At 44.7% G+C, this 115,343-nt stretch carries 98 protein-coding genes, 1 rRNA gene, 2 pseudogenes, 1 riboswitch and 1 other annotated feature (1 of these 103 running past the window's edge); of the genes and pseudogenes, 38 read left to right on the top strand and 63 right to left on the bottom strand.

Features of this window, described 5'->3' with window-relative positions; all coding sequences use genetic code 11:
• The 6 genes from SALPA_RS00005 to SALPA_RS00025 form a co-directional block, all read right to left on the bottom strand.
• Positions 1–76, bottom strand: a 16S ribosomal RNA gene (locus tag SALPA_RS00005); the annotation flags it as partial.
• 625 nt (positions 77–701) lie between these two features.
• Positions 702–857, bottom strand: coding sequence for a hypothetical protein (locus SALPA_RS28095; protein WP_169535135.1), 156 nt, complete (start codon positions 855–857; stop codon positions 702–704).
• Between the two features lie 487 nt (positions 858–1,344).
• Positions 1,345–1,677: a hypothetical protein gene (locus SALPA_RS00010; protein ID WP_145088280.1), complete on the bottom strand. Its 333-nt coding sequence runs from the start codon at positions 1,675–1,677 to the stop codon at positions 1,345–1,347.
• Between the two features lie 241 nt (positions 1,678–1,918).
• On the bottom strand, positions 1,919–3,448 hold the full coding sequence (locus SALPA_RS00015; protein ID WP_145088282.1) for an ATP-binding protein: 1,530 nt from the start codon (positions 3,446–3,448) through the stop codon (positions 1,919–1,921).
• 88 nt (positions 3,449–3,536) lie between these two features.
• A complete protein-coding gene (locus SALPA_RS00020; RefSeq protein ID WP_145089722.1) occupies positions 3,537–4,490 on the bottom strand; it encodes a TIGR01212 family radical SAM protein in 954 nt (317 codons plus the stop codon).
• Positions 4,474–6,237, bottom strand: a complete 1,764-nt coding sequence (locus tag SALPA_RS00025) for a B12-binding domain-containing radical SAM protein (RefSeq protein WP_186450826.1) — start codon at positions 6,235–6,237, stop codon at positions 4,474–4,476. The genes SALPA_RS00020 and SALPA_RS00025 overlap by 17 nt, the downstream gene beginning before the upstream one ends.
• Positions 6,238–6,420: 183 nt before the next feature.
• Here SALPA_RS00025 and SALPA_RS00030 point away from each other — a divergent pair, with 183 nt between their 5' ends.
• The 6 genes and pseudogenes from SALPA_RS00030 to ligD (SALPA_RS00055) all read left to right on the top strand — a co-directional run bounded on the left by SALPA_RS00030 (position 6,421) and on the right by ligD (SALPA_RS00055) (position 12,445).
• Entirely contained in the window at positions 6,421–7,203 is a 783-nt protein-coding gene (locus tag SALPA_RS00030; RefSeq protein WP_145088286.1) for an N-acetylmuramoyl-L-alanine amidase, read from the top strand.
• A 466-nt stretch (positions 7,204–7,669) separates the two neighbouring features.
• Positions 7,670–9,118: pseudogene (pepF, locus tag SALPA_RS00035) on the top strand (oligoendopeptidase F).
• A gap of 128 nt (positions 9,119–9,246) precedes the next feature.
• Complete coding sequence (locus tag SALPA_RS00040; RefSeq protein WP_145088288.1) at positions 9,247–9,543, top strand: zinc-ribbon domain containing protein; 297 nt, start codon at positions 9,247–9,249, stop codon at positions 9,541–9,543.
• A 119-nt stretch (positions 9,544–9,662) separates the two neighbouring features.
• On the top strand, positions 9,663–10,649 hold the full coding sequence (gene ligD / locus SALPA_RS00045; protein ID WP_145088290.1) for a non-homologous end-joining DNA ligase: 987 nt from the start codon (positions 9,663–9,665) through the stop codon (positions 10,647–10,649).
• Positions 10,650–10,668: 19 nt separating this feature from the next.
• Positions 10,669–11,532 (top strand): Ku protein, encoded by an 864-nt coding sequence (locus tag SALPA_RS00050; protein ID WP_145088292.1) that lies wholly within the window; start codon positions 10,669–10,671, stop codon positions 11,530–11,532.
• Positions 11,522–12,445 carry a non-homologous end-joining DNA ligase gene (ligD, locus tag SALPA_RS00055; RefSeq protein ID WP_145088294.1) on the top strand — a complete coding sequence of 308 codons (924 nt, stop codon included), beginning with the start codon at positions 11,522–11,524 and terminating at the stop codon, positions 12,443–12,445. The genes SALPA_RS00050 and ligD (SALPA_RS00055) overlap by 11 nt, the downstream gene beginning before the upstream one ends.
• A 52-nt stretch (positions 12,446–12,497) precedes the next feature.
• Here ligD (SALPA_RS00055) and pckA read toward each other — a convergent pair whose 3' ends face one another.
• The 5 genes from pckA to SALPA_RS00080 form a co-directional block, all read right to left on the bottom strand.
• Positions 12,498–14,033 (bottom strand): phosphoenolpyruvate carboxykinase (ATP), encoded by a 1,536-nt coding sequence (gene pckA, locus SALPA_RS00060; RefSeq protein WP_145088296.1) that lies wholly within the window; start codon positions 14,031–14,033, stop codon positions 12,498–12,500.
• A 29-nt stretch (positions 14,034–14,062) separates the two neighbouring features.
• Positions 14,063–15,562 (bottom strand): threonine synthase, encoded by a 1,500-nt coding sequence (gene thrC / locus SALPA_RS00065; RefSeq protein WP_145088298.1) that lies wholly within the window; start codon positions 15,560–15,562, stop codon positions 14,063–14,065.
• Positions 15,563–15,597: 35 nt separating this feature from the next.
• On the bottom strand, positions 15,598–16,272 hold the full coding sequence (locus SALPA_RS00070; RefSeq protein WP_145088300.1) for a B3/4 domain-containing protein: 675 nt from the start codon (positions 16,270–16,272) through the stop codon (positions 15,598–15,600).
• A 33-nt stretch (positions 16,273–16,305) separates the two neighbouring features.
• Positions 16,306–16,785, bottom strand: a complete 480-nt coding sequence (ybaK, locus tag SALPA_RS00075; protein ID WP_145088302.1) for a Cys-tRNA(Pro) deacylase — start codon at positions 16,783–16,785, stop codon at positions 16,306–16,308.
• A 294-nt stretch (positions 16,786–17,079) separates the two neighbouring features.
• Positions 17,080–17,337, bottom strand: coding sequence for a hypothetical protein (locus tag SALPA_RS00080; RefSeq protein ID WP_094605181.1), 258 nt, complete (start codon positions 17,335–17,337; stop codon positions 17,080–17,082).
• 196 nt (positions 17,338–17,533) lie between these two features.
• On the opposite strand from SALPA_RS00080, the gene SALPA_RS00085 reads away from it, so the two are divergent.
• Complete coding sequence (locus tag SALPA_RS00085) at positions 17,534–18,607, top strand: HD-GYP domain-containing protein (RefSeq protein ID WP_145088304.1); 1,074 nt, start codon at positions 17,534–17,536, stop codon at positions 18,605–18,607.
• A gap of 161 nt (positions 18,608–18,768) precedes the next feature.
• Positions 18,769–20,661: an NAD(+) synthase gene (gene nadE / locus SALPA_RS00090; RefSeq protein ID WP_145088306.1), complete on the top strand. Its 1,893-nt coding sequence runs from the start codon at positions 18,769–18,771 to the stop codon at positions 20,659–20,661.
• 184 nt (positions 20,662–20,845) lie between these two features.
• Here nadE and SALPA_RS00095 read toward each other — a convergent pair whose 3' ends face one another.
• The 3 genes from SALPA_RS00095 to SALPA_RS00105 form a co-directional block, all read right to left on the bottom strand.
• On the bottom strand, positions 20,846–21,208 hold the full coding sequence (locus tag SALPA_RS00095) for a zinc ribbon domain-containing protein (RefSeq protein ID WP_145088308.1): 363 nt from the start codon (positions 21,206–21,208) through the stop codon (positions 20,846–20,848).
• A 19-nt stretch (positions 21,209–21,227) separates the two neighbouring features.
• Positions 21,228–22,775: a hypothetical protein gene (locus SALPA_RS00100; protein WP_145088310.1), complete on the bottom strand. Its 1,548-nt coding sequence runs from the start codon at positions 22,773–22,775 to the stop codon at positions 21,228–21,230.
• An 80-nt stretch (positions 22,776–22,855) separates the two neighbouring features.
• Positions 22,856–24,175, bottom strand: coding sequence for an SH3 domain-containing protein (locus SALPA_RS00105; RefSeq protein WP_145088312.1), 1,320 nt, complete (start codon positions 24,173–24,175; stop codon positions 22,856–22,858).
• A 149-nt stretch (positions 24,176–24,324) separates the two neighbouring features.
• On the opposite strand from SALPA_RS00105, the gene SALPA_RS00110 reads away from it, so the two are divergent.
• From SALPA_RS00110 to SALPA_RS00120, 3 genes are all read left to right on the top strand, one after another.
• Positions 24,325–26,025, top strand: a complete 1,701-nt coding sequence (locus SALPA_RS00110) for a sensor histidine kinase (protein ID WP_145088314.1) — start codon at positions 24,325–24,327, stop codon at positions 26,023–26,025.
• A complete protein-coding gene (locus SALPA_RS00115; RefSeq protein ID WP_145088316.1) occupies positions 26,012–26,788 on the top strand; it encodes a LytTR family DNA-binding domain-containing protein in 777 nt (258 codons plus the stop codon). Before SALPA_RS00110 ends, SALPA_RS00115 begins: the two co-directional genes overlap by 14 nt.
• A 294-nt stretch (positions 26,789–27,082) precedes the next feature.
• On the top strand, positions 27,083–27,280 hold the full coding sequence (locus SALPA_RS00120) for a hypothetical protein (RefSeq protein ID WP_145088318.1): 198 nt from the start codon (positions 27,083–27,085) through the stop codon (positions 27,278–27,280).
• 56 nt (positions 27,281–27,336) lie between these two features.
• Here the strand turns inward: SALPA_RS00120 and SALPA_RS00125 are convergent, their stop codons facing one another.
• From SALPA_RS00125 to mscL, 6 genes are all read right to left on the bottom strand, one after another.
• The gene (locus SALPA_RS00125; RefSeq protein ID WP_145088320.1) at positions 27,337–28,461 is read right to left on the bottom strand and encodes an ABC transporter permease; all 1,125 of its coding nucleotides are present in this window, start codon (positions 28,459–28,461) and stop codon (positions 27,337–27,339) included.
• A complete protein-coding gene (locus SALPA_RS00130; protein ID WP_145088322.1) occupies positions 28,458–29,363 on the bottom strand; it encodes an ABC transporter ATP-binding protein in 906 nt (301 codons plus the stop codon). The genes SALPA_RS00125 and SALPA_RS00130 overlap by 4 nt, the downstream gene beginning before the upstream one ends.
• A complete protein-coding gene (locus tag SALPA_RS00135; RefSeq protein ID WP_145088324.1) occupies positions 29,363–30,265 on the bottom strand; it encodes an ABC transporter ATP-binding protein in 903 nt (300 codons plus the stop codon). The genes SALPA_RS00130 and SALPA_RS00135 overlap by 1 nt, the downstream gene beginning before the upstream one ends.
• Positions 30,262–31,236 (bottom strand): HlyD family secretion protein, encoded by a 975-nt coding sequence (locus SALPA_RS00140; protein WP_255450694.1) that lies wholly within the window; start codon positions 31,234–31,236, stop codon positions 30,262–30,264. The genes SALPA_RS00135 and SALPA_RS00140 overlap by 4 nt, the downstream gene beginning before the upstream one ends.
• The gene (locus tag SALPA_RS00145) at positions 31,226–31,828 is read right to left on the bottom strand and encodes a TetR/AcrR family transcriptional regulator (RefSeq protein ID WP_186450828.1); all 603 of its coding nucleotides are present in this window, start codon (positions 31,826–31,828) and stop codon (positions 31,226–31,228) included. The genes SALPA_RS00140 and SALPA_RS00145 overlap by 11 nt, the downstream gene beginning before the upstream one ends.
• A gap of 179 nt (positions 31,829–32,007) precedes the next feature.
• Positions 32,008–32,448 carry a large-conductance mechanosensitive channel protein MscL gene (mscL, locus tag SALPA_RS00150; protein WP_145088328.1) on the bottom strand — a complete coding sequence of 147 codons (441 nt, stop codon included), beginning with the start codon at positions 32,446–32,448 and terminating at the stop codon, positions 32,008–32,010.
• 155 nt (positions 32,449–32,603) lie between these two features.
• Here mscL and SALPA_RS00155 point away from each other — a divergent pair, with 155 nt between their 5' ends.
• Positions 32,604–33,752 (top strand): efflux RND transporter periplasmic adaptor subunit, encoded by a 1,149-nt coding sequence (locus SALPA_RS00155; protein WP_186450829.1) that lies wholly within the window; start codon positions 32,604–32,606, stop codon positions 33,750–33,752.
• Between the two features lie 201 nt (positions 33,753–33,953).
• Here SALPA_RS00155 and hydG read toward each other — a convergent pair whose 3' ends face one another.
• The 6 genes from hydG to SALPA_RS00185 all read right to left on the bottom strand — a co-directional run bounded on the left by hydG (position 33,954) and on the right by SALPA_RS00185 (position 42,096).
• The gene (gene hydG, locus SALPA_RS00160) at positions 33,954–35,372 is read right to left on the bottom strand and encodes a [FeFe] hydrogenase H-cluster radical SAM maturase HydG (RefSeq protein ID WP_145088332.1); all 1,419 of its coding nucleotides are present in this window, start codon (positions 35,370–35,372) and stop codon (positions 33,954–33,956) included.
• A gap of 17 nt (positions 35,373–35,389) precedes the next feature.
• Positions 35,390–35,656, bottom strand: a complete 267-nt coding sequence (locus SALPA_RS00165; protein ID WP_145088334.1) for a TM1266 family iron-only hydrogenase system putative regulator — start codon at positions 35,654–35,656, stop codon at positions 35,390–35,392.
• A 409-nt stretch (positions 35,657–36,065) separates the two neighbouring features.
• Positions 36,066–37,841, bottom strand: a complete 1,776-nt coding sequence (locus SALPA_RS00170) for a carbon starvation protein A (protein ID WP_145088336.1) — start codon at positions 37,839–37,841, stop codon at positions 36,066–36,068.
• A 137-nt stretch (positions 37,842–37,978) separates the two neighbouring features.
• On the bottom strand, positions 37,979–39,982 hold the full coding sequence (locus tag SALPA_RS00175) for a molybdopterin-dependent oxidoreductase (protein WP_145088338.1): 2,004 nt from the start codon (positions 39,980–39,982) through the stop codon (positions 37,979–37,981).
• A gap of 40 nt (positions 39,983–40,022) precedes the next feature.
• Positions 40,023–41,423, bottom strand: coding sequence for a cell wall metabolism sensor histidine kinase WalK (locus SALPA_RS00180; protein WP_145088340.1), 1,401 nt, complete (start codon positions 41,421–41,423; stop codon positions 40,023–40,025).
• Positions 41,407–42,096 carry a response regulator transcription factor gene (locus SALPA_RS00185; protein ID WP_145088342.1) on the bottom strand — a complete coding sequence of 230 codons (690 nt, stop codon included), beginning with the start codon at positions 42,094–42,096 and terminating at the stop codon, positions 41,407–41,409. The genes SALPA_RS00180 and SALPA_RS00185 overlap by 17 nt, the downstream gene beginning before the upstream one ends.
• Before the next feature lie 154 nt (positions 42,097–42,250).
• Between SALPA_RS00185 and SALPA_RS00190 the strand changes: the two genes are divergently transcribed.
• A complete protein-coding gene (locus tag SALPA_RS00190; protein WP_145088344.1) occupies positions 42,251–42,649 on the top strand; it encodes a hypothetical protein in 399 nt (132 codons plus the stop codon).
• 116 nt (positions 42,650–42,765) lie between these two features.
• Here SALPA_RS00190 and SALPA_RS00195 read toward each other — a convergent pair whose 3' ends face one another.
• The 5 genes and pseudogenes from SALPA_RS00195 to SALPA_RS30665 form a co-directional block, all read right to left on the bottom strand.
• Positions 42,766–43,722, bottom strand: a complete 957-nt coding sequence (locus SALPA_RS00195) for a DUF1848 domain-containing protein (protein WP_255450695.1) — start codon at positions 43,720–43,722, stop codon at positions 42,766–42,768.
• The gene (locus tag SALPA_RS00200) at positions 43,719–44,360 is read right to left on the bottom strand and encodes a glucosaminidase domain-containing protein (protein WP_145088348.1); all 642 of its coding nucleotides are present in this window, start codon (positions 44,358–44,360) and stop codon (positions 43,719–43,721) included. The genes SALPA_RS00195 and SALPA_RS00200 overlap by 4 nt, the downstream gene beginning before the upstream one ends.
• 344 nt (positions 44,361–44,704) lie before the next feature.
• A complete protein-coding gene (locus SALPA_RS00205) occupies positions 44,705–44,956 on the bottom strand; it encodes a hypothetical protein (RefSeq protein ID WP_145088350.1) in 252 nt (83 codons plus the stop codon).
• Between the two features lie 108 nt (positions 44,957–45,064).
• Entirely contained in the window at positions 45,065–45,418 is a 354-nt protein-coding gene (locus tag SALPA_RS00210) for an arsenate reductase family protein (RefSeq protein WP_145088352.1), read from the bottom strand.
• Between the two features lie 35 nt (positions 45,419–45,453).
• A pseudogene (locus SALPA_RS30665) lies at positions 45,454–45,852 on the bottom strand (M23 family metallopeptidase); the annotation flags it as partial.
• 744 nt (positions 45,853–46,596) lie between these two features.
• Between SALPA_RS30665 and SALPA_RS00220 the strand changes: the two are divergent.
• A complete protein-coding gene (locus SALPA_RS00220) occupies positions 46,597–47,013 on the top strand; it encodes a MarR family winged helix-turn-helix transcriptional regulator (RefSeq protein ID WP_222427783.1) in 417 nt (138 codons plus the stop codon).
• 268 nt (positions 47,014–47,281) lie between these two features.
• On the opposite strand, the gene SALPA_RS00225 is transcribed toward SALPA_RS00220, so the two are convergent.
• The 11 genes from SALPA_RS00225 to SALPA_RS00275 form a co-directional block, all read right to left on the bottom strand.
• A complete protein-coding gene (locus SALPA_RS00225) occupies positions 47,282–49,324 on the bottom strand; it encodes a (Fe-S)-binding protein (protein WP_145088358.1) in 2,043 nt (680 codons plus the stop codon).
• A gap of 39 nt (positions 49,325–49,363) precedes the next feature.
• Positions 49,364–49,573: a hypothetical protein gene (locus tag SALPA_RS00230; protein ID WP_145088360.1), complete on the bottom strand. Its 210-nt coding sequence runs from the start codon at positions 49,571–49,573 to the stop codon at positions 49,364–49,366.
• Positions 49,557–50,330 carry a hypothetical protein gene (locus tag SALPA_RS00235; protein ID WP_145088362.1) on the bottom strand — a complete coding sequence of 258 codons (774 nt, stop codon included), beginning with the start codon at positions 50,328–50,330 and terminating at the stop codon, positions 49,557–49,559. The genes SALPA_RS00230 and SALPA_RS00235 overlap by 17 nt, the downstream gene beginning before the upstream one ends.
• Positions 50,331–50,358: 28 nt before the next feature.
• On the bottom strand, positions 50,359–51,165 hold the full coding sequence (locus tag SALPA_RS00240; protein WP_145088364.1) for an Ig-like domain-containing protein: 807 nt from the start codon (positions 51,163–51,165) through the stop codon (positions 50,359–50,361).
• Positions 51,166–51,277: 112 nt separating this feature from the next.
• Positions 51,278–51,838, bottom strand: coding sequence for an Ig-like domain-containing protein (locus SALPA_RS00245; protein WP_145088366.1), 561 nt, complete (start codon positions 51,836–51,838; stop codon positions 51,278–51,280).
• 34 nt (positions 51,839–51,872) lie between these two features.
• Positions 51,873–52,658 (bottom strand): energy-coupling factor transporter transmembrane protein EcfT, encoded by a 786-nt coding sequence (locus SALPA_RS00250; protein WP_145088368.1) that lies wholly within the window; start codon positions 52,656–52,658, stop codon positions 51,873–51,875.
• 24 nt (positions 52,659–52,682) lie between these two features.
• On the bottom strand, positions 52,683–53,531 hold the full coding sequence (locus tag SALPA_RS00255) for an energy-coupling factor transporter ATPase (RefSeq protein ID WP_145088370.1): 849 nt from the start codon (positions 53,529–53,531) through the stop codon (positions 52,683–52,685).
• Positions 53,513–54,355: an energy-coupling factor transporter ATPase gene (locus SALPA_RS00260; protein WP_222427784.1), complete on the bottom strand. Its 843-nt coding sequence runs from the start codon at positions 54,353–54,355 to the stop codon at positions 53,513–53,515. The genes SALPA_RS00255 and SALPA_RS00260 overlap by 19 nt, the downstream gene beginning before the upstream one ends.
• Before the next feature lie 320 nt (positions 54,356–54,675).
• Positions 54,676–55,248: an ECF transporter S component gene (locus SALPA_RS00265; RefSeq protein ID WP_145088374.1), complete on the bottom strand. Its 573-nt coding sequence runs from the start codon at positions 55,246–55,248 to the stop codon at positions 54,676–54,678.
• A 19-nt stretch (positions 55,249–55,267) separates the two neighbouring features.
• A complete protein-coding gene (locus SALPA_RS00270; RefSeq protein WP_145088376.1) occupies positions 55,268–55,672 on the bottom strand; it encodes a hypothetical protein in 405 nt (134 codons plus the stop codon).
• Positions 55,673–55,723: 51 nt separating this feature from the next.
• Positions 55,724–55,924 (bottom strand): helix-turn-helix domain-containing protein, encoded by a 201-nt coding sequence (locus SALPA_RS00275; protein ID WP_145088378.1) that lies wholly within the window; start codon positions 55,922–55,924, stop codon positions 55,724–55,726.
• Between the two features lie 747 nt (positions 55,925–56,671).
• Positions 56,672–56,795: riboswitch (molybdenum cofactor riboswitch) on the top strand.
• A gap of 207 nt (positions 56,796–57,002) precedes the next feature.
• Here SALPA_RS00275 and SALPA_RS00280 point away from each other — a divergent pair.
• From SALPA_RS00280 to SALPA_RS00305, 6 genes are all read left to right on the top strand, one after another.
• A complete protein-coding gene (locus SALPA_RS00280; protein ID WP_145088380.1) occupies positions 57,003–58,739 on the top strand; it encodes a ShlB/FhaC/HecB family hemolysin secretion/activation protein in 1,737 nt (578 codons plus the stop codon).
• Between the two features lie 47 nt (positions 58,740–58,786).
• Positions 58,787–59,185, top strand: a complete 399-nt coding sequence (locus SALPA_RS00285) for a GxxExxY protein (protein WP_145088382.1) — start codon at positions 58,787–58,789, stop codon at positions 59,183–59,185.
• Between the two features lie 520 nt (positions 59,186–59,705).
• Complete coding sequence (locus SALPA_RS00290; protein WP_145088384.1) at positions 59,706–66,188, top strand: filamentous hemagglutinin N-terminal domain-containing protein; 6,483 nt, start codon at positions 59,706–59,708, stop codon at positions 66,186–66,188.
• Between the two features lie 165 nt (positions 66,189–66,353).
• On the top strand, positions 66,354–66,605 hold the full coding sequence (locus SALPA_RS00295; protein ID WP_145088386.1) for a hypothetical protein: 252 nt from the start codon (positions 66,354–66,356) through the stop codon (positions 66,603–66,605).
• A gap of 169 nt (positions 66,606–66,774) precedes the next feature.
• Complete coding sequence (locus tag SALPA_RS00300; RefSeq protein ID WP_145088388.1) at positions 66,775–68,874, top strand: TonB-dependent siderophore receptor; 2,100 nt, start codon at positions 66,775–66,777, stop codon at positions 68,872–68,874.
• A 161-nt stretch (positions 68,875–69,035) separates the two neighbouring features.
• Complete coding sequence (locus SALPA_RS00305; protein WP_145088390.1) at positions 69,036–69,497, top strand: OmpH family outer membrane protein; 462 nt, start codon at positions 69,036–69,038, stop codon at positions 69,495–69,497.
• Between the two features lie 187 nt (positions 69,498–69,684).
• Here SALPA_RS00305 and SALPA_RS00310 read toward each other — a convergent pair whose 3' ends face one another.
• The gene (locus tag SALPA_RS00310) at positions 69,685–70,998 is read right to left on the bottom strand and encodes a fibronectin type III domain-containing protein (RefSeq protein ID WP_145088392.1); all 1,314 of its coding nucleotides are present in this window, start codon (positions 70,996–70,998) and stop codon (positions 69,685–69,687) included.
• A gap of 518 nt (positions 70,999–71,516) precedes the next feature.
• On the opposite strand from SALPA_RS00310, the gene SALPA_RS00315 reads away from it, so the two are divergent.
• The 9 genes from SALPA_RS00315 to SALPA_RS00355 all read left to right on the top strand — a co-directional run bounded on the left by SALPA_RS00315 (position 71,517) and on the right by SALPA_RS00355 (position 81,298).
• Positions 71,517–72,431 carry a decaprenyl-phosphate phosphoribosyltransferase gene (locus SALPA_RS00315; RefSeq protein ID WP_145088394.1) on the top strand — a complete coding sequence of 305 codons (915 nt, stop codon included), beginning with the start codon at positions 71,517–71,519 and terminating at the stop codon, positions 72,429–72,431.
• Positions 72,432–72,442: 11 nt separating this feature from the next.
• The gene (locus SALPA_RS00320) at positions 72,443–73,636 is read left to right on the top strand and encodes an AarF/UbiB family protein (protein WP_145088397.1); all 1,194 of its coding nucleotides are present in this window, start codon (positions 72,443–72,445) and stop codon (positions 73,634–73,636) included.
• Positions 73,629–74,711: a DUF362 domain-containing protein gene (locus SALPA_RS00325; RefSeq protein WP_145088399.1), complete on the top strand. Its 1,083-nt coding sequence runs from the start codon at positions 73,629–73,631 to the stop codon at positions 74,709–74,711. The genes SALPA_RS00320 and SALPA_RS00325 overlap by 8 nt, the downstream gene beginning before the upstream one ends.
• Positions 74,701–75,672, top strand: a complete 972-nt coding sequence (locus SALPA_RS00330) for a lysylphosphatidylglycerol synthase transmembrane domain-containing protein (RefSeq protein ID WP_255450745.1) — start codon at positions 74,701–74,703, stop codon at positions 75,670–75,672. The genes SALPA_RS00325 and SALPA_RS00330 overlap by 11 nt, the downstream gene beginning before the upstream one ends.
• A 1-nt stretch (position 75,673) precedes the next feature.
• A complete protein-coding gene (locus SALPA_RS00335; protein ID WP_145088402.1) occupies positions 75,674–76,336 on the top strand; it encodes a PHP domain-containing protein in 663 nt (220 codons plus the stop codon).
• 20 nt (positions 76,337–76,356) lie between these two features.
• Positions 76,357–77,547 (top strand): glycosyltransferase family 87 protein, encoded by a 1,191-nt coding sequence (locus SALPA_RS00340; RefSeq protein WP_145088404.1) that lies wholly within the window; start codon positions 76,357–76,359, stop codon positions 77,545–77,547.
• Positions 77,548–77,549: 2 nt separating this feature from the next.
• Positions 77,550–79,118 (top strand): hypothetical protein, encoded by a 1,569-nt coding sequence (locus SALPA_RS00345; protein WP_145088406.1) that lies wholly within the window; start codon positions 77,550–77,552, stop codon positions 79,116–79,118.
• A 181-nt stretch (positions 79,119–79,299) separates the two neighbouring features.
• Entirely contained in the window at positions 79,300–80,439 is a 1,140-nt protein-coding gene (locus SALPA_RS00350; protein ID WP_186450832.1) for a type II secretion system protein GspD, read from the top strand.
• Positions 80,440–80,449: 10 nt separating this feature from the next.
• Entirely contained in the window at positions 80,450–81,298 is an 849-nt protein-coding gene (locus SALPA_RS00355; RefSeq protein WP_145088409.1) for a hypothetical protein, read from the top strand.
• Between the two features lie 238 nt (positions 81,299–81,536).
• Here SALPA_RS00355 and SALPA_RS00360 read toward each other — a convergent pair whose 3' ends face one another.
• The 4 genes from SALPA_RS00360 to SALPA_RS00375 all read right to left on the bottom strand — a co-directional run bounded on the left by SALPA_RS00360 (position 81,537) and on the right by SALPA_RS00375 (position 86,547).
• Positions 81,537–83,222 carry a carbon starvation protein A gene (locus tag SALPA_RS00360; RefSeq protein ID WP_145088411.1) on the bottom strand — a complete coding sequence of 562 codons (1,686 nt, stop codon included), beginning with the start codon at positions 83,220–83,222 and terminating at the stop codon, positions 81,537–81,539.
• A gap of 624 nt (positions 83,223–83,846) precedes the next feature.
• A complete protein-coding gene (locus tag SALPA_RS00365; protein ID WP_145088413.1) occupies positions 83,847–85,481 on the bottom strand; it encodes a class I adenylate-forming enzyme family protein in 1,635 nt (544 codons plus the stop codon).
• A 97-nt stretch (positions 85,482–85,578) separates the two neighbouring features.
• Positions 85,579–85,824: a binding site (T-box leader), on the bottom strand.
• Between the two features lie 89 nt (positions 85,825–85,913).
• Positions 85,914–86,117, bottom strand: coding sequence for a CooT family nickel-binding protein (locus SALPA_RS00370; RefSeq protein WP_145088415.1), 204 nt, complete (start codon positions 86,115–86,117; stop codon positions 85,914–85,916).
• Positions 86,118–86,121: 4 nt separating this feature from the next.
• On the bottom strand, positions 86,122–86,547 hold the full coding sequence (locus SALPA_RS00375) for a DUF3842 family protein (protein WP_145088417.1): 426 nt from the start codon (positions 86,545–86,547) through the stop codon (positions 86,122–86,124).
• A 507-nt stretch (positions 86,548–87,054) separates the two neighbouring features.
• Here SALPA_RS00375 and SALPA_RS00380 point away from each other — a divergent pair.
• The 7 genes from SALPA_RS00380 (at position 87,055) to SALPA_RS00410 (ending at position 94,596) form a co-directional block, all read left to right on the top strand.
• Entirely contained in the window at positions 87,055–87,663 is a 609-nt protein-coding gene (locus SALPA_RS00380) for an FmdE family protein (RefSeq protein WP_145088419.1), read from the top strand.
• Positions 87,657–89,264, top strand: a complete 1,608-nt coding sequence (locus SALPA_RS00385; protein WP_145088421.1) for an ABC transporter substrate-binding protein — start codon at positions 87,657–87,659, stop codon at positions 89,262–89,264. Before SALPA_RS00380 ends, SALPA_RS00385 begins: the two co-directional genes overlap by 7 nt.
• A gap of 8 nt (positions 89,265–89,272) precedes the next feature.
• Entirely contained in the window at positions 89,273–90,280 is a 1,008-nt protein-coding gene (locus SALPA_RS00390) for an ABC transporter permease (protein WP_145088423.1), read from the top strand.
• Positions 90,264–91,106, top strand: coding sequence for an ABC transporter permease (locus SALPA_RS00395; RefSeq protein ID WP_145088425.1), 843 nt, complete (start codon positions 90,264–90,266; stop codon positions 91,104–91,106). The genes SALPA_RS00390 and SALPA_RS00395 overlap by 17 nt, the downstream gene beginning before the upstream one ends.
• A gap of 2 nt (positions 91,107–91,108) precedes the next feature.
• The gene (locus tag SALPA_RS00400) at positions 91,109–92,785 is read left to right on the top strand and encodes an ABC transporter ATP-binding protein (protein WP_222427785.1); all 1,677 of its coding nucleotides are present in this window, start codon (positions 91,109–91,111) and stop codon (positions 92,783–92,785) included.
• A 133-nt stretch (positions 92,786–92,918) separates the two neighbouring features.
• Positions 92,919–93,851 (top strand): permease, encoded by a 933-nt coding sequence (locus SALPA_RS00405; RefSeq protein ID WP_145088427.1) that lies wholly within the window; start codon positions 92,919–92,921, stop codon positions 93,849–93,851.
• Positions 93,841–94,596 (top strand): TIGR03943 family protein, encoded by a 756-nt coding sequence (locus SALPA_RS00410; RefSeq protein WP_145088429.1) that lies wholly within the window; start codon positions 93,841–93,843, stop codon positions 94,594–94,596. Before SALPA_RS00405 ends, SALPA_RS00410 begins: the two co-directional genes overlap by 11 nt.
• Before the next feature lie 126 nt (positions 94,597–94,722).
• Here SALPA_RS00410 and SALPA_RS00415 read toward each other — a convergent pair whose 3' ends face one another.
• The 4 genes from SALPA_RS00415 to SALPA_RS00430 all read right to left on the bottom strand — a co-directional run bounded on the left by SALPA_RS00415 (position 94,723) and on the right by SALPA_RS00430 (position 100,323).
• The gene (locus tag SALPA_RS00415) at positions 94,723–96,333 is read right to left on the bottom strand and encodes an ABC transporter substrate-binding protein (protein ID WP_222427786.1); all 1,611 of its coding nucleotides are present in this window, start codon (positions 96,331–96,333) and stop codon (positions 94,723–94,725) included.
• A 21-nt stretch (positions 96,334–96,354) separates the two neighbouring features.
• Positions 96,355–97,626: a DUF401 family protein gene (locus SALPA_RS00420; protein ID WP_255450696.1), complete on the bottom strand. Its 1,272-nt coding sequence runs from the start codon at positions 97,624–97,626 to the stop codon at positions 96,355–96,357.
• A gap of 282 nt (positions 97,627–97,908) precedes the next feature.
• Positions 97,909–98,934, bottom strand: a complete 1,026-nt coding sequence (locus tag SALPA_RS00425) for a radical SAM/SPASM domain-containing protein (protein ID WP_145088433.1) — start codon at positions 98,932–98,934, stop codon at positions 97,909–97,911.
• A gap of 90 nt (positions 98,935–99,024) precedes the next feature.
• The gene (locus tag SALPA_RS00430; protein ID WP_145088435.1) at positions 99,025–100,323 is read right to left on the bottom strand and encodes an aminoacyl--tRNA ligase-related protein; all 1,299 of its coding nucleotides are present in this window, start codon (positions 100,321–100,323) and stop codon (positions 99,025–99,027) included.
• 906 nt (positions 100,324–101,229) lie between these two features.
• On the opposite strand from SALPA_RS00430, the gene SALPA_RS00435 reads away from it, so the two are divergent.
• Complete coding sequence (locus tag SALPA_RS00435; RefSeq protein WP_145088437.1) at positions 101,230–101,994, top strand: SDR family NAD(P)-dependent oxidoreductase; 765 nt, start codon at positions 101,230–101,232, stop codon at positions 101,992–101,994.
• Here SALPA_RS00435 and SALPA_RS00440 read toward each other — a convergent pair.
• From SALPA_RS00440 to SALPA_RS00485, 10 genes are all read right to left on the bottom strand, one after another.
• Positions 101,980–102,534 (bottom strand): GNAT family N-acetyltransferase, encoded by a 555-nt coding sequence (locus SALPA_RS00440; RefSeq protein ID WP_145088439.1) that lies wholly within the window; start codon positions 102,532–102,534, stop codon positions 101,980–101,982. The two genes, SALPA_RS00435 and SALPA_RS00440, sit on opposite strands and share 15 nt — an antisense overlap.
• Before the next feature lie 21 nt (positions 102,535–102,555).
• The gene (locus SALPA_RS00445) at positions 102,556–103,323 is read right to left on the bottom strand and encodes an ABC transporter ATP-binding protein (RefSeq protein ID WP_145088441.1); all 768 of its coding nucleotides are present in this window, start codon (positions 103,321–103,323) and stop codon (positions 102,556–102,558) included.
• Positions 103,316–104,149, bottom strand: coding sequence for an ABC transporter ATP-binding protein (locus SALPA_RS00450; RefSeq protein ID WP_145088443.1), 834 nt, complete (start codon positions 104,147–104,149; stop codon positions 103,316–103,318). The genes SALPA_RS00445 and SALPA_RS00450 overlap by 8 nt, the downstream gene beginning before the upstream one ends.
• On the bottom strand, positions 104,149–105,027 hold the full coding sequence (opp1C, locus tag SALPA_RS00455; protein ID WP_145088445.1) for a nickel/cobalt ABC transporter permease: 879 nt from the start codon (positions 105,025–105,027) through the stop codon (positions 104,149–104,151). The genes SALPA_RS00450 and opp1C overlap by 1 nt, the downstream gene beginning before the upstream one ends.
• A 2-nt stretch (positions 105,028–105,029) precedes the next feature.
• Complete coding sequence (gene opp1B, locus SALPA_RS00460) at positions 105,030–105,962, bottom strand: nickel/cobalt ABC transporter permease (protein WP_145088447.1); 933 nt, start codon at positions 105,960–105,962, stop codon at positions 105,030–105,032.
• Positions 105,963–106,012: 50 nt separating this feature from the next.
• On the bottom strand, positions 106,013–107,611 hold the full coding sequence (gene nikA / locus SALPA_RS00465) for a nickel ABC transporter substrate-binding protein (RefSeq protein WP_145088449.1): 1,599 nt from the start codon (positions 107,609–107,611) through the stop codon (positions 106,013–106,015).
• A gap of 23 nt (positions 107,612–107,634) precedes the next feature.
• Positions 107,635–108,954: a putative porin gene (locus SALPA_RS00470; protein ID WP_145088451.1), complete on the bottom strand. Its 1,320-nt coding sequence runs from the start codon at positions 108,952–108,954 to the stop codon at positions 107,635–107,637.
• 331 nt (positions 108,955–109,285) lie between these two features.
• Positions 109,286–110,053 carry an ABC transporter ATP-binding protein gene (locus tag SALPA_RS00475; RefSeq protein WP_145088453.1) on the bottom strand — a complete coding sequence of 256 codons (768 nt, stop codon included), beginning with the start codon at positions 110,051–110,053 and terminating at the stop codon, positions 109,286–109,288.
• Positions 110,053–111,099: an iron ABC transporter permease gene (locus tag SALPA_RS00480; RefSeq protein ID WP_145088455.1), complete on the bottom strand. Its 1,047-nt coding sequence runs from the start codon at positions 111,097–111,099 to the stop codon at positions 110,053–110,055. Before SALPA_RS00480 ends, SALPA_RS00475 begins: the two co-directional genes overlap by 1 nt.
• Before the next feature lie 15 nt (positions 111,100–111,114).
• A complete protein-coding gene (locus SALPA_RS00485; RefSeq protein WP_145088457.1) occupies positions 111,115–112,269 on the bottom strand; it encodes an ABC transporter substrate-binding protein in 1,155 nt (384 codons plus the stop codon).
• Between the two features lie 628 nt (positions 112,270–112,897).
• Between SALPA_RS00485 and SALPA_RS00490 the strand changes: the two genes are divergently transcribed.
• Entirely contained in the window at positions 112,898–113,791 is an 894-nt protein-coding gene (locus SALPA_RS00490) for a LysR family transcriptional regulator (protein ID WP_145088459.1), read from the top strand.
• Positions 113,792–113,861: 70 nt separating this feature from the next.
• Here SALPA_RS00490 and SALPA_RS00495 read toward each other — a convergent pair whose 3' ends face one another.
• A complete protein-coding gene (locus SALPA_RS00495) occupies positions 113,862–115,199 on the bottom strand; it encodes an S-layer homology domain-containing protein (RefSeq protein WP_145088461.1) in 1,338 nt (445 codons plus the stop codon).
• A 66-nt stretch (positions 115,200–115,265) separates the two neighbouring features.
• Positions 115,266–115,343, bottom strand: partial view of a class I SAM-dependent methyltransferase gene (locus SALPA_RS00500; protein ID WP_145088463.1) — the 3' end only. The gene runs 666 nt beyond the window's last position; the window shows 78 of its 744 coding nt (coding positions 667–744); its start codon lies off the right edge, out of view; its stop codon occupies positions 115,266–115,268.

Here is a 115,343-nt window from a genome sequence, read left to right on the forward strand (position 1 = left end):
TAACTCCCCGTTCGACTTGCATGTGTTAGGCACGCCGCCAGCGTTCGTCCTGAGCCAGGATCAAACTCTCCAATAAAGTTTGCCGTCTATGAGCTTACAAACTTAAATACCATTGATTGTCTTAATTAAAGTAGACAAACTACATTAATAGACGCACCAGGCACAAGTTCAAAGTCACAGAGTGACTACATTATATGAAGCCATTTGTTGGCTCTATAAATCTAATTAAGAAATTGTTTTTGGTTTAGTATGTCGCAATCGACATACAACCGCACATCTGGCTTTTTTGATGCATTACTTACATTGTTCAGTTTTCAGGGAACGACGCATATGGATGTGCTAGTGTCACGGACGTACCATGGACGGTACGCTTTGTCCGGGACCGTACTGTAGCATCCCCATGTGTGGCAACAGCTTTTATATATTATCACATCATATTTGACATGTCAATATACATTTTTTGTAGTTTTTGTCGTTGCTTGGCGCAATCGACTTTTTATATATTAACACGCACATTACTGAGTGTCAATATTCCATTTTGTCTTTTTGTTGCCCCATTACCTATAAAAAAAAATGACTCACTTATAGTATCATGATGAGTATATTTCTCATAAGATAACGCCGACAGAAGCCTTAGTCGTTCTATCCCGGGAAAAGTTAACCTTTCCCACTGAAAAAGAAAAACATCGTATAAACGATGTTTAGCAATAGCATTCTATATATTCTTCTGACAACATATCCAGTTTCATGCGCATTTCACTGATTGTCCCTGCGGTGAAATTAAATTCCTGCAAGTCGTCACTATGAAGCAAAGATGAAAGTTTATCGATCTGCTCTAATAATTGAAGCTTTTTCATTTATAATACTACACTCTCCCTTAATTTTTAAACTGCAATACCTATACTACCAACTCTAGCTATATTTGTAAATAGTTTTAACTAATCACAGAAGAGTAAGTTTATTTTTCCTACTTTCCATCCTACCCTTCACTACTCATTATTACTGGACTCGCCTTTTGGCATTCTTCTTAAAACTACCCATGTATTACAAAACCATTATAACAGCTACCGCAAATAAGCCATTCCTGCTGGGATAGTATAATGCCCCCAGCACACGCCAGGGGCTAAATTATACATATACGGCGATCTTTGCACAAAAATAACGCTGCATAAACCGTATAAATCCCGCCGTTCCAGTTTTTTTATCTTATTTCGTGAGTCAAGACTCCCGCCTCTACAGGCGACGTTAATTCAGGTGGAATAAACTCTCCACCTGAATCCCCAATGTTTCAGCTTTGCTAAAACGAGTTCACTAACGCAATGAATCTTTATCGTGCTTTACACATCACACAACTTTTACTGGAAGAATCAGGATAATGGATTCTAACCTAATTGCTACATCTCCCGCTGTAAGTTGTGCAATAGTTAATGGGAAATCCTCTGGAAGTATAGCGTTCGAAACATCCATAATAAGAAATTGTTCTCTTTCGCGGACATTAGCATCTACATGAACCTTTCCTGGAATAATTACTGTGTTTGTATCATCTTTTCTTTCTAAATGTTCAAGCGCTATAATTCTTTCTATTGTTCCAATTAAAGCTAATGGTGTTTCGCCAACATTTACTAAAACAGTGGCAGCTCCTAAAATAATATCACCGTTATCGGTTTTGTTGCTCAAGATTTTCACTCCTTTTCAAAATTTTGGTTTTACATTATATATTATTCAGATGTTATTGCAAAGGTGATATGTAAATAAAAGCCCACCCTCAACATGTGAGAGTGGGCTCCGCATATTTACTACCTGTAACATCGTTTATCTTATCCGCGAGTCAAGACTCCCGCCTCTACAGGCGGCGTTAATTCAGGTGGAGTAGACTCTCCACCTGAATCCCCAATGTTTCAGCTATGCTGAAACGAGTTCACTCTCTTGTTGCTGGATTATTAAACTTCACAAAAAAGGTTGTTCCATTTACACCTGTTTTTACTTTTATTTTAGCTTTGTGCCGTTCTGCAATTCTATAGCAGACTGGTAAGCCGAGGCCGGTCCCATTATCCTTAGTTGTTAAAAAGGGAGTTCCTAACTTATCTAAAATATCTTTTGAAATTCCGTGCCCCGAATCTTGAACTGACAAAAATACGTTTCCTTCATCTAACCCTGTTTTGATAACTATTGTACCATTAGATAACAGTGCTTCTTCTGCATTTCGCACCAAATTCATTAAAAGCTGTCGCATTTCCTTCTTGTCCAACTCTAACTCAGGAATATCACCTAGTTCGATTCTAAGTTCATTTCCCCGGTGAAGTGCTTCAGCTTGTAATAGCGGTAATAATGTGTTTATGATTTCGTTCAGATTAGCGCGTTGAAAATCAACAACCTTGTTTTTGGCAAGCGATAAAAACTCGGTGATAATTAAATTGGCTCTGTCTAGTTCCTCAATCATTGTATTAAACTGTTCCTTGTGTTCAGCGTATTTTTCCTTCATTCCAAACATTTGCAAATAACCGCGTACTGTTGTAAGCGGGTTGCGAATTTCATGTCCAATACTGGCAGCCATCTCGCCAACAATGTTAAGTCTATCAAGACGCCCAATTTCATTTTCCAGTATCTTTTTTTCTGTAATGTTACGCCCAGAAAGGGTAATTCTTTCATTATCCAGCTTGATTATCCTGCCTTCATATACTTCGATAGTATTCGGTTCTTTTACATTAGAAATATAAAATGAGTCTAATTCTATAGGCTCTCCTGTTTCGACTACACAACAACACATCTTAAACAAGCCGGATTCTACAGAATTCGGATACAGTTCGTGCATGCTCCTTCCAATATGCTCTTCCTTAGTAATATTACGATCCCGGCAGCCTGATTCATTAATATACTCAGAGCGAAATTCAACGATCTGGCCTTTTTCATCACACTCGACCAGAAAAACTGCAAAACATTCTAGCATATTTTCAAGGTATTTTAGGTAACGATTTTGGGTCGCTTTTAGTTTTTCTTCTTCCAATAATCTACGCGCGGTAATATCTTCGCATACAGCTAAAGCACCAACAATAACTCCATTTTCGTCGCGTATGGGACGGGCACTCCATAAGCCAAATTTGCGAACTCCATCATTCCATACAAATTCCAGCTCTTCGCTCTTAATCTCTTCTCCAAGCCATGTTGCGCGTTGAATAGGCATTTCTTCCGGCAATAGTTCCCGCCCATCACGCAATAATTTTAAATATGTGACATTTAATGCCGAATGCGAAAGAATACTCCAATTATCAATTCGCAGAAAACTGGCTGCCTTGGGATTATGCCTAATCTCTTTGCAGGAGATATCTGTAGTAATTGAAAGTCCAATAGGCATCATATCAAAGAAGCGATAACTAGATTCGTCTCCCGCGAAAGTCTTATTGACGAATATTTTAAATTCTGGAGAATTCAGGATTTCAAAATTTGACATTATTTACCTCTTTAATGAGAAATTTATTATTTATTCGACCTCCTTTATGGAAATCCCTTCAAAAACTACCATCTATTATAAAATTGCATTATACGAACTTTCTTACTGCTGAACCATTTAGATAGTTGCAGTACTTGCCCTGCCAAGTGTCCTGTAACCGTAATTGTTCTTCAATTGCCTCCCGGATCTTCCACCAGCCAGTCTGCCAATTTGTAAACAGCGTATTTGTCTCCGGTGCACGGCCAATAAGACGTTGAATAACAATATTTGGATGAAGATATTCCAGGAACGAAACCACTCTTTCAACATATTCTTCTTTACTAATCAGAGTAATTTCACCCTGCTGATACCATTTTGCCATCACCGTATTTTTTACAATATACAAAGCATGCAGCTTGACCTGTTCAACACCTAATGCCGAAACAATTTTTGCACTTTCTATTGTATCTGTCATGTTGTCCCAGGGGAGATTGAGGATAAGATGTGCGCAAACATCCATCGACCAACGTTTAATGCGCAGTGCAGCATCAATAAACTCAGCAAGGGTATGACCACGGTTTATCTTAATCAAGCTGTGATAGTTAACAGTCTGTAACCCCAGTTCAATACTAATATCAACGCCGCGTTCTTCCCTGATAGTTGCCAGCATCTCCAAATAACTGTCATTAATACAATCAGGCCTTGTTGCTATTGCAATAGCAACAATGTCTTCCTGACAAGCTTCCAGAACATGCCGTTTTAGCTCTTCTACCGGTAAATAAGTATTGCTAAAGTTTTGAAAATAAGGTATGAATTTTTTTGCTTTATACTTAGGAGCAATATGAGCTTTGTTGGCGATCAATTGATCACTGACAGTTAGTGATGCCGGCAGATTTTCGTAACCGGCGCCAATTTCGCCGCAAAACACACACCCCTGCTGTCCGCATTGCCCATCGCGATTGGGACAGGTCACTGGTAGACTCACAGGAAGTTTGTACACTTTTTCGCCATACCTTTGGTGCAGGTAGGCAGAATATGTATTATATCTAGTTCCAGAAATCATCATAATTAATCACCTGATAAGACGGTTTTGTATTCTGATACGAGAAAAGTACGGCCACCTCGCGTTTTTCCAAACCTGCAGCCCCTTGCAAATACGCCGGAATATCCGCATTAAACACTTCTATATGATAAGTCTTCTTAATCTCGCGCCAGGTAGTAAATGTAAAGTTAGGCAAATACCTGCGAACACGGTCACAATCCCGCCAAAAGGCCGTCTTATTCTCGGCCCATTTGTCATTGGCGGCTTGATTAACTTGGTTCCAAGGTAAAAATTCAGGACGTACGGCTCCATGTTCGCTCATAAGGGCGTCAAACTTCAGAAGTTCCTGATGTTCATGCATAACCTGCGGATAAAAGGCAGTGCCAAATTCAGCCATATAGTTATACAAGTTCTTGGTGCTGTGGGCAACAAGCTGATAACCACGCTGCTCCCAATAATCGGCCAATTTGCTATAGAAAGCAAATGCACCACCACCAGCAAGTGCAATAAGCCAGGGCACGCTATATGGAAAGCGTCCGCTATTATACACCTGCTCAAACACCTCTTCCAAAATCTTGAGGTGCCTGATTGTAGCATAGTCCATATAGTTGTTTGCCAATACTTCATAAGGCGCAGTCTCCATGAATACATAACCATGGCTGGCAGCACTCATCCTTATGCCTGAACCTTTAAGCAGTTTGAGGAAGCCGATCTGCAGCATATCAGGCTGGAGGCGATAAACATCATCAAATGACTTGGCAAATAGCGTACCATTTTCATAAGGCAAGCCAACAATTAAATCCAGATGCAAATGAATATTGCCGTAATCCCTGACTTGACTGACATAGTTCACGATTTGTGGCCAATTGTTGTGCCGTTTGCTGGCAGTTAATGTTTGCTCATTGGTGGATTGAATACCTATCTCAAACTGAAACCGCCCTGGTGGTACCTGCCGCAAAAAGTCTACTACTTCCTGATCCCAAATATCAGCGGCAATTTCAAAATGAAAATTGGTCCGGCAAGTTTGCTCCGCTAAAAACTTTAATATAGGAAAGTAATGTTCTTTGCGGGCATTGAAAGTACGATCGACAAATTTAACCTGCTTTACATCATGCTCAATGAAAAATTGCAGATCGTGCATTACTCTCTCCAGACTTAGAAACCGCACACCGGCAGTAGCACTTGACAGGCAGTACTGGCAAGCAAAGGGACAGCCTCGCGAGCTTTCATAATACAATATTTTATCTTTAAGGGCTCCCATATCCTCATGGGTATAAGGAAAAGGAATGTCATCAAGCCGGGCTACCTGCTGGGGCTGACTCATAACTAGTTCTCCCTGGTTCCGATATGCCACCCCCGGAATATTCGTCATAGTCTGCCCGGCAGCCAGCATTGTCAGCAAGACCGCCAAACTTTGCTCGCCTTCCCCTAACACAATATAGTCAACTGCCGCATGCTCTTTCAATATGTCTTCAGGCTGATACGATACCTCCGGACCGCCCAGGACAACGATTGCCTTAGGCTGCACTTTTTTTATAAGTGCAGCAAGCTGCAGAGTTGCTTCTATATTCCAAATATAACAGGCTAGACCAATCACAGTAGCCTGACAGTTATACAGGTCACTCAATATCTCAAGCAAACCATTGTTCACTGTATATTCACGAATAGCTACAGTACGTCCCTGGGCTTTACAAAAAGACGCTAAATAGCGTAGCGCCAGGGATGAATGAATATATTTAGCATTTAATGTTGACAGTACAACTTTCACAAGCATTCTCCCCATCCATAATCTCCCTGCAAGTATAGTAGTTTCGGACTAGCTTGTCAAATACCCTTAGCGTGTCCAGACAGCGATTCACCATTAAAACCTGCTCTGCATAAACTAAAATAAGATAAACAGCTAACCATTACCTTAAAGCCCACCTATACTAGTGTGAGGATGGTGAAAACAATGCGGATTATGATTGATGGGCGTTATCTGCCTGGCAGCGCCCGCGTCAACCGTGATTTATTAATAACGCTCCGCAATATAGCAAAAGCTTTACAATTCGGAATCCGCTATGATGCGCAACGGGAATTAGTTATGATAAACTCTAAAGATCCCTCGATACCGCCGCTGCCATGTGACAATGATACAGATGAACGGACTGAGGATGAAAATGCCCGCCTTGCCGGTAAAGTTATTTGCCTGGACCCCGGTCATGGCGGCAGTGATACAGGGGCGCTTGGTCCAACTGGCACTATGGAAAAAGATAATACCTTAGCTATTGCCTTGCTGCTTAAGGAAAAGCTTGAAAAAAGCGGGGCTACTGTTGTCATGACCAGAGACTCTGATACCGAGGTTGCTTCTGCAGAGGCAACCGACCAAGAAGAACTTAGCGCCCGCGTTGAGGTCGCCAACCAAGCAGAGGCAGATTTATTTATTAGTATCCATAACGATGCCTTTACCAGTAATACGGCAGCAGGCACTACAACCTTCCACTATGGCAACAAAGACTCCTCAAGACTTGCTAGTCTCATACAACAAAGCCTGGTAGAACGTTTAGCTACTAAAAACAGGGGCGCCCGCTTTGCGAGTTTTTATGTGTTACGTTACACCGATATGCCATCAATACTAATCGAAGTCGCCTTCATTTCCAATATAGTAGAAGAAATGCTATTATCCAGCGTAGATGGCCGGGATAATGCGGCCGAAAGCATTTGTACCGGTATATTAAAATACTTCAAAGTATAACACCACGCTTAGAAAAAAACTTTATTGGATTTCATATATACCAGAAAATATCACCATACTATGCTAATATATACTATATATTCTCACAAAAGGAAGTGGTTTTATGTCAGAAGCATCTACAGCTTTACCCACCCGTGATCAAATACAGGCTGAGTATAAATGGCAAGTAGAAGATATTTATGCCAGCGAAGAGTTGTGGCAAACTGATTTCACCAAAATCAAAAAAGATCTACCTAAAATAGTTGAATACAAAGAAACGTTATCCCAGTCAGCCTCCCGCCTTGCAGCCTGTCTAACGCTGCGAGACGAGCTTAGCATTGTGGCTGACAAATTATTCGCCTATGCCCGCCTTCACCGGGATGAAAATACCGCCAATGCAAAATACCAGGCTCTTGTCGGTAAAATCGAAGGACTGCTTGCCGAATTAGGCACAGCCCTCTCTTTTATTGAACCAGAAATCCTTGCTATGCCTGATACTGTGTTAGCCGCTTTCCGCCTGGAACAGGCACTGGCCGACTACAGCTTTTACTTTGACAACCTCACTCGTCAAAAACAACATGTTTTATCACCAAATGAAGAAGAGATCTTATCCCGGTCAACCGAAGCTACTCAGGCAGCAGAAAACATCTTTAACATGTTGGCCCATGCTGATATGACCTTTCCTGACATCACTGACGAAGATGGTAACGTCATCACGTTGAGTGAAGGGCGTTACCGATCCTTAATTATGTCAGCTGATCGCCAGGTTCGTAAAAATGCTTTCACAGGCTTATTTGCCTCTTACAATACTTTACGTAACAGCTTTGCTGCCACCTTAACAGGCAATGTAAAGAAAAATATATTTTATGCCCGCACCCGCAAATATGCTTCAACCATCGAATCCGCTTTATCTGACGGCAACATCCCGCTAAGCGTCTATACCAATCTGCTTACTACTGTCAATAATAATTTAGCGCCGCTACACCGCTATATTGCCCTTAAGAAAAAGGTACTAAAGCTGGATACTATCCATATGTATGACCTATATACCCCGTTAGCACAAGAAGTAAAATTCAACATAACCTACCCCGAAAGCCTGCAATTAGTCCGGGACGGTTTGGCACCACTTGGCCCTGAATATACAACACTCTTGAATAAAGGTCTGACCTCCGGCTGGATTGATGTCTACGAAAACAAAGGCAAGCAAACAGGTGCCTATAGCTGGGGCGTGTATGGTGTTCATCCATTCGTACTTTTAAACTATAATGATCGCCTGGAAGATGTCAGCACCCTGGCGCATGAGATGGGTCACGCCATCCATAGTTATTACAGTCAGGCCACTCAACCATATGCCACCTCCCAATATACCATCTTTACCGCCGAAGTAGCTTCCACTACCAATGAAATCCTACTGAACGACTTTCTTTTAAAAACAACAACCGACAGGCAGAAGAAACTATACTTAATTAACCAATACCTCGAAATGGTGCGAGCCACAGTCTAACCGCAAACCATGTTTGCCGAGTTTGAAAAAGATATCTATGACAAGTCCGAGGAAGGGGAAACTCTCACCGCTGACTTACTTGATGAAATTTGGCATACACTTAATGCCAAATACTATGGCCCCGAAATGGTGGTTGACGCTGAAATCGATGTTGAATGGGCCAGAATCCCTCATTTCTACATGGACTTTTACGTGTACCAATATGTTACCGGTTATGCAGCAGCCACTACCTTGGCCGAAAAAATGTTACAGGAGGGCGCCAGTGCCCAGCAACGCTATATCGGGTTTTTGAAAAGCGGCGGCGCCGATTATCCCCTTACAATACTCAAAAATGCAGGTGTCGATATGTCCACATCACAACCTGTTGAGCTCACCCTTGCTAAGTTTTCAACCATGCTTGACGAGTTGGAATTATTATTATCCAAGTCTTGACAATTGCATATAGGCGGGTTATATTGAATATGACATATAATTGCTCTCGATGGCTAGCAGCTTCGTGTCTTGACCAACCGACTAGCAATTGTTTGTGTCAAACACATATTACGGAGGTTGGTTAAAACATGGAATTTCAAGACAAAGAGCTTTCCTGCAAAGAATGCGGCGCAACTTTTACTTTCACTGCATCTGAACAAGCTTTTTATGCAGAGAAAGGCTTCCAAAATGATCCTTCCCGTTGCCCGGATTGCCGTGCAGCCAGAAAACGTCAAAATGGTGGCCGCATAGGTGCCAATGCTCGTCCCCAACGCGAAATGTTTGATGCTACTTGCAGTGCTTGTGGCGTTTCAACCCAGGTTCCTTTCCGTCCAACTGCCGGAAAACCTGTGTATTGCCGCGATTGCTTCCAAGCCAATAGATAATTTAGTACTGCTTACAAAACAGGCCAGATTAATTCTGGCCTGTTTTTTGTTGTAATATATTTGCCTGCTCTGCAAAAACTACTACTAATAAACTATTTGTTCAACGAGGCAACTATACTATGGCAATCATCAAACCAATGCTAGCCAAAGCTGGTCCGCTGCCTGCCACCCAAACTGAATATAGCTTTGAAATTAAATGGGATGGTATCAGAGTTCTCTTTTACCTGGAAAAAAACAGTTTTACGCTTATGAGCCGCAACCTTAAGGATATTACCCCTCAATACCCGGAACTTGCAGCATTGGCGACGGTAGTAGCCAATGCTCATACTGAATTAATTCTTGATGGAGAAATTGTGGCCTTTGATACTGACGGACGCCCCTCTTTTTCACTGTTACAACACCGGCTGGGGTTAAAAAAGGCGATGGTTATTGCGGAAATGCTAAAAACGATTCCGGTAAACTATATAATCTTTGACATCTTGTCTCTCGATCATGCCCCACTGTTGGAAAAATCGTATACTCAGCGGCGAGCTATATTAGAAAACCTAACTCTGAGCGGCCCTTACTGGCAAACCCCAGCTTACAAAACAGGCGATGGAGAAGCTATTCTGGCAGCCAGCCGTAAGCTAGGCTTAGAAGGCATTATTGCCAAACGCTTAGACAGCCCTTACCAAGCGGGTAAACGTACCGGAGCCTGGATCAAAATCAAAAATCAACGCCGCCAAGAATTGGTCATTGGCGGCTGGATACCCGGTCAGGGTGCACGCCAAGGACAAATCGGCGCACTCCTGCTCGGCTATTATGATCGTACACCTCAGTCAGCTAAAGCCTGCGGCATACCGCAGCACTTGTTATATGCAGGTAAAGTTGGTACCGGTTTTACCAAGGCCACACTTACAGTACTCACCAAATTGCTGGCACCGCTACATAGAGAAACTAATCCCTTTTTTCACCAACCAACCACTAAAGATGCACGATTTGTCGAGCCACTGTTGGTTGGTGAATTCGAATTTACTGAATGGACCCCTAATCATACCCTTCGGCATCCATCCTTTAAAGGATTAAGAGATGACAAAGATCCACGACAAGTTATCCGTGAAGACTAAGCATTAGGAGGTAATGCCTATGCCCCGCCCGATGTGGAGCGGCTCAATCAGTTTTGGTCTTGTCAACATTCCGGTCAAACTATACAACGCTGTCAAGAAGAAATCCATCCACTTTAATCAACTGCGCAAATCAGATGGCTGCCGCATTCGCCTAAAAAAAGTCTGCCCGTCTGACGGCGCAGAAGTACCTGCTGGCAACATTGTTAAAGGCTATGAAATCTCGCCTGAGCAGTATGTAATTGTCACCAGCGAAGAACTTGAGGCCATTCAACCCCAAAATGCCCGCACAATTGCTATTGAAGATTTTGTTAAACTGGAGCAGATTGACCCGCTATACTACAACAGCTGCTATTATCTCACTCCGGACAAAGGAGCAGGTAAAGCCTATTTCTTATTGCTGGCGGCTATGCAAAATACCGGGAAAATCGCTATCGCCAGGGTAGTTATGCGCAATAAAGAATATCTTACCGCCATTCGTCCTACGGGAAAAGCGCTGGCGCTTTCAACTATGCACTTTGCTGACGAAGTTATTGCCGCAGCGGAATTAGAAGAACTGCCAGCAGAAGTGGCAGAACCTAACAAGAAAGAACTGGCCATGGCCGAACAGTTGATCGAATCCCTCGCTACTGGCTTTGAACCCGGCAAATACCATGACCAGTATTATCAGCAGGTTATGGATATGCTCGAGAAAAAGGCGGAAGGGCAAACCGTCATTAGCCAGCCAGAAGTCAAGGAAGGCGGCAAAGTCATTGACTTGATGGCAGCTCTTGAAGCCAGCATCTCGGCCATAAACGGCAAAAACGACAGCAGCAAAGCTAAAAAGCAAGGTATCGCTGAAAAAGTCCCGGTAACCGCAAAGAGGAAAAAAGCCAGTGCCCAGTGACAGCAAGCTCAAAACAACCCTTGAAGTAGCGGGACGTAAACTGAAAGTCAGCAACCTTGCTAAAGTATTTTATTCTGCTACAGGCTTTACTAAAGGAGAAATGCTCGACTACTATATCCGTATTGCGCCGCTCATCCTTCCCCACCTTGCCAACAGGCCACTGACTATGAAACGTTACCCCAACGGTGCACAAGGCAAGTTCTTCTACCAAAAAGAATGTCCAGCCCCGCGACCTGATTGGATCAAGACCATTCCCATCTGGAGCAGAAGTAATAATCGCACGATCAACTTTTGTAACGCCACTGATTTACCAACCTTAGTATGGGCGGCCAACCTGGCAGCACTTGAACTGCATACCGCCCTGTCAGTAGCCCCCAAAGTAAACCAACCTTCCTTATTAGTCTTTGATCTCGACCCAGGTCTGCCGGCTACTATTGTGGACTGCGCCCAAGTTGGCCTGCTGTTAAAAGATTATTTTGATAAACATGGGCTGCAGAGTTTCCCCAAAACCTCAGGCTCCAAAGGTCTACAAATATATATACCTCTCAATACACCAGCAAGCTATGACCTGACCAAAAACTTTGCCCGCATACTTGCCACCCGTTTTCAGGAAAGATACCCTAACCTGATTGTTGCCAATATGAAGAAAGTACTGCGTACAGGCAAAGTCTTTATTGATTGGAGCCAAAATGACGAACACAAAACAACTGTTTGTGTCTATTCACTCCGTGCCAAACAGCGCCCCACTATTTCTACCCCCGTAACCTGGGAAGAAGTCCTCGACGCCCACAAACAAAAAAATCCTAATTTGCTAAGCTTTGAAGCCTCCCAGGTATTAGATCGAACTGACAAACTAGGTGATTTATTTGCCCCAGTGCTTACTCTCAAACAAAAGCTGCCAGTTATCCGGTGAACCATTAGAGAAAAAGGCCGCCGTCCCTGTGTGGTAAACGGCGGTCTTTTAATTAACCTTTAGGCCCGGCAGTAATAATTTTTTCGGAAACGTTTGGGGCAAAGCTGCTGAAGTTTTTAATAAACAACCGGGCAAGTTCCTGAGCTTTTCGTTCGTAGGCGGCTTTATCATTCCAAGTATTATGCGGCATGAGTATTTCAGCCGGTACACCTGGGCAGCTTTCTGGAACATAAACATTGAAAATCGGATCCAGTTGGTAAGATACCTCTGCCAACTGCCCTTCAATGGCCGCTGTCACCATAGCTCTGGTATAGGATAGCTTCATACGGCTGCCAACACCATAAGGACCACCTGACCAACCTGTATTAATTAAGAATACATTGGTTTGATGATGCTTAAGTTTTTCTCCCAAAAGCTCCGCATATTTGTGGGCTGACAACGGCAAAAAAGGTGCGCCAAAACAAGTAGAAAAAGTAGCCTGGGGTTCGGTAATACCGCGTTCGGTACCAGCAAGCTTACTGGTGTAACCTGATAAGAAATGATACATGGCCTGTTCAGTATTGAGTTTTGCAATAGGCGGCAACACCCCAAAGGCATCGGCCGTCAAAAATACAATGGTTTGCGGATGCCCCGCCATACCGGGAATCAAGGCATTCGGGATATAATCCACAGGATAGGCAACTCTAGTGTTTTCCGTGATTGAGCCGTCAGCGAAATCAGGTAGACGGGTTGCCGAATCAATAACCACATTTTCTAATACAGCACCAAACCGGATGGCTTCCCAAATCTGCGGTTCAGTCTCATAGGTAAGACCAATACACTTGGCATAACAGCCACCCTCAATATTGAAAATACCCTTATCATTCCAGCCATGCTCATCATCGCCAATCAATTGACGGGCCGGATCAGCCGATAAGGTGGTTTTTCCTGTGCCGCTTAGTCCGAAGAATAAAGCTGTATCCCCGCTAGCGCCAACATTGGCTGAGCAGTGCATTGATAAAATATTTTGTTCCGGCAAAATATAGTTCATAACGGTAAAGATTGATTTTTTCATTTCACCGGCATAATGAGTACCGCCAATAAGTACCAATCGCTTGGCAAAATTGAGAACGATAAAGGCTTCAGAGGCAGTACCATCAACAGCAGGATCAGCCTTGAAACCTGGAAGACAAATCACTTTATAATCGAAGTCCGCTTCTGATTGTATTATTTCCGGGCAAATAAACAATTGATGCACAAATAGATTCTGCCATGCAAATTCATTGATAAATTGAACACGAATACGATTTTCAGGATCAGCGCCCGCAAAACCGTTAAAAATAAAAATATCATGGTTTTGAATATATGCCTGCATCTTGCTATACAGCTGAGTAAAATTATCCATTGCAAGTGGCTTAGTTTCACCCCACGCAATCTTGTCATGCACGTCTGGCGAGTTAACAATAAACTTGTCATTAGGTGAGCGGCCTGTGTATTTACCAGTAGTAACCTGCAACGCTCCACTAGTGGTCAGTTGCCCCTCGTTCCTCCGAATGGCGGCTTCTACCAACTGCGCGGGACTTAAATCACAATATACATTCCCACTCATGACCTCGCCTCCCCCTATACTATATTAAATTATCTTATATTCAATGCTGTTTTTACCACCATCGGCATATCCTGTTTACCGCATACTCTCGTATGACGAACAGCCTTGTGCTCAAGCTCAGCAAGTGCTGACGGCACCGGTCTATCAATAATTTCGGATAGTTGCTTTAAAACAGCAAACTCAGACTTATCACTAACGCGCTCAGCTCCGACTAATGCATTTAGCACAGTTTGATTAAATTTAAACGGACTAGCAGTAGACACAATAATATTTAACGTAGTATCGCCGGTCTGCCGGCGATAGTTTTCGGCAACCTGCCAAGCCACTGCCGTATGCGGATCAAGCGCATAGCCAAACTCTTTATGTACCCGGCCAATGGTAGTTGCTGTTTGAACATCATCGACCCAACCTGCCGGAAACACCTCTTTGATAGCTGCTAAGTACTCATCACCAATGCGATATTCCCCGGTGACATTGAGTTCTTCCATCCACTGGCTGACTTGCTTGGAATCCTGATTGGTAACTTGGTACAGCAGCCGTTCCAAATTACTTGAAATCAAAATATCCATCGAAGGTGAGTACGTTTTATAGAATTGCCGATTACGACTATATACACCGGTTGTAAGGAAATCAGTCAATACATTATTACTATTTGAGGCACAAATCAGTTTGTTGATGGGCAATCCCATCAGCTTAGCATAATAGCCTGCCAAAATATTACCAAAATTTCCTGTAGGAACAACAAAATTCACTTTATCGCCTTGCGTTATCTGCTGATTTTTCACCAAATCGGCATAAGCGCTGAAATAATACACGATTTGCGGCACTAACCGGCCCCAGTTAATAGAATTAGCTGATGACAACTTAAACCCGTCATTGGCAAGTTCGGCGTTAAAAGCGTTGTCGCTAAAAATACGTTTTACACCTGTCTGGGCATCATCAAAGTTGCCTTTCACAGCAAATACTTTGAGATTCTCCCCTTCCTGCGTAACCATCTGCAGGCGTTGAATCTGACTTACGCCCTCTTCCGGGTAAAAAACCATGACCTGGGTTTGTTCCACATCCTTAAACCCTTCCAGAGCGGCTTTACCCGTATCCCCGGAGGTAGCAACAAGAATAACAATTTGGGCCTGCTCGCCAATTTTCTTGAGCGCACCAGACAGCAGTCTGGGTAATAATTGAAGTGCCATATCTTTAAACGCGCTGGTCGGGCCATGCCATAATTCTAATGCAAACGTCCTGTCGCTAACCTCAACAACAGGTGCCACTGCCGGGCTGCTAAACTTACCGCCGCCGTAAGCGCCAGCTACACAGCTTTTTAATTCGTCCTCTGTATAATCAGTCAAAAATAACTGCAATATGGCAGCTGCCCGCTCTTGATAGCTAAGCGATTGTAATCTTACTATAAACGTCTCATCTACAAGCGGAATAGCTTCCGGTACAAACAAGCCGCCATCAGGGGCTATCCCTTGTGCAATGGCCTGAGCCGCCGTCAAACGATCAACCTGGCCGCGTGTGCTAAGATACATACAAAGTCTCCTCCCAATAAAAGCAATAGTTATAATTATTCTTTAGCATTAACAATATGCTTCCCTGTCACAGTCCCGCCATTATAACAAACAAACATGTCAGCTGCAAAATCAAGTACATTATTCAATTCTGCGGTACTGACACTTTCATCAGCGTAAACAACAGCTAACAGTTTACGCGTTGCCAAAGTAACTGCCGTCCGCCGTGAATCTGCGGTAGGATTACCAAATACGCCAAGGCTGTCTGTTAAAAATGGTTTATCATCAGTGGAAACATTTTTGCCGGCTATGCTGGTATAATGCCCTTCTGTTGCCAGCATGTAACTACAATCGCCTACAATCTGCTCTAAATCATAGAGACCAAATGGCAATAAAAATTTGATGGAGCAATAGTTATTGACATCTACCGCGCTATTAACATAGTACAAATTTTTTTTCTGCAATACACGCCTCACCAACGCTTCTGATGCGGGTCGATAACGTGATGGATCAAAGTGCAGCTTTTTGTACATATTACGGACAGCCAAAATCCGGGGAAGCTTTGGCAGTCCATCCATATTATATGCCTGACCGACTGCTATTTGCAGCCGATCAAATTCCTGGCTTAAGGCTGGCGGCGTACCCTTGACAGCAACATCATTAATAGTCAAATATCCCAAGCAGCAATTAGGTACGACCTGACTAATACTTTCTTGAATCGTAATTTTCATAATAAAAACAAACTCCTCCTGGATAGTTAGCTATTAATTTTTACTACCGCGAGTAATCGAACAAACCTGAGCATTTACAGCCTGCACTAAGTGTTCAGGTGAAAGGATAATCTGACAGCCTCGCATACCAGCACTAACAGCAATTACTTGCCACTTTGCTGCACTTTTATCTAAAAAAACCGGATAACGCTTTTTAGGTCCCAGCGGTGAAACGCCGCCGCGAATATACCCAGTGAGCGGCTGAACCTCTTTTAGCGATACCATTTCTACTTTCTTATTGCCGCTGGCGACTGCCAAAAATTTAAGATCAAGCTCGGCAGCTCCAGGAATACAGGCCATAATAATACCGGTTTTATCGCCTCTCAATACCAAAGTTTTAAAAATCTGTTCATCTGGCATCCCCACTTTTTCGGCCACATTTTTTGCACTCAAATCAGTTTCGTCAACCTCATATTCACACAATTCATAGGCAAAATGAAGACCATCCAATATTCGGGCAGCATTTGTTTTCATAGCACCATACGTTCTCCTCTAATTATCTAACTCTATAATCATACTATACTATTCACAAGCATTCTATATATAATTAATTTCTTTCAATATTAGTTTATTGCTTTTGCATTTTTTTCACAGTATAGTATTGATTCCTCTATTTGTCAATGAAGTGAGATTTGCTTTGGTTGGCGGGTTACCCAACTGAAATTTAGACGAACTTATCCGATGATCAAGGTGTTCTAAGACTCCGTTTGTAGAACACCTTGATCATCAGATAAAGAGAACGAGCGCGGTAAGCCGCGCCCGTATCCGCTAATCAAGGTTCATATATTTTACTTTTACATTAGGTATTTGCTGCAGTTCTTGTTCTAGCTGTTTTACTGGCACCTCCTCACCACATAACTGTAGTAAAATAATGCCACTGTTGGTACAGGAACTTACAGCCGCATCATGAAGCCCTAACCGCACCCGAATATGGCAGCCATAATTTGTAAGTACATCCTGAACCTTTACCGCTGTTTCCACACGATTGTCTTGAATAATAGCCATAATTATCGAGCAATCAGCCATTGTAAACAACACCTCCTATTATATTATTTATATACATTTTGTCATAAATTATAATAAATCCTTCTTATAATTTGCTATAATCAGAAATTTTCCAACATAGCTCCTCCCTATAGTTAAAGGATTTTGCCATATTTTATTGAATAACACTATTGCACTCCTATTATATAGTATGCTAATTCTTATACTGTGAGGATTTATGAACGAAACAGCCGAAAACCGTAAAATAATCCATCAGCCCTTTGAGTATCTTGTCCCTGGAATGCAGTTATCCCGTGATGTCTGCTCCACTGATGGGAAAGTGTTAGTTAGTAAAAACAGTATTCTTACTCAAAGCACGATTCAAAAATTAAGCAATTGGCAAATACCCAGTGTTTTCGTCTATACTGAGGTAACCACCCTTAACCCCCTTCTTGATCCAAAGCTGCAAAAATTTCTTAATACATATAATCAATCGGTTTCCGTTGTCCAACAGGCTTTTGACGATATCAGAACGACCCAGAATATTCCTTTAGACGCCTTTACTGTCACTGCTGATGAACTTGCTGCCGGCGTCGCCGAAGCTGGCAACGTAATTGACCGCTTATACAATTTACCTCCTTGTGATGACTATACTATATACCATAGCGTCAATGTTAGTGCCATCTCTGCTCTTATTGCCACTTGGCTCAACTATCCGCCGGATTCCGTTAATGCCATCTCTTTGGCCGGATTATTGCACGATGTTGGCAAATCACGCTTGCCGGTAGAGCTGTTAAATAGGCCTAACCGGCTTCCGCCAGACTTGTATGAACAATATATGCAGCATGTTGCCCATGGGTATGATCTGGTAAGTAAAATTCCTAATATCTCGCAAAGCATTACTGCAGCTGTTTTCCAGCATCATGAACGGCGGGATGGCAGCGGTTACCCTGGCGGTATTACTGACTACTACATCCATCCCTATGCCAAGATTGTGGCTGTGGCGGATTTATATGATGAAGGAATGACAATCAACTGCGAGAATCCACAGTTAAAGCTAAGTCCCTATCTTAGCCTGCAGAAACTGCGCGATGAGGCTTATCGGCTAGACCCCAAAATTTGCATAACCTTTATTGATAATATGACGAATTTTTTGTCAGGCAACCGGGTAATACTCACAGACGGACGCCAGGGCCGCGTGGTCTATATCAACAAATATCAGCCTGCACGCTCAATGGTTCAATTAGATAATGGGATAGTCCTTGATCTATCCGAACAGAATGAACTTACTATTCATTATATAGTGCGTTAGACCAACCGCCCCCCTTAGGCGGTTTATTCTAATAATTATTAATCTATCTGTTTAACATAGTTACAAATAATATAGTCGAAGTAGTAACTGTTAGAAGGACAAGTGCAGTCAGGCAGCGAAAAAATACTATATGTCATATGTACGATAGAGGTGAATAGTTTTTGCTCAAAATTGCTTTAGGCCAGATGGAGGTTATTCCTGGTAGACCAGATTTAAATACCGATAAAATGCTGATCATGATTCAGGATGCCTGTAACCAGCATGCTGACATGATTATTTTTCCCGAAATGGCCATCCCGGGTTATTTATTAGGTGATACCTGGGAACAAATGTCTTTTCTGCAGGATTGTGAAGATTTTGGCCGTCAGATAATTGCTGCGTCCCAAACTATTTGCATCATTTTCGGTAATGTTGCTGTGCAATGGGACAAACACGGCGATGATGGCCGGGTACGCAAACATAATGCCTGCTTTGTGGCTCACCATGGCCAACTTCTCGCCACCCGCATCAAGACGCTGCACCCCAATTACCGTGAATTTGATGACACCAGGCACTTTTTTAGTCTGCGCAAACTGGCCCTTGAATGCAAGCAGGATATTGAAACCCTGCTGATACCTGCGAAAGTTACTATCAGAAATAAAGAATATAGTCTGGGCTGTATTATTTGTGAGGACGGCTGGAATGATGATTACAATGTTGATCCTATTGCCGCCCTTCAGGCTAATGGTCCCCTTGATTTGATAATTAATCTCTCTAGTTCCCCATTTACTCTGGGTAAAAACAATAAACGTAACCGGGTATTTTCCAGGCAAGCCCGGGAAATTGGCATACCACTTATCTATGTAAACACTGTTGGCCTCCAAAACAATGGTAAAACAATATACACCTTTGACGGTTTCAGTACAGTATATAACCGCATGGGGGAAATTATCGCCTACTGTCAGCCTTTTACAGAAACTCTGGATTACCTTGACCTTGCTATTAACGCAAATGATCAAGACCTGCCATCAATCAGCGTACCTAATGATTTTACCATTGACAGCTTATATCAGGCTGTCAATTATGGGATCAGAAAATTCTTACAGTCAATTGGTATGACCAAAGTTGTCATCGGCCTATCAGGCGGCATAGATTCAGCAGTAAATGCCTCACTATTTGCCCGTATTTTAAACCCGGAAAACATCCTGCTGGTCAATATGCCTAGTAAATTCAACTCCAAAACCACCAGGGATTTAGCCGCCCAACTGGCAAAAAATCTTGGCTGCCTATACACAGTAATGCCTATTGAAGAATCAGTCGAATATACTGCCTCCCAAATCAGTGGTACACCAGTCACCAATCTGGCCGATGGTCGGCAATTTAACTTTCTGGTATCTTCCTTTGTCCTGGAAAACATTCAGGCCAGGGATCGTTCTGCCCGATTATTGGCAGGCATCGCGGCTGCTTTTGGCGGCGGTTTCACCTGCAATGCCAACAAAACTGAGCTTTCAGTCGGCTACTCTACCCTCTATGGCGATCAGGCCGGATTCTTAGCCGCATTGGCTGACCTATGGAAACATCAGGTCTATCAATTGGCTGACTATTTAAATACCCATGTCTATGAGCGGGAAGTGATTCCCCAGGCAATCATTGATTTAGTGCCAAGTGCAGAGCTTTCTTTTGAGCAATCGGTTGACCAAGGCAAAGGGGATCCCATTATCTATCCCTATCATGACTATTTATTCCGCTCTTTTATGGAATATTGGAACCGCGCTACGCCGGAAGATATTTTAGTTTGGTATAGCCAAGGCCCTGCTGTGCTAGAACAAAAACTAGGCTGCCAGGCTGGTCTTGTTAAGCGATTATTTCCCAGCCCGCGTGAATTTATTGAAGACCTGGAACGCTGGTGGCGTCTCTATACCGGTATGGCAATAGCCAAACGCATTCAAGCCCCGCCAGTATTGGCTGTCAGTCGCCGGGTCTACGGTTTTGATCACCGCGAAGCGCAAAACAGTGTGTATTTTACTCAAAAATACCTAAAAATAAAACATACCCTACTATCCGGAGATCAGTGAGGGGTACGGGGCACGGGGTACGGAGCACGGGGCACGGAGCACGGGGCCGCCTGTGCCGGGTTTTGGACTTGACACCCCTTGTTTTATAATGCCTCCGCGACTCCCAAAACCTATACTTTCTTATTCTATAAAAACACGACAAAGGCAAAGGGATAATCCCTTTGCCTTTGTCGTGTTTTTACTACTATTTTATTAACATCCGTAATAGCCAGATGCCAATGAACACGGCACTAATTACCGATAGGATAAGCAGAAGTACAGGCAGAAAAAAGAATAACAATACGGCTAAAATAGCGGCTACCATCAGATTTCCAGCCCAGCCGTAAGAACCAAAGGAAAGATTGATTCGTTTAACCCGTGGCGCAGCGCCTGATTCATAACTGCTCTCCTGCCCGTGGCGGGCATGAACATTATCGCCTTCAATAGTAATACCGTTAAAACCATCCCGTTCCTGACGGCTTAATACAGTAACTCCCAATGTATGGCCGCAATGCGGACAGGTATCTGCTCCGTTTTGTATTAACTCATTACAGTAAGGACATTGCATGGTTTACCCCTCCTGACACTTATTGTAGATCATACAGCAAGGAAATCATGCCTTCTTCACTTAAATATCTGGGATCATATTTTTCCAGCTTTAATACATCGAAAAGTCTATTGCTGCTGGTACTAATACTTGATTTACCTACCTTCATTTCTTCGACTAACACGTTTATCGGCATATCGGCCTCACCATTATTAATCCTGGAGTAGACCTGAATGACAGCAGCAGCCCATACAGCTGGTTTGCGGACATTTACGGTAGTAATCCGGGAAAAATCCTGCCACATCTTCTGTGCCAAAACAGTATCATGCAGCGAATAGCCAAATTGGGGCATATAAGTTGCAATGGATTTTGTTACTGCCATATTAACGTTTTTTTCATCAGTTACCGGCTGCGGAAAGTTGCGTTCCATCTGTGCGTAAGAAGTAACATTAACCCTGGCCCAGGTAGCTAGAAGGTCAATTGTGTGTCTTACAGCATTAGCATGCCGCTCAATAAAGTCACCCCAGGTAACACCCGGTTGTTGCAACTCTAACATAGCTTTCTGGCGATTAATTTCTTCCTTGATCCGTCGGCGCAAATTACTACTAATTTCAACACTGGTAATGAAATTAATCATAACCAATTCGTGTTCCTCTTGCTGCAGAAAGACATGTCCATAAAATAACAATTTCTTTACAAGTTTATAATTATAATTTGGATTAGGCAAACGAATTTTTTCGTCAGTCAGCAGATTAATACAATCAACCCACTCCTGATTAACTACGCTCTCAACGTAAAATACTGTAAACTTGGCTCCCATAAGCTCTTTCAGTATCTTTTGTTCCTCGTCATTCAACTGCTTACTACAATCCGATTCAAACTGCGTTATCGGCGTGCGGTCATTTGCCAGTAAATGATAATCAAATAAAAAATAATCCCAAAACCCCAGCCAGAATTCATCGTCATTTTCATTGTCCGGCATTTGCCCAAGCGGTCCTAAGTATAGTGAAAGCGCCCGGTCAAAATCATCAATGAAATTTTCTCGCTGGAAATAAGAACTAAACTTATGCATCAACCGTTCTACCGCTTCACCAACTATGCTGCCGATATCTTTCGGTATCGTAGTAAGTGATGCTTCTTTGGGCAGCAGGCTTTCCTCGTCCCCTGGTTCAATAAACTTAAGCTGCTTACCTCCAGTCATAAATGCCGCTGCCTGTTCAAGTTCCGTAGTATCAAGATGTATTTTTTTGGTGGCCAAATAATCATAAAACTCTCGCAATACATCAAATAAATGATTTACCATCTTAATATTGGGTTTAAACTCTTCTGTTTGTACAATCATCCATTCAACAGCCAAACTATACTCGACAGCTGTCAGCTCATTAAGGGTTATATCACCTGAATAAGACAAATAAGATACAAACATTTGCAGGTTGTGCCACCTATCACTCAATACCTGGTCATCGGCGCCCTGCCAAGCCTTCTGACGCAAAAAACCTTCAATCCATTCTCGCTTTATTGCTGAATTCCATTCAAGCTCTTCAAAAAAGACCTGGACTTCATCATAGACATTTTTTATGTTGGTCATGGTAACTATTTAACTCCTTTAAGCACGTTAACGAACCTTATTATAACACGTTTACCCCCTCTAAACCAGTAGTATTCCACTTATTGGAATTGTTTTCCATTAGTTAGTGCATTTAGGAATGTTTTCCCACTCCTTGTCTTAATTGACAGATCACTAACAATCACACGCATAACTGATATACGGCCCGCTTCTGTACTATATCCACCCAGCGAGTGAATGGCATATTGGCGGCCATCCTGTTCTTGACCCAGATACATCATAACATGGCCTGGCATATAGATAGCATCCCCTGGCTCCAACTTATTGATTTGCGCGACTCGGTCACTTCCTGAAAATGCAATAGTCCGGCCAGCGGTCAGCTCCTGTTCATCGGCATTGCGCGGCAGTTTTAAGCCAAAACTCCGGTATACATCAAGCACCAGCGAAGAGCAGTCCCAACTATCATGCATTCCGCCCCAGCCATAACGCTGACCCTGTAATTTAAACACCTGACTGATAATATTAGCTCTGGTATAGGGCAGATACCCGCGAACCACCTGATTATCCACCGGCACTGCAGCCAGCTCGAAAACTAACTCTCCCTGAGGACCACGTACCGGCAGCTTAACAGCATAGTTTCCTGTCTTACCTTGTTTTTCGCGCAGCAAAGAATCCTTGCTGTCAGCCAGCGGCAGTTTGGCTCCCATGGCAAACACAGTATCCCCGATGGTAATTTTACGGGCTGTCACTGTTAAAAATTCCGCTGTATCAAGATACTTCAGCCACTCCTGCCGATTGACAGCAATAGCTAACGCCTTGGCTGGCAGCCACCCCCGATAGTTATAGGTTTGGACATAGTACCAATCTTTGTTCAAGCTTTCATGCAATATAACAACAGGTTCAGCCGGATCAATCGCCGTTTCCTGCCACAAGTCAAATTCATGATCATCACTCTTGTCGGCCACAAAGTCATTTGAAGGATAACTCCTGATATTAGCACGAGTCACAGTGAACGCAAACCGCACAAGGGTACTGGGTGCAATCGCATCTATATTACACTTAGCCGCAAGTGTGCTGTAATAATCAGCTGTAACCGTTTGACCATTTACATATTCCCTATCCTCTGGCTGCTTAGGTACAGTGATCAGGCTTACCAGTTTTTCCTTTGACAATTTACTTGGGTACTGGCGCAAATCAAAAACTGTATCAGGTGACTTATCGATTACCGCCTGATTAAAGGCAGCAATCTCCTTTTGTTCCAAAATTACTCGATTAGGTTCTTGCAATTTACTAATCCAATAGGTTTCATTAAGCATCGCCGGGACAACATTAGGCATCACCCTATATGCATCTGCCGCCGCTACCGGCCATACAATGGCTGCCAGGGTAATCATGGTAACAAACAACATCAATCTTTTCATTCTTGACTTCCTCCTTCATTCGGCTAATCAGCCACTCATTTCCATTAAGCATAATTCACCAATTTACCCGCACTATCCTGCAAGCATTGACAGAAATGATTGTCAGCTACCGTGAAAAATGCTATTCTGAAGAAATGAGGGGGATAAGTATGTCTGAACAGTTACTATTAGAAATGATTCAACGACTAAGCGTAGCCGCCACGCTTGCTTTTGTATTATCTCAAACCAGCATATTTCGACGTCTGATTAACCGCCGCAATACTTGCCAGGATGCCCTGCTGCTTACTATTTTTTTTGGTCTTGTCGGCATCTCTGGAACCTATGCCGGTATACCCATCAATGATGCTATTGCCAATTCCCGGGTTGTCGGAGTTATGGCGGCCGGCTTTATCGGTGGACGTTTTATGGGAATATCAGCTGGCATCATTGCCGGCGGCCATCGTTACCTCTTAGGCGGCTTCACTTCCTTTTCCTGCGCGTTAGCCAATATTTGCGAAGGCCTGCTGGCCGGCATGATTCACAAACACTACCCAGGGCGGCCAATTCCCTGGTGGCTCGCACTTGTTGCCGGTGTTTTTGGGGAAATCATGCAAATGGGTATTATTTTATTAACAGCACGTCCCTATTATCTTGCTGTAGAACTTGTCAGCGAAATTGCTTTACCCATGATTGTTGCCAACTCACTGGGCTTGATGGTATTTATGCTGATTATAAAAACAGCCACTGAGGCGCAAGAAAAAATCAGTGCCGAACAATCCCATAAGGCACTTCATATTGCAAACAAGACATTACCTTATTTAAGGCGCGGCCTTACTGCAGAATCGGCGCAGGCAACAGCCCATATCATTTTGGCTACCGCCGGTTATGATGCCATAGCTATTACAGATACCGAGAAAGTAATAGCGTTTACAGGCGCGGAAAGTTCTCATCATGCCCCTTCTGTAAATACCAGTCTGACAACAGCCACCCGCCAAGCGCTTGCCACCGGTCAAGTGCAGCTTGCCCGGGACAAGTCCGAGATCGGTTGCGCCCACGCTGGTTGTCAGCTTGCAAGTGCTATTGTTGTGCCACTAAAAAGCGCCGACAGAGTGATTGGTGCTTTAAAGCTATATTATACCCATAAGAGCAACCTCGGTCAGGCAGACATCGTTTTCGCGACCGGCCTGGCCCACTTATTTTCTACCCAGCTTGAACTTACTGAGATTGACCACCAGGCTAAAAGGGCTGACAAAGCCAGAATGAAAGCCTTGCACGCCCAGATTAATCCCCACTTTTTATTTAATACCCTTAATACCATTACTTCGCTTATTCGCACCAAGCCTGATTTAGCGCGAGAGTTGCTAATCAAATTAAGTATGATCTTCCGCTATACACTGCATAAGACCGGGCAAAATATTACCATCAATGAGGAACTGGCACAAGTCCGCGCTTATCTTGCTATTGAACAAGCCCGCCATGGTGAAAAGCTGGTGGTAATAGAAGCAATCGAGCCCGAGCTTGGTCATTACCTGATTCCATCACTTACCATCCAGCCGCTGGTAGAAAACGCCATAAAACACGGCTTGCAGCCCAAACCTACCGGTGGCTCGCTTACGATTAAAGCTATTGATTGCGGGGACGATATCGAAATGAATATTATTGACAACGGTGTTGGTATGGATTTAGCAGCCCACAATCCACTTGAGCATCCAAGTGGTGAAAGTATTGGCTTAATCAACGTGCATGAGCGCCTCTACGGGCAATATGGCAGTAGTTATGGCTTAACACTTACCAGCCAACCTGGCCAGGGGACTACAATTACATTGCGTTTTCCCAAATGCCTTACTGACGAGGTGGATGATTGTGCTTAAAGCCATTATTGTTGATGACGAACTACCGGCTCGCGACGAACTAAAATTTTTGCTGTCCCAGCTGCCGGCTATCACCGTGATTGGTGAGGCGGACAACGGCCCGGCAGCAGTCGGCCTTGCAGCCCAGTGCGACCCTGATGTTGTATTCCTGGATATTCAAATGCGGGGCATGAGCGGCCTTGATACCGCACTAGCCCTGCGAACAGCCGCGCCACAAGCCCTTATTGTTTTTGCCACCGCCTATGATGAATATGCACTTAAAGCATTTGAAATAGGCGCTGTTGATTATCTGCTAAAGCCGTTTGAAAGTGAGCGAGTAACCTCTACCGTGCTGCGTTTAGAAAAGTATCATCCTGAAGAATGGCAAGTAGCCACCACGCGCCTTGATCAAACGTTGAATTCCGCAGTTCAACAGCCAGTACACAAACTGGCTGTTGAAAAAAATGGCAAAATCATGTTAATTGATTATGATGATATTATCTACATTCATACCCTTACAGGGTTAGTCAAAATTATAACCATAGCCGGGGAATACAGCTACTCTGGCACGTTGACAGAACTACAGGAACGTCTGCGGGACACGCCTATTTTACGCGTACACAGAAGCTACCTTGTCCATATGGAAAAAGTTAAGGAAGTCATCCCCTGGTTCAAAGGTACTTACTGGCTAAAATTGCCTACACCTGGTAATAGCAGCTATATCGAGGTACCTGTCGGCAAAGGCCAAATAAAGAAATTAAAGGAAATTCTGGGACTTAAGTGAACTCGTTCAGCAAAGCTGGACATCGAATCTTTAGGTGGGGGCTCTACCCCACCTAAAGTAACGCCGCCTATAGAGGCGGGATTCTTAACTCATCGGCCAAAATAAATTAGCCAAAAATATATCTTGACTTTACTAACATATCATGATATATTAGTAAAGATTATTGTCCATGTGGTTGTAAGCCCCTATTTAGAAAAAGTAGCTTTCCGAATTCTCTTTGTTCTAATTAGTAATTGGTAGTAGTCGAAGGTAATTGCGGCTGATTACCCATTTAGAATTAAGGAGGAACTAGATATGAAACGTATTATATCATTAATTAAACGCTTAAATTTTTTAGGCTATTGCACCTTTGAAATTGAAAGTATAATTAAAGAAGCGATTGGTATTGGCATCATCAGCAACTTAAGCAGTAACCAAGAACTTGCTGTTATTGAGCATCTCGAGCTGTACGAGCAATTAGGGCTAAATTATCTGAACACTTATAGTAAATAAGTAAGTATTAAAAAAATCCGCGTTCACTAAGCGAACGCGGATTTTTTTATGTGGGTCTAGGCAATCTTTTTTTGAAACTTCACGATACTGATAGACAAAGCTACCAGAATATATACAATCAGGGCAAAGACCTGCGACCACAGGAAATTGATGCCAATCCCTTTAAGAACAATTCCTCGCAGTATTTCCAGATAGAAAGTCAGTGGCAGCAAATGCCCCAACTGGTAGAAAAGCTGCGGCATAGCTTCCCGGGGAAACATGAACCCAGATAACAGCACGCTAGGCAGAAATACAAAAAAAGACATTTGCATAGCCTGCATCTGAGTCCTGGTTACCGTTGAAATGAGCACTCCCAAAGACAAAGAAGCAATAATAAATAGTGTGGTCAAACTGTAAAGCAAGACAATACTGCCCTTCATCGGCACAGCAAACACCAATGCGCCTACTACCAGCGCTAAGGTAGCCTGAACATAACCAACAAAAATATAGGGAATGATTTTCCCCAGAATCAATTCATGGGATTTCATCGGCGTTACAATCAATTGTTCGAGTGTACCCCGCTCCCGTTCACGAACAATAGCCATTGAGGTAATCATGACCATAGTCATGGTCAATATAATCCCTAATATACCTGGCACCATGTAAAATGCAGAAATAAAGTCAGGATTATACCAGGGGCGAATGCGAATATCAATTGGCGAAGTTACCTGCTTTCCCTGCGAGATTTGCATCTGTTTTAGCAGTATTTCCTGGGAACGCAGCTGCCCGATTAATTGCGCCGACGAAATGGCCGAAGAGGCTGCCATTGAATCAGAGGCATCGACAATGACCTGAACAGCTGCACTGCGCCCATGCTTAATACTGTCCGTATAATCCGGGGGAATAATAATGCCTACCTTGGCCTTACCGCTCTCAACAGCCTCGTTTACTTCCTGATAATTTTTTGCCACATACTTCGTATCAAAATATTGACTGGCTTGAAAGGCAGACAGCAAATCACGCCCCTCTTGCTGCAGCGATTGATCAAAGACAATCGTAGATAAATGCTTGACATCGGTATTAATTGCAAAACCAAACAACAACAATTGCAAAATAGGCATGACTACCATCATAGCAAAAGTCAACCGGTCACGCCGCATTTGGATAAACTCTTTAATTAGCAAGGCTCTCAGACGAATCATACGCTCAGCTCCTTACGTTTGGCCTTTACATAGTAAACAAAAACATCCTCAAGCGACGGAATAATTACCCGATAGTCATAATTCTGATAATCTGTTAATCGCGCTTCATCGACGAGAACATGGACACTGGTTCCATAAGGATACACATCCAGAACCTCGCGCTGCTCGGCCACCAGTTCACTAAACAACCCCATGGGGTCCTGTGTTGGAATTTCAAGCAGCGTTCCTGGCAAATCGCGTTTGAGATTGGCGGGTTTGTCGTCTGCGATTAAACTACCTTCATAAATAAATCCGATAGCATCACAATGTTCGACTTCATCCATGAAATGAGTAGTAACCATCACTGTCGTGCCTTGGTTTGCCAGCTCATAAATAATATCCCAAAACATGCGGCGGGACTTAGGATCAACGCCACCTGTTGGTTCATCCAAAAATAAAATCGACGGCTCATGCAAAATAGAACAGCCTAATGCCAGTCGCTGCTTCCAACCACCGGCAAGGTTTGCCGTCATTTCCTGCCGACGGTCTTTCAGTCTGGCCATGTCCAGCATATGCTCTATCCGCTCCTGCCGCTGAGGCCCTTGCAAACTATACAAACCAGCATAAAACTCAAGGTTTTCAATCACTGTCAGGTCGTCATACAAACTAAACTTTTGTGACATATAGCCGATTTTTTCTTTAATCGCTTCGGCTTGTGCTGCCAAATCCAGCCCCAGGATCTGCCCACTCCCACTCGTGGGGGCTAAAATTCCGCATAACATGCGAATGGTCGTCGATTTTCCCGAACCATTAGGCCCCAAAAAACCATAAATACTGCCTTGTGGAATTTTAAGGCTAACCTGATTAACAGCCACAAAATCGCCGAAAACCCGGGTAAGGTTTTCTGTTTCTACAGCATACATTACGGTTCCCCTCCCCCTGCCAGGTGAACAAATATATCCTCTAACGTCGGTGAAATCTCACGGAGAGCATATCCTGTCACTCCGTCTGCCTGTAGCGCGGCTTCAACTGACAGATTAACTTCGGCATTAGGTGCAGTTACCAAATGATAATGATCGCCAAATGCATTAATGTCCAGAATCGGACACTTTGCCAGCAGTTTTTTTATCTGTTTACCCTCCGCTTTAAGCTCCAGCAGACGGAAAGGATATGCCGCCTTCAAGCGGGCGGGCGTATCGCAGGCCACAAGCTGGCCCTGATTCATAAATGCCACCTGTGTACACAGCTCAGCTTCATCCATATAAGGGGTAGAAACAAAGATTGTCATGCCTTCTTTGTTCAGCCGGTACAGCATTTGCCAAAACTCTCGCCGGGAAACAGGGTCAACACCTGTGGTAGGCTCATCCAGAAAAAAGACTTTCGGCCGATGCATGAGCCCGGCAGCCAAGGCCAGCTTTTGTTTCATACCACCTGACAAATTGTCAGCCAAACGGTCCTTGAAGGGCAACAGGTTAGTAAAAGCCAAAATTTCCGTTCCCAACTCATTTATCCGCTGCTTATCTGCTCCGTATAAAGCTCCGATAACGCGAATGTTTTCCATAACAGTGAGATCACCGTACAGACTGAATTTTTGCGGCACATAGCCGATTTGAGCTTTTACACTCTCGGCATTTTCACTGCCAAGCAGACTTATACTGCCTGATGTTACTGCCATAATACCGGTAATCATACGAATTGTCGTAGTCTTGCCTGCACCATCAGGCCCCACCAAGCCAAAGATTGTCCCGGCCGCAACCTTCATACTAAGATTATCTACAGCCGTCAAAGCCCCAAACCTTCTGGTAACATTGGTAAGGGTAATCATTTAAGCACCACATCAGCTGGCATACCAGGCTTTAAAATCCCTTCGGCATTATCAAGCTGTACCTTGACCGCAAACACCAGATTGGCCCGCTCGCTTTGTGTAATACTCTGACGGGGAGTAAACTCGGCGTTTTGGCTAATTTCTTTGATTTCTCCGCGGAATACTCTGCCCAGAAAAGAATCTACTTTCACTTTAGCCTCCTGCCCAATAGCAATCAATCCTAATTGGGTTGAAGACACATATATCTTTACCCAACAATCAGTCATATCCCCCACTGTCAAAATGGCGGCTCCCGGATTAACATACTCACCGTTTTCAAAATTTTTAGAGAGAATTAATCCGTTGATCGGACTGATGACCACCGTATCTTCTAATAATACCTTGCTAGCTGCCAGCACCGCCTTACTGCGCTCCAGTTCCAGGCGCTGCGCTTCAATAGCTTCCGGCCGGTTGCCTTCATTTCCCAGACTTAGCCGTTGATTAGCTGCAATCATACTACCATAAGCCACTTCCATGTTGGAACGGGCGGTATCCAGCTGCTGCAGCGAAATTGCGCCAGATTGATACAGGCTTTGATAGCGTTCATAATCCTGTCTGGTTTTTTCATACGTCGAGCGGGCCGAATCCAGCAGAGCACTTAGCTCTTGCCGCTCCTGGCTTCGCGGCCCGGCTTCCAAATCCCGCAGTTGCGCAGCCGCCTTGGCAAGTGCGGCTTCATCCCTGACAACCTGGGCTTCCAAATCTGCTCTGGTTATCTTGGCAACCTTTTGCTGAGCCTCAACCGCATCGCCGGCCTTTAGCTCTAGTCCTGACAAATAACCGTTCACCTTTGGCATAACATCGGCCCGCGTTACTTCGATTGTGCCTGTAGCCGTAATACCGGTTTCCGCTGGTCTTAGATACTTATACGCCGCCCCCCCTGCTACCAGCAGGGCAAGCAGAACACCAACCAGTATTTTTTTATTTATCACCACACTCTTTCACCCCACTCAAAAAAATTTCTACTGCTTGCACAACAAAATTTTCCCCCTGTACAGTACCATCAGGCACAAAGCGCCGCGAAATAGGACGGGAAATAAAATAAAAGTTCAACATACCTGCCAAGGCCAAGGCTGCGGCATTAACATCCATATCCTTACGAAATTCACCGCAATCAATTCCCTCGCGTATTGTATTTGTCAAAAACCCGTAGACGCGGTGAATATACTTTTGAATAAGCGGTTCGAAAAAGCGGGAGGGACTAATAATCTCGCCCATAAGAAATTTAGTAAAAAAGGGCATTTTACCATGTACCATGGTTACACCTTGTGCATACTTGATGATTTTTTCGGTCGGTGAAGCCTTTATCCCCGAAACAGAGTCCAACAATATTCCAATAGGCGAAAACTGCTTTTCAAGAATTGCCGAATACAAACTCTCTTTCCCGCCAAAATGATAGGATATCAAAGCACTATTTGCGCCAGCTTCTTGTGACAGCTCCCGTATCGATACCCCGGCCAACCCTCTTGCGGAAAATAATTTCTCCCCAGCCTCAATCAATTTATCTCTTGTATCTTTTTCCACAAATCCACTCCCCTCACTCAATTAATTAATCGATTGATTAAATTGTAGCCAGCAGCATTATCCTTGTCAAGAAAAACCTCACCCTCTTTTTTTGAAAAACCAAAAAGGAAGAGCACCTGCGGTACCCTTCCTTTATTTAATACTATCGGAGAAAATAGGAATTTGCTTAAGCCTGTTATCTATTTATCGAACACAGAGGTGCAATTGGGGCAACGCGTAGCCTTGCTATTAATACTAGAGAAGCAATGCGGACATTCCTTGGTTGCCGGCGCTGCCGGTGCTTCTTTCGGCTTGGCACATATCCGGTTTATCTGGGTTATCAAAAGAAAAATTGCAAAAGCTACAATTGTAAAATCAACAATGCTATTAATAAATAAACCATAATTTAAAGTAGCCGCACCAGCTGCCTTCGCCGCTGCAAGGGTAGGATAATTGGTGCCTGATAAGTTGATAAATAAATTAGAAAAATCCACCTTTCCTAACAGTAACCCCACCACCGGCATTAAAATGTCATTAACAAAAGAAGACACTATTTTCCCAAAAGCAGCCCCAATGATAATACCTACAGCTAAATCAAGAACATTTCCCCGCATTGCAAATTTGACAAACTCTTTAACCATATTCTTAACCTCCCAAAATGTATTTTAACTAGAATATATCGTAAATTGTACCACTTGTCGATGAAAAACACTGTCACAGAATTTATCCCAAGCTTGACGTACAAAGAAAAAAGTAGGACTATAGTAGTATACTTTTGCATTTGGAGATGAAGTCTATGAATAAAATTTCTGTACCAGCCAAGTATATCCCACCCCTCGTGATAACCGTCCTCCTCATAGCAGGGCTATTGGGAGTCCGCTACTTCGGTCTTTTTTCATTTGGACATGTTGTACCGCAACAGCAAGGACCAGTCACTGTTACAACTGCACCTGTCAGTATCATAAATAAAGAAGCAGCAATCATACTGCCCGGTTCTGTTCAAAGCCGCCAGGCAGTCATAATTAGTGCCGAAATTTCCGGGCACCTCAGTGAGGTAACTGTAGCCGAAGGCCAGCAGGTACAAGCCGGACAATTGCTTGCTCATATTGAAGGCTCCGCAGCATCTGCCGGCATAGAAACAGCAGCTAATCCTATTCCGTCCAGTCAAAATGAGGGTTCACGGCAGCAGGCCCAAGCCAATTATGACAATATTGCCAAAGAATATGACCGTTATCAGAAATTGTATCAAGTAGGCGGCATTGCACGCCGGCAATTTGAAGATGTGTCCGCCCGCTTACAAGCTGCGCGCGAAGCCTTATCCAGCACCCAGGATACCCAAGATACAGCGTCTTCCAGCAGCTCCACACGACTGCCTGGCTCGGTTAACCTTACTGCTCCAATTAGCGGCAAAGTCACCGGACTTGCCGCCGCTAACGGGAAAACAGTCCAGACAGGCCAGCAGCTAATGGTATTAGACACTGGTGGCGATGTTCGCGTCGTTGTTCACCTTGAACAAAAGGATTTATATCTTGTCTCCTCAGGCACCCTGGCTGAAATTGTAGTCAATGATTCAGTACCTCAATCGCTCACCGGTCAAGTCGAAGCCATTTATCCGGTAGTTGGGACTGACACGCCATCATTCCTTGCCCATATCAGGGTCGATAATACCAATGGCCTTCTCAAAGCAGAACTCCCGGTACAAGTTCATCTGAAAACCGGCAATTCAGTACCTGTTCGTGCCGTACCGCTATCAGCCGTTTTTCAAGACCAGGAACTCAACTATTTGTACCTGGCCATTGATGGCAAAGCCGTCCGGCAGCAGGTAGATGTAGGCGCCACTATCAATGACTTCGTAGAAATCACTTCCAGTTTACCGGAGCAGGCCCGCATTATAACCAGTGGTATAAACAATCTAAAAGATGGCGATGCAGTAGCACTCCCTTAAAAAAATAAAAAAATCGCCTCACCCAAAGGTAAGACGTAAGAGGTCATGTCATAGGGATGCGTTTCCTAATGACTTTTATAGCATACATGAATATTGTTAGAAAAGAATTATAAAAGCGCAAAAAATACAAAAAAATTTCAACAAGAAACCGCCAGACCTTACACAGGCCGGCGGTTTCTATGCAGTAGCACGTAAACAGCCTTAGAAGCGGAAGTCGCGTTTTCCATCGTTAAGTTCTGTCAAATGCTCAATGGCAATCTTACGAACTTTTTCATTGGTAATACGGGGAATTTCGTTGGCAATTACGGCCTCACCCTTTGCTTTGGTATCTGCCGAAGCATAGTCCTCTAAGTATTCCTTAAGCGTCATAAGGGCATTCGGCTGACAACAGTTGGCAATTTGTCCTGTCTTTACCAGACTCATAAACCTGTCACCTGTACGTCCTTCACGGTAGCAAGCCGTACAGAAGCTGGGAATATACCCCAAAGTCAACAGCCAATTTACAACTTCATCCAGAGTACGGCTGTCATTTACATCAAACTGAGCCGAATTATCGTCTTCTGCTTCTTTTTCATAATATCCACCAACACTAGTACTGGAAGCGCCGCTGACTTGGGATATGCCTAATTCCAGCACCCGCTCACGGGTTTTTTGGGATTCACGGGTAGAAACAATCATACCGGTGTACGGAACAGCAATCCGGAGCACAGTTACTATTTTGGCGAATATATCATCAGAAATAGCATTGCTAAAGTTTTCGGGGTCAATATCATCCGCAGGGCGAATCCGCGGAACACTGATGGTATGCGGGCCAACTCCCATAGCCGCCTCTAAATGTTCAGCATGCATAAGCAGACCAACAAAATCATAGCGGTACATATTTAAGCCAAACAAGACGCCTATGCCAACATCGTCAATCCCGCCTTCCATGGCACGATCCATAGCTTCAGTATGGTAGGCATAGTCTTTCTTTGGCCCGGTTGGGTGCAGCTCTTCATAGGCTTTTTTATTATAGGTTTCCTGGAAAAGAATATAGGTCCCAATGCCTGCTTCCTTGAGTTTACGGTAGTTTTCCACAGTTGTTGCGGCAATATTGACATTAACACGGCGAATAGCACCATTTTTATGTTTAATACTGTAAATAGTTTTGATGCTTTCCAAAACATATTCAATCGGATTATTAACAGGGTCTTCGCCTGTTTCCAACGCCAGCCGCTTATGCCCCATGTCCTGTAAAGCAGTTACCTCACGTACAATATCCTCTTGTGAAAGCTTTTTGCGGGAAATATTTTTATTTTTAAAATGATAAGGGCAGTATACACAGCCATTTATACAGTAGTTAGAAAGATATAACGGAGCAAACATTACAATACGGTTTCCATAAAGCTTTTGCTTGATTTCTTTTGCCAATGACATCATTTTTTCATTCTCATCTTCTAAGTCACACTCCAGCAGCACAGCCGCTTCACGGTGAGTCAGACCTTTGCAATCCCTGGCACGTTCTATAAGGCTGTCAATAAGTTCACGATTGCTTTTGTTTTGTTGAGCAAAAGCCAGCGTATCCAACACTTCCTGGTCGTCAATAAATTCAGTAGCAATTTTTGATTTACAATTATACATTAGAAACACTCCTTTTATTATTGTTTATCTGCGATTGGAGATAGCTTAGAATACACGGTTTTACTATTGACGTGGGGAATCATTCCTAACTTGCCGGAGAGAGCACTGATAATATCATTGGGAGCATCCATGACAATACTAATTACTGAAACATTACGTTTGGAATAAGGAATTCCCATTCTCCCTACAATGTACTCGCCATATTCGTGAAGAATATCATTTATCTTTTTGACGGAATCCTTGTTTTCAACCACAATTCCAATAAGCGCAATCCTTGTTTCCATAAGGCTTTTTAGCTCCTTAAAAATATAATATAAAAAATCCTTGTGACTCAAAAGGCCACAAGGATAGACGTCAATGATTAAGGGAAGCAATATCCAAGGCTATGCTTCTCCCTAAATTACACCTATTCTCTCGCCTTCTCATTTGGGACGAACCCTCATGCAATCAGCACGATACTTTGTTTTAACAATTTACCTATGGTTTGCCGCAAGAAAAAATGAAACTCATTTCATCTTAAACAGCTTACCTAAATATTGACTAAATCGTAACATATTTTCAGATAAAAAACAATACTCACATTTCTTTTACCTGTATTACTTCCTCATATACAAAGACAAACTCCTGCCAAACAATTTGGCAGGAGTTTGTCTACTACTGTCTGGCAGCCGCCGTGAGCCTGTCAGACATTAACTACATCACTTCTTCTACATCTTTAGCAGGTTTTATCGAAAACCATACTTTTACGGCATCAACGATAACAAAGACGATGAGAATCATCATTACTACACTGGCACCAGCCAATAACCATTGCGCTTTTGGTACGTAGAATTCAAATATATTGTAGAAACCTGCGGTCATTGCTGTTACAAGCATAAAGCAAAGGGGAATAAGTGTAACCCACAGATATTTTGCTTTCCCCATCCGCAGCAACATGGTAGTGCCAATAGTTAACGCCATGCTGGCAAGCAATTGGTTAGAAAGGCCGAATAATGGCCAAATGGATGCAATCGAACCGCCAAATAGCAGATAACCCCAGGCGAAAGAAATTAAAGCACTAGTGAAGATGATACCTGGAATCCAATGTGCGTCAGCAAGTGGCTTGTACACCATGCCACCAACTTCTTGTAATAAGTAGCGGCCAACCCGAGTACCAGCATCAATAATCGTTAAAATGAACAAAGCTTCAAACATGATCGCGAAATGATACAGGAAGGACATAAAGCTTTCCAAGCCAGGGATTTGGGCAAAAATATGCGCCATACCCACTGCAAGTGATACTGCGCCACCTGGACGACCGGCAATATCTTCACCAACCAGTTGTGCTAAGATTGGAAGTTCCTGAACATTCATCCCCAGTTTTGCAAATACTGCCGGAGCACTGTTAATGGCAAAGTAATCGGCAGGAATCAAGCTGGTTGCTGCAATCAGCGCCATAATACTTATAAAGGCTTCAGCAAGCATGGCCCCAAAACCGATTGGTAAAATTTCGCTTTCGTTAGTTATCATTTTTGGTGTTGTACCGGTGGCAATAATGGAGTGAAATCCGGAAATTGCCCCACAGGCAACAGTGATACAAACAAACGGCCAGACAGGACCGGGAACAACCGGGCCGCCCCCACTGACAAACTGAGTAATTGCCGGCATATGGATTTGCGGATTAACAATGATAATCCCGATAGCCAAAGCACCGATGGTGCCGATTTTCATATAGGTGCTCAAATAATCACGCGGTGCTAATAAGAGCCATACAGGAAGTGCAGCAGCAATAAAACCATATACAGGAAGAATAATATCTAATTGTGTACGGCTAAGTGTGAACAAAGGTGCCCATGAAGAGCCCTGAACCCAAGCTCCGCCAAATACAGCAGCAATAACCATAACCACACCAACAAAAGATGCTTCACCAATATGACCAGGACGCAGATAGCGCATGTAGACGCCGATAAAGAGTGCAATTGGAATAGTTGCACCAACCGTAAATGCACCCCACGGACTGTTAAACAAGGCATTGGCAACGGCAATGCCCATACCTGCCATGGTAATAACCAGAATGAAAATGACGGCAATTGCAGCAGCTAAACCAGCGGAATTGCCGATCTCAGCTTTGGCAATTTCGGCGATAGAACGACCGTCATGGCGAACAGATGCAAATAGGATAATCATATCATGGACTGCACCGCCCATGCAGGCACCAATAAGTATCCAGAGAGTGCTCGGCAAATAACCGAACTGTGCTGCAAGTACCGGCCCAACAAGTGGACCAGCACCAGCAATAGCGGCAAAATGATGTCCGAAAGTTACCCATTTATTTGTGGGTACATAGTCATGACCGTCTTCGTGGACAACAGCCGGAGTCGGGCGCTTAGTATCAAGTGCCAAAACTTTCGCTGCAATGAAGGCGCCATAATAACGATAGCAAAGAGTTAGCACCAAAGCCGAAATAATAACAAGATAAAGACCATTCATAAAGCTTGCCTCCTTAAATTTATTAAATTATTTACTAAAATAAATATAAGGTAAAAATTCGCATTAATAAATACAATTTATATGAATGATCTAAAATGATATATGAATAGAAATATCACCGGGTGAATAGAAATGAGCTACTGTGATGCTCTCACATTCACTTTGACATCATAAAATGTGCTTCCATTTCCCTTATCTGTTAAGCGCTGTGAGGTCAGAGTATTGACTGAACGATTGCCTGGAGCATGTTCAAGCCACCATACTCCTTCAGTGACAACAATCCCAGGCGGAATGTTAGCTGAAATTCGTAATGTAAAAGCTACCTCGCCACGTTCGTTGCTGGCAATAACAAATTGATCCTCTTTCAGCCCCATTTTTCCGGCATCCTCCGGATTCATTTGCAAAAGCATTTTATTGTTCTTGGTCAGGTCTGCTCTTTCATTAAACGATGAGTTTAACAAGCGCATATCAGGCGCATTAACCAGCCAAAATTCGGCATCATCCCCGTGCGGCTTTGTATAGTTAGGCAAAATATCGTCTTCCCGGGGATTGAGAATTTCTATTTTTCCTGATGGAGTCCTAAACTGAGTCTTGTAACCTTCAGGCAGCAGTAATTCCAGTGGTCGTCCTTCCCGCAATGTTTCGAGCTGAGCGCTTACCAGCCAGGAAGATGGTTTAGCCAAAATAGCATCAATTAAATCATCAGCTGACTGTTTAAAGAAAGGTTTATTAATCCCCATTGCGTCTGCCAGCAAAGAAAATACCTCCCAGTTGGATTTTGCTTGTCCTACTGGCAAAATTGCAGGATAGGCGCGCTGCATTACGTAGTTTCCGTAGGAGCGGTACATATCGCTGTGTTCGAGTGAGGTAGTTGCCGGTAAAACGATATCAGCATATTTCGCCGTATCAGTTATGAAACGTTCATGAACAACAGTAAACAAGTCCTCCCGCGCCAATCCCTGTAATACCTGGTTCTGATCAGGAGCAATGGCTGCAGGGTTGGAATGATATACATACAGACTCTTAATTGGGGGAACAACCACTTCATTTAGAGCCTGACCCAGTTTATTCATATTGACCATTCGCGTTGGCTGTTCCTGAAACTCCTCATGAGTTACCATGGTACTCGCAAAAGCCGCATCGGTAGATGTACCAGTCAACAGTCCTCCCCCCGGTTTTCCCCAGGCACCGACCACTCCAGGCAAACAAGTAATTGTTCTAACATTCATTGCGCCATTGCTATAACGGGATAAACCGCTGCCCATCCGAATAAAAGGAGCCCCTGCTGTCGCATACTGCCTGGCTATCTCTTCAATTGTGCCAACAGCAATACCGGTTATCTCACTAACTAGCTCAGGTGAATACTTCGGCAAAACAGTTGTTACTAATTCCTCATATCCTTGTACATATTGACCTATAAAATCCTTATCCGCCAGGTTCTCCCGTGCTATTACATGCATCATACCGAGTGCCAAAGCACCATCAGTACCTGGACGAACAATAATCATTCGATCAGCGATTTTTGCTGTAGGTGTCTCATAAGTATCAATTAGCCACACCTTGGCTCCTTGTTTTTTGGCAATATTTATATCATGCATACTATGAATATTGGTTGCCAGCGCATGAATACCCCAAAGAATAATCAAATCGCTGCTATGAATCTCATTGGTATGAGGCGCCATTGTCTGCCCCATAACAGCATTCCAGCCATATCCTTTGGCTGGGGAACAAATCGTTCGCTCCAGGCGTGAAGCACCTAGGCTATAGAAGAACGGATGTCCGGCGCTGCGCTGCACAACCCCCATGGTCCCAGCATAGGAATAGGGCAGTATGGCCTCGGCTCCATACTGAGCAATAATTCCCTTCCAGTTTGCTGTAATTCGCTCAAAGGCTTCCTCCCAGGAAATCGGCGCAAATTTGCCACTCCCCTTACTGCCAATCCGCCGCAAGGGCGTGGCGATTCGCCGCTCTGAATGGACTGTTCGTTCATAATGAACCATCTTCGGACACAGTGTTCCTCTTGTAAATGGGTGATCCGGATCGCCCTCCACCTTGACAACCCTGCCATCAGCTACATGGACAAGCAGACCACATGTATCCGGGCAATCATAGGGGCAGACTGAGCGTACTATTTTCTTCATATGCGACTCTCCTTTACTATTTTTCTGGCAATGAAATAATTTATTTTCCTTGTTCTAGCGGCAACAGTACAGTAATGGCCGTTCCTTGTCCAACCTTGCTTTCCACCCGAATACTGCTATTATGCTGCTCGGCAATCCAACTGGCAATGGATAACCCCAGCCCAGTTCCACCGGTGGCCTTAGTACGGGATTTATCCACACGGTAAAACCGGTCAAATATCCGGGTTTGCTCCTCGACTGGTATGCCGATACCGTCGTCCTGTACAGTAATAGCAAGCTGAGTACCCTGGTGCTCAGACGTAATACGGATCGTTCCCCCAACCGGAGTATACTTTACACTGTTTTCCAAAAAAATCCGGAGCATTTGTTTAATCAAGGCTCCATCGGCCTGAATAATGGCTGGGGCATTACCGGCTAATTCTACCTGATGCTCAGGGGCAATTATCCTAGTCTCACGCACAACTTCGTCGATAAGCCGTTCGATTGCGAGCGGCGTTTTATTTACTACCTGCTTACCCTGGTCGGCACGGGCCAAAAACAGCAATTTTTCCAGTAATACATGCATATTGCTCGCTTCTGATTGTATCGCACTGATACCTTCTGTCAATATGGCCTCATCCTGTTTGCCCCAGCGGTCAAGCATATCAGCATACCCACTGATAACAGTTATCGGCGTACGCAGCTCATGGGAAGCATCGCTGACAAACCGGCGCTGCTGCTCAAAACCGGCTTGAATCCGGTTTAACATATGGTTAAACGTTGTGGCTAGTTTGGACAGCTCATCTCCTGCTTCGCTGACCCTGAGCCGCTTTTCCAGGTTGTCGATTTCAATCAACTTGGCAGCTTCGGTCATATCGCGTACAGGCCGCAGGATCCTGCGGCTGATATAAAGGCCGGCAGCAATAGCGATTACTAACCCAAGCAAGCTTGTTCCAGCCAAACTGGCTGCCAAAATACGGAGAAAGTGGAACTCAGCAGAAAGTGGTCTGATAAACTGCAAAGTGTATTGGCGGCCGCCAGACCACACAAGCTGTTGTCCATAAAGGTCATCGTCAGCAGGGAAATTATGAAAACCTTTTTTCTTATCTGACAACAGTTCCCGATGCCGGGGCGGTCTATGTTCAAAATTCCGCAGGTAGGGAGCATTGTCTAACAGTAAGCGGTTTTGTTCATCAAAGATCCGCAACAATACGCCTGTTGCTAACAAATCCTGCTCTAACAACTGCTGATCGATTAGATTGCCTGCTGCTAGATAGCGAATAACATTCTCCCGGCTGCTATCCAAGTCTTTTTGCGCTTGGGTGACGAGAAAAAGCTTTACCCCACCCATAGTTAACAAACTAGTCAGGAGTAAAATACAAAACAAAATTACAGCATAGATAAGCGTTAATTTTATGGATACCGGCAATTTTGTCAACCTATGCTTACTCTTTGACCACATAACCTACTCCCCGGACGGTGTAAATATATTTTTGTCCATATTTTTCATCTAACTTACCGCGTAAATAACGGATATAGACATCAACCACATTGGTATCGCCAGTATAATCATAGCCCCACACCTCGTGGAGGATGCGATCACGGCTCATTACAATGTGCTTATTGCGAATAAGATATTCCAGCAAGTCATACTCCTTTTTTGTTAAGGACACTGGTTGACCGCTGACCTCAGCTTCATATCGCGAGGGATATAAGGTCAGATCGCCAATTGTGAGCGTGTCAGCCGTCAATTCATTGTGCGTTTCCTTGTTTTTACGGAGTGCGACCCGAATACGGGCAAATAACTCTTGAACAGCAAAGGGTTTGGTCAAATAATCATCCGCACCCGTATCTAACCCCAGGACTTTATCTTCAATCGCATCTTTGGCAGTGACCATAATTATCGGCATATCAGACAACTCCCGGACACGCCGGCAGATTTCCAGCCCATCAAGTTCGGGCAGCATAACATCAAGCACCACCAAATCAAAAGTTTCCTGAACTATCCGGTCCAAAGCACGGCGACCATTGGTTTCAATCAGTGTCTGATATCCCTCATGCTCTAATTCCAGTTGAAGGAACCGGGCAATTTTATACTCGTCTTCGACAATTAGAATTCGTTTATCAGTCGTCATATATACCCCCCCTTACTATATGAAACCATGTCTTCAACTAAAAGAAAAGCGCAGCAAGCTATTTCTAATCATATTTTAATCATATTTTAATGGCAGTATAAGGATTATTCGTTATTCTATATCCAAAGTACAACACGAAAGGGGATTACATTTAATGATTAAAGAATATTTTACCGCCACAAAAGAAACGTTACAGCGCCACAAAAAGAAGCTGGGAGGCCTGGTGGTTGCTGCGCTGCTGGTAACAGCGCTGTCAGCAGGAGCGCATGCCATGTTCCATATCCGGGGTGTGGTCACCGGTGTTGACGCTAATAGAGTTACTGTAGCCAATTTTTTCTGGAGCCAAACAGTTGACTTAACCGGCGCTCCGATAAATATCGCCGCTATTAAGCCTGGTGACCGAATTCTTATTCAGAAAAATCTGCAAGGCAATGTCCTCTACTCTGCCAGCTTTGCTCCTGGCCCCAAAGCACGGTTTGGGCCCGATCATATGCGTGGACATGGGAATGCTCATCATGAGCCAGGTGGTTACCATGAAGATGGCCGTCGCTAAGCCGCAGCCAACCCAGGTATTACTAAGTCGCATTTGACATTAAAAAGAAACAAAGCAGGCAGCTTCATAAGAAGTCGCCTGCTTTGTTTCTTTAGCTTAGAACTCTTGCAGAAAAATTAAAATAGTACCATTTGCGAATTCTTCAAGTTTTTTACGATCCGTTCTGTAATTTTATCGGTTGCACAAGGTCTGCCAATAAGCAGCGGTGAATTAACATCATGCCGCTTCCTATTTTCAAGCACAGCCTTTTCGCTGGCGGTGGCATAGCAATAAACACAACCATGCGGGCAGCAATCATAGGCGCCGATATCTACGCTATCAATGCACTGACAATATTCACGCTGTCCCTTTGCCTTTTTCCTATCAATAGCATAGCCAATAATCGTCTCAATAGTGTGCTTATTAATGCAGGCGGCATGCCTTATGCCAAATTGACTAAGCTCAATTTGCTCAGAGCAAGTTTCGAGGGAGATGTTATTCAGCCTGGCAATCTCAGCAAACTCTTCCGCTATTTTTAACATGCTCAGTATATCAACCTCGCTGTCAATAATGCCTTTTGCATTCTTGCAGGTTTTGGCATACAAATCAACATAGCTAAAAATACACTTGTTAGTATACCCTTTTAGCAAGTGGCACATCTTGGCAAAGGTATGGACATGATATTCTATCGTAAACTGTTGACTGACAATGATAGGATCATAACGCCATATGGTACGATGACTGCCTATTTTATTACTGAGTACTTTAAAGCTGTCAATAACCTTTGCTTTTTCAGGCAGATTATATTCGATATCTTTACCATATAGAGTCATCGTCCATTGAAAATAATACTGATAGCCGAGCGCGTCTATCCTATCTAACTTATCGAACATTGGTGCTGCGTTTTTTGTCCAAAACACAATACAATCAATATCCTCGGTGTTAAGCGGTATTTTGCTGATTTGTTTAGGATTCATCGGATTTCTTACATATACATAACCAGCCTTCAAGCGATTTACAAACCATTCCGAATAGAAAGCCGGTATATCGGTCCTTCTGCTTGCACTGATTATCATGTTTTCACCATTTGTCAATCAGTTTTTTCGCGCATAATTTTCGCATGGATTTTCAAAATCTTTTGCCCGTAGGTCGTACCTGGAACAGCCCATTTACCATTAAGTTCAGTCCAGGTTTTCGCTCCGCCAAAGTTCTTGCTGCATTTTAAAAGATTGTACCGGGGATCAACAATTTCTTTCTTCGGCGGTTCTGTGGACGCATAACCTAACAGATGCTGTATCTGAGCTCTGACACCGATTTGCGCTGAAATAAACCATGCTCCCCGTCCCCCATCGCCAACTGTCCCTAAACCACAATAATTGTTTTGTAGCGGTATCACATCACCGCCATACTTAAAATTACCAGTTTCATTCAACGCCTGGGCAAATGCAACGTCAGGCCGGATGCCTTCGTCTGTTGCCTCAGTATAAAAATCGTCGACTAATTCTTCCGCTGAAACAGTAAGCGCTGGAAATGGATTCTTGCTAAACAGGTACTGCAGACATTGCTCCTTGGTCGCCAGCGGCGGCCCCATAATTGATAAATCAAACACCGTGTTGCTGTTAAGTTCATCCCCCATTAGCGGTGACCCAGCAAGCGCCACCGGCATAAAAACAAATAAAACGCTAGCAACTAACACCAGAATACGCATTTCATTTCCCCCATAGATTTTCATCAGACTATCTGCTTCACATCAATCTGCATTCTCCACAGAAAGTCTGCATTCCTCTAGCCTGTTCTGCTATTTCAAATTAAAAAAGTCGCCTAAACCAAAAGTCCAGGCGACTTTAAAGAGAAATCACCGCTGCTTTATCTTAGTGCATACTGAGAACTTAGAGGCGAGGAGTTATTGAACGAAGAATTGTGAAGGGTTATATCCAGCATGCCACTCACATCCCTTTTTACAACTTGTACGGTCAAATGAATTTCTGCACTGTTGCTATATGTAGTATCGTACATTTTTCTTGGGTACATAAGAAGAACTTTTAGGGTACTTAGACTACGACCATTACCCTTTTCTTACGGATCAATTTTTACGCTATTATTCAAACTTGCAATACTATTCGCTACCACGATAATGCTGGCCAAATTAGTAATCGGGTCTAAAGCAAGTTGTTCAAGAATCTCTTCTAATATTAACATTGTAAAAATCACAATAGAGTTGCCAGCAGCTACGGTCGTTTTAGTCGAATTGGCTAATCTTCTCGCTTTTTTTTCTAATTCCTCCAGGCACAAAACAGTACAACAATCTGGAACGTTGTGGGATTGCATAAAAGTATCCCTCCTTGATTTAGTATATTCACTAAATTTTCAAGTGTCCCATCACCTTAGCCTGTCTAGATTAACGAGAAAAACGGTTTTGTAATTTTTGTAGTGGTTTTAACAGGTAAGCAGTTCCCACTCAGCGTGCTTAAATCCCACCAAAACCTTGTTGCCAGTAATCAAAATAGGACGTTTGACGAGCATACCATCAGTTGCAAGCAGCGCAAGTTGTTCCGAATCAGACATGGTTGACAGTTTATCCTTAAGACCCAGGGACTTGTACAAAATCCCGCTTGTATTAAAAAATTTTCTAAGCGGCAGCCCGCTGCGTGCTTGCCATTCTTCTAGCTCAGCTACTGTCGGGTTTTGTTCCTTAATATCCCGCTGTTCGTATGGTATTTGATTATCCTCCAGCCACTTCTTCGCCTTTTGGCAAGTAGTACATTTCGGGTAACATACAAAAGTGATCATACCCACGCCTCCTTCTACTTCACTGATCGCAATTACTATAGAACCATAAAACGAATAGGATCAACAGCATTGCCATTTACTCTGACTTCATAATGAACATGTGGTCCTGTGCTTCTCCCAGTACTGCCCATATAGGAAATAATTTGACCCTTTTTCACGCTTTGACCAGCATTAACTAGTACGCTGGAATTATGACCATATATTGTTTCAATACCATTGCCATGATCAATTTGCACGATATTGCCATAGCCTCCAGACCAGCCACTTTGTACAACAACCCCATCAGCAGTAGCAAAAATAGGTGTACCGATACTATTGGCAATATCCATCCCCGGATGTAATTCACTACCCCCACCCCAAGGTGAACTACGCCAGCCAAAACCAGAAGTAACATCTCCGCTTGTCGGCCAAATAGAAGGCGTAATTGCTAGCTTTGCAACCTTCTTCGCAATACTTTCAAGGTCTTGAGCCTGTCCACTCCCACTAGGCTGGATTGGTCCCTGTTTACTAAGTTCCTGCGTAATAGGTTCCTGCTCAGTTGTTGGAATACTGCTCGCACTAGTTATCTGGTGATGATTTGTGAAAATCCCTACCCCAAATATAATAAGTACGCACATTAGCGGAATCAGCCATTTGACAGAAATAGCTCTCATCCACCTACTGCCTACTTTCTGCTCATTATGCGTTTCATCCGAACTATGCATTACTGTATCTCCTCCCGAAAAAATATAGTAGCCACAACATTTTGACAGAGCTAGGCAGCTAACTGCTATGCCCAACCATCAAAGTCATAGCATGATTAATTTACATTATAACGGAAACTCGTCCATTTTACCATTTGATGATTTAATCTGAATATTGTCGCAATTACCGTTTAACACTTATTCGCTATACATAATGCAAGAAATATGGCGTCGGTTCAGGCGGAGTTGACTCTCCACCTGAATTCCCGCTGTTTCAGCCTTGCTGAAATGAGTTCACCAAATTACAAAAATTTTCAATAAATAGTTAAAATTTGCAGGATTTTTATTTTACATGTAGAAGAACGAATAGTTCATTACAATATAAATTAGTTTTATCGTTTTACATTCATTTAGTTTCACTTTTTTGTTCAGCTAACTATATTTTACTGAGGTGATTCCTTGGTTCCATATGATAAAACCGAGCATCTATACACCTTGATTCATAAAATTAACCGCAAATTACGGAGCCCAAAGTTTGACTTAACAGACCAGCGTCTATTACCACCTATTACCAAGGTTCAGTGGTGGATCTTGAAATCAGTGTGGGACCGCAAGCAATGTTGTGCCGGTGATCTTGCGAAAACGATAGGTGTTCGTCCCGCCACCATGTCACAAATGCTTGACCGCTTAGAGAACGCCGGACTCATTACCCGATTTACCGATGCCGCCGACGCCAGAATGCGGATAATCCGCTTAACTGATCAAGGACAGAACATGTTTCACAAGTCAGAATCCAAATTTGTCCAAAAGCTAGCCGGTCCGCTCGGGTACTTGACCCCGGAAGAACAGCAGTTCTTAATAATGTTACTGGAAAAACTGGTCAAACAGTTTCCGCAGCAAAATAATGACTGACGCCATCCGGGCTGCAGATAGACCCCGGAGCAATCAAGCTGCCATCCAGGGCAGCTTGATATATCGGCAAATACAAAAGTAAATTTTCCGATTTTTAACCGCCAAGAACGCCAAGAAAAACACAGTTTATGCCGTGGGATATGTATAACCACAGAGAACACAGAGTACGCAGAGGGAAATGCATGTCAAGCCGTTCCCTCTGCGTACTCTGCGTCTCTGTGGTTCAATAAACTTTAACTTTCGTGCTGTTCGCCCTAATAGCCATAAATCATAAGCTCGCCGCTAAAATTTCGGCAATATCCAAAACCTCAATATTATGAGAACCTTCCAATTTCACTGCTTCAGAGAAAACCATTTTACAAAACGGACAGGCAGTCCCAATTACTTCAGCCCCGGTTGCAACAGCTTCTTTGACGCGATTACCGGTGATCAAATTGTCGGCGGTAGGCGTTGTCCAAATCCTACCGCCACCAGCCCCGCAGCAAAAAGCTCGCTGCTTTGAACGCGGCATTTCTGCTAGCTGCATCTCAGGAACCGCTTTGATAACCTCCCGCGGCGGACTGAATACATCATTATACCGTCCTAAATAACAAGGATCGTGAAATACAACCACCTTAGCAAACGATTTATTAGCCAACAACTTCCCCTCCCGGAGTAAGTTCGCCAAAAAATCAGCGTAGTGTAGTACTTCAAACCCGCCGCCATATTGAGGATATTCATTTTTCAAGGTGTTAAAACAATGCGGGCAAGTAGTGATGATCTTTTTAATCTTCAGCTTATTCCAAGTAGCAATATTATCATTTACTGCTTTTTCAAAGAGAAATTCATTGCCCATGCGCCGGGCAGTATCCCCGCAGCACCATTCCAAACTACCAAGAACAGCAAAGTTGACGTTAGCCGCCTGTAAAAGTTTTATAAAGGCTGCTGCCGTTTTTTGCGCTTTGGCATCAAAAGCAGCTGCACAACCGGCGTAATAGAGATATTCCGCCTGGGGATTTTCCTGAATAGTAGGTACAGACAACTCCTTGGCCCATGGAAGACCCTCTTTGCGACTATAACCCCAAGGACTGCCCTGGCCGGTGATCCCGGCAAAGACTTGCTGCATGCCTTCACTGATATTACCTGCGGTCAATACCAGGTAACGTCGCATATCAATTAATTTGGAAATATGTTCAATGGATACCGGGCAGGCCTCCAGGCAGGCCCCACAGGTTGTGCAGCTCCAAATAAATTCCTGATCAAACAACCCCCCGGCCAGATTTTTTTTGAATTTATCTCCATTGGCCTTTTTATCTGTTTTATTTGCTTTATCTGTTTTTGTACCTATTTCTTGTTTTGTGATAGCCCCAGAAGTTTTTCCCTTCAGCAACCGGGGAGCTCTTGCTTCGATGTGTTTACGCAGACGACCGTTTATGGCCCGTGGTTTAAGCGGTTCACCACTTAATTGCCCCGGACATTGGCCATTACACCGGCCACATTTAACACAGGAATACACATCAAACAGTTGCTTCCAGGTAAAATCCTCCATGTAGTTGGCCCCAATAACAGCTTTGCACTTACCGTCCTGTTGGATTTTACTTAAAGCTCCCTTAGGAGCAAGGGTATGCCAATAAGCGTTAAAAGGAGCAAAAACCAGGTGTAAATGCGAAGAATTAGGAATAATAAAACACAATGAAAATACAGCCAGGAAATGAGTCCACCAGAAAATAGGCATAACCTTATATAAAGTAACTTCATTACTATTTACAAAAAACTGTGAACTGGCAAAAGCCAGCGGGGCAGCCGTAATCAAATTCAGGTCTTGCCCTAAGGCAAACCGGACAGCGTGAAAACCAACCTCAGTCAATACAATGGCTAAAATCAAGCCAAGTTTAACAAAGTCGGCGACACCGTTCTTCAGCCATTCCGGCTTCCTGACCGTTCTGCGGGTTGCAGCTCCTACTACGCCAACTATGATCAAAGCATTACAGATATCTTTTATAAACAAAAAATAATAATTATCCCCTATATAGTGAATATTGGTATTAAACAGTCCTTCTGCGGCCATATTCGGCATACCAACCAATAAAATCAGAAAGCCGAACACTATGAACAGGTGAAACAAACCAAACACGGGGTATTCCCGGACCTTCCTTTGCGCAACTACGTTAGTAAAAAAATATTTCCACCGTTCAACAGGACGATTGTGACGGTTTTCGCTTCGGCCTAATTGCGTAAAACGATAACGGCGAAAAACTCCGTAGATAAAATAGCCCACTGCGGTTACAGTCATCAGGGAAAAGACAAATACAGCCATCAATGTCATCTTCATAAAATCACCCAACTTGTAATTAGATTTAAAGAAATGGGCCTATCTTCTCTTAGAACTGCAACATTCAAATGAACGCATTGTCCAGCGCCGAAAGCGACAATTATAACAGGAAATTGTATCATCTGCTATCATTTCTTCTTCCACATCAACCCGAAAGTTCAGACATTTTTTCGCTATCCTGGCAGCACCTGTCCAATCTTGCTTGCCACCGCTAAATTCTTTTGCACCCTTTTCATTTATCAGCCACAAGAGTCCTCATCTCCTCATAGGCGCTAAGTTGGTTTTTGGAACATGTTTTCCACCCAACCCGTTCATTAGTGTCATTTAACTGTTGAACCAAAATCACTGCCTTGCCTTCAATAAAAATCGGCTTAACCATATTCTCCAACAAGACAAATTCACCAGCCTCCAAACAGGCGCCCTCCAAGCTTCTTACTTCATCAACAGCTGGATGAGCGCAAAAATCCTGCACTGTAATAATGTTATCCGGAGCATCAAATTTTAGCGTTCCCTTAAACCGGCCATCGTTGTAACTTAACCGCAAGCCAACCCCGGCTAAGGCTCCGATGATTCCTTGCCCATTGCCCCCATGTTCGGAAAGATGAATGTTCAACTTTCTGGCTAAACTATAGGCATCGGCTTTGGTTAACACTTCCCGCTTGGCTTTGTAGCCAAAATCTATCAAACTCTGCTTATCAAGCGAATCATCAATTACCGCTACACATAAGCCAGGGTCGGCCTCGACTTGACTTTCCCTCACGAGAAATTCAGCTGCATAGTCAATAATCTGCTGAAGACAGCCGTTTTCGATATCAGCGACAAAACACATTGAACTATTATGTGAGGTATAGGGAATAGCCGGATCGAGCAATAATTGGTGGCGGGTAATCCAGGAGCATTTACCCCAGTTGTGTTCTTCAATAGCACCTGCGATCATTTCAGCCAGTGTTCCCGTTCCTCTACTGTCAATACTATCGGTGTCATCAATACATACAAGAAGTTTCATAAAACTCACCCCTCTTATCCATTCATCTCTATTGTTTCCTGTTCCTTTTTATCAGTATTTCAAAGGCAATCCACCCGGCAACTAAGACAATTCCAATAGGAGTTATCCAATTAGTAAGGTTTGCTGTTATTTCCTTGGGTTTATTATCCAAATCCTGAATACTTGTTTCTGTAGCTGCGGCCGTATTGGCAGCAGCTTGCTGTTGCTCTGGTTTTTCCGCCGGCAATTGCTTGTCCTTACCACTCAGGTCATTAGGCGCAACGACGTTAGCCGGGGTGGCCGGGGTAGCGGCGGCAGGCTGTATGTCATCCGGCTCAGTAGCAGACTGGGGCGGTTGTACTACCGCCTCGCCTTTGGTCTTAAAGGCAATCGTTATTCCTGTTCCGCCAAGCGTTGCGCCGTTCTTAGCTTTTAATTCCGGGGAAATCTTTAAGTAATAAGCAGTACCGGGACGTAAGGGATTCACCGGTTGCACAAAGATGTTTTGCCTTTGGCTAAAATCAATAGTATCATCCAGCTTAGTTACACTAACCGGTATATTTTCATCATCCTGAGAAACAAGGCTAACACATTTACTGTTAACTCCCCAGATAAGACTATTTACTACATTTTTATCAAATTGCAAATTTAATTTGGCGTCTATAGGGACATCTACGGCATTTTCCACATTACCGCCGCCTACCAGAGTAACAGTTGCTAAATTGAATGATTTTTGACCTGGCACCCCTGGTGAAGCTGCCTGATTTCCCCCTTCAGCATAGGCAAAAGCAGCTACTTGCATAAACAAAATAATCAATATCGCACTTATCGGCTTCCATTTTACTTTGCCAAGCATGTTCTCACCCCGCGCAAAATTTAGTACCCCTTATATTGTCTACCCGCCAAAAGCGCCAACTTTTTCCCTGGCGTTTTCGGCGGTTTATTCACTATCCTTACTGTTCAGAGTCTTATAGCGTACCAGAATTAGCCGGAGGGGCAGCGGTATCAGACTGTATATCACCAGACTTAGCAGACTGGGGCGGTTGCACAGTCGCCTCCCCCTTGGTCTTAAAGGTAATAACTATCTCGTCCCCGTTGGTTCCACCAAGCGTGGCACCGTTCTTAGCTTTTATTTTTGGGGAAATCTTTAAGTAATAAGCAGTACCTGGCCTGAGGGAATTCACCGGTTGCACATATATATTTTGCCTTTGGCTAAGATCAACACTATCATCTAGCTTGGTTGCACTGATCGGTATATTTTCATTGTCCTGAGAAATAAGGCTAACACATTTACTATTATGTTCCCAGTTAAAAACTGCATTTTTATTAAAATGTAATTTGAATGTCGGTTCCACCGATATATCAGTGGCAGCTTGCAGATCTCCACCATCTACCATAGTAACAGAGATTAAGTTGAACGACTTACCCTGTCCGCCTCCGTCCCCTTGCGCATAAGCAAAAGCAGCTACTTGCAGCAATAAGATGGTAAATAACGCACTTATCAATTTGACTTTTAATTTGCTAATCATTTACTTCACACCTTCCAAAACATTATTCTAATTTTTAAAGAAAAAATGGCACGACAAATAATACACCAGCCACCAACAGAGAAATTTTATCCCTCCTTGCCAAAGACAAATTACGCATCCGGAAATGATTGGGACTTCCCGCATAACACCGGCTGGCCATGGCCATGGCCAAGTCATCAGCCCGTTGTAAGGAAGCGGCTAATAATGGAATTAATACCGCTGTCATACTTTTTAACCGGATTATAAGATTGGGTGAATTAAACGGTGCCCCCCGGGCTCGCTGCGCCCTGGTAATGGTCTCTGCTTCCTCCAGGATTGTGGGAATAAACCGGAAAGCTGTACCGATGATCATCGCAAACTGGTGGACCGGTATCTTTACGTACCGAAGTGGTGCCAGCAACGCTTCGATACCTGTGGCCAGACTAACTGGTGATGTCGTCATGGTTAGTAAGGAGGAACACAAATACAGTATTAATAACCGGAACAGAGTTGTGATACCTAGTTCAATACCTTCTTGGGTAATACTTACAAACCCCACATGCAACAGCGGATTACCCTTGGTAAGCAGCAACTGAACAGCAAAGGTCATTACTAACATCAGACTCAGTTTACGCAAACCACGCATAATTGGTTTAAGTTTTAGCCGGGATAAAATAATTGCCGCCATAATCAACAGAATACTATATAGCAACACGAACCATTTCGCGTCAAACAATACCGAAAAGGTGATGAACAGGCAGCTAATTATTTTGGTTCTGGGATCTAACCGGTGCAAAAAAGAATCACCTAGTACAAATTGACCCAGCTTTATGTTTTTCATAGACGAGTCTCCTTAGGAAACAGATTAACCGCCAAGGATTTTTACTATTTCCGCTTCCGCCTCTTCAAGGGTAGTAATACCGGTATTAACTGCTTTCCCACGTGCGGCCAGGGAAAAAATCACTTGTAGAAAATCAGGCAAAATAATCCCGGCTACCTTACGCAAGCCGCTTTGCGCTAAAACTTCCCGGGGATGCCCATGCATAATCAATTTGCCTTGTTCCATAACAGCGATATTATCAGCCAGAGTGATAACATCTTGCAGACTGTGGGAGATCATCACTACAGTGGTGTGATCTTCCTGCTGCAATTTTTTTATTAGCTGTAAAACAATCTCCCGACCACCAGGGTCCAAACCGGCAGTTGGCTCATCCAGTACCAGTATCTCCGGTTGCATGGCCAGCACGCTGGCGATGGCTACCCGCCGTCGCAAACCACCACTGAGACAAACCGGCGGCAACTCAGCAACCGCTGAATCTAAACCAACCCTGGCCAAAGCCCGGCTGGTTCGGTATGCAACCTCCCCGGCATCAAGCCCGAGGTTCCGCGGACCATAGGCTACATCGGCAAACACCGTATCTTCAAACAGTTGTTGTTCCGGGTACTGAAATACCAACCCTACTTTGCGCCATAATTCATTCCGGGACTGTTTATGTGCGGTATCCTGGCCGCAAATGCTTACCTGACCTGAGGTGGCGGCCAGCAGCCCGTTAAAATGCTGCACCAGCGTCGATTTTCCTGACCCATTGGTCCCCACGATACCCAAAAACTCACCCTGGTTAACAGACAAAGTAACATTGTCCACAGCCTTTTTTTCGTAAGGAGTACCCGGACAATAGACATAGCTTACATTTTCTACCTCGATAATTGGCATATAGTTTCCACCAGTTCCTGTACAGTATTAATGCCTTGGTCTATTTCATACCCCCTTGTTCTCAGATTATTAACTAACCGGACAATTCCTGGCGGGGCAAAACCAACCTGTGCCAATTCCAGCGGTGCCGCAAACAACTGCCTGGGCACTCCGTCAAGCAGGACTGTGCCGTGCTCCAGCACAAGTAAGCGGTTAGCCCGGACCATATCCTCCATATAATGGGATATCAACACAACAGTAATGTTATATTGCTTATTAAGTATTGTTAAGGTTTCCAGTAGTTCCTGACGGCCAGCAGGATCAAGCATTGAGGTGGGTTCGTCTAAAATCAAATGGTCTGGACGCATTGCCAAGGCTGAGGCAATGGCCACTTTCTGTTTTTGTCCGCCGGATAACAGGTGCGGAGCATGCCGGCGCAATTCTGCCAACCCCACAGCTTGCAGGGCCCAATCCACCCGTGCTTGTACCTCTTTGGCAGGCAGCCTGAGATTTTCCGGCCCAAAGGCCACATCTTCCTCAACAATGGCGCTAATCAGTTGATTATCGGGATTCTGAAAGACCATACCTACGTGGCTTCTTATTGCTTGTAACAAATTATTGTCCGCGGTATCCAACCCGTTAACAATCACCCGGCCGCCGGTAGGCCGGATTAAACCATTGATCAGCCGGGCCAGAGTAGACTTGCCTGACCCATTCATCCCGACCAAACCGACAAATTCGCCCTGCCGAATAGTTAGGCTTACGTTGTTAACCGCCGTTTTCCTGGTGCCACAAACCTGATACACCTTAGTTACATTAACCAATTCGATACTGCCATCCGGCACTGTCAGCCCCTCCTTTCCTAGGAAATTATTACTGCCAAGAGTGCCAAATAGGGAACGATGTTTGAACCGCAGAGTCACAGAGGACGCAGAGGATTTGATATTTTCTATCCCGGCGCGATAATATCGCACCATTTTTCCTGCATCTTCTCAGCGTCCTCTGCGTCCTCTGCGGTTAAAAACAATTACCGCTAAAGTTCTTTCTCCCATTCTCCTCTCTACGTCTCTGCGGTTAAAAACAGTTACCGCTAAGGCTCTTTCTCCCATCCCCCTCTCTGCGTCCTCTGCGTCTCTGCGGTTAAAAAAACCTTCCTTTTCATTTCCTATTCCCAGTTAGTCAGCCTAGGTTTCAGCCGCTTGATTAACAAAGCGGCAATTATCCCACCGGCCGCGCCGAACAGTACATGGGAAAGCGAGGAAATCCCCAGCCCCAGGGCCAGCAGTGCCAGCGGCAATTTAAGTAATAGCCCTACGGCAAAGTTCACCGCCAATTTTACTAAACTGGCAACTGCACCGCAGATGGCCCCGACAGCCAGTGACTCCAACTTATAGTTAAACAATGGCGCCAGACAATCAAGTATCAAGCCAGGAATAAAGTACCGAAAAAAAACCAGCACACCTTCTTTCCCTTCCCCCAATAACACCGCCAAAACACCAGAGACCATCCCCATGACAATCCCTGCGCCGAATTTCGGAATTAACCCCTTACCCAGCACCAGTATCCCCATCCAATAAATACTGGTATGTCCCGGCAGATGCAAAGGCAGCCTGGTTATATCCCTGGCTACCGAAATCAGCGTCCCGAACATAGTTAAGCGCAGCACATCAGCCAAACCCAGTTTAAACATAAACTTCTCCAGCACCATAACTTGACTATCTCCTCCTCGTATTCCCATTGGCAAGATGTTAATGAAATTAATTTACCGCATTAATTTCATTAACATCTTCAACCAAAATAGCTTTATTGGCTTTGTTATTACATAAATTGACCGTTCCCCGGTCAGTGAACTGTAAATTCAGGTCTTTGTTTATTTCATTATTTATCGGGTATACGATATTGTTCTTTAGCCCTTTAACCTCGACTTTACTGAACCTGTCAATACCGGCTGCAGCCAGCACAGCAAGCAGTCCCGGGCCGCCGGCATCTAATTGTCGCAGCACATCAACCCCAAACAAGGCCGCAGTTTTATTATTACTTTGAATAGTAATCAGGGTGGCCGTATGTAAGCCCCGGTTTTTGGCTAAATACTCGGTACCGTAGGCAGCCAGGACAATCAGCACAATTAACAGGACGCTAAGCGTTATCCTTCTATTTAACATTTTTAAATCACCACATCTTCCAAAATTTAAAGTAACAAAACATTACTAACTTTACAAGCTGAGGTTTTGGCGCAATTGTTCTTTGGATTTTCGAATAAAAGCATCCAGATCCGCAGCTTCAATACGAAATTCCCGGCCAATACGATATCCTGGCAACTCTCCCCGGTTAATCATTTTATATACGGTAAATCTTGTGATCTTCAGCAATGCAGCGACTTCTTCGGCGGTATAATACACTATAGGATTGCTCATGATAGTACATTCACCTCACTTCGTTGCTTTCGGCTATAGATAGGTGCTAAAACCAGAGTCCCAATTATAAATATCACAATTATTACTTAACACCATGGGAAATGTAAGCAGCAGCCTAATGGCGAAATTTGCATGCCATTTTTACCAAATAGCTAAAGATAAATTTATCTTTTAGCGTGGCTTGATGAGCTGTGTTTGTTTTGGTTGGCTCCATTTTGATGACCCCTTTCAAATTAATATAGTTTAGTGTAGTTTAATAGCGTATGGTAAGTTTTGTCAAGATAATTTGAATAAATTTCCTTAGTTTTACTAATCAAAAACGAACAAAACAAAGAATTAATCCAGCAATTTTGGTGGTACAGATTTCCTAATCGTAAAATAAATGGATTTATTAGCATAACTTAGCAGGAAATTCATGAATAATGTAGAATGATGCAAAAACAACTACTATGTACAACAAGAATTAACATAAAGGAATCCGATTTAAAATTATCTATGATATAGTTCATTTATATTTGCAGATAGTTATAACTAGATTGGCGTTCCGTTATTGATTAAATCAGAGTAATCGCTCGAATCTTAGTTGAACTACCATTATTTTCTGCTATATATCTTTTGGCTATATATTTTTTGTAAGGGACTGTTGTCGTCATTTTTGTTAGTTAAACTAACTATTTGGAGGGATGTTTTTGTCGATATGACGAAACCGAGCATTTGTACACTTTGATTCATAAAAGTAACCGCAAACTGAATAGCGAGCTCCTTAGCTGACCTACCTAACCCCCCCTGCAGGCACGGTATTCAGCCGATCGGTACAGTTGGAAACGGCTGTGCTTCCCCTTCTTTGGAAAGGAGTGCAATGTAGCAACGGCATAGCCATGCCTGTATTGGCGTGTCGGAATATGTTGTTCGTCTTTTTCCAAAAGAGGAACAACTTTTTCTATTTCAAGCTATGGTCATGTGGCCTTTACGATAAATAACTCAAGACAAAAGTTTATGGGTGAGATAAAAGCAAAAAGGAGGTGCTAGTTGTAAAAGCTTCGTTCCCTCCACTTTATTAAAGAGAAAGGATGAGATTATGCTACGAAAAAACAGATTATCACGCAGCAGTAAGCGCTGCCTGACTCTGGCCTTGGCGGTTATCTCCTGTACGAGCCTGCCGGCCTTTGCCGCCCCACCTGATGCTGGTACGATCGCCGGTCAAATCGCCGGCCAAGTGGCCGATAGCGTGAAAGAACAAAAGATCGTCGTCCCTCCCAAAGCCGATATCAAAATCGAAGTCAGCGAAGATCAACCAACCGCGCCGCCAGTCAACGAGGGCGACAAGTTTAAAATCAGCGGCCTGCATATCACCGGGCAAACCATCTACAGCGAAGCTACGTTGCAAGACTTGGTAAAAGACGCAACCAACCAGGAACTTACCTTGCCTGAATTGCAAACCATCGCCCGCCGTATTTCCCAATACTTTCGCGATCATGGCTATATGGTTGCCAACGCCTTTATTCCCGCCCAGGACATCACCGACGGGATAGCGGAAATCACGGTTGTCCCTGGTCAATACGGCAACATCGACATCCGCAACCATTCCAGACTTGCCGATAACACCGCCGCCCGCCTGCTCAGCAGCCTCAAAAGCGGCGACTATGTAAAAAAAGACACCCTGGAGCGTACCCTGCTGCTAATAAGTGATACCAGTGGCATTAGTATCAAAGCCACTCTGGTGCCAGGCAAAACAAGCGGTACCTCTGACCTTATCGTAGAAATTAACGACACCAAGGCCACAACCGCAGAATTCTCCCTCGACAACTATGGCAACCGTTTCACCGGCCAAAGGCGCAGCAACCTCAACCTCAACTTCAACAACATCAGCGGCAAAGGTGACGCGGTATCCATTAGCGGTACTAATTCCGGGGGCGACCTGAACAACGGCACCATCAACTACATGCTGCCTGTCGGCAGCAAAGGCGCCAAAATCGGCGTAGGCTATTCCCAGTTGCACTATACCATCGGTAAGGAATTCGAAGCCCTTGAAGCCGGCGGTACCTCAAAGAATACCAGTATTTTCGGTATATACCCCCTTGTCCGTTCCCGTAACTACAACCTTTATGGCGTAATTGAGTATAACCATCGCAAAATCGAAGACCACATTGACACATATGACGCCTTTACCGACAAACATAGCAATGCCTGGACCATCGGCCTGAACGGTAGCAACCGGGACAAATTCCGCGGCGGCGGTGTTAACAACTTTGCCCTGACCATTACCACCGGCCGCCTGAGCATCGACGATGGACAAGATATGTATGGCATTGCCGCGCAAACCGTCGATAACAAGGGCCTGCAAACTACCGGTTCCTATACCAAAGCCAACGTTAACTTCAACCGTCTGCAATACCTCAATAACCGACTCAACCTGTACCTTGGCTTTACCGGACAGCTGGCCAACAAAAACCTGGACTCCTCCGAAAAACTGTTCATCGGCGGCGCCAATGCCGTCAGAGCCTACCCCCAGGGCGAAGCATCAGGCGACCAGGGTTACCTCTTAACCGGCGAACTGCGCTGGAATATGCCGACCCCTGCTTTCCAACTGGCAGCCTTCATCGACAACGGCAGGGTATCAATTGATAAAAATCCGGTAGCCGGATCAGGCGATAACAGCCGCATCCTTACCGGCGCCGGCCTGGGACTCATTCTTAATAAGCAAAAAGACTACACCCTCCGGGTTGACTATGCCTGGAAGTTAAGCTCCAGCGATGCAACCTCAGACAGAGACAAAAGCGGTCGTTGGTGGGTGAAAGGTACTCAGCGTTTTTAAATATATTAACCGCAGAGACACAGAGGGCGCGGAGGAGGAATTTTTCAATGGCCAAAGAGATGAATTCTGATCTGAATATGAATAGGTTAACCGGGTTGGTTATTGGCGCTGCCGTTGAAGTGCATCGTATGTTAGGACCGGGTTATCTCGAAAGCGTTTATGAAGAAGCACTTTCTGCCGAGTTTACAATGCAAAATATCCCATTTGAAAGGCAGAAAACAATATCTATAAACTACAAGGGATTTCCGGTTGGCGAAAGTCGTTTAGATTTCCTGGTGGATTCGCAGCTAATTGTGGAATTAAAAGCTGTTGAAAACTTGGCGCCGATTCATAAAGCCCAGGTTCTTTCTTACATGAAAGCCACAGGATACAAAATAGCATTATTGATCAATTTTAACGTTGTTTTGTTAAAAAACGGCATTAATCGAATTATACTTACAGAATAATCCTACTCCTCTACGTACTCTGCAGATCAACCTTTTATATTAAACTATATCAACCGCAGAGACACAGAGCGCGCAGAGGGAGATTATTTTAATGGTTAACGAGATGGATTCTAAGCTGAACAGGCTAATTATCCCAATTCTCTGTGTACTCTGCGCCTCTGTGGTTCAAATCGACTCAATCTTTTATTTTTCAATGTATCAACCGCAGAGACACAGAGGGCGCGGAGGGAGATTATTTTATTTGGATTAACGCGTTTTATTAAAACACAAACCCAATCCTCTGTGTACTCTGCGTCTCTGTGGTTCAAATCGACTCAATCTTTTATTTTTTAATGTATCAACCGCAGAGACACAGAGGGCGCGGAGGGAGATTATTTTATTTGAATTAACGCGTTCTATTAAAACACAAACCCAATCCTCTGTGTACTCTGCGTCTCTGTGGTTCAAATCCCTATTCCTCTGCGTACTCTGCGGTTCAAAAACGGTTCAACCCTTTATTTTAAGCAAGGAGGTATACTACATGCAAAGAAAATGGCGGCGCGATTGGGAGCGCAGTAAACCAAGCCAGCGGCAAAACAGTGTCAGCAAATCCACTCCCACGATTAATCCCCTGAAAATACTCGCCAAAAGCATCTTACCGTCCGTAATGGCAGCAGGCATCCTGCTCGGCAGTATGAATGGGGTCTTTGCCAACCCGACCGGCGGCACAGTGACTACCGGTTCCGGTACCATCAGTTCCAGCGGCACGACTACCACCATCACCCAGACTACCGATAAACTCGGCATCAACTGGCAGAGCTTCAGCATCGGCAGCGGTGAAACGGTAAACTTCATTCAGCCCGGCACCAGTTCGATCGCCTTAAACCGGGTCATCGGCAATGACGCTTCGGCAATTTACGGCACCCTGACAGCCAACGGCAAAGTATTTCTCATCAACCCCAACGGCATCCTGTTCGCCCCCGGCGCCAAGGTCGACGTCGGCGGGCTGGTGGCCTCGACCTTAGATCTGTCTGACAGTGATTTTCAGGCCGGGAAATATAAATTTACCGGCCGGGACGGCACCATCGGCACAGTCGTCAACCAGGGAACCATTACGGCTGCCAACGGCGGCTATGTAGCCCTGCTCGGCCCCCAGGTGGCCAACGAAGGTATCATTGTCGCCCAGCAAGGCACAGTAGCCCTGGGCGCCGGCCAGGCCATCACGCTGGATATGGACGGCGACGGGCTATTGAACCTGGCTGTGGACAAGGCAGCGATAAATGCCAGTGCAGCCAATCACAATCTCATCCAGGCTGATGGCGGACAAGTCATCATGGCCGCCAGCGCGGCCGGTGACCTGGCCGGCACAGTGGTCAACAACAGCGGCATTATTCAGGCCCACAGTGTCAGTAATGTTAACGGCAAAATCATTCTGGACGGCGGCACTAACGGCACAGTAGTGAGCAGCGGCACCCTGGACGCCTCCGGGAAAAACGCGGGCGAAACCGGCGGTACGGTTAAGGTACTAGGCAATACCGTCACCCTGGCCGACGGCGCTAAGGTTAACGTGTCCGGCGCCAAGGGCGGCGGTACAGCGCTCATTGGCGGTAATTACCAGGGCAAAGGAACCGAACAGAATGCCACTACTACCACGGTAGCAGCCACTGCCACTATTAACGCCGATGCCCTCACCAGCGGTGACGGCGGCCAGGTCGTGGTGTGGGCCAATGACACCACCAATTACTATGGCACCATCTCGGCTAAAGGCGGCTCGGTCAGCGGCAACGGCGGCAGCGCCGAAGTGTCCGGTAAACAGACACTGCTGTACAAAGGCTACACCAACCTGCTGGCGCCCAACGGCACGACAGGCACCCTGCTGCTGGACCCCGGCGAGTACACCATCAGCACGGACGCCACCAGCGGCAATGTATATAACGCCACTGACCTGGCTAACCAGCTAACTTCCGCCAACATCACCCTCCAGACCGACGGCACCGGTACCGGTAATATCACCGTTGCCGCCCCCGTATCCTGGTCGAGCGGCAACAGCCTCACCCTGCAGGCCGATAACGATATCAATGTCAACGCCAACATCACCAATACCGGCAGCGGCGGCGTTACCCTCAAGGCCGACAAGGATGTCAATGTCAATGCAACCATCACCACCGGCAGTGGCAATGTGGTGCTGCGGTCTGACAGCGACGCCGACAGCAGCGGCACGGTTGCCTTCGGGACAGACGGCAAGGTGGTAAGCGGCGGGACGGTGTCCATTTACTATAATCCAACAAGTTACGACGACGCGGCTACCCAGTCGACCGCGGTTACCACCTGGGCCGGAACAACAACCAGTAATCCTTATACTTCTTACGTTACCGGCGATCTCACCGCCTACATGCTGGTGAACTCGCTGGACGATTTGCAGAACGTCAGCAACAACCTTTACGGCGTCTACGCCCTGGGTACTGATATTGACGCCGGCGCCACCAGCACTTGGAACAGCGGCGCGGGTTTTGTGCCAATTGGTGGCACTCAATCCTTTGGCGGCATTTTTGACGGTGATGGGCATGTGATCAGTGGGCTTACCATTAATAGCAATAGTTCTTCTGCTTACATTGGTCTGTTTAGCCATACGATCTACGCAACCATTCGCAATGTCGGACTGGAAAATGTCAATATAACCGGCACCTGGAATAACGGCGGTGCTTTGGTAGGTTCAGCCGCAGCCTACACGACTATCACCAATTGCTACAGCACAGGCACAATAAAAGGAATCGGTAGTATTGCTGGTGGCTTGGTAGGTAATAGCGAAGCCACCACCTTCACCAACAGCTACAGCGACGTCAACATATCTGTTAATTCTAGCACAAGTGTAACTGCAGGCGGTCTTGTCGGGAGTATGAGCAGCGGCGGTGCCATCACCAATAGCTACAGCACAGGTACAGTCGACGTTACCGCTACAGGGAACTGGACCAGCGTGGGCGGCTTGGTAGGGAGTAGTGGTGGTACGATCACAAATTCCTACAGCACCGGGGCGCTAACCCTTACCGATGCTGCCGGATTTAATTTTATTGGTGGTTTAGTCGGAATTGACTCGAGCATATCTACATTCAATAACTGCTATACTACGAGTCCGGTCACAATGAATGGCGACAGTAGTTACGTTGGCGGTTTTGGCGGACTCGTCCTTGGCACTATCACAAATTCCTACAGTACAGGTTCGATAACCAATAACGGCAGCAACACTTTCGGTGGTTTTCTAGGGAGCAACGGAAGTGCTTTTGGGTTGAACGCTACTATCGCCGGTTCCTACTGGGATACCGAGACTTCAGGCATAAGCGATACAACCAAAGGCGTTGGCGACGCCGCTAATGCCAGCGGCGTCACCGGTTTGACAACAATCCAGGCAAGGGACAAGACCACCTTGACAAACCTTGGTTTTGACTTTACCAACACCTGGTTCATGATCGACGGTTATACCCGTCCCTTCCTGCGGTCCGAATTATATAGTTCCACCATCAGTAACGCCCACCAATTGCAGTTAATCGCCGCAACTGAGAACCTGAACGACAGTTATACTCTTAGCCGCAACCTCGACCTGAGCGGGCTGTTCACTGACGCCGCCGGTATGTGGAACACAGCTACCGGCTTCGTCCCCATCGGCAGTGCTACCACGCCGTTTACCGGTTCTTTTGACGGCAACGGATACTCAATCAGCGGCCTTACCATCACCAACCCGTCAGTTTCGGCCATCGGTCTGTTCGGTTATATCAGCGGCGCAACCATCAGCGATGTCGGCCTGACCGGTCTGGTCATCACCGGCGGCGCCAATAACACGTATGTCGGCGGCCTGGTTGGCTATAATGACGGCGGTACCATTGCCGATGTGTACACTACAGGCGCGGTAAACGGCGGTACCAATGCCGGCGGCCTGGTCGGTTTTAACAACGGCACTGTGAAACAATCCTATAGCATGGCTACCGTCAGCGGCGCCGGCAATGTCGGCGGCCTGACCGGGACCAATACCGGCACCATTACCAACAGTTATTTTGATGCTGCCGGCGTGGTCTCCGGTGGCACCGCCAGCAAGACGGGCGGCATCGCCGGCGTTAACAGCGGTACTATTTCCACTTCCTACAGCGCTGGCGCGGTAAGCGGCGGTACAGCCGGCGGCCTGGTCGGCGACGGCAGCGGCGGCACAGTTGCAGCCTCAGTGTGGGATACCACCACTTCCGGCCAGACAAGCGGCGTCGGCAGTGATTCGTCCGCCACCGGTGTCACCGGACTGACCACTGCCCAAATGGGCAACAGCGCCAACTATCCCAGCGGCTGGGATTTTACCAATACCTGGTCTTTATCCGGGGCACGGCCCCTCCTGCAGTGGGAATTAAACGGCAGCACCATCATCACCACGCTTGATCAACTCCTGGCCCTAAGCAACAATCTGAGTGGTACGTATATTCTGGCCGCTGATATCGACCTGACTGGCACGGCGTGGACACCCATCGGCGACAGTGCTACAACTTCCTTTACCGGTATCCTGAAGGGCAACGGCTATACCATCAGCGGGCTGACCATCACGGACTCTGCCGCTTCCGCCCTCGGCCTGTTCGGCTATACCAAGGGCGCCTCCCTCAGCAGCATCAACCTGACCAACGTCAATATCGTGGCCGGCGCAAATAACCTGTATGTCGGCAGCCTGGTCGGCTACAGTGGGATCGGCACCAGCATCACCGGTTCCTCCAGTGCCGGTAAAATTATTGCCAGCGGCACCGGCAACACCGTCGGTGGCCTGGTCGGCTACAACGCCGGCAGTATCGAGAGTTCTGCCAACACAGCCGCTGTTACCGCCACCGGCGCCAGCAGCCTAGTGGGCGGCCTGGCGGGCTGGAATGCAATTGATGGCGTCATCACCGGGTCCAACAATGCCGGCATGGTAACCGCCAGCGGCGCCAACAGCATAGTCGGCGGCCTGACGGGAACAAACGCGGGCACTATTGAAAGCTCCTATGTCGACACTGCCGTTACCGTCACCAGTGATGCCGACAGCAACTCAGCCGGCGGCCTGGTTGGCGAAAACGACGGCAGCATCAGCAGTTCCTACAATAAGGGCGGGGTGAAAACAACTGCGAGCGCCACCAATAATAAGGTCGGCGGTCTGGCCGGGGTAAACAATGCCAGCAGCACTATTACCGGTTCCTACAATAGCGGCGCGATAACCGCCAATGGTGCTGCCAGTGACGTTGGCGGCCTGATCGGAACTAATAATAGTAACATTACCAGCCTTTACAATGCCGGCGCAGTGACCAGCACCGCCGACAACAGCATCGTTGGCGGCCTTGTGGGCAGAAACAATAGCACGATCAGCAATTCCTATAATTCCGCCAGAGTAACCGCCAGCGGTGCCACCAGCACAGCCGGCGGCCTGGTCGGGATAAACACCTCCACCGGCGCCATCACCGGCTCCTACGATACCAGCGCGGTCACCGTCAGCGGCGCCGCCAGCACAGCCGGCGGCCTGGTGGGAGAAAATGACGGCAGCATCACCAACTCCTACAGCATGATCAAGACCTCCGGCACCGGCGCCGGCAGCACCATCGGCGGCCTGGCCGGGATAAACAACGGCACCATCGCCACTTCCTTCAGCGTCGGCGCCACCACCGGCACTGACAGCACAGTCGGTGGTCTGGTCGGCGTGAACAATGGCACCATTACCGACGCAGTTTGGTGTACAACAACCTCCGGGCAAACCACCGGGATCGGTTCCGGTTCCGGCACTGCCACCAATGTCCAGGGCTTGATGTGGGCCAATATGTTAAAAAGCAGCAATTTCTCCACATGGGATACCAGCAAATGGGGAATTACCAACGGTTTCCTCCCCTACCTCCAGTGGCAGTATGACGGTACGCCAACACAAAGTTTCACCGGTACAGTCCAGGGAGGCACCGGCGAAACGATTAATGTTGTATTTACGAACTATTCGGGAATAACTCAAACAGCTGCGCAAGCTTATGAATTCGGTGTTGATGGTTTCTATTATGGCATGGGCACGACATCAGTGCCTACCAACAGAGCAGTATTGCTCTACGTCGCAGGCGACGCCAACTATAAGGCTAACAGCATCTACCGCGCCACCAGCAACGGCCTGACAGGCAGCAAGCTGATCAAAGATACACTGTTCATCGATAACAGTGGCGCAACATCGGATACAGATCCAAGTATATGGAATGTATTTACAACCTACCAGTCACCCGATGAAATTCTTTATACATTCGGCACTCTGAATGGCGTCTCCGGGCTTATAGTAAACGGCAACCTCATAGCCAATGATATTTCACTTGGTAATAGCACCAATAGCATAATCGCCACCGGCTCCATTACCATTACCACCCCCGGCGATATTATGTTCAATAACAACTTTCATGCAAATAATCTTGATTCATTCGATTTAGGCAATCAGCAACTTGTCGCCCTCGGCGGCGACATTACCATAACCGCCGGCGGCAACATCATCCTGCGCCACGGAGCAACCAATACTACCGAGCTTACCGCCAGCGGCGACGTTACCCTGGTGGCCGGTACCGGCTTCCTCAATGACAGCGGCGCCAACGCCATCGTGGCCGGCGGACGCTGGCTGGTATATGCCCCCGATCAGCTCATTTATTCGTCCAACACTGCGTTATACTATGACGCCAGAACTTATGACAAACTGTCCCGGATGACCAGCAAGGTGGACAGCCCCAGCAGCGAGCTCATCTATGACGCCCGAGGCGGGCTGACTGGTGACTTTGTCCTATGGGATGGCCAATCAGCGCCAGCTACTGGCAGCGGCTTTATCTTCACAGCAGCCAATCCGTTAACCCGTCCCCTGACACCGGCCCAGTTACAACGTAACGCGGCCATTACCGAAGCCCTCATCTCCAATGCCAGGTTAGGCTCGATAGTTACACCAGCCGCTGATCTGGCGGTAAGTTCAGAGACTTTGCCGTTCCTGACCATCGTCGGTGAAGGTGTGGCAATTCAATAGTCTTGTCTTAGGAATAGTAAATCTATTAACCGCAGAGACGCAGAGATCACAAAGGGGTATACGGATTTATTGGCAGAAAAGAGTCCCTTTTGTCGAAAATCCCTCTGCGCCCTCTGTGCCCTCTGTGGTTAAAATATTTCAACATCTGGTACAGGAGGAATAGTAATGAACATTCAAGAAATCTTCGCCGACGGAATTAGCGGCATCCACATTACCAACAACACCATCCGGGTGGATTTAATGACACTGCAGCCTCATCTTAAAAGTGAGAATGGCCAGCCAGTATTTAACATCAACCACCGTCTCATCCTGCCGCTGGAAGGCTTTGTCCAGGGGTTCGGCCTGCAGCAGCAAATCCTCAAACAATTAGCCGACGCCGGGGTGATAAAGAAGCAGGAAGATAATACAGCCGACTAAGAGTAAAAAATAGTTAGCTGCCAAGAACGCCACAAGCTCGCCAAGAACAGACACCGGAAAAATCACCAGCTAACCACCCACAATAATACATTTGGCGTCCTCAGCGTTCTTGGCGTCTTTGGCGGTTAATCCATCATGTTTATCCAATATCGTAAAGGGGAGAAAAGTCATGAAAAAAAAGAAACTGGCGTTTTTAGCCAGTTGCCTGCTGCTGTATTCCAGTTTTCCACTGGCGGTGACGGCGGCCGAAGAAGCCAATACCGGGGGCGACACCGAGGTGGAAGAGGTGGTGGTAACCGCTGCCGCTTTCAAACAGCTTAACCCGGTTAAGTTTACCGTCATTACCGAGGACGAGATCAAGTCCAAAGGAGCACAAAACGCGGCCGACGCCCTGAAAGACGTAACCGGCTTATATATTACCAGCAGCAATACCAAAGGCAAGGCTATTGCCCAGTTCCGCGGCAGCGACGCCGATAACACCAAGATCTTTATTGACGGCGTGCCGCTCAGTCCGGTCGGCGACGGCAAGGTGGATTTACGCAACATCCCGGCCGACAATATTGAAAAAATTGAGATCATCAAAGGCGCCGTGCCGGTTATTTACGGCACCGACGCTCCCGGCGGGGTTATCTATATCACCACCAAGAAAGCCACTCAAAAAATGGCCGAATCACTGACCATCACCTCCGGCAGCAACAATACGCAGCGATATTTTGCCTCAGTCGGCGGTGATACCGGCAAGTTCAATTATAATTTCACCGCCAAGAAGGAAGATACCGACGGCTATACCGCTCATTCCAAGTTATCGGCCGACTACTACAGCGGCAAGATGAGCTGGGATATCAACAACAAATCCTCGCTCACCCTGTTCGGTTCCTATTCTGAGCGCCAGGAAGAGCAACCCAACCGTATCGACCCGGCTACCGGCCTGATTGTCTTAAACAGCGGCCGGAGCGGTGCCACGACCGGCAAAAGCAGCTACTGGTCCAATAGTTATGACTGGGAATATGACCCGATTAAAAACTCATACACCGGCGCGTTATACAACCAAAAACTCAACGCCAACAGCGAGCTTAGTTTCAAGGTGTACCGTTCTAAGGAAAACAGCCATCTGCTGGCTGCCCTGCTCAACACGACCGACAAGTTAAATCTGTGGTGGGATGGTACGGTTAAAGGCTACGAATTACAAAATACCATCAGAACAAGCAAGGTCAATACCGCAACCTGGGGTTACTCCTATGAAACCAGAAGCTTTACCGAGCAATCCAACAGCGGTCATTCTTATTATGATTACACCGGCAAAAGCTTTTATCTGCAAAATGTCACCAATCTCGGCAAACTGGCAACAAGTTTCGGCTACCGGCATTACGAAAACTCCGACAATGCCAACATCCGGACAATCGCCTATAACTCACCGGCGACGCAATACGGCAAAGGCACGGCCGACGATCCGGTCTTCAGCCTCAACTATGCGCTTAGTGACAAAACTAATCTACATGGTTCTATCGGCAAAAGCTACCGCTGGCCAAACGCCAAAGAACGGTCCGGACCGGGCGGCATCTATCCCTACAGCGACACGCAAACCTATCTAACCAACTCTGACGGATCGGTAACTTATTATTATGTAATGGCTGATGGCTCACTATCTCAAGGCACAGTCTGCGACTACCTGTTGCCGGAAACAGCCATCAACCGCGAATTGGGACTGGGTTACTCGCTGCACGGGTTTAAATTCGATATTACCTACTTCAACAAAGACATCACCAATATGATCAAAGGCCAGGGGTTCGGCCAGCAGCATACCCAGTATTACAACATCCCCCATGTCGATATGCATGGTTTTGAAGTGGAAATTAACAAAAAAATTGCCGACCATGTCAAAGGCTTCCTGAACTACACCTACACCAATGCTTTTGACACGCTGTTGCAATTGCAAGTGCGCGACATCCCGTACCGCAAATTCTCTTTGGGCCTCAACTACACCGGCCAGGACGGCCTAAATGCCAATCTGGCCCTAAACTATATCGGCTCCTGCACCAGCGCCTTCAGCAACGGCAACGGCAACGGCAGCGGCGATTCTCCCACCAGAATGCTTGTTCAGAAATTGCCCAGCTACTCCACTGTTGATCTGAAAGTCAGCAAGACAGTCGATAACCGGGATTATTACATTAAAATCAGCAACCTGTTTGACAAGAAGTACTACGCAGGCGCCTATCTTGCGGCCCCTGATAGGTATATAGAAACAGGCGTAACGGTTAAATTTCAGTAATATTTGAGGAATTGTGTTAAACCGCCAAGGACGCCAAGGATAACATAAGCTATAAAATTACCTACTCACAATAAGTTAAAATCCCTTGGCGCCCTTAGCGTTCCCTGGTGTCCTTGGCGGTAAAAATTATGCCTTGAACGGCAGGAAAGAAGGTAACTACTATGTCTATATTTAATGAAGCAAAAAAAATCAGCGCATTATCGCTTACATTGCTTTTTCTTGGATTATTCGGGATCATTATGACCCCACCCGGCACAGCTTATGCCGCACCAGCAGCTTCGGCGGTCGGCACCGTTGACTACGACCTGCTGATCAACCAGCATCCAGATACCCAGAAAGCCAATGAAATTTATCGCACTGAAACCGAACAGGCCAAAAAGGAATATGACGCCAAAGCGGCCGGCCTGAGCGACAAGGAAAAACAGGATCTCAACCTCCAGCTCATGCAGCGGGTGGAACAAAAGCGCCAGGAGCTATTGAAAGCCATCACCGACAAAATCAACGCCGCCGTCAAGGAAGTGGCCACTGCCCAAGGCCTGACAATGATTGTGTCCAAAACTTTTGTCATTTACGGCGGACCGGATATCACCAATGATGTCCAAAAGAAGATAACCGGCAAGTAAGTTAAAAAAAGCGCTATCGTGGGATTGTATAACCACAGAGACGCAGAGTACGCAGAGGGAAATGCATGTCAAGCCGTTCCCCCTGTGTACTCTGCGTCTCTGTGGTTCAATAAACTTAACTTTCTTTCCGTATAAAGTTTACGCCCCGGCCACATTGGCCGGGGCGTAAGCTTTATTGATGTTCTAATTAGAGAGCACTTGCCGTGGAGATGGATAAGCCTACCGGCTGCGTATTGCCGCTGTTGGTGGGCTGAACGCGGACCCAATAGGTGTGGCCTGAGGTCAGACCGGTAATGGAATAGGACATCGGCGAGCTAAGCGTATTGGTGATAACACTGCCGTTTGCTTTGGTCCAGGAACCAATGCTGGCATATTTGCCGTCAGCGTTGGAAGCATCGATATAATAGACATTAAACCCATACGGAGCCGGAGTAATCGAATAAGTTTGGTTGACAGGCCATGACACGGTAATTTGGCTGGTGCTGTCGCGGGTGGCCGTCAGATTGACGAGGGGATTGCCAGTATTCTCCCAGCCGGCGTAATCAGTAGAAGCTGTAGAGAAATTGAAAGCGGTAATGCCCGTGGAGTTATCTTTGGAATTTGTAAAAGTAGTGTAAGTATGAGAAGCGGTATCAGTGAAGCTCGGCAGATACAGGGTATAATTGTGGCCGGCAGTCCGGTTATAAACTGTCGTGCTATTGCCTTGTTTGGTCATGGGGAAGTAGAAGGTGGTGTTCACACTACCGTAGTCATTGGAGATCGCATTATGACTCTGACTCCCCGGTACGGTTGTACTACCCGTGGTGTCCTTGAAGCCAACACCGGCGCTAGAACTGTTCAGAGTACTTAAATAGGTCGAAAGCGAGCCGGAAGCAAGTGGCCGGTCAAAAATGAGTATTGTATTGGACTCTACCGGTACACCAGAGGTACTGTCAGGGTCCCCCACCACAAAAGTGACATACGGATTATGATCTGCATAGTTTCCCAAAGCATTAGGGGTCCTGAAGGTGAATGTCAAGTCTTTTGCTTTCGTATAATTACCTACGCTAAGACCGTTTTGATCCTCCAAGACGCCATGAATAACCACGTCATAAAGCGTGTCGGCACTCAGCGAAGATGTCGTGATGGTCGCTTTGGTGCCTTTGCTTAGGTTGGTGTCAGTGGTGCCGCTATACTGGCCGCCGGTGCCGCCCGAGCTAACCGAAACCGAGCTGACCTTATCGCCGCTACTACCGTGCGGTATGACGTCAAACAGTTCTGCCGTAATGGTTTCACCCGGACTGCCTGTTTGTTTGTCAAAGAACACCGCAATATGGGTGCTGTCCACATACTGATAGCCACTAAAGCTTATTGGCTTGTTGCCGCTGCCTGACCCAGTCTGGGTGCCGCTATAGTTCAGCGCAAAGGCGCTGGACCCGACTGCCACAGTAAATGCCAGGGCAAGCGCGGCCATATTGGCTAACTTACTACTTTTTTTACCAGCTTTCTTAAACGTAAACATTTTGTTTGCCTCCTTAATTTTTTTTGGCGGATTTGACCAAGGTATTGTAACTCTGCATTACTCAGTCATCAATCACCCCTCATCCCCTTTTAGATTTAAAAAGTCGGAATGTAAAAGATCACCCCGGCTGGGCCGACAATCTTTTCCACACTGGGAGGCATCGTTTGTGACACTAAGGCTTGTCCACACCATATATCCAGGAAAGCCCGGTGTCCAACAGCAATTTTCACCAACCTTATTAAACAAAACAAATAAAAACGGTTATAACAAATGATAACAAAATATAACTGATATTGGTATTTTTTCTATTTGCTGTGTTAATTTGATTATATTTGTTCATATACATTTTTGTCAAGCATACTCTCAATATCTAATTTGTTTATGTTAGTTTATTTTTGTTTATCTTTGTTTATTTTTGTTTACTTTTGTTTATTTCGCAAATTATGACATTTTTTTCATTATTGGTTGGTTTATAATGGCAACAATAATTGCTATTTATTATGTAGGGGTGATTTGGTTTGGAGACGCATGGAATATTAGAAAAACGAGTTATTCAGAACCTCTTCTACAGTCAAGCCTCTAACTATATTAAATGTTTAAGACCGAAGCAGTGGAGCAAAAATCTGTTAGTGCTTGGTGCACTGCTATTTTCATTTTCCACCGTTACTCTGACACAGGTCTTTGAAGGTCTAACTGCATTTATATTGTTTTGTTTAGGCTCAGGCAGCATCTACATTCTAAATGATTTTGTCGACCGCGAAGCTGACAGGCTGCATCCGCAGAAGTGCCGGCGTCCAATGGCTTCTGGCGAACTAAATCCCTATGCGGGTCTATTACTGGGAATTGTCCTGGCCCTCGGCACCTGTATTTACGCCTTTATATTAAGAGAGTCTTTCGGGTTAGTGCTAGTAACCTATTTAGTAATAAATATCGCCTATTCTTTTAAGCTCAAGAACGTTGTGCTGCTGGATATTATGGCAATCGCCTTCGGATTTGTCCTGCGGGCAGTTGGCGGCGGATTGGCAATCGGTGTTCAGCTGACGCCGTGGTTTTTATTATGCACCTTGTTATTAGCCCTGTTTTTGGCGATTGGCAAAAGGCGTCATGAGCTGCACTTGCTGGCGGACAGCAAAGGTGTGCACCGCCCAGTGCTGATGCATTATTCAACCGAACTATTGGACAAGCTCAGCGGCATTGTTACTACGGCTACCATTATGAGTTATGCGCTGTATACATTTACCTCCGGCAAGCCAGTTGAGCTTATGCTGACTATTCCCTTAGTTATCTATGGTATTTTCCGTTATCTGTATTTAATACACATTAAAGGCCAAGGAGGTGCTCCGGAAAAAATCTTGTTAGAAGACAAACCTATCCTATTCACGGTTCTGTTGTATGGGGCCACAGTATTAGTAATTCTCAATACTTTTAGCTAAGGACTGATACAATGTACTATTTGCGCAGTTTAAAACTATTGCTATTGTTGTTACGCCTGCAGCGTAACTTGCACTCTGGGCAGTTAGTAAATTCCCTGGGCGAATTTCATGGCTTTCCCCAAAAGTTAGGTCAGCATTTAACGTTATATGAGGGAGAAGCGTCACAAGTCCTGCAAACTCTTTGCAATCAAGGGACAAGCGAATTCTGTGACATAAGCGGTATTTTAGCAGAGCTTGGTGTATCCCCTATCACTGCGCCCCAAAACATATCTCAGGCTTCCATCGGACAAGTATTTAAGGTGCAAACCAGGGAATATGGCGATATTGCCGTGAAGCTTAAATATCCCCATATCGCCAGAAAGCTTGGCAGTGATATTAAGGTACTAAGGGCCGTGACCTATTTAGCTAAGCCCTTCCTTCCCAGTGGTAATTATCTGCGGGATACGATTGCCTTTATTTCAGGAAAGTTGCTGGAGGAATGCGATTACCACGAGGAACTGCATACGCAAACCAGGGTTTTTCAGACCTTTGCGGCAGGCTCCCACATCCATGTACCCCGGCCAATCACTGCCTTATGTAATTCGGAAGTGCTTGTCAGTCAGTGGGTGAACGGAGTGTTTTTGGATGAGGCGTTAGCAAACGCTGCCTATGACCAAAAGCTACAAATGTACGATTTACTGTGGAATTTTGAACTTCAGCTTTTTTGGCGGTTAGGTATGATCCATGCCGATCCGCATCAGGGGAATTTCCTTGTTACCGGCACCAGGCAGACACCTGAGCTGACAATTTTGGACTTTGGCAGCAAACTGGAATTTACTACTGAGCAGCGAAACTGCCTGGCAGCTATTGTAATGCGGGCTTGTGATCTGGGACAATTAAAAAAGCACCTCAGGGTGCTGGGGTTTGGGGACGAGGTATTGGCAGAATATCAGCCGGTACTTGGCGATATCATTACCGTTATGTTTGAGCCGTTTTATGCAGATGCTGATTATGATTTTCGTAATTGGCGGCTGGCTTATAAAATCAATACTATTTTATCGTCTGCCAATTTTCATCAACCCTTTACCCTTCCTCCCGTCCTGTTAACTTTTTTACGGATGGTGCATGGCTTATACTATTACGCGCAAAAGCACCGTCTGGCCTATAACTGGCGTCGTAATATGCTTAAGATTACTGATAACTCTGGGGGCTATGCAAATGAGTAAAGTATTTGTAATGAAGACTAAGCCAAAAACAGTACTTAACGATTATCAACAATTACTAAGAAAAGCAAATGTTAACGGTATTCTCGACCCTACAGTTCCAACAATTTTAAAGGATAACATCTCCTGGCATTTCCCCTACCTCAGTGCCAATTCCACGCCCTGGCAGTTGGAAGGAACCATTCTTGGACTCAAGCAGCAGGGTTTTAAGAAAATTTCGTGTGTTCAAAACGAGACTGTGGTAACAAATGCTTTTAAAGGCGAAAAGCTGAACAAATATCTTCCTATATTCAAGAAATATAATATTCCGGTGCTGTATAACTTCAAAGATGCTGATATGAAATGGGTATTCCATCAACCCAAGAAAAAATTGCTGGTGTTGCCTGAAGTTTTCCCTGAAGGTATTCGTATTCCCGACTACTTTTATGGCAAAAACGTTGTGCATTTGCCGACAGTTAAATGTCACATTTATACAACTACCACCGGCGCCATGAAAAACGCGTTCGGCGGGCTGCTAAACACTAAACGGCATTATACTCACAGCGTCATTCACGAGACCTTGGTTGATTTGCTGCAAATTCAACAAGAGATCCATCCGGGGGTCTTTGCCGTGATGGATGGCACAGTTTGCGGCAATGGCCCGGGACCACGCACTATGATTCCGATTGAGAAGGACTATATTCTCGCCAGCGCTGATCAGGTGGCGATTGATGCAGTTGCCAGTAAAATGATGGGCTTTGAACCGCTGGACATTCCCTACATTCGCCTGGCGCATGAACGCGGTTTGGGTATTGGCGACTTTCGGCAGATCGAAGTAATTGGTGAAGATGTGGAAAAGGTGAACTTTCAATTCAGGGTCGGGGATAATTTGGCTTCCCGCTTTGGCGATGCGGTGTGGTTTGGACCGCTGAGATCATTACAAAACCTGTTGTTCAGAACGCCGCTGGTGAATTTGTTCATCTTTGGCTCATTTTTCTATCACGACTACTTGTGGTGGCCTTTCAAAGGCAAGCGTAAGATGGAACATTTCAAAAAAAATACGCGATGGGGGCAGTTATTTGAACGCTATGAGGGATGAAACCAGCATTACTATTAAAAGCCTGCAAAACAAGCTGATCATTGGTTTAGTCCTGGGGCTTATCATCTCAACCAGCTTGGCGCTGTGGGGCGATGTCGGGCAAATTGGCAATGCGGTCAAAGGCTTTGGCTGGCATTATGCACCACAAATTCTGGCGTTTGTAGTGATGGGTTACCTGGGGAGATTTCTAAAATGGCAGCTTTATCTTGAAGAACTGGACATCAAGATAGGCTGGCAGGATAGTGCCCGGGTTTTCTTCTCCGGCTTGTGCATGGCAGTTACGCCAGGAAAGGTCGGGGAGGTTTTAAAATCGTACCTGTTGTTGAAGCAGCACAAAGTCAGTTTTTGCCGTAGCGCACCAACGGTAATTGCAGAACGGCTGACAGACTTAATTGCCATGCTGATCTTGGCAAGTCTGGCGGCTAATTTCGTTACTTATGGCCAAACAGTTATCGTCATGGGGCTGCTCATGTCATTAGGTCTCATCTGTGTATTACAATGGCGCCGGCTAGCAACGACTTTAATCAAGGGGCTTGAACATATTCCTTTTGTAAAACCCAAAGCCCAGCTATTAAATGCTATGTATGAAAGCGCTTATATTTTAAGTGGGGGTAGTTTACTGTTTAAAGCACTACTAATTAGTGTCATAGCCTGGCTGTGCGAATGTATCGCCTTGTATTATATATTGTTGGGTTTTGGTACTGCTGCTTCTTTACAGGTAGCAATGTTTGTGTTTTCGCTGGGTTCTATCGCCGGTGGGCTTTCCATGCTCCCGGGCGGTTTAGGTGTCGCCGAGGGCAGTATGATCGGTCTGCTGCTCAGTTGCGGGATAGACTTTACCGGCGCTGCCGGGGCGACGCTATTTGCGAGATTTGGCACATTATGGTTCGGCGTATTCTTAGGGCTATTGACCCTGCTGCTCAATTGGCGCAGGTTTAACCTTAACGCAAGGTCTGACTAGCATGAAGCGAATCAATATGGATTGTCATGTACATACGTCCTATTCCCGGGACTGTGGTATCAAAATTGCCGATTTGCTCCGGCTTTGCCCGGCAAGAGGGCTGGACGCCGTAGCCATTACTGATCACAACACCATTAGGGGCGCGCTGGAATTACGTGAACAGGCTCCCTTTAAAGTAGTCGTCGGTGAAGAAATAAACACCCTACAAGGCGAAATAATCGGGTATTTTCTCCAGCAGGAAATTCCCCCAGGACTATCTGCGCTGGCAACAGTGCAGGCCATCAGGGAACAAGGCGGTTTGGTGTGTGTGCCCCATCCTTTTGACCGCTGGCGCAAGTCGGCGATAGGTTACGAGACCTTGACGCAAATCATCGGCTATGTTGACATTATTGAGGCCTATAATGCCCGGAATGTTTTTAATCAGGATAATAAAAAAGCCGCCAGGTTTGCCAGCCAGCAGCATAAGCCAATCTCGGTCGGCAGCGATTGTCATACGGCTTGGGAAATCGGCTGTAGTTATGTAGTAATCGGCGACTTTAGCGACGCAGCCACATTCTTGGGGAATTTAGCTAATTCACTCATAAAGTTTACCAAGAGTAGTATTATGGTGCATTGCTATACTAAGCTGTTTAAAGCGAAGTGCGCCATCGGCTTACCAAAATAGACAAAGGAGTTATTGGCAACATGACACTGTTAAACGCAACTACCATTCGTTATTGTTCCTGGGGGTTCATTTTAGCTTATATAGTTACTTTTAGTATTTGGGTATTTACCGGGTCGGGTATGATCGACAGGAACGAAAGAGTCATTGGCGGCGACTTCATTTGTTTTTACGCGGCTTCCCATAAACTGTTGTCCGGAGACGTATTAGGCATCTATGATGGCAAAGATTTATGCGCGGTTGAACAGCAAATTACCGGGCGAACTAACACTGTGGGCTGGTATTATCCGCCAACGTTTTTGTTACTGGTGACCTATTTCGCCACTCTACCTTATTTAGCAGCTTTATTCTCCTGGCTTGCTATCACTCTTGCCGGATATATCATGGTTGTGCGCAAAATTGCCCCTCATCCCACTACTGTGGTACTTACTTTGGCCTTTCCCGGAACATTCCAGAATTTCATTTGCGGCCAGAATGGCTTTTTGAGTGCCTTGCTGCTCGGTCAGGGACTGTTATTGCTTGAGCAACAACCTGTACTTTCCGGTATAATACTTGGGTTACTGGTATATAAGCCTCACCTGGCGTTTTTAGCAGTGATTGCCTTAGTTGCCGCGAGAAAATGGCAGGCACTTATCGCCGCCTGCGCATCAGCAGCAGCCTTAATCATAGTTAGTATAGCTGTATATGGGATTGCCAGCTGGGAAACGTTCTATCATACCCTGCCTGTGGCCCAATACTTATTAGAAATAGGCTCTTTACCCTGGTACCAAATGACAACAGTTTTTGCTATGGCGCGTTCCTTCGGATTTTCCGTTCCTTTCGCTTACGGACTACAAGCAGTGTTTACGGCTGTTGCCGTTATCGCTGTGGCTTGGGTGTGGTACAAGCGAATCTTCCCGCTGGCCTATATTATCCTGACAGTCAGCATTTTCCTTGCTACTCCTTACGCCTACCAATATGATCTTACTATTTTAGGTCTTAGCATCGCTTGGTACGGTTGGGAGGGGCTTAACCAGGGCTGGTTACCCTATGAAAAGATAGTCCTGTTACTTGCCTGGTTTATGCCGTTGGTAAATTCGCCGATTGCCCGCTTAACTAACCTTCATATAATACCTATTATCTTATTAACATTGTTAGTTTTGGCCCTAAGGCGCAGTATATTGGGGCTAAGGTTACCAGCCGGACCGAAAAACAAATTAATTTTAGGGAGATGAGTATGATGATTAATATAAAAACAAAAGCACTGTATATTAATATTGTCATGTTATCGGTCATCTACTTGGCAGAATTGGTGTATATTCTGTACCTGAATTCCGGCGTTTTTTCCTATACGTTGGATGATCCCTATATCCACATGGCCTTGGCAAAAAATATTGCTGCCGGTCACTATGGGATAAATTTAACTGAATACTCCGCGCCCTCATCCAGTATCATCTGGCCCTTCATTTTAGCAGTTTTTTCCGGTGCCGGTTGGTTTGATTATGTGCCACTGATTATTAATTTTATTTGTAGTCTCGGCACGGTTTACCTGTATACCCAACTATTCAGTATGCTGTTTACCGCAGCTAATGCCCAGCGGCAAACGTTGCTAACAATAATAGCAACAATGGCTATCGTATTTATTACCAATATAATTGGTCTTGCTTTTACCGGGATGGAGCACTCGCTCCAGGTCTATATTTCACTACTGGCAGTGTATGGGGTAATAATTTCGCTCCGGGAACAGCGAGTTCCCTGGTGGCTGGTGCTGGCCGTAATAGCGGGGCCGCTGGTACGGTATGAAAATCTAGCTCTGTCCTTGCCCGCCATAGTCTATCTTGTTGCCCAGAGATACTGGCTAGCAGCGGTTAGCAGTGGTTTACTACTGGTTGCGTCAGTCAGTGGTTTTTCGGCTTATCTACATACATTAGGTCTGGGGTATTGGCCCAGTTCGATCATCGCCAAATCTGCTTTGCTGGAAAAGGGACATTTAGCCGCTGTCATTGATACTATGCTTAGTCATTTAGCATTTGTACCTGTTAGTATTTTTTTAATTTCCGTATTAATGCTAGCACTTTATAACTGCTTCAATACCAAAGCAGCAGATAAATATCTTGCTTTAATTATTGGTACAGCGATAATTGCGCATATGCTGTTCGGTTATTCCGGGTGGTATTATCGTTATGATATGTACATTGTAAGTGCAGCTACCATGGGTATCATTTACAGCTTCAGAGGTGCTTTATCGAAAATCTATAATGCCCTCTACAAGGAACTTGATGAAAGCTCACCAGTTACCTATACTCTGGTTTTGCTGATCATATGTTGCGGGGTTGGATTCAATTCCTGGAAAACTACCGCAACAACAGCAATTGCCGCCAATAATATTTTTGAGCAACAATATCAAATGCACCGATTTGTCAACGATTATTATAAAGCACCTGTTGCCATTAATGATCTGGGTTGGGTTGCTTATGAGAATCCCAATTATGTATTAGACTTATGGGGGCTGGCTTCACTAGAAGCACTCAAATCCAGACAAACCGCAACAGATTCCGCCTGGATGGATAAGCTCGCCAGCAAGCACAATGTAAAATTAGCCATTATTTACGATTCCTGGTTTAGAAATAAACCTTTCACCTGGCGACCGGTGGCCGTAATGGAACTAGGGAAGGAAAGGATCACGCCCGCTTCTAACTACGTAACCTTTTATGCTTTAGATAGCAATTCATATGAAAAGGTCAAACCTATGCTGTTGCAGTTTAAAGATAGTTTACCTAACGGTGTCAAGTTAACAGTATATTGACCTTAACTATAACCAAAATCGCAGTTAAAGGAGGCTTGCCTAGACGATTAGTCCTATGGAAGTTGGTCTTAAGTCATAACCGCTGCAGCAGATGCTCTGTACGTTTGCTATTCACTAATAGAAATGAGGTGAGTAATTGGTTTTGCAACATTGCCAGAGGACAACTTTCTGCATATTCATTTTGGGTTTATTACTTTTTATCATACCATTTGTTGCTTTTGCGGCACTGCCGGATGCTGGCTCACCGCCACCCACGGCCACTCCGGCAGCGTCAGCTACACCGGGAACTCCAGCATCTAACCCTGCGGGACAAGCTCCGCCGAATGCTGGCTCATCTACGCCCACTGCAACTGCACCAGTTGCAGCTGCACCGAATAATCCCGCGTCTAACCACGCAGGACAGCCTACTCCGACTGCGCCGCAAAATGTGCCGGAACCCACCCCCGATGCCTTGGCAGCTGTCGGGTTATCGCCTTTGGTTGTGCGGTTGGAATATGTAAAAGCAGATCAAGTCAAACTTATGCTCGCCACGCTGTTTCCCGATAACCGAATCAGGGTAGACATTGTAAATAAGACGCTGATTGTCACAGGCAGTGACGATGACTGTGCCGCTGTTAAAGCTATGCTAGCAAAGCTTGATGCCCCACCACGCCAGGTTATATTTGAAGCCGAAGCAGTCGAAATATCTCGTGACAACCTGCGAAATCTCGGCATCAACTGGGGAACTGTCAACGGGCTGACAGAAACCGCGCTTACCGACAGCAGTGCTTTTCGCATCACCCTCGGTATTCCAAATCATCCGGAATACGGCATCAATCTCAAGGGTACTCTTAATCGTCTGATAGAAAACAAAAGAGGCCATTTGTTGGCCAGTCCCCGCATCGCTGCCTTGGATGGTGAAACCGCCAAAATTCTCATCGGTGACAAGTTAGCGGTGGAAAGCACGCAAATTTCCAGCGGCACTACAGTCACCACAGTAACTTACGTTGAGGTCGGCATCAAACTGGAGATAACCCCCACCGTCCACACTGATGGTACCATAACTGCCATTATTAAACCGGAAGTCAGTAACAAAACAGACACTACCACCAGTGGCAACCCGAATATCCGGACCCGTCAGGCTGAAACAACGCTGCGGGTAAAAAACGGCGAGACAATTGTCCTCGGCGGTTTAATCCAACGGCAAAAAACCAGTGATACGATCAAATTCCCCCTGTTAGGTGATTTACCCTTAGTTGGGATGTTCTTTCGCTCAACAAATAGGGAAGTCACAGAAAGCGAATTGATTATCCTAATTACCCCCAAACTGATTGATCTATGAGGAAGGTGCTATGACTATGCAACGCGCTCTGATGACAGCATTATTCCTACTAGTATTGCTTATTACCCCAGTACAGGCTGGCGCTACAAGTGAAACTGCCGTGATTTTGCGGTGGGCGCCGGTTATTCATCAGCAGGATAACGACCAAAACCCGCTGTCGCGGGAAAATATCTTTACTGTAGCTAACTTTGACCTTGATTGGCGAATGAATAACAATTGGGGAAACCTGCCATACTACCCTCCCGGCGCAGCTGTGTACTATTCTCTGGTGGAAAGTGACACGCATTATTTTATCGGCTATTACCTTTACTATCCTCGCCATATTGGTAAAGTCCAGCATGAGCATGACATGGCCGGGGTATTGGCTGTGGTGCAAAAAGGCTCTGAGCAGTTAGAATTACTGTTGACTTATAATCATAACGAGTTTCTGAAATGGAACGGTTCCCATGTGCGGCTCGAAGCTGGACATCCCAGTTTGGTAGTCAGTGCTGGTACTCATGAAATATCGCTAGTTAAGACTTACGAAGCAGCGCCAGGTCCTGGCGGGATTTTCCCGCTCCCTCCGGAAAAACAAGTACCGGCAACAGGTGGTCAAACCGGTACAGCGTCAAGTGCCGTCTACCGGTTAGTTGACTTGAAAGAATTATGGCAACGTTGTAACGACATCGGCCAAAGCCGTACTTTTAGCCGCTGGGGTTACTTCGATAGTTATTATTATTTTGATGCAGCTGTGCCGTGGATGTGGGAATATAACCGGATCAACTGGCTGGCTAAACCGGCTGAACTGGTAAGGCGTATTCATGGAAATGACCGCCAACCAATAACGTACCTTAAGAATCCATATGCAGGCATCCGCTAGCGGCATAAGTAATTTTAAAAAACTGGCGTCACTCTAAAGTGACGCCAGTTTGGCGTAGTATCTTATAAGATAAGAAATTATATGTTTTTTGAACCGCAGAGACGCAGAGTACGCAGAGGGAATGTCTCGATATACATCTCCTCTCTGTGTACTCTGCGGTTAGAGCCGTATCCTCAAGGGCACGATAGCACTTTTTTATACGACAACCATATAATTTAATTTCTAGTCCTTTTTCGTCTTACCGAACAGATACGTTATTAGCAGAAGAATCAACTAATTTTCTAAAACTTGTAGATGCAATCAGCATTGCCAATGTAATCAACGCAATAGCCACAATTAACTGCAAACCATCGGTCAGGAAAGAAAAGCCGCCAGTGTAGATGATTTTATGAACGATACCATAAATTGACATACCCAGCGAAATCAACGTAACTACTAACATAAAGCACATTGGAATGTAAAGCATTTTCCCCTGACGTCCGGTGACTTTCATGAAGACAGCCAACGCAATCAGAACCAACGCAGCACACAGTTGATTTGCTGCGCCGAATAATGGCCAAACATTCATATATCCGCCCAGACAAAGCAAATAACCAGAAAACAGTGTTATTACGGTAGCAACGTATTTATTTGTCAACACACGCTGCATTGGCGACATTTTTGCCGGATCAGTCGTATCACCGGTAAACAATTCCTGGAAACACATCCGTCCGATACGCCCGACAGAATCCAGCGTAGTCAGTGCCAGTGCAGATACGCACATAGTGACGACACAGGTCGCTACAAAGCTGGACATACCAAACATGGACAGAAAATTGCCGACAGAAGCGGAGAATATCTGGAATGGCGTACCTTTCGGCATCACACCGCCAGTAGCGGCAGCGCCAACAACGATCAAAGCAACGACAGCCAGGATGGTCTCAACCATCATGGAACCATAGCCCACAAACAACATATCTTTTTCATTGGAAATTGTTTTGGAAGAAGTACCGGAAGAAACTAAGCTATGAAAACCGGAAACGGCGCCACAGGCAATGGTAATAAAGAGGATTGGAAACATCGGCTTGCCATTTACTTCAAAGCCAACAAAGGCCGGCAATTCAATCGTAGGATTGGTAAAAACAACGCCGATAACACCACTCGCAATCATACCGAGCAGTAAGAATGAACTCAAATAGTCACGCGGCTCCATCAGCAGCCACATTGGCATAACAGCAGCCATAAACATATAGGCAAAAACAACATAGATCCATGTTGTCTTGTCAAAATAAAGCGGATAAGCGATACCTGCTGCCAGCATACCAATAATCAAAAGAATACCAACTGCCAGTTTAGGCTTTTCTGACAGGGGAAATTTTTCTAGAAAAAGTCCGAAGAAAATAGCAACAACGATATACAACATCGAAATCGACGCAGCAGCGGCATTAGGGGTAGCCAGTGAACCATTGGGACTAAAACCATTAAACGTGCTGGCAACAATGTCCGCAAAAGCGGCTGTTACTAACAGAGTGAACAACCAGGAAAAGAGCAAAAACATTTGTTTCCCGGTTTTACCGATATATTTTTCAATCAGCATTCCCATAGACTTGCCTTCATTTTTGACAGAAGCGTACAGTGCTGTAAAATCCTGAACAGCACCAAAGAAAATCCCACCGATCATCAACCAGAGCATAACTGGTAACCAACCGAACATCGCAGCAATAATCGGCCCGGTGACTGGGCCTGCGCCGGTAATAGAAGAAAATTGATGCGCAAATACAGTGAATTTTGAAGAAGGAACATAGTCATTACCGTCTTCTAAACGATAAGCCGGCGTTTTAGCATCAGGATCAATACCCCATACCTTTGTCAGCCAGCGGCCGTAAATAAAATAACCGCTTGCACAGACAAGTAACGCAATACCTAATAAAGTTAAGCCAGTCATAAATTTTTAATTCCTTTCCATTTTTATGCTGCGTCTGCAATCCTGTGTCGCAGTAATGACGACTGCAGTCTGGCATTTTTTCAGAATATCCGGCATTTCTTTGCAAAACCCCAAAAGGCAATTCAGATGTTCTTCTGATCGCAAAAAATAAACAAAAAATCCTTCGTCTTCCTCATGCATTAACGCATGGAAGACGAAAGATACTCCTCCACATTACCATTTCATTTGCTGATTGCGCAGCCACCCTCTGCCATATCAGAGAAATTTCAATTTTTTACCGTCTTCCACTCTCTTGACGTCTCTCTGCAGGAAGAACTTTCCATTACGGAGTTTGGCTCATTGTTTCCAGATATTCTGTTGGGGTATAATATATCACTATTTTTTTTTATTGTCAACAAGTTATTAACAATCTAACTTAATCGATTTCTTGCTGTATCCAATCTATATACAACGCGTTAAAGATTTTTGCAGGCGGGTGGTGTGTTGGCAATACACCACCCGCCTGGGCCTGTAAACTTCTTTACCGCGGAATATACACAGGTCTATAGTTTGCCCATCAAATCTTCAGGTGAGGACTCAGCCCCACCTGAGATAATGCCGCCGATAAACCCCTTGTCCATATTTTCAATTCTCGCTTTGAACTGCAACCAGGTTTCCTGCGCTGTATTTTTCCCGCAGTTTCGGTTTTTCAATTTTTCCAGTGGGGTTGCGCGGAACCATATCAAATATAATCTTGCGCGGGCGTTTGTAACGCGGCAGGGAAGAACAGAATGTCATTATTTCATTTTCAGTGCATTGGCCATCTGGCTTTAGTTCGATGATGGCTGCGGAAATTTCGCCAAGACGTTGATCTGGCAGGCCAATCACTGCTACATCTTTAATCGCATCATGCTGATGAAGAAAATCCTCAATCTGTACCGGATACAAATTCTCTCCGCCACAAATAATAACATCTTTTTTCCGATCAACCAAATAAATAAAACCGTCTTTATCCATGCGTGCCATATCGCCGGTAAAAAGCCAACCATCTTTTAATACAGCCGCCGTCGCTTTCGGATCATTATAGTAACATTTCATCACACCTGGGCCTTTTACGACAAGTTCTCCCACGTTTCCCTGCGCAACAGGGTGGCCCGATTCACCGATAATCATTGCTTCCCATCTAAACCCTGGTTTGCCGATTGCCCCGACCTTGTGAATGTTTTCTATACCAAGATGAACACAGCCTGGGCCAATTGATTCGCTCAAACCGTAATTAGTATCATAGAGATGGTCGGGAAAATATTTTTTCCAGCGCTGAATCAGGCTGGGTGGAACTGGCTGAGCGCCAATATGCATCAACCGCCACTGGTCAAGCTTATAATCCCCGAGCTTCACTGCTCCGCTTTCAATCGCGTCAAGAATGTCCTGCGCCCAGGGAACAAGCAGCCAAACGATTGTGACCTTTTCTTCAGAAATAGCTTTTAGTATCCATTCGGGTTTAACTCCGCGAAGCAAAACGGCTTTGCCCCCTACCAAAAAGCTGCCAAACCAATGCATCTTGGCACCGGTATGATACAACGGCGGAATGCAGAGAAAATTATCATCCCGCGTCTGCTTGTGATGATTTTGTTCGGTATAGCAGGAAGATGCCAGGCTACGGTGATTATGAAGAATCGCTTTGGGAAAGCCTGTGGTTCCAGAGGAAAAATATATTGCTGCGTCATCTTCATCTGTAAGATTAATTTGAGGCGCTTCAGCGGAGCAAGCTGCTGCCAGCTTGTCATAGCTACCAGCAAAGGAAGGGCAATCTTCGCCTACAAAGAAGTACCTTTTGCCACTAGAAATTTTATCGATAATTGTTCCCATACGGTCAATAAATTCTGATCCGAAGACCAACGTAGTAGCTTCCGCTAACTCCAGGCAATATTTTATTTCCTCCGAAGTATAGCGATAGTTCAACGGTACTGCCACAGCGCCGATTTTAAGAATCCCTAAATAAATCGGCAGCCATTCGATACAATTCATTAACAGTATCGCAACTTTATCTCCCTTATTTATACCACTGCGTAGCAGAAGATTGGCAAATCTGTTCGCTTTGTCGTCAAATTCACGCCATGTCATCTCCCGCCGAAAACTCACCGCCGGATTTGTTTCAATCAGTTCGTATTCACGCCATGAAACTACATGTTTTTCCTGTAATTCCGGATTGATTTCAACCAGGCTGGTATCATCACCATACATAATAGCATTGCGAGAAAGTATTTCCGTTATTAACACGTTATTTGTTCCCCCTAATACACCTTTACTAAAGAAAGTGCAACTGATTTCTTCTATAAAATATTTAACAAACATAAAAATCCCGTCTCTGTATTCCTACAGGGACGGGATTAACAATCCGTGGTACCACCCTGCTTGCTTATAGCAAGCCGCTCTTTTAGGTACAGGAACTCCAGGTCCGATACCCTAGCCTTGGTAACGGTGGCACACCGGCACAGTCTACTCATTTCTTTTCAACCTGCTGCTCATGAGTGTATTTCAGTTAATCTGCTTACCGGTTCGCACCCTCCACCGACTCTCTGCCAAGCACAAAAAACCTACTTTTCTCAATCATTGCATTTATCTTTTGCTGCTAATCGTAATTATAACACAAAATTCCTTTATGTCAATAATAGAAGAAACGCAGTCAAAACTTCAACAGCTAAATAGTAATCAATTACTTCCTTCCTGAGCCGGTTCCAAAATAATACGATGGTCAACTAGGTTCAATTCTTTAATTCTAGCCGCGATAGTTGTTCTCTGTCCCCAAATGCTTTCGAGATAGATTTCACCATTTTGAGGCACTACCCTATCAACCCTTTCCATCAATAACTCTTCTTTATTATCCTTAAGAAGATATGCATTAGCCTCGCACATAGGACTATTCCCTCCCTTCACTCACTATATATTGTTTCATTTGTATTAACATAGCCTCCACCATGTGAGGTAATGGCTCTGAGTGTATACCAATTAGATCAATGTTGTTGCGATGAATTGGTAAAAGAATCTTTCTTGCCTTGCTGGTAACCACTCGCTTAGCCATTTTGGCTGTTAGCTCACCCTTCATTGAGTTAGGCAAGATTATACTAAGTGGGCCAAGTACTAAATCCACTTCATCAATATTACAAATAACTGCATTCTCGCCAGTAGCACCTTCATTTGCCCCAGCCCGTAACATAACAGAAGTAGCCTGAGAATTCGTCCCAATAGCCAAAATTTCAACGTTATTACGAAATTCGTTTCGAACTCTATCAATTATGACCCTGCCAATTCCGCCTCCCTGACCATCTACAACAGCAATGTACACAAAATCCCCCCAGCATTACAAAATCAGTTCTAAGATCAACCTCTATCACGCTGCACCTATTTTATATCAGCATTTTGTACATTACTATTTTATCCCTTCCCATAGTAGCCAAAAGCGTAAGCAGCGGCACATAAAAACGAAAAAGCCATGAAAATATCGCTTCACACGAAACCTTCATGGTTATTATCTTCATTACAAGAGCTATTTTCAAGTCATTCAATAAACCGACCGTACTTCATACGGTATTCGGCAGCTTCAGCTACCTTCTTTGCATTAATTGTACCAAAGTTCACTTTTAAATGTCAATACATAGTATAAATTATCTACAATATATTCTTTACTCAGAAATACTCATTGACAAGTTTGCTACAATTACGAGATAATATATTTATAAAATTACACATATTTTGAAATTAAAGGTATGAAGCCTTGTTGGAGACGCAGTCCCCTTCACTTTTTCATACCTTTTTTTAATTTGTAAAATAAAAAATTATTGGAGGTATTATCATGAACAATCGTTCTGCTGACTATCAAAAGGCTATTGACTTTCATGGACACTGCTGTCCTGGGCTGACTATTGGCTACCTTGCTGCCAAAGCTGCCTTGGCCCACCTCAAAGTAGAACGCGCCGCCGATGAAGAGCTTGTCACTATTGTCGAGTCGGACGGCTGCGGCATTGATGCTGTGCAAGTGCTATTAGGATGCACCATTGGTAAAGGCAACCTGATCTACAAAGACCATGGCAAACAAGCTTATACCATTGGCAACCGCAGCACAGGCCAAGCCGTGCGAATTGTTATGACTGGTGACATGGTGCCGCTGACAACAGAACAGGAAACCATCAAGGCGGCCGTATTCAGCGGACAGGCCACGCCTCAGCAGGAAGAAGCCTGGCATAAACTTCAGTCTGAACGCACTGCCCGTCTGCTAGCTGCTCCGTTTGAAGAAATATTCAAAATTCAGGATGTTGAACTTAAACTTCCCTCAGAAGCCAAAATCTTTAACTCGGTCATCTGTGAGTACTGCGGCGAAAAAGTCATGGAAGCCCGTGCCCGTTTGAAAAATGGCAAAATTGCCTGCCTGGCCTGTACCGAAGAATATAGCCGGGGATGGTAAACCTGACCAGAAATAAACATATATTGGTGGCGACCCTGCTGGCTGTGTGCCTTACCCTGCTGGTGCTCGGCTGCGGTGGATCAGCAGGGCCGGACTCCCTAGTAGCCCAAGATCAAGTCTATACCATTGCTGATGCCACCGGTGATTACGGCTTTCCCTCACCTTTTGCTCATTATTCCCGCGGCCCCGGTTATATCCGCATGAGTATGATTTTTGATACCTTACTATGGAAAGACGCTGACGGCTATGTTCCGGCATTGGCAGCTAAGTGGGACTATCTCGCAAGCGAAAACGCTTACCTTTTCCATCTGAACAATACAGCTACTTGGCATGATGGTAAAAAAGTGACTGTAGATGATGTCTTATTTACGTTTGATTATCTGAAAAAATTCCCCTATCAAACAACCAATATTAGTATGATTAAAACCGTTGAAGCCATCGACAGCTCTACTGTGAAAATTACATTATCCCACCCGCACGCGCCATTTTTAGATCAAGTTGCCGGCACCATCCCGATTCTGCCCAGGCATATCTGGCAAAATATTACCAATCCTGCTCAATTCCGGCAACCAGAGGCACTCATTGGTTCCGGCCCGTTTAAACTTGTTGACTATAACAAAGAACAGGGTTCGTACTTATATGAAGCTTATGAAGGCTATTATCAGGGTAACCCCAAATTCAAGCAGCTCAAATTCATAAAAATGAATGTCGAAATGGCAACAGCTGCTTTGAAGCAGCACCAAATTGACATCACCCAGATTCCGCCGGAGTTAGTCAAGCCTCTGGAACAGACAGGTCTTAAAATTTTGACCATGCCACACGACTGGATTGCCAAACTAGTTATTAACCACCAACAAGAACCGTTTAATAGCACCGAATTCCGGCAGGCGTTAGCGTACGCTATTGACCGTAAGGCACTAATTGACACCACACTGCGAGGTCAGGCACTTCCTGGTAACCCTGGTCTCATCCCGCCTGACAGCCAGTGGTATAACCCGGCATTAGCCGAAATGTACCTTTATAGTCCGGACAGTGCTGGTAAACTTCTGGCCAAACTAGGCTATAACAAGTCAGGCAGTTATTGGGAAAAGAACGGACAGCCGCTGGAGATCGAACTACTTGTTACCGCCAAAGCCGGTATCCCTGGCTCCCCTGGTGAGCGCCAGGGGGAATTTATCAAAGTGCAACTGGAGCAATTCGGTATCAAGGTCAACCTAAAAGCCCTGGAAGGTAAAACACTGGACAACCGCATTAATGAGGGAGAATTTGAATTGGCTTTAAATGGCCACGGCGGTTTGGGGGCTGACCCCGATTTCCTGACAAATATGATTGTTGGCAAAGGATTCAACAGCGCTCACTACCATCAGAACCAAACCCTTACTACCTTACTCGCCAAACAAGCTTCTCTTATGGATAACGCCGCCCGCAAACAACTTTTTGCCGAAATCCAGACTGTCTTTGCTGCCGATGTACCGGCCTTGGCCTTGTACTATCCTACCTGGTACTATGCCTACAGCAACCGGGCCAACCTGTACTTTACTAAGCAAGGCATTGGCTCCGGAGCTCCTATCCCCCTTAATAAAATGTCATTTGTCAAATAGAGGTTACTATGCCTACCACCAAAACAGCCGTTGACTACGCAATTGCGTTAACAGCTATTCTCATTCTTAACTTCATATTGCCACGACTGCTGCCAGGCGACCCGCTACAAGCCATTTATGGCGATGAAGCCTTAATGGTCATGACACCGGCAATGCAAGCCGAGCTTATTCATCGTTTTGCCCTTGACCAGACCTGGTCAGAACAATTTGTTGCCTACATACAGGCACTCTTACGCGCTGACCTAGGGTATTCATACTTTTACCACACTTCTGTCGTCAGTGTAATTGCCGGGGTACTGCCCTGGACACTACTGTTGACTGGTTTAGCTTTTGTACTTTCCACACTGCTTGGCAGTTTGCTAGGAATAGAATCTGGCTACCAGCGGGGTAGTAGACAAGATGGTCATTTGCTGGGAATCATGATGCTTATCAGCGGTTTTCCCGACTTTTTTGCTGGGATATTGTTGTTGCTTACTTTTGGTGTTATCTTGGCCTGGATGCCTTTGTCCGGCGCGTTTACTCCCTATAGCGGATTCACAGGTTTAAAGCTGGTTGCTGATATTGCGCAGCATCTAACGCTGCCATTGACAGCACTAGTGCTTGTCCGCCTGACTGCCGCCTACTTATTTTCCCGTAGTGCCATGGTTGGCGTTATGGGAGAACACTTTATCCGGACAGCACGTGCTAAAGGCTGTCCGGACATAGCCATTCGCTATCGCCACGCGGCGCGTTCAGCGCTGCTGGCAATAGTTACCGCCGCCGGCCTCAGCTTCACTCATGTGATAAGCGGTGTTTTATTTATTGAGACCGTCTTTTCCTACCCCGGACTTGGCTCTTTACTCTACAAAGCCGTTCTTACCCGTGACTACCCGCTGCTACAAGGAATTTTACTGCTGGCCGCTGTGCTGGTGCTTCTTGTTAACTTTGTCACCGACCTGCTCTGCGCCAGATTTGACCCTCGCTTATCAGCACCATCGCCAAAAGCAAGGAGAGACAATCATGCATATCCGGTATGATATTGAGCTGACAGACAGTAACTTTGGCCGTTTAGGTTTGTCGCTGCTTTTTACGGCATTCATCGCCGCCCTGCTGGCGCCAGTTCTTGCTAACTATAGTCCTACCGCTTATACAGGCGATATTTTTCACCCGCCCTGTACCAGATACTGGCTGGGAACCAATGAGGTTGGACAGGATATCTGGACTCAACTCATTTATGGTGCCCGTACCTCACTTAGTATTGCCGGGGGTACGGCATTTATGGCGGTAGCCTTAAGCCTGCTGGCTGGCGGCCTGGCCGCTCTCTACGGCGGCCTTTGTGATCGAACCATTATGCGCATTGTTGATATATGGCTGGTTATTCCACCTATTATTGTCATTATTTTGTTTGCCGCTTATTTACACCCAAGCATAGTTTTACTAATAACGCTATTAGCTGCCTTTATGTGGCCTGACGGAACCCGGATTGTGCGGGCTCAAACACTGGCCCTAAAGGCCAAAGCCAGTTATGCTGCCGCCACTACTTTTGGCGCTACTAAGCAATACCGGCTCAGAAAACACGTCCTCCCCGATCTTGGGCCTACGCTCATAGCACTGTTTATTCACTATGCCCGCCGCGCCATTTTTATGGAAGCCGGGTTGTCTTTCCTGGGTATCAGCGACCCCAGTCTTATCAGTTGGGGAAAAATGCTGCAGCAGGCCCTGGCATTCACCTACCTAGACGTGTGGCAATGGTGGCTGATACCGCCCGGTTTGGCAGTATCACTCACCATTGTCGGGCTGGCCTTTACCGGTCTGGCACTTGAAACCGCCCTTGATCCCCGGCTGCGTCCAGAAAAGAGGTAATCATGGAACAAGAAAAGACCATACTTGACATTCAAAGTCTCTATGTCAGTTATGAAGGAACCGACATACTCAAAGATATTAATCTAACTCTGAAAACCAACCAAACGCTGGCTGTCATTGGTGAATCCGGCGCAGGCAAAAGTTCACTCGCACTTGCCATTGCCGGACTTTGTGCCGGTAGCACCACAGGCACAGTACTGTTTCAAAATAAGAACTTGCTCGCAGCCACCGAGGCTGAGCTGCGTCACATTAGAGGCAAAGACATTTCCCTGGTTTTCCAAAATACCGACAATGCCTTACACCCTTTATACACGGCAGCCGAACAAATAACAGAAGCCATTATCCTGCACAAGGATATCGCAAAACCTTCCGCCTATCAGTTAGCCTTACAAGCCTTGGCCGAAATCGGACTGACCGGCAAGCTGGCCACTGCGTATCCACATGAATTAAGCGGTGGGCAGCAGCAGCGAACGCTCATTGCTATGGCTCTTGTCAACAACCCTGAGCTATTGCTGCTGGATGAACCTACTGCGTCCCTTGACCCGCTTACCAAACAAGAGATTACCACTCTCCTACAGCAATCAGCCGCCGGACGCGCAGTTATCCTTATTACCCATGACATTACCACCGCCGCTGAACTGGCTGATACTGTTGCCGTGCTGTATGGCGGCCGGATTATTGAACTAGGCCCGGCCAGAGCAATATTGGAAACTCCCCGCCACCCGTATACACGCGGTCTTCTCCGAGCCTACCCCAACATGACGACAGTCAAAGACTTCCAGGGCATTCCCGGCACCATGCAACATAATCTTCCTGGCTGTCCTTTTCAGCCGCGCTGTACCCAACGGCTGACTAGCTGCAACGCCAGCATGCCAGAGCTTGCCTTGACTGACGGGCGCATGCTCGCCTGTCACCGTGGCGGCATTGTGCCTGTGCTTCAGGTAACAAACCTAACCAAAGCCTGGGATGAACACCAGGCTGTACAAGATCTAACACTTACTTTGTATGAAGGTGAAACATTGGCCATTGTCGGCGAAAGCGGTTCAGGAAAAACCACACTGGCGAAAACCATTATGGGCCTTACACCCCCGACCTCAGGTAATATCTACCTTAACGGAGTCAACATCACGGAACGCAGCCGAGATTTTTATAAACAAATCCAACTGGTCTTCCAGAATCCCAAAGAGGCGCTCAGTCACCGCCTGACTGTCTGCCAGCTAATCAAAGAACCGCTTGACATTCAAAAAATTGGTACTGAAACAGACAGACTAGTTGCTGTCAAAAAATTGCTTACCGAAGTTGAACTGCCAACAAATGATGCCTTGCTCCATAAATACCCGCACCAGCTAAGCGGCGGAGAAGCTCAACGGGTAGTCATTGCCCGCGCCTTAGCCTTAAACCCGAAAATACTTATTGCTGATGAACCAACCTCAGCACTGGACGCCAGCATCCAAGCCAAAGTAATCAAGTTATTGCTCAATCTTCAGGAAGATCGCGGCCTGTCCATGTTATTTATTACCCACGACATTGCTTTGGCCAGAAAAATCAGTGACCGCCTGGCTGTTATGAAAAATGGCAAAATCGTGGAAGAGGGACTAACCCATCTATTAATTGCCGCCCCGACGCACCAATATACCCAAAAACTGCTGGCTGTGGCAGCCCGCATCAGCTGGCGGTAAGACTAAAGAAGGCTAATGTGGTGGAAAGTAAAATCGTCCTTTTTACGATTCGTTTTACTATTATTTAAGAATATTCTTGTTTACCGGCCATATACTATTACCAATTGATTACCAATTCGCAGGAGGGTCCGGTATGCAGGATTTTAACACAATTTTTCTTAGTATTATTATTGAAGCACTCCCGCTGGTACTTGTGGGAGTGTTTGTTTCTGCCTTTATTCACTTGTTTGTTCCGGCAGAATGGATTCAACGGATATTACCCCGAAAACGCCTAACAGGCATTATCGCCGCCAGTTTTCTTGGTTTATTTTTACCGCTCTGCGAATGCGGAATGGTACCTATCATACGCCGGTTAATTCACAAAGGGATACCACCCTATATCGCCATAGCCTTTATGCTATCTGCTCCCATCATCAACCCGCTTGTCGCCTGGTCTACTTACCTGGCTTTTTCTGCATTTCCGTCTATGGTCCTCTATCGGTTAATTGGAGCTTTTATCGCTGTTGTTATTATTGCCTTCATCATTAGTACCAGCCATGACCGCCAGATGCTTTCCAGCGGCGAAGCGGCAGCTACCTCCGACTGCTGCGGGCATCATACTCACCGGCCTCCCGACTCAAATTCCAACTTTCAAAGTACCCTGCGCGCTATGCTCTATCATGCCTGTGACGATTTTTTTGACATGGGCCGGTTTCTGCTCATAGGTTCTTTCCTGGCCGCTTTAATTCAGACAACTGTACCGCGCCTGACGCTCTTATCTTTTGGCCAAGATCCTGGTTATTCTGTCGGCGGCATGATGCTTTTTGCTTTTCTGATCTCAGTATGTTCCCAAGCCGATGCTTTTATTGTTGCCCCCTTCCTGGAGCATTTCAGTACCGGATCACTGGCAGCCTTTCTGATCTTCGGGCCAATGCTTGATATCAAAAACACCGCTATGCTGCTTACTATTTTCAAGCCGCTATTCACCCTTAAGCTTATCTTGCTCATTACAGCAACTGTATTTGGCATAAGCTTATCTATGGTTTACTTTCCTCAACTATGGGAGGTGATTTGTTTTGTTCATTAAGCTATCAGGACAAAATCTGTTAAAGCTCCTTGTGCTCATGGGGTTTTGCCTGCTATTTTACAATACGCTAACAACACCGGGCTTATCCCAAGTAATCAATCCACAATTCATCTGGAATACCAAACTAGGATTTACGTTGCTTTTGGTACTAGCAATAATTCAAATGTTCAAAACATTCGACTGGCGTCATAACATGGCCTGCGGTTGTCACCATAAAACCGGTCAGCTAGCTTATATTGTATTTGTTGGTACACTGATTCTAGGCCTACTTGTTCCTATCAGCCCACTTGGCTCGGCAACCGCCTCACAAAAAGGTGTAAAGTTCATGCAAACCGGCACCAGCGTACCGGTCAGCTTACCTGTATTACCGGCAGATAGCCAGCCTGAATTGGGAATAACTGCTGAAAATCATGTCAAATATATAACTGCTTTCTATGAAAACAGTACGGCATTTATTGGGAAAAACATCAGCCTAAAAGGTTTTGTTTACCGTCCAGACCAAACACCAGCCCAGCATTTTTTTGTCGCCCGGTTTGAAATATCCTGCTGCGCTGCCGATGCCGTTCCCAGTGGACTTTTTATTGAATGGGATGACAGTCAGAGCATAAACAGTGACAGTTGGGTAGAGATCCATGGTAAATTAGCTACCTTTAATTATCTAGGAAATAAATTACCAGTTGTTAAAGCTACACAAGTTATCCCTATCAAACCATTGGCAACTCCTTATGTGTATGTCAACAACTAAATTTTAGAAGCCAATCTTTATTTTGCTTTCCCATGGAAAGCCTTGTTTATTGTCAATATTGCCAATGGCATTGGCCTGCGCAAAATCAAATGCTAATTCTTTAGTAGGACCATAGCTAATAAGCAGCTATTTGATAAAGAACATTTTATTCAAAGGAATGGGTACGCCCAACCCGATGCCTTGTTTAGTAATGAATAAAGATATTTTAGGGCTATAGGCATAGTACCTCGTAGGATAATATAATGGCACAGCAGGTACTTCATCGGCGTACTCTGCCTGTATTTTATCAATTAGCTGCCTACGCTCAGTTTTATCTAAAATAGAAACCTGCTGGTTAAGTAACTTAGCTAAAGTCTCGTTGTCCTGAAAACGGGCGCTGTTAAAGTTTTTACCCATAATCTCGTTTTTCAAATAATCCGGATCAGCCCCTAAACCGCCATGACTATTTAATGCTAAATCAAAATTCCACTCATTGATACGGCTGTCGGCGGTTTTGGATTCTAAAATACACAGATTTACTTTTATTCCCACTTCCTCTAATTGCGACTTAATAAACTCTCCGTGGCGTTCACCTGGTTCATCAACGCCGCCACTGCCGCCGCTATTGCCAGCCAGTAATTCCAGTTCCAGTATTTGACCATTCTTCTCCCAATACGGGCCATTTTTCACATAGCCTAGACTGCTTAAAATACTTTCAGTCTTAGCTGGGTCATAGGCATACAAATCTTTAAGCGCGGGATTGAACCATTCATTATCAGCAGGTACTAACCCGGGATTTCCTGCAATTCCCTCACCCCGTAATGTTGTTTCAATAAGTGCTTTTCGGTCAATTGCATAGGCCAAAGCCCGGCGAAATTCTTTGTTATTGAAAGGTTCCCTGCGATGGTTGATAACCAGATTGGCAACCCAATCATGAGGCATCGCCATTACTTTTATCCCCGCTTGTTCTAAGGGTTTTACTAACTCTGGCGGTATCTGAGCCATGTCAATCTGCTTTTGCTTAAGCGCTGCTGCAACCATTTCCACATTCATCTTAACCATTTTGATCTGTTGAAACTTAGGCTTACCCTGATAATATTCATTGTAGGCTTCATATAAATAAGTACCATTTTCTTTACTGTAATCAACTAACCGGAAAGGCCCTGTACCAATTAAAGCTTCTTTTTGCCGAAAGTTACTGGGATCTGTTACCCCTTTCCAGATATGTTCAGGCAGGATTGGTATAGTACCGGCAATGGTATCCAAAAAAGGAGCATAAAGACGATCTAAATAAAATTTGACTTCATATTCATTCAGGGCTTCTACTTGTTTAATCATACTGATGTTAGTGGTATAGTAGGGATGTTGCTTTAAATATTCAAATGTAAATATCACATCTTTGGCCGTAAATTTTGGGCCGTCATGCCAAGTGGCTTTTTTTTGCAAATGAAACACGTAAGAGTTTTCCTCTTTATTGTACTCCCAACTTTCCGCCAATGCAGGAATGTAGCCTTTATCATCCTTCCATATCAAGGCATCAAAAATAAAGCTCATACGCAGATAACCGGGACCGCGAAAGTAGTGGGCAAACGGTGAAGGAAAGCCATGATCTCCCGTATGGTCAGCGATGGTAAAAACCATATCTTTTGCGTCAGTTAAAACTGGTTGTTTAGAACTGCTGCACCCCCAAAGCAAAGCCGCAACCACAATTATACAAAAAATGACTCGTATTGATTGCCGCAGGTAACTTAATTTCACTCTGTATTCCTCCAGTCTATTTTAGAATGTCATTTTTATTGATAAAGTTAGCAATATAACTATTTCCATAAGCATAATCGGGCGTAACGACTTAAAAAAATCAGCTTTAAAATACTCTAAGGTCACCAAAAGGCATAAGTGTGCGGGTGACAACATCTGTCCGGCAACACCAGCCACATAACCGACTACAGCCATAGCAATATTACCACTAGAAATTGCTGCGACAAAAGGAAATGCGATCGCCACAAAACCCGGGGAACTACCTGTAAGTATTCCTGCAAGAAATGCAATACTACCAATCATTACCACTATGGGGATACCCATGCTTTCTAATACTAAAGCAACATCTGCAATAATACCTGTTTGCTTCAAGATGGCTTGAAAAAAAAGAATGCCAATGAGTCCCCATAGTAATTTCCGATCAAATGCATGTTGGCACATGGTAATAATATTCTTCAGTTTCATCTGCAACAATAATGTCATACTTACAACCACTAGCAGCATTGACATCGCCGGACCAAAATCAAACCCAACGACCAGTAGAAAATTGGCAACTATCGGCCCGGCCGATAGAAACAGGTACTGGTAGTTATTTTTCCCTTCCGAACAGGAAGCAGTTATCATCTGATTTTCAATATTATTGGGCAACGGTGAAATGTAGACAAACCATCCTCCCACCAAACCTATAACTGCGACCCAAAGCATATTGATAATTAGCGCACTTACAGGAACTTGTGCAATTTGGCTGGCTAATAACAAGGAAGGCAGTATTGGATTGGTACACTCCCACACGTGCCGGAACCAAAGATTAATTGATGTTTTTTGGTCAGGGGAAAGATTATACTGCTTTCCGGCTTCCTCCACTAAAGGTGCGGAAAAAATAGCACCACCCAAGGAAGGTAAGAAACCAAGAAAGGCTGGCATTAAAGCCAATAACATTCTGTCACTTTTAAAAAATGCCCGGGATACGGTCATTAGACCATTGACAATTCCGCTTGTTCGCAACTGATATTCTAAACACATAACCAGAAATACAGCCAGCAAAATCTCCCACGTACTTGAACTATATAATAACTCTCTTCCTGCCGACTCAAATGTACTCCATTGAGGTGAACACATTAGAAAGACCAGCCCGGCACCAATCATCATGGTATTGCCCAGCAGGAATCTCTTTTGCATTAAGAAAACTATTACTGTTAAAGTTAACAGCACCTTAAGCATTACGATCATAATCATCACCTTACCTTGTTTCGTCGTTATATTAACCAAACAATATATAAAGCTTAATTCCAAGCTGATTTGAACCAAATTTTTGAAAGCTACTAATGGTTTAGTGAACTCGTTTCAGCATAGCTGAAACATTGGGAATTCAGGTGGAGAGTCTACTCCACCTGAATTAACCCGCCAATAGAGGCGGGAGTCTTGACTCGTATCCAAGATAAATTAATACTTTCCATAAAACCATTGTTACAGCTAAAAATTAATGTTAATTAAAAAACATGAATTAATATATAACTCACATTTCAAAATAAGTTTCTGTGTATACTAGAAATCGACTTTTGATTATATAGCAAATTACATTGCTTGATGCGGATAGATATTTTCATTAATAACATCAAAACAAGAACTACTTAATTTACTATGGGTATAAAGTACTGCTGGACACCCATTCCTACACGAATCCCAGTTTTCACATGTTTTGCATTGGGTAGTGGCACTATTTCTTACGTTTTCAAAAAAAGAGCTAGTCCATGCATCTAAAAGAGAATCTCGATAAATATTATAACGACTTTCTTTTGGGAAATAGCTACAGGGTATAATACTTCCATTAGCAGCTACATAAAGTGCCGAATGGCTGCAAACACAAGCAATATTTGGAGAAACGACGAATCCTTTGCAGCGAGGGAGATAATTGCACATAACTGTTATAATAGGATTCATCTTATTCTGCGGCAAAATTTTAACAGCATCGTTGAATGCTTTTTCTAATAACAGATGTTCAGACATAAGTTCAAAGTCTGAACGACCGATGGGAAGAACAGCTTTAAGTTCGATTGTGGACACGCTCAAATCTGCTAACAATTGAATAATTGGATTAATTGTATTAATATTTTCATTGGTTACTGTAATTCGGATGTATGTTTTAAGACTAGTGTTTGTTGCTAATTTTATATTCTTCAAAACCGTTGAAAGTGAGCCACCTCTAACCTTTTTGAATAGATTGGCATCTATAGAGTCCAACGAAATTTTTACTTCATCTAAACCAGTTGCCAGTAATTGATCAATGTATTTTTCGAGGAGAAGCCCATTAGTACTCAAGCCAGATGTAATTTTGAGTGACTTGCAAGTTGAAATAATTTTTAAAACCGTATCCTTTTCTAAAAGCGGCTCTCCTCCTGTTATCCATACGGATTTAAGATCTACATACGGAGAATTAGCATTTGAGTAAATAACGAGATCTTTTATAGTCCTACATGCTATTTCAGGATTTAATTTGTCACACGATGTTTCTTCACCATTAAAACAGAATTTACAAGACATATTACAGGAAGTTGTAAGCTGAAATTCAATCTTTTCAATCTTCTTTTTATTTCTTTCCATTCAAATTCCCCTCCTAGACATTTTTCAAGTATATAGTTCGCGCTTGCCTAATAATTCGCAAAATTGGTAGTTTCAAGACTACTAATACGCTCAAAAATATCCTGGCCATTGTGAAAGTCTATGGGGGTATGTGGCCCTCATGAAAGGCTTCCCTTTCGTTTCTAACTTGACTTGTTCAGTGAATTCTTTCAATCTAAAATCAGTATAATTATAAAATGAAGGCGCTTGCAAAATTGACGCATTTTCCGCACGTACATGTACAATAACTGGTATCATGCTCTCCTTTGCCAATGCATATCTTTGCTCCGTAGAACACTGCAGTTGATCATCAATAGTTACTCTTAATGATTCCTTATTCAGCATGGAAGCATATTTTATACATAATTCTAAATCATCCACAGAGTCAGGAATGAGTCTTACTTGCTCAGGTGCTAACCACATTGGAAAGCAGCCCCCATCAATAATCCTTGATAAAATTGCATACATAAATCTTTCAATTGAACCAACAATATTAGCATGTAATACAATGGGATTTGAGCCATCTTCTTTCAAAATGCCAAATTTTATAGGATTGTCATAATCTAACTGAAAGGCTGATACTTCAAGTGGATTCCCTTCACCTACATCAAAATGATATTCAACATTAATTGGTCTTCCTTTTCGAGGGTTAGCTTCCAGAAGCAACGCTTCCCTTTCATGCAAACGAACCAATTGTAATATCCATTCCAAATTTTTTTCTAAAAAGTCGTTGGTAACTTTGTATGTACAATAGAAATCCAGGTTAAATTCGGCTGCAAGCTCAAGTATCTTTTTATGTATCTGAAGACTTTCGTCAAGTGATTCATTCAGGTTATTAAATAATTCATGCATATCTATCATGGTAAACTCACACGCTCTACGTAATGGGCTATATTTTTCCTCAAGCCTACAGCATTTGGTCATCTCAAAAAGCTTTAGTGGTAGATGGCTGGAAGATAAACCATTTTTACCAACTAATCCCATCTGAGAATAAAGCACTCCTATTTTTGTAACAAGATGTCTTCCTGAAGAATTTGTATGATACGTGTTCTCTCCTGATTGCTCAACATGATTTACAACAGCTAAATTCTCGAAATCTGTAAGCACAGGTGTCTCTATATAAAAACATTCTAGATCAGCATATAGACCATAGATATATTCCTTAATGAGATTGAATAAAATTGCACCTCTTGGCAGGAAGATATAATGTCCTTCTCCAGATGTAGAGTCCTGCGTTACGATTTTCAATTTTTCTATATTTAAGTCATATTTATTAACAAAATCATCCTCTTGTTTTTCTCCTGCAAGCTTGTTCAATATTTTTGTAGTAGTAGTAGTAGTAATCGTTCCATCAATATTTAATATTCTCATTACCTAATCCCTCCTGTAATCATCCATTAATAATTCGCTCATCCTTATAAGCACCCATAAGCCACCCCTTCTTTGCCGATTACACAGTCTCGCAATAGACACACTGACGCTCTCGAACTGCTACCTTATTAAAAACTTAACTATCAACACCTCCTTTATTAAATATAACTATTGGATTGAACGACCGATGAGTTTCATTTAACTCAGAATACAAAAAAGCCATCGTAACCTTCTGCTGGGCATTACATGCCACGGAAGGATAGCAATGACCTTCAAGTCAAAATATTACACTTCGCTATGGTAAATCTCTTCAAGAGATTTGCTCAAACTTTTAAATTTTTAATCTTAACATATTAGTCAGCACCACAACCTCCGTCGGCTTGCTTCCCATCAAGTGCCAAGCTTCTTTGTCCGCCTGTTCGACAGTATTATGCCAAAAAGTATAGTTAGTCGGAGCTTCGGCGGCGCAAACTGCGCCTACCTGACAAACAAGGAGTATACAGAAAACTAGATTAAATCTCCTTTTTTGAATTAAAGATGAATACCCGTTCATTAGGCATAAGTAGCCATATCAGTAGTAAATTCTATAACGCCACTATAAATAAAAAAGGTATGAGCGAATAAAGGACCTATTCACGTCCTTTACCGGCTTCATACCTTGAGTTACGTTATATCTGTATTTACATTTCCATATGACTAAATTTGTAATGAGTTTTCACAACTCTATTCACATATATTTTACACTATTTTAGTATTTTTGTAAATAAATGTTTTTTTGAGAAGGGCACGCTCCACTCCTTTTTCCGCCACATAGCGGCAGGTGATATGTGTAGCAGGAAAAGCAAACCATAAACCCGAAATATCTGTTCTAGTCTAAACAATATTTTTAAGATAGGAGCTCATGTCATGCAGTATGACCTACTCAACAAAGTCGCCGTTATTACTGGAGGAACCTCCGGCATCGGTTTATCTACCGCTGAACTATTTTTATCCAGCGGTGCAAAGGTTGTTATCGTTGGTCGTGATTCTATAAAGGGTCATGCCGCAAAGCAATCCCTTGCTACAATTTCAAACACCATTGATTATGTGCAGGGAGACATTTCTCGTCCTGCAGACTGCGTTAACATAATAAAACAAGCAACCGCCAGCTTGGGAAAACTTGATATTTTGGTGAATTCAGCCGGTATCTATCAAGAAAATTTAATCTCTGATGTCAGTGAAGAAGATTATAATACTATTATGGATGTCAATGTAAAAGGTGTTTATTTCATGTGCAAATCCGCTTTGCCTGAACTGCGTAAAGCCGGTGGAGGCTCTATCATCAACCTCGCTTCTGACGCAGGCATCAATGGCAATCTCTTGTGTACAGCCTACTGCGCTTCTAAAGGAGCAGTCATTGCTCTTACCAAGGCATTAGCTTTAGAATGCGCCCCTTATAATATCCGCGCCAATTGTGTATGCCCTGGCGATGTGGCTACACCGCTGCTGGACCGTCAGCTTACCGCTCCCAATAACATCTGCACTCTATCAGATATGGCAAATTTATACCCGCTTGGCCGCATTGCGCAGCCTTCAGAAGTTGCCCACGTTATTTCCTTTTTAGCCTCTGACGCTGCCTCCTTTGTCACTGGTGCAGTGTGGACAGTCGATGGCGGATTAACTGCCTGCTAGTTCAAAAATAAGTGAACATTGCTGAGTTAACCGTTTATCCATATATACAATCTCAAGGTCTTCCGGTTTCTCACTTTGGATTTTATAACCCTGACTTAGCCAAAAGGGAAAACCACCTGGCAGAAACTTATGGGTATGCAGACAAATAGTCTCATAACCATAATTACGGCAATCGTCTTGAATGGCTGCCACTAACCGGCCGGCAAGTCCTTGGCGGCGCAGTGAGTTTTTTACATAACAACGGGATAATTCGGCAGTGGCTGACACATCATAGCAACCGCGAACCGCCTCAATCCTATCATCATAAGGTCTGATGGCGACCGTTCCAACAACTTGTCCGCTGCCATCAAAGGCAGCAAACATGACTGAGTTATCAGGTATAACATAAGCTTCTTCCATATTTGCAAGGTCCCAGCGTAAGGCTACATCAGGTATAGTAGGATACACCTCTTTCAGCATAGGAATGATAAAATCAAGTGCAGGTACAATATCTTCTGCTGTAATCTTGCGAATAGTACAATCTTTATGTTTAATTTCCATACGAATCCCGCTCCTTTTTTTTCAACTAAAGGGAATAACCGAAGCCAGCAGTGATTTTGCATACTCGTTCTGCGCATTGGCCAAATCCCCGCTCATAAGTTCTTCGACTATTTCACCTCTGTACAAAAATACCATCTTATTACACAAATGAGCCACAGCCTGTAAATCATGAGCCACAAAAAGATACGTCATCTTCATTTCAAGCCGAAGTTTATGCAGCAGTTTCAGTACCTGAATTTGAACAGAAACGTCCAGGGAACTGATGGCTTCGTCCAAGACAATACATCGGGGATTAGTAGAAATGGCTCTGGCAATACAAACACGTTGAACCTGGCCGCCGCTAAGTTCATGCGGATAGCGGTCTTTCAGGTCTGGCGACAGACTTACTTTATCTAAAAGAACATCAATTTTGCCAGCTAAGTTTCCCGTGTGCCCCATAGCACGCAGAGGTTCCTCAATGGTCTCCCGGACAGTGTACTGCGGATTGATCGAAGATGCATAATCCTGAAAAACCACACTCATTTTCCCCTGATTCGCTTTTATCCACTGACGCACAGGCTGGCCCTCAATTAAAATAGTACCATTGCCTTTATCAGGCTTTTCAAGACCTAAAATCAGCCGCGTCAGCGTACTTTTGCCACTGCCGCTTTCGCCGATAAGACCAACGCAAAGGCCTTCTTCAATAGTCAAGGTTACACCCTTTAATACCTTGACTTTGGTGTCGCCAAAATTGCTGCCGGCCTTCAAATAGCTTTTTTCAATATTTTTAATCTCAATCAAATTAGGCACTGACTTCCCCTCGTTTCATTGCCTTTTGAAACGACTTGGACATTTCGAGCCGGCTGTCAATCAAATACTTCGTATATTCATGCTGAGGAGTCTTGAAAATCGACCGGGCTTCGCCGTATTCTACCGGCTCACCGCAGCGCATAACCAAAAGCTGGTCGGCAAGATGCTGCACCACACCCAGATCATGGGAAATAAAAATCAAAGCAGTTCCCATTTCCTGCCTGAGCAGCTTAAACTCTTCCACCACCAGCCGCTGATTGATAGAATCCAAAGCAGTTGTAGGTTCATCGGCCACAATAATATCAGGTTTCATAGCCAACGCCGTCGCCACCATACAGCGCTGCAACATCCCACCGGAAAGCTGGTGGGAATATTTTTTCAACACTTGCTCCGGTTCAGGCATATTTATCATCTGCAAAGCTTCCACCACCATGTTCATGGCCTCGGATCGGCAAATTCCTTTATTCTCGATAAAGGTTTCAGACATCTGACTGCCGATCCTCTCCAGAGGGTCAAATGCCGACATGGCATCCTGCAGAATCATACAAATACGCTGTCCCCGAATCGACCGTAACGTACTTTCATCCTGTTGCAGCAAATCCAGAACGCCGTGCCCATCTGACAACTCAGCCGTTCCTTCACTGCATAGCCAAGGATTAGTTAGACCCAATATTGCTTTGGCCGTCATGGATTTACCGCTGCCGCTTTCTCCCACAATTCCCAGACAACTGTTCTTTTTTAGCTCAAAGCTGACGCCGTGAATAATTTCAGCTTGGGTTCGCAGGTCAGTGACCTTTAAATTCCGTACAGTTAATAAATTACTCATCAAGCCACCGCCTTCTTGCGTCTGAAAATGGACAGTCGTTTCTTCATGCTTTTATCCAGTTGTGGATCCAACGCTTCCTGAATACTGTCTCCCAGAAAATTAAAGGCAGCAACAACCAGAAAAATGGCAAAACCCGGCGGCAGCATTTGCCAAGGGTTTATACTCAAAACCTTTTTAGCCTCATTGAGCATCATTCCCCATTCCGCGGTTGGCGGCTGAACACCCAAACCCAAAAAGGACAAGGCGGAAATATTCAAAATGATGCTGCCTGCATCCAGCGTAGCCAACACACAGATTTCTCCCATAGCGCTGGGGAGCAGATGTTTGTTAATAATATGCCGGGCACTACAGCCAGACACCCGGGCAAAACAAATGTAATTTTTATCCATAAACTGAATGACAATGGAACGGATCATCCGGACATACCAGGCCCATTTGGCGATAACCATTGCGAGAAGAATATTGAGAATTCCGGTTCCCATTACACCAATAATCGCCAAAATCAGCACCTCATTGGGAAAAGACAGCATAATATCACAGACACGCATAATGACTTCATCTACCCAGCCTCGGAAATAGCCGGCAACAACACCTAACAGAATACCAATACCGATTGTACAAAACATAGTGGCAAGCGACCAAAGCACTGTTATTTGACCGCCCCACAAAATTCGGGACAACATATCCCGCCCCAGTTGATCTGTTCCTAGTAAATGTTCGGCTGAAGGCGGGGCAAACTTATTGGCAATATCCTGGTGAGCCGGATGATAGGGAGCTATTAGCGGTGCCAAAAGCGATAGCAATATGACAATACCTAAAAAAACAGCCATAGCAAGCGCCATTTTATCTGCTTTAAACCTTGTCCAAAAACCTGCCATCGTTAGTCCTCCTCCTTCCTCATTCTTGGATCAATAACAGCCACGCCAATGTCTACCAGCAGATTGCAGACTACAAACAATATGGCCATAATTAACACATAAGCCTGAATAGTGGGGAAATCCCGGTCAAAAATCGCGGTAACACAAAGACGGCCAACCCCGGGCCAGGCAAAAATATTTTCAATGACAACAGTACCGGCAATGAGCTTGGGAATGGACATTCCCAAAGCAGTCAATGAAGTATTCAGTGAATTTTTAAAAATATGCTTTGTAATGGTGCTGTTTTTCAAACCCCTGACTTTGCCATATAAAACAAAATTAGCATGCTGATTTTGAATCATGGTGTTCCGGATTAAACGCACATAAGTGGCAATGTACCCGAGAGCTAACGTCACTGCCGGCAAAGCAACTGAATCCGGCGTTCTCATACCGCTGGTCGGGAAAATAGGAATTTCTACAGCTAACAGCCACATCAGCAAAATTCCGACCCAGAAGGACGGTATGGCTGTCCCCACAAACACAAGGCCGCGAATAAGTATATCGCCGGCACTGCCTTCCTGTAATGCACAGAATACGCCGGCAGCCACCGATACTGTCAGGGTGATAATCAAGGCTACGCCAGCCAGATACAACGTAGCGGGAATGGCATCGGCAAATTCACTGACAACAGGTTTTTGGGTAATATACGATTTGCCAAAATTGCCGTGCAAAGCATTGGTTACCCACTCAATATAGCGGGTCATAAAGGGCTTATCCAAACCAAGTTCCTGCCGCATCTCAGCCACATTTTCCTCGGTAGGCGTAATACCTGTCACCCTAATAGCCACCTCGGCCGGGTCACTGGGACTTACATTAATAAGAATGAACGAAAAGAAGGAGATTCCGATAAAAATCGGAATCATCCAAAGAATTCGTTTGATGATATAAATTTTCATCGGCTTGCTCCATTCCAGAATACTTGCTCATTATAGCATCAGTAGGTCGATTATTTGCCAAAATACATCTTTTCAAAGGGAATTTCATATTGAGAATCGTTGAATGTAACCCCCTGCAATCCTTTGATGCCAACGGCCTTGGTTTTGGAGTAAGAAATCGGTATGTACACACACTGGTCATTGACGTAAGTCAAAATTTCTTTGTATTGTTCTGCCCGTTTACTCGCATCAGCTTCAATCATAATTTTAGTGATGGTATCATCCAGCCACTGTTTTCTTTCGAGACCTTTTTGCGCCTGACAATCCCCATGAGCAGGAATTCTCCAGGAAGATACATAAGACTGCGGGTCATATGGCGTTCCCCAGGATAAAGAATATTGCAGGTCAAAATCACCGGTTCTCTGTCTATCCAGAAAAGCCTGTTTTTCCTCAGCCAAAATATTCATTTTAACGCCTACAGCTGCCAAATCAGCCTGCATGGACTCGGCAATGGTGCCTTCCTGCGCATTCTTGGCGTTGTAAGAAAAAGTCACCTCGCATTTCTTGCCGTCTTTGACACGGATGCCGTCGGCGCCCTTAATCCAGCCGGCTTCATCCAGCAGTTTGTTGGCCTCTGCCGGATCATAAGCAAATGTTTGTAAAGCAATATCACAAAACGGCACGGTTTTAGCCATCAAGGTGTCGGCCTGCTCTTCAGAGCCGTTTAATATTCCCTTAATGATATTTTGCTTATTGATAGCATGTTCAAAGGCTTTACGAACCTTCAAGTCCTTGGTAACAGGTGCTTGGGTATTTAACAAAATAGCACGGGAGGCAATAGGTGGACTGAGATACGTTTTATATGCGCCTTCTTTTTCCAGCTTCTTATAAGAATCCAGGTCAATCTGGTCGCCGTCAGCCCCAAACAAGAGGTCAATTTCACCTTTTTGCAGCGCTAATAAGATTGTCTGGGGATCAGGCATGACCTTCCAAGTGATTGTAGCGACTTTTGTTTTTTCACCCCAGTAATTTTCGTTACGGATAAAGGTTGCGTACTGATTGTTCTCGTGCTTGGACAAAATCCAGGGTCCGGTTCCCGCATAGCCATTGACGCCATTGTGTGTTGCACCGTCAATAAAGCATTTAGGCGAAATGAAACGGAAAGGTCTGGTCAGCCCCAGTTCAATCAAAGTCGGATAATACGGATGCTTTAATACCAGTTTAAAGGTATGCTCATCAACAACTACATTTTCCTTAATTTCATTGACCATATCTAACCACTGGTGGCGTTTGATGTTGGCCACAATGGCATCCATATTTAATTTGACAGCTTGCGCGTTAAAAGGTTCACCATCAGTAAAAGTGATGCCTTTGCGCAAATGGAAAGTATATTCCAAACCGTCAGACGAAATTTCCCAGCTTTCCGCCAAAACCGGCACGACTTTACCACCTTCATTTTTGGTCAAACCTTCAAACACCATATTCTGAGCAGCCATTTCTCCCAGATATAAATGCGGATTGATGTCACGGATATCTTTGGTACTGGCGTAGTTAATTTCATTTTTGTTGGCAACAGCCGCATTACCACCAGTACTTTTGCCGCAGCCTGCAAGCAAGCTGGCGCACAGGGCAATTGCCATTATCATTGCTAGAACTTTTTGGAAATTCATTTGAACTCTCCTTCTTATGGGTTTTAGAATTTGTAGTTGGTAATCAAATGATAAGACGGCTTGTATTCATTAAAACCAGCTTTATTTTCATCATATGGTTTTAAATTATAATATCTGGCTTCAACATTGGCGTTTTTAGCAAATACATATTGCACGCCAAGGCCAAAGCCCTTGGCTCCTGCACCACCAATGCCATTACCGCCGCTTACTACCAAAGTACCTGGGTTGTTAGTTGAATCAACCGCATAATTTCCCAGACTTAGATAATCAAAATTGATGCCATAGGAACCAGGCTTGCTGTTGTCGATGCCTTTCCATTGTACCCGGCCCCAGTAGCCATGCTTTTGAGCATCTGACGGCAATTTGTCATGATTGTTTTCTACATATTCGCCACTAACAGTAACGTCACCGGTTTTTGTTTTAAAACCATAGGCTGTTTGGTTAACATTGTACCCGACAGAATTAGTCATGGTATCCAGATGAGCGACAGTCAGGTTAGTATTCTGGCCAATTTTTACATCCAGATTAGCTAAGGCTGCATTTGTCGCGGCCCCACTGCCTGTATAGGCGGCTAAATCACCGTAGCCGGCTGATAGTTGGGCATTGCCAAAATCATAGGTGGCGTAGGCTCCGTCAATTGAGTTGCCATCCCAGATAATTCCCTGGCCCAAAGAGGGCAATATGCGGCCAAAAGCAACGGTTGTCTGCTTATTTTTCCATTGCAGTTCAGCCCGGTCAAAGGCAGGATTGGCATAAGTTGAACTTTTACTTGAACCATCGACAGCGCGCTTATTACTGGTATGTGTTGCCACAAGACGGCTATTGAACTTTAAATTATCGGTAACATCTGCCGCAATATTTAGTCTTACTCGCTCTTGTATGCGTGTGTCGGTGTCTTTAGCGGTATTTTTAGCTTTTTGATCCCAGTTACTCTGGTAACGAATCCGGACATCACCATTGGTGATTTTTATCGGCGACGTATTTTTCTCTAATTTATCTAAACGGCTGGCAACAGTACTTGTTTCACTCAGGTTAAATTCAGGCGCAAATTCAGCCTTAAGTTTTTCAATAGTGGCTTGGGCTGCCGCATCAGCATTAGCTGATTTTGCCATGGCTTTTGCTACAATAGCTGCCATTTCACAACGGGTTAAGATGACATCTTTTTTGTAAGCTCCTCCGCCAAAGCCTTCGACGAGGCCAGCTTCCGCCAACTGGCTGATCGCATTATAGGTCCAGTGTTTTTCCGGAATTACCGCAAAAAGATTTGCCGGGACGGCCAGTGAAGTACCAGCCATACTTAAACTGAATACGGCACACAGAGCAATCATAGTTTTCTTTTTCATCAATTTTCTCCTATTCTTTTCCTCGTCAGATAATATATCAGTTCTAAAAAAGGTTCATATTGAAGATAAAAAATAATAAACCACGATAAGCTCAGCCGTTCTTAGCTGTGCTAACCGTGGTTTCAAACCAACAAATAACAGTTTTTAATTTTCATAATGTAAAATTCACTTACAGCATTCATTGCTGCATTTGTTCATAGTATAACGTACTATTTATTAGTTTACAATACCAATGTTGCTAGAATTTTATTAATTTATGTATTTTTATCTTTTTTATCAAAATAATTGTTTATGCTTTGGATTATTGTCGAATTGATAATACTATCCTGTTTTATTTTATCGAACTCATTGCCATAACATGGGGAACGCCATCACTGGCCAGGTGAATGGCAGCATTCACCTGGTACACCGTCCGGAGCATTTCCGTGGTCAGTACTGCTGCAGGCTGTCCGGCTGCATACACCTCGCCGTCAAATAAGACAACGATTTCATCGGCATAGCGGGCTGCCATATCCAGCTGATGCAATGTAACAACAGTTATCAGCTTCCTGGTTATTGTCAGTTTTTTGATTAACTCCAGCATTTCCAGTTCCCGGTGCAAATCCAAACAATTTGTCGGTTCATCCAAGAGTAAAATGCTAGGTTCGCGCACTAACGCCTGTGCGATAAACACCAGCTGCTTTTGACCGCCACTCAGCTCGCAAATATTCCTGGCAGCTAATTTTTCTATACCTAGTTGCCTGAGAATTTTCAAAACATAATTTACCTCGACATCACTGACTTTCAGGGACAGTGAATGTACTCTTCCCAAAAGAACAACCTCGAAAACACTCAAAACAGCTTTTCCACAACCTTCTTGTGAGAGGTAGCTGATCTGCTTTGCTATGTCCTGTAGCTTAAGAGTACTTAGGTTCTTACCATCCATCAGAATATCACCCTGCCCCCGCAGAATGCCGCTGATACATTTTAACAACGTAGACTTACCTGTTGCATTGGGGCCAATAACAGCCGTCATTTTTCCTGGCCCAAAGGTAAGATTGACGTTTTTTAATATTGGCTGTGAGCCATAGTCAAAAGATAAATTACTTATTTTCAGCATCACCAGTACCCTCTTTTCTGCGTCAATAGCAAAGAAAAGAAGAATGGTACGCCGATCAGCGAGGTAACAATTCCTATCGGGAAAATCGCGCCCGGAATAATCATCTTACTGCCAATAGATGCAGTCGAAAGCAGCAGGGCTCCGCCTAAAGCCGATACAGGCAAAAAAAACCGTTGATCTTCGCCTACCAGCATTCTGGCAATATGAGGTCCGACCAAACCAATAAACCCGATAGTACCTACGAAACACACTGCCGAAGCAGTTAACAACGAAATAAGCACAAATGTCTTGAGCCGCAGCTTTTCGACATTTATTCCCAGGCTTTTGGCCTTTTCATCGCCCAGCTTCAGGGCTGTAAGCTTCCATGCGTCTTTTACAAGCAGAGGAACGGCAAGGACAAGGACTGTCGCAACTACTCCCACTTTGGCCCAGGTTGCCTTCATTAAGCTGCCGAAGAGCCAAAATACTATGGCCTGAAGTGCTTCAGCGGAAGCCGTATATTGCAGCAAGGCCAATAAGGCATGAAAGAGAAACAGCAGGCCAATTCCAGCCAGTACCATGGTTTCAGCGGTAATCGTTCTGACCCTGCCGATGAAGTAAATCAACAGACAGCTTAACAGCGCAAAAACAAAAGCATTGAACGGGATAAGATAATCTTCAGGAATTGGTAGCTTACCTGCCCCCACAACAATGGCCAATGCCGCACCAAAACCGGCCCCTGCCGATATCCCCAGGGTATAGGGGCTGGCCAGTGGATTATCCAGAATGGTCTGCATCTCGGCACCGGCAATACCCAGGGTTGCGCCGACAACCAGGGCCATCAAGGCTGTCGGCAGCCGCAAGGTCCAGACAATAACCGCTGTTGTCGGCTCAACCAAACCTGTCCCCAAAACTGCATTAATTACATCTGGTACAGCTAACCACGCTGGCCCCACCAAAATATCAACAAGCAAGCTCACCGTGCATACCGCAGCGAATAGAAGCAAATATAAATACTTTTTTGCAGTAATACCATGATATATTACTTGTTCTTTTACTAGTTCCATACCCATTCTCCTCGCCTAATTTTGCAAATCCATCATCCAGACACCGCTTAGTTCAACCGGTAAAAACTTCTTGTGGAATTCCTGGAAGCTTTGCAGCGGGTCTACATCCTTAAACTCTTCGGGATAAAACTTTTTCGCTAGATATTGAATAACCACTGAATCATAGACCTCACGGGAAATAGCATGATGGATGGAAAACACTTGCTTATTCTTCACTGCGCTGAGTTCTGCCCAGCCTGTCCGTTTGGTAAAAGACTGAAGTAATTTCTGCGATTCTGCTTGGTCGGCCATGAAGCCCATACGCATGGATTCCGTTTTTTTCGGCCAATATGAACCTGTGATAATGATAATATCAGGATTAGCCTTAAGTAAAAACTCAGGATTTATTGGAGCATATTTTTCAATTTTATCCTTGGTTATATTATTACCGCCGCATTTTTCCACTAAAGCCCCCCACATATAGTTTCCATAACTATTACCATATGTAGCCGGACCTTCTGAACCGCACTCCACATAGACTTTAGGCTTAGGCTTATTAATGGCTTGCAACCGTGAGTAGATCTTATTGACCTGCTCCTGGTGATAGGCGGCCAGTTCTTGTGCCCGCTGCTCTTGTCCAAAAATTTTCCCCAGCAATTGAATGCTTTTCGTATGATTTTCGATACTTTCCAGGTGATAATCAACAAATACAGTAGGTATTCCCGCTGCTTCCAGTTTTTTTATAATATCCTGGGCTTGTTTCTGCATACTTAGCGGTAAAATAAGTACATCCGGCTTTAAGGCAATAACCTTTTCAACATTAAAGCTATCCTGATCGAGATTCCCTATATCAGGAATTTTTTCCAATTCCGGCATGGCTTCAGAATACTTTTCCCACATATCGAAGCGGTTGATCTTTAATCCATTATCCCAGCCAGCAATCTTTTGCTGTACATTTTTCCCCTCTAGCGCCAGCATGGTAATAAAGCCGCCACCGCTGCCGCTCCACTGCAGCACTACCTTATTGACCGGCGCTTTGATTTTTACCTCCCGCCCGGCAAGGTCGGTAACCTGTATTTGTTCATCTTTTTTCACTGCTGTTTGCTGTGAGCAGCCTATTAGTGCGGTAATAGCAACCAAAAATACTAAAACTACTAAGCATAGTTGTTTTAATGACGATTTCCAATTCATTGTAACTATCCCCCATTATTTTGTAGTACCCTCTGAGAAAATAAAAAACCACAAAGGATAGGACTTCTAATCGTCCAAATACCCTTCGTGGATATGTCTTACTTATTCAGCTTTAGATCTGTCCTACTAGCTAGCTCGCTGACCTTCAAGTCAGCATTTGCTGAAATTATAGCTTATTATAAACAACAATGCAATACATTCTTGTAAAACTATTCATAAATTACCAAGTTATTCGGAAACTAATCATTTTTCTTACATACACCCAAAACGCTCAATTCATATGTTACCTTCGGATAGTCTCACCCGTGTCCAAGCAAGTTCCTTCCAGGGAAACCATCAAAGCTAAGTACTTTTTCTCATCAGTACCAGTTTTTTCCCTATAGCTCACTAACAACATTTTGCACAACAAAAAAGTATGAAGCCATTCTTCTACACTGAATGGCTTCATACCACATTTTCGTCTAATGTGCTGTTATTATAGGTCTAAACAATAACATAACTTCTGTCATATTTGCAAATTTTCTTAAATTCGCTATTATTATATTAAATGTTACCATTTTCACAGAAAGCTGTAAATATTTTTTGTATAATAACATGGCGTGCTTATGATTATATAAGGAGGTCAACTATGGATATTGAAGTTTTAAAAACGATGCAAATTTTATCACAAACCAAGAGCTTCTCAAAAACGGCGGAAATACAAAATATTGTCCAATCAACAGTCAGTGCCCGTATTGCTGAGTTGGAGAAGACACTGGGACAAAAGCTATTTATAAGAGATAATCAGCGTGTGGACCTGACACAGAGCGGTCTCATGTTTCTTCCCTATGCCCAGCATATATTGGAAGAATTAGAAAACGGCAAAGCCAAATTAAATTCAGCCACCCTATTCGATGACAGTTTAGTCATCGGCAATGTATATTCCATTTTGCCAAACCTCTTATTCCCGGTTTACCGCGAATATCTGCGCAGCTTTCCCCGTATCTCGGTAAAAGCTGTTGCCGGTCATTCAACTGATATTTTGCAGTCTTTGGTAGATGGTATCATCGACATTGCGATCGTTTATCAATTACCAAGAATTCGCCGTTTTGCAACATTTTTATGTAATGAAGAAGATTTTGTTTTTATTTGTCCACCTGATGACCCGCTTGCGGACCGGACAGAAATTCCGGTTAAGGATCTGGAAAAAATCAACTTGCTGTTTCATGACTGGGGAGGAAGTTTCAGCGATTGGATTGCCCAATTATTTCCGGGCACACGCTGGTTTCATGCCAATATCGGCAATCCGTCTTTTATCGTTTCTCTTGTTGAGGAAGGTGCCGGGGCAGCCATTTTGACCCGTTCTACTGTGCAAAAAGCCCTGGCCAGAAACTCAGTCGTCGAAGTCCCCCTTACCGGCTCACCTTTGCCGCCCCGCTGGCAGACGTATGCAGTGACCCATCCCAAGCGTCTTGCCCGGCAGCCTGTTCGTGACTGGCTTGATATGATGAGTAAGTATGATCTGACAGCAGTACCTATTTAGCTGCTACTCTCTTTTTACCGGCAAAATGATGTTCGAGAAACCGTTTCCTACTGCTATGCCAATAGGCCCTTTAATTAAAATACATATCAAAAGCGCCGTAATAGCGATGGTCATGATCACCGCTTGTTTTATCCTCCAGATTTTGATACTGCAGGGACAACCGCACACCACCTATTACCATATTTTGGTAACCAAGCATAAAGCCTTTATGTCCGTTTGTCTTGACTGTTCCAAAGCCGCTAAAATTTCCATAATTTCCCGGTAAGGCGTTTTTCTCAATATCCCGGTAGATTATGGCTAAAGCCTGATCGTGTGGTATACGGTTGTTTACAAGACCCTCGTATGAATAAAATCCTGTTTGCCGTTTGCCACTTACCCAGTTGTACGATATTTGTGCAGCCCATGCATCCGGTGATCCCGGAGCATCGGATTTTGTATAATCGAATACGCCGGTGATCCCCTTTTTCATTTCCCTGGAAAGACCTGCTTCTACATAGTTGGCTGCCGGAACACCGGCTTTGGCACTGGCATCGGCAGAAATATAGCTTATATTATATTCAAAGGATTTCTCCGGCGCAAAATTCAAATTTACCCCTCTTACATTGGTATTATTTTCCGGGATCACCCAATAGCCATCCAGCCTGGCCTTGCCAAACTGATGTTTAAGTGCAAAGCCGTCAGCATCTCCCTGCAATGCCATGGTAAAATAGCGCCCAACAGCCAACGGCAGCCGGCCAGCCTGAAACTGGTCAATGCCAAAAAAATCTTTCACTTGGACAAAACTGCGGGTAAAACGCATCTCGTTGGTTGCACCGCCGCTGGCACTGCTGCCGCTGCCGAATTTGCCGTTGGCCTGAATACGCGATTTATAGCTCACCCGGTCATTGAAGTCAGCATTGATATGCAGCCGCTGCCGCCAATTATAGGCACTGCTGCCGGCATGTTCCACACTGTCCACATCCATGGCTTCAATTAAGGTCTCGCCGTCAATCATAACCGACGTTTTCTTGGCTCCGGTTTGTTTTGCCGGCTGAGCCGCCGGCTCTTGCGGGAAGTATTGTGCCGTTTGCACCGTCCGGACGCCAAGCGTATTGAGTTCTACGGCAAATTTCTGCGCCAGCCGGTTAATCTTGGCCTTTTGCTGTGTGTCGGCCCGTTCATATTTACTTAGAGCATTGGCTAAAAACCGGGCCATTTCAAAGCGGGTCGCGATTTTGTTCTTGTCATATACAGACGCATCATAGCCCACAATCAGCTTGTCCTGCACCAAGGCGTCAATTTCTGCGTAAGCCCAATGATTGGGGGGAACATCGGCATAAGGATTCCCTTCCGCCGACACCCCGCCAAGACCTGTCAGCAACATTAAAGAAAGACCTGCAATTATTTGTTTTCTTATTTGTTTTTTCACTTGTTTCTCCCTCAGCTTCTGTTGTTAGATATCATCTACGAACTCAAAGCAGTACCAGTGATCACACTATTTTTCGACAACCAGCATAAACATTGGCGTCGAGCGGTATAGTATCTTTTTCTTATCGTCATAAACCCGGTCGCC

The sequence above is a fragment of the Sporomusa sp. KB1 genome, assembly GCF_007830295.1.
In the GTDB taxonomy this organism is placed as follows: domain Bacteria; phylum Bacillota; class Negativicutes; order Sporomusales; family Sporomusaceae; genus Sporomusa.

What these genes read in the sequence shown, in the direction of transcription:
- SALPA_RS00250 (WP_145088368.1), bottom strand. Translation starts at nt 52,658, where the DNA reads ATGAAAAACATAAAGCTGGGTCAATTTGTACTAGGTGATTCTTTTTTG.
- SALPA_RS00370 (WP_145088415.1), bottom strand. Translation starts at nt 86,117, where the DNA reads ATGTGCGAGGCTAATGCATATCTTCTTAAGGATAATAAAGAAGAGTTA.
- SALPA_RS00085 (WP_145088304.1), top strand. Translation starts at nt 17,534, where the DNA reads ATGAACGAAACAGCCGAAAACCGTAAAATAATCCATCAGCCCTTTGAG.
- SALPA_RS00120 (WP_145088318.1), top strand. Translation starts at nt 27,083, where the DNA reads ATGAAACGTATTATATCATTAATTAAACGCTTAAATTTTTTAGGCTAT.
- SALPA_RS00170 (WP_145088336.1), bottom strand. Translation starts at nt 37,841, where the DNA reads ATGAATGGTCTTTATCTTGTTATTATTTCGGCTTTGGTGCTAACTCTT.
- SALPA_RS00255 (WP_145088370.1), bottom strand. Translation starts at nt 53,531, where the DNA reads ATGCCAATTATCGAGGTAGAAAATGTAAGCTATGTCTATTGTCCGGGT.
- SALPA_RS00245 (WP_145088366.1), bottom strand. Translation starts at nt 51,838, where the DNA reads ATGATTAGCAAATTAAAAGTCAAATTGATAAGTGCGTTATTTACCATC.
- SALPA_RS00355 (WP_145088409.1), top strand. Translation starts at nt 80,450, where the DNA reads ATGACTATGCAACGCGCTCTGATGACAGCATTATTCCTACTAGTATTG.
- nikA (WP_145088449.1), bottom strand. Translation starts at nt 107,611, where the DNA reads ATGAATTTCCAAAAAGTTCTAGCAATGATAATGGCAATTGCCCTGTGC.
- SALPA_RS00310 (WP_145088392.1), bottom strand. Translation starts at nt 70,998, where the DNA reads ATGTTTACGTTTAAGAAAGCTGGTAAAAAAAGTAGTAAGTTAGCCAAT.
- SALPA_RS00110 (WP_145088314.1), top strand. Translation starts at nt 24,325, where the DNA reads ATGTCTGAACAGTTACTATTAGAAATGATTCAACGACTAAGCGTAGCC.
- SALPA_RS00435 (WP_145088437.1), top strand. Translation starts at nt 101,230, where the DNA reads ATGCAGTATGACCTACTCAACAAAGTCGCCGTTATTACTGGAGGAACC.
- SALPA_RS00125 (WP_145088320.1), bottom strand. Translation starts at nt 28,461, where the DNA reads ATGATTCGTCTGAGAGCCTTGCTAATTAAAGAGTTTATCCAAATGCGG.
- SALPA_RS00175 (WP_145088338.1), bottom strand. Translation starts at nt 39,982, where the DNA reads ATGAAGAAAATAGTACGCTCAGTCTGCCCCTATGATTGCCCGGATACA.
- SALPA_RS00290 (WP_145088384.1), top strand. Translation starts at nt 59,706, where the DNA reads ATGCAAAGAAAATGGCGGCGCGATTGGGAGCGCAGTAAACCAAGCCAG.
- SALPA_RS00325 (WP_145088399.1), top strand. Translation starts at nt 73,629, where the DNA reads ATGAGTAAAGTATTTGTAATGAAGACTAAGCCAAAAACAGTACTTAAC.
- SALPA_RS00345 (WP_145088406.1), top strand. Translation starts at nt 77,550, where the DNA reads ATGATGATTAATATAAAAACAAAAGCACTGTATATTAATATTGTCATG.
- SALPA_RS00040 (WP_145088288.1), top strand. Translation starts at nt 9,247, where the DNA reads ATGGAATTTCAAGACAAAGAGCTTTCCTGCAAAGAATGCGGCGCAACT.
- SALPA_RS00020 (WP_145089722.1), bottom strand. Translation starts at nt 4,490, where the DNA reads ATGATTTCTGGAACTAGATATAATACATATTCTGCCTACCTGCACCAA.
- ligD (WP_145088290.1), top strand. Translation starts at nt 9,663, where the DNA reads ATGGCAATCATCAAACCAATGCTAGCCAAAGCTGGTCCGCTGCCTGCC.
- SALPA_RS00080 (WP_094605181.1), bottom strand. Translation starts at nt 17,337, where the DNA reads ATGGCTGATTGCTCGATAATTATGGCTATTATTCAAGACAATCGTGTG.
- SALPA_RS00450 (WP_145088443.1), bottom strand. Translation starts at nt 104,149, where the DNA reads ATGAGTAATTTATTAACTGTACGGAATTTAAAGGTCACTGACCTGCGA.
- SALPA_RS00270 (WP_145088376.1), bottom strand. Translation starts at nt 55,672, where the DNA reads ATGTTAAATAGAAGGATAACGCTTAGCGTCCTGTTAATTGTGCTGATT.
- SALPA_RS00190 (WP_145088344.1), top strand. Translation starts at nt 42,251, where the DNA reads ATGATTAAAGAATATTTTACCGCCACAAAAGAAACGTTACAGCGCCAC.
- SALPA_RS00050 (WP_145088292.1), top strand. Translation starts at nt 10,669, where the DNA reads ATGCCCCGCCCGATGTGGAGCGGCTCAATCAGTTTTGGTCTTGTCAAC.
- SALPA_RS00240 (WP_145088364.1), bottom strand. Translation starts at nt 51,165, where the DNA reads ATGCTTGGCAAAGTAAAATGGAAGCCGATAAGTGCGATATTGATTATT.
- thrC (WP_145088298.1), bottom strand. Translation starts at nt 15,562, where the DNA reads ATGTATCTTAGCACACGCGGCCAGGTTGATCGTTTGACGGCGGCTCAG.
- SALPA_RS00275 (WP_145088378.1), bottom strand. Translation starts at nt 55,924, where the DNA reads ATGAGCAATCCTATAGTGTATTATACCGCCGAAGAAGTCGCTGCATTG.
- SALPA_RS00100 (WP_145088310.1), bottom strand. Translation starts at nt 22,775, where the DNA reads ATGACCAACATAAAAAATGTCTATGATGAAGTCCAGGTCTTTTTTGAA.
- SALPA_RS00405 (WP_145088427.1), top strand. Translation starts at nt 92,919, where the DNA reads ATGCAGGATTTTAACACAATTTTTCTTAGTATTATTATTGAAGCACTC.
- SALPA_RS00475 (WP_145088453.1), bottom strand. Translation starts at nt 110,053, where the DNA reads ATGCTGAAAATAAGTAATTTATCTTTTGACTATGGCTCACAGCCAATA.
- SALPA_RS00265 (WP_145088374.1), bottom strand. Translation starts at nt 55,248, where the DNA reads ATGGGAATACGAGGAGGAGATAGTCAAGTTATGGTGCTGGAGAAGTTT.
- SALPA_RS00225 (WP_145088358.1), bottom strand. Translation starts at nt 49,324, where the DNA reads ATGAAGATGACATTGATGGCTGTATTTGTCTTTTCCCTGATGACTGTA.
- SALPA_RS00300 (WP_145088388.1), top strand. Translation starts at nt 66,775, where the DNA reads ATGAAAAAAAAGAAACTGGCGTTTTTAGCCAGTTGCCTGCTGCTGTAT.
- SALPA_RS00430 (WP_145088435.1), bottom strand. Translation starts at nt 100,323, where the DNA reads ATGAGAATATTAAATATTGATGGAACGATTACTACTACTACTACTACA.
- SALPA_RS00180 (WP_145088340.1), bottom strand. Translation starts at nt 41,423, where the DNA reads ATGTGGTCAAAGAGTAAGCATAGGTTGACAAAATTGCCGGTATCCATA.
- SALPA_RS00135 (WP_145088324.1), bottom strand. Translation starts at nt 30,265, where the DNA reads ATGATTACCCTTACCAATGTTACCAGAAGGTTTGGGGCTTTGACGGCT.
- SALPA_RS00015 (WP_145088282.1), bottom strand. Translation starts at nt 3,448, where the DNA reads ATGTCAAATTTTGAAATCCTGAATTCTCCAGAATTTAAAATATTCGTC.
- SALPA_RS00095 (WP_145088308.1), bottom strand. Translation starts at nt 21,208, where the DNA reads ATGCAATGTCCTTACTGTAATGAGTTAATACAAAACGGAGCAGATACC.
- SALPA_RS00235 (WP_145088362.1), bottom strand. Translation starts at nt 50,330, where the DNA reads ATGAAACTTCTTGTATGTATTGATGACACCGATAGTATTGACAGTAGA.
- SALPA_RS00425 (WP_145088433.1), bottom strand. Translation starts at nt 98,934, where the DNA reads ATGGAAAGAAATAAAAAGAAGATTGAAAAGATTGAATTTCAGCTTACA.
- mscL (WP_145088328.1), bottom strand. Translation starts at nt 32,448, where the DNA reads ATGGTTAAAGAGTTTGTCAAATTTGCAATGCGGGGAAATGTTCTTGAT.
- SALPA_RS00395 (WP_145088425.1), top strand. Translation starts at nt 90,264, where the DNA reads ATGCATATCCGGTATGATATTGAGCTGACAGACAGTAACTTTGGCCGT.
- hydG (WP_145088332.1), bottom strand. Translation starts at nt 35,372, where the DNA reads ATGTATAATTGTAAATCAAAAATTGCTACTGAATTTATTGACGACCAG.
- ybaK (WP_145088302.1), bottom strand. Translation starts at nt 16,785, where the DNA reads ATGAAAACAAATGCTGCCCGAATATTGGATGGTCTTCATTTTGCCTAT.
- SALPA_RS00130 (WP_145088322.1), bottom strand. Translation starts at nt 29,363, where the DNA reads ATGTATGCTGTAGAAACAGAAAACCTTACCCGGGTTTTCGGCGATTTT.
- SALPA_RS00380 (WP_145088419.1), top strand. Translation starts at nt 87,055, where the DNA reads ATGAACAATCGTTCTGCTGACTATCAAAAGGCTATTGACTTTCATGGA.
- SALPA_RS00200 (WP_145088348.1), bottom strand. Translation starts at nt 44,360, where the DNA reads ATGAAAATCTATGGGGGAAATGAAATGCGTATTCTGGTGTTAGTTGCT.
- SALPA_RS00285 (WP_145088382.1), top strand. Translation starts at nt 58,787, where the DNA reads ATGGCCAAAGAGATGAATTCTGATCTGAATATGAATAGGTTAACCGGG.
- opp1C (WP_145088445.1), bottom strand. Translation starts at nt 105,027, where the DNA reads ATGGCAGGTTTTTGGACAAGGTTTAAAGCAGATAAAATGGCGCTTGCT.
- SALPA_RS00185 (WP_145088342.1), bottom strand. Translation starts at nt 42,096, where the DNA reads ATGACGACTGATAAACGAATTCTAATTGTCGAAGACGAGTATAAAATT.
- pckA (WP_145088296.1), bottom strand. Translation starts at nt 14,033, where the DNA reads ATGAGTGGGAATGTATATTGTGATTTAAGTCCCGCGCAGTTGGTAGAA.
- SALPA_RS00105 (WP_145088312.1), bottom strand. Translation starts at nt 24,175, where the DNA reads ATGAAAAGATTGATGTTGTTTGTTACCATGATTACCCTGGCAGCCATT.
- SALPA_RS00210 (WP_145088352.1), bottom strand. Translation starts at nt 45,418, where the DNA reads ATGATCACTTTTGTATGTTACCCGAAATGTACTACTTGCCAAAAGGCG.
- SALPA_RS00490 (WP_145088459.1), top strand. Translation starts at nt 112,898, where the DNA reads ATGGATATTGAAGTTTTAAAAACGATGCAAATTTTATCACAAACCAAG.
- SALPA_RS00205 (WP_145088350.1), bottom strand. Translation starts at nt 44,956, where the DNA reads ATGCAATCCCACAACGTTCCAGATTGTTGTACTGTTTTGTGCCTGGAG.
- SALPA_RS00390 (WP_145088423.1), top strand. Translation starts at nt 89,273, where the DNA reads ATGCCTACCACCAAAACAGCCGTTGACTACGCAATTGCGTTAACAGCT.
- SALPA_RS00155 (WP_186450829.1), top strand. Translation starts at nt 32,604, where the DNA reads ATGAATAAAATTTCTGTACCAGCCAAGTATATCCCACCCCTCGTGATA.
- SALPA_RS00320 (WP_145088397.1), top strand. Translation starts at nt 72,443, where the DNA reads ATGTACTATTTGCGCAGTTTAAAACTATTGCTATTGTTGTTACGCCTG.
- SALPA_RS00400 (WP_222427785.1), top strand. Translation starts at nt 91,109, where the DNA reads ATGGAACAAGAAAAGACCATACTTGACATTCAAAGTCTCTATGTCAGT.
- SALPA_RS00480 (WP_145088455.1), bottom strand. Translation starts at nt 111,099, where the DNA reads ATGGAACTAGTAAAAGAACAAGTAATATATCATGGTATTACTGCAAAA.
- SALPA_RS00295 (WP_145088386.1), top strand. Translation starts at nt 66,354, where the DNA reads ATGAACATTCAAGAAATCTTCGCCGACGGAATTAGCGGCATCCACATT.
- SALPA_RS00340 (WP_145088404.1), top strand. Translation starts at nt 76,357, where the DNA reads ATGACACTGTTAAACGCAACTACCATTCGTTATTGTTCCTGGGGGTTC.
- SALPA_RS00070 (WP_145088300.1), bottom strand. Translation starts at nt 16,272, where the DNA reads ATGAAAATTACGATTCAAGAAAGTATTAGTCAGGTCGTACCTAATTGC.
- SALPA_RS28095 (WP_169535135.1), bottom strand. Translation starts at nt 857, where the DNA reads ATGAAAAAGCTTCAATTATTAGAGCAGATCGATAAACTTTCATCTTTG.
- SALPA_RS00030 (WP_145088286.1), top strand. Translation starts at nt 6,421, where the DNA reads ATGCGGATTATGATTGATGGGCGTTATCTGCCTGGCAGCGCCCGCGTC.
- opp1B (WP_145088447.1), bottom strand. Translation starts at nt 105,962, where the DNA reads ATGAAAATTTATATCATCAAACGAATTCTTTGGATGATTCCGATTTTT.
- SALPA_RS00440 (WP_145088439.1), bottom strand. Translation starts at nt 102,534, where the DNA reads ATGGAAATTAAACATAAAGATTGTACTATTCGCAAGATTACAGCAGAA.
- SALPA_RS00330 (WP_255450745.1), top strand. Translation starts at nt 74,701, where the DNA reads ATGAGGGATGAAACCAGCATTACTATTAAAAGCCTGCAAAACAAGCTG.
- SALPA_RS00470 (WP_145088451.1), bottom strand. Translation starts at nt 108,954, where the DNA reads ATGAAAAAGAAAACTATGATTGCTCTGTGTGCCGTATTCAGTTTAAGT.
- SALPA_RS00165 (WP_145088334.1), bottom strand. Translation starts at nt 35,656, where the DNA reads ATGGAAACAAGGATTGCGCTTATTGGAATTGTGGTTGAAAACAAGGAT.
- SALPA_RS00385 (WP_145088421.1), top strand. Translation starts at nt 87,657, where the DNA reads ATGGTAAACCTGACCAGAAATAAACATATATTGGTGGCGACCCTGCTG.
- SALPA_RS00280 (WP_145088380.1), top strand. Translation starts at nt 57,003, where the DNA reads ATGCTACGAAAAAACAGATTATCACGCAGCAGTAAGCGCTGCCTGACT.
- SALPA_RS00360 (WP_145088411.1), bottom strand. Translation starts at nt 83,222, where the DNA reads ATGACTGGCTTAACTTTATTAGGTATTGCGTTACTTGTCTGTGCAAGC.
- SALPA_RS00305 (WP_145088390.1), top strand. Translation starts at nt 69,036, where the DNA reads ATGTCTATATTTAATGAAGCAAAAAAAATCAGCGCATTATCGCTTACA.
- SALPA_RS00485 (WP_145088457.1), bottom strand. Translation starts at nt 112,269, where the DNA reads ATGAATTGGAAATCGTCATTAAAACAACTATGCTTAGTAGTTTTAGTA.
- SALPA_RS00335 (WP_145088402.1), top strand. Translation starts at nt 75,674, where the DNA reads ATGAAGCGAATCAATATGGATTGTCATGTACATACGTCCTATTCCCGG.
- SALPA_RS00115 (WP_145088316.1), top strand. Translation starts at nt 26,012, where the DNA reads ATGATTGTGCTTAAAGCCATTATTGTTGATGACGAACTACCGGCTCGC.